Origin of the sequence: Paenibacillus sp. ACRSA (assembly GCF_022346845.1) — a bacterium.
Classification (GTDB): Bacteria; Bacillota; Bacilli; order Paenibacillales; family Paenibacillaceae; genus Paenibacillus.
Genome location: NZ_JAKRNP010000005.1, coordinates 1 through 115,343, shown reverse-complemented (window position 1 = coordinate 115,343; position 115,343 = coordinate 1). Strand labels below are relative to the sequence as shown.

Below are 115,343 nucleotides of genomic sequence, written 5' to 3'. Positions count from 1 at the left end.
CATCCTGATCCCGGGCGTCGGCTATGGCCGAAATGCCAAAGCCTTCATAAATGCTGAAATTAAAGTCACCGGAATTGAAATTTCCGAAACCGCCATCCACTTAGCAAGGCAACACGGACTTAATTTTCCGATTTCTCATGGCTCTGTAACCGACATGCCGTTCGATGAGCATCTGTACGAAGGTATATTTTGCTATGCGCTACTTCATCTATTGAACAGACAGGAACGAGAACAGTTTATTGCAAATTGTTACAAGCAATTAAAACCTAATGGATACATGGTATTTACAACCGTTTCCCCAAAAGCTCCGATGTATGGTCAAGGACAACAACTCGATCATAATTATTATGAGATCATGGAAGGGCTTAAGATGTTTTTCTATGATGATGAAGCCATTCAAGAAGAATTCGGAGCATATGGACAGCTTGAAATCTCTGAAATAGACGAGCCCAATAAAATCATGAAAAACAAACCTTCGATCCCATTTCTGCTTATTCGATGCAAGAAAGATGAATGAGCTTAATCCTAATAGAAACGTGATAGATAAAAGGACGATCCACGCATGAACATACGTATCCGCCCTTTGTATCTAAATAATAATTCAAAGCTTACGCAACAGCCAGCCTCTTCTGTTAACTTCTCACGCTAGTGGTTATGAGAGTATTTCGATATAGCCTTCTGTTCCATTCACACGAATTCGTTGCCCGTCTTTGATCAATTGGGTTGCATTCTCTACACCAACAACTGCGGGTAACCCATATTCGCGTGCAATGACTGCACCATGCGTCATCAGTCCGCCAACTTCTGTTACTAGACCTTGTATAGAAACAAATAAAGGTGTCCATCCAGGATCAGTAAACGAAGTCACTAAGATATCCCCAGCCTCCAGATTGACATCATTCATGTCCAAAATGACTCGTGCTCTTCCTTCAATTACACCTGAAGAAACAGGTAGACCTGCAATCGAACCAACGGGTAGATGTTCACGATTGTACTCCCCTGTAATGATCTCACCATCAGATGTCATCACACGCGGAGGCGTAAGCCTTTCATATAATCGATAGTCCTCTTTCCGTTGATCAATCATCTCCTGATCCAATTGATTTGTGCGAACAACTTCGTGCAGCTCTTCATAAGCAAGATAATATATATCCTCTACGTTCTGAATAAGCCCAGCTTGAACGAGTCGTTCAGCATCTCTCAATAGAGCCTGCTTATAAATATAATAACGACTGACAATGCCGTACTTTGGATATTCGCGGTAACCGATGAACTTGCGGACGAGGTCGATCTTTTGCTTCGTTTCATGAGCTTTTTGCTCCCCGTCAGGTAATTGCTTCAAGCGACCTATTAACTCTTGTTCCTTCTCTAAAGCTTCCTTCAGCCCTTGCTCAAATTTATGCTTACCCGCCTGTGGCTCAAAGTTCTTGATGTTACCCAGAATCATGGGAATCAGTGTTAATGGCTTTTCACTCCAACGAGATCTTGTAATATCAATTTCCCCAGCACATCGCATGCCATATTGGCTCAGAAACTCATAAATTGCATCCCGGCTTTCCTGTCCTCCATTCAGCTTAACGAGTTCATCTAGAAAGCTATCATCTTCCGTTTGCTGCAAATAATGAATTACATCTGGATAAGGCCGAATCACATCCGCGACATCCAACAACGCCAGACCCATCTCAGAAGTAATATTGCCCTCTACCGATTGCGTGAGGGTATCCGCTACGTTCTTCTCACCTAGCCATTCATTGATGTTCTGATTTATCCATGCTGTCGCATTTATAGCAGCCATAAAGACAGCCGTACTTTGCGGATCAAATAAATGCTTCTTCAGATCCTGCACATCTTCCAAAATAAAATCAAACAACTCCACTCCTGATTTATCTTGAATATTATACTGTAGATTATCGATCGAAGTCTGACTTCGTCCTATTAATTCAGATACAATATTGGAATCTGGCTCGAATAGCGGCAGTGTATCTGTGTTACGTCTAGTAGGCGGTGTTGCTGCCTGGTCTTTGGGTAGCACGGTTATAAAATCTCGCTCGATGATTGTCTTGAGCGCACCTACAATAAGTGGATCGGAGCTTAAATTATTCAATAAAGCTTGTCTGCCAGCTGTTGAAGACAGCATCGGTGCAATATCCACAAACAATCGGCCTCCGGCTTTACGCATCAATGCAGGTGTAATCAACAGGTAAAAGGATAGGCCTAATGGTTGGATGGCATCTGTCATCATCTGCTGATGACCCACAGATAGATAGACGTGATTGTCCGCATCATCCACCTTAGGGATCGGGAACAACGTCGTGATGGGGCGACTCTGTACAATATAGAAGGTATCCTCAGCCAGACACCATTCAATATCTTGTGGGCAACCAAAGTAAGTCTCGATTTGCCTACCGATGTGTGCGAGTTGTATCATTTCTTGATCCGTAAGAGTTTGATATCCCTGCTGATAAGGCTCGATCTGCCGTGTTTCCGTTCCGCCATCTTCTAGGCCATAGATAGCCAGCTTTTTCGTGCTGATCATTTTATCAACACTGTGGTCTCCTTGGACTTTGTAATTGTCAGCGGAGACTAAACCTGAGACCAGCGCTTCTCCTAGCCCAAAACTAGCGTCTATGGATATTACTTTGCGATTGGATGTGACCGGATCAGCCGTGAACATAATTCCAGAAGCCTGTGGAAATATCATTCTCTGTACGACAACAGAGCAATACACATGCCTGTGATCATATCCATTTTGTATACGATAAAAGACAGCACGTTCGGTATACAGTGAAGCCCAACATTTCCGAATGTGATGAAGGATTGCGTCTTGTCCAATGATGTTTAAGTACGTGTCTTGTTGCCCAGCAAATGAGGCATGAGGTAAATCCTCAGCAGTAGCACTCGAACGAACCGCATAAGCATGTTCCATGCCCTGCGTAGACAAGTGGCTTATAACTTCCTGGGTTACATCGGAAGGTATTGCTGTTTCCATAATCGTTCGACGAAGCTTCAGACTTACTTCACCGATCTCTGTGCGATCCTGTAGAGTCAGCATCATTAGTTGCTGGAGCAGAGCATGATACGTATCATTTTGTTCAAGCGCTAGTTGGAATGCGCGTGTAGTCACACAAAATCCATTAGGAACATGAATCCCCTCAATTGTGGATAGCTTCCCTAAATTTAGCCCTTTACCGCCAACAAGCATAAGCTGTGTATGATGCATTTCCTGAAAATCGAGAACGAATGAACTCATTCAGCCTCACTCCAATCCGCCTATTTTGAAAAAAATATTTGACAAGAGTTAATCAACATGATAAATTAATAATAGAAGATAGTTTTATTATGCTGATTAACTCATTTCAGAAATTTGTATTCCGATTATATCACCGGATTTATTTACATACAATAACCAAAAAGAACCTGATGGATTCCATCAGGTTCTTTTTTTGTGCTTATCATAGAATATCTTTATGATTGCAAACACACTGAACGCTAGCCATACACTATTGCACGCTTCAATGCTCGATATGTATACAGATTCATATCTATTAAGCTAACAACGCTGTCATTCGCATACTCACTTCGTAACTAAGCCCCTGCACGATACACGTCCACAACCTTAAATGTCTGACAAACCAGCAGTATCTCTGGAGTAAACGTAAGCCCATACTGGCTCAATTGCCAGGTGAAAAATTCAACATGCTCCTGATACCAATACGCATAGCTCAGATCACCCTCTCCTTCAGATCGAGCAAATTCATGAGTAACTTCATTCATTTTCACGACTTCAATCTGAGTCATTTGGATAATCGCCAATGGATTGTTATCTCCGTCTAAAACAATATCGTACCGACCTACCTTTGGAATTTCCTCGTTTTCTAGCTCATATGCACAATGAGCAGAACACGTTCCCGTTTTCATGCCACTAACAACTAATCCACCTAACTCATCTCCCATTGCTTTTGATCCGTCTCCAAACATCCAAGCACTTGGCGTGTCCATGTTTAACTCGTTTTGCTTGGCGAACCTCTGCCAATATTCATTAATTGGGTTTGCTGACATTATACGTCCCTCCTATAACTATAAACTCCATAGAATTCATCTTATCTTATCACATTGTTCTGTGTTGATGATTTCACCCCATCAATCATGATCTCCTGATTCGAAAATAGTTCTTAACTTACATTTAGCGATACAAGTCGTGCGAATTATGATATGGTCAGTGATGGATATGAGATTAGTACAACCATATGTGCATGAAATTGCGAGGAGAAGATGGAACGTGATCGAGAGAGAGATAACAGAGAAACGAAGTAAATTTCAAGAACCATTGTTTGTCATGCTCATAGCAAGTCTATGCTGCTTGTTATGGGGCAGTGCTTACCCATCCATTAAACTTGGATATGTCGCCTTTAACATCCTACCGGAGGACATTGCCTCCAAATATGTATTCGCTGGATATCGCTTTACATTAGCCGGTTTATTGCTTCTGCTCCTTTTTCGGACGGTGAGAAAACGGAGATTGAAGCTGACGGGGCGTGAGTGGGCGAGCCTTGGCGCACTCGGAGTATTGCAAACCGGTCTACAATATATGTTTTTCTACGTTGGGGTAGCCAATACAACCGGTGTAAAAGGCTCCATTATGAATGCAACGACAACGTTCTTCAGTGTTGTTCTGGCTCATTTTATCTATAAAAATGATAAGTTAAGTCAAAATAAAATCGTCGGCTGCGTGCTTGGATTCGTCGGCGTAATCATTGTAAATTTCCATGCAGATCTGATCACATTCTCCTTCTCACTTACAGGCGAAGGTTTCGTGATTATAGCTGCATTAGTCTTCTCGGTGACCGCGATCTACGCGAAACGTTTGACGGCTACTATTGATGTTATGATTATTACAGGGATTAGTCTGTTCGTTGGAGGCGTTGTATTGACTTTGCTTGGTCTATCACTTGGCGGCAGTGTCACCCATTTTACTCTAGCATCTACAGCGAATCTAATCTATCTAGCCTTATTATCTTCCGTGGCATTCTGTCTATGGAATCTGCTTCTTAAATACAACAAAGTTGGAAAAGTATCTGTGTACAACTTCCTCATTCCTGTATTTGGTGCATTACTATCCGCACTGTTCTTGGGGGAATCGGTTCTGGAACTGAAAAATCTGGTTGCATTGCTGTTTGTATCACTCGGTATATATATGGTCAATCGCGTAGTCTCTGCCAAGGGCGATAAAGGGTTGGTCACCAACTATAAACCTTAATAAGTGAACTGAATAATTATTACAAAGAGCCGCGAAATTAAATTTCGCGGCTCTTACATCATTTATGACAAACAAGAATATACAACATTCCGTAACCGCCGCTGAACGTAAGGCTCCTGACTGTTCAACAGATGCTGTGCATACATCACAGTCAGCTCGGAGTCCGGATCAATGATCGCCATGCAGCCTGCAGCACCGCTCCATCCGAATTCACCTACTGGACTAAGTGAGCCACTGCCTGCTTTGGAGATATGTGTACGTACACCTAATCCATAACCATACCCATCCATATGATCCCAAGAATAATCTCCACGCGTCATCTCATTCAGGTGATCTGTTCTCATCAGCTCTACAGAAGCCTTGGAAAGAATGCGTACACCATCTGGACTTGTACCAAATTCAGTGAGTGTATTTAGAAAACGTGCATAATCGCTAACTGTGGACATCAGCCCTGCTCCACCGCTCTCTAGCTCTGTACCTACACGGAATCCATTCCCATCCATCCTTACCGCTTGCCCAAGCTCATCATTGTAAGCATATTGCGGAATCAGACGACGCTGTTGTTCTTCATTCAGGTCGAACGCCGTGTCTTTCATGCCGAGTGGTTCGGTAATCGCATCTCGCAAATACGTACCAAACTTCTTACCACTAACAACCTCCACCAGAGCTCCCAGCACGTCGTGGCACATACTGTAGTTCCAATGCGTGCCAGGCTCAAATAACAATGGTTCTTTGGCAAGCGCTTTCGCAAATTCACGTGTGCTTACCGTTCCGTTGCTGCTCTGTACGATTTCCTGAATACTTGGGCAACCCACATCATATGAGAATCCAGCCGTCATCGTAAACAAGTCGCGTACCGTTATCGCTCTGGTCGCTTGTTCCAGCCGAACTTCTCCATTCGCCATCGTTTTCTTCACTTTCATGTCCGCATACTCTGGCAAGTACTCTGATAGCGGATCACTTAACAGCATATCGCCTCTCTCTACCAGTTGCAGTCCAGCAACACAAGTCATGATTTTGGTCATGGAATACAGATTAAAGATTGCTCCATCCCCAATTGGTGTTTGTTCCTCCAGATTGGCATACCCATTTCGATAATGGAAAACGGGTTCATTTTGGTGCATCACATGTACCTCTGCCCATGGAATACGCCAAGCTGTGATACGATCAATAAATGAAGCAAGCGGTTTAAAGTCCATATTTTTCCCCGTCCTTATATGTAGAATCTATGATCATTATGGATGATCAATTGCCGATGTGGTTACGTGTTACCACATTCCTAGCACTCTATTAATATACGACTCCAGCAAAAGCAAAACAACCAATGTTGGTATTATATCAAGAACGGTTACCCTTGAATTGAACACAAACCATCACACAACAAATAAGCCAATCCCGAAGGATCAGCTTATTGGTTAGCTTTTTGGGCTTATGTGCGCCTGTTCTCAACAGATTTCATGCGGTTCTGGTCGTCAGACACGCGGTCATGACTGAATTCTTGACCTGCTTCCATCTCGCCATGTCCTGAAATGTTACGGGAGAATTGGGTGAACTGTCGTTTATGTTCATCCTGTTCATGCTTTTGCTTCAGAAGCTGTTGTGGATCCTGATTAGTCATGAGGTTACCTCCCCTAAATAAAATCATGTTTATTTCAACGCACTACATAAGTTTTCCATAAGGACGCAAAGCTTATGCATGAAGATTGCATTTAACGTTTGCATTCAATAATTCTATTCAGCACATCGTTTAACGTTTATTCAAATAAACTACCGCCATTGCTCTGGATCACATCTTTATACCAGTAAAATGACTTTTTACGATAACGTTCCAGTGTGCCTGAGCCGTCATCATGACGATCCACATAGATGAATCCATATCGTTTTTTCAACTGAGCCGTTGTTGCGCTGACTAGATCTATACATCCCCATGTCGCATAACCCATTAGTTCAACACCGTCCTGAATTGCCTCAGCGACTTGAATCAAATGCTGCTTCAGATAATCAATTCGATAGTCATCCTCTACCGTTTTCTCACCGTTCGCATATGTGATCAAGTCATCCAAGGCACCTAATCCATTCTCAACGATAAACAACGGTTTCTGATAACGGTCATAGAATGCATTCATAATATATCGCAAGCCTTGCGGGTCGATCTGCCAGCCCCAATCGCTCGCTTTCAAGTGTGGGTTAGGGACACCGCCAATTAAGTTACCTTCACCTTTAATTTGTTTGGCTGGATCAGCAGTTTCACAACTACTCTGGTAATAACTAAACGATATAAAGTCGACAGTGTGTGTCAGAATCTCTTCATCTCCAGGTTCAAAATGAATCGTAATGCCATTCTCTCTCAGATAACGTTTCATATAACCCGGATAATGCCCACGGACATGAACATCGGCAAAAAATGTATTCTGGTGGTCAGCCTGCATCACTCGAATGACATCATCAGGATCTGGAGTCAGTGGGTATATCGGCATGGCGATAACCATACAACCAATTTTGAAATTTGGATTCATTTCATGGCCAATCTTCACTGCCAGTGCACTTGCAACAAATTCGTGGTGAACTGCTTGATACAACTCCTGTTTCGTCAGTTGATCCTTAGGAGTGCTGATCCCTCCACTGATAAATGGATGCTCCAGAATAGAATTAATCTCATTGAATGTTAACCAGTATTTCACCTTGTCTTTATATCTTGTAAATATAGTTCGCACATATCGCTCATAGAAATCCACCATTTTACGATTAATCCATCCATCATATTCTCTAGACAGGTGTAGAGGAGTTTCATAATGAGAAATGGTAACTAAAGGCTCAATACCGTATTTGCGGCACTCATCAAAGAGATCATCATAAAATTGCAGCCCTTTTTCATTTGGCTCAAGCTCATCGCCCTTCGGGAAAATTCTAGACCACGCAATCGACGTTCGGAACACTTTAAAGCCCATCTCGGCAAGCAGTTTAATATCGTCTTTGTATCGGTGATAGAAATCAATTCCGATCAGCTTCATATTGTCTTCCGTCGGTTCTGCTGTGGGAGGCGTCATGATCCCATTGGGCATAACATCTTGAATGGATAACCCTTTTCCATCTTCTAGATAAGCACCTTCCAATTGGTTAGCCGATACAGACCCTCCCCACAGGAAATCAGCGGGAAATGTAAATGTTTGTTTCACTAATATTCCACCCTTTCATGTTTAACTTGTTTGACCCTTAAAACCACACTACTTCAATGAAGCCTCTTTGTTCAGTCAGCGTATAATCGTATATCTTGCTCTTAACTCATGTTACTTATATTAAGAAACAAAATATATACTTTGTGGCATTTAGTTCGAGTTAACAAAGATTCGCATTTTGTTACATTGATGTAACACCTTGTTTTTCTAACTTCGTTATATTACATTTAGAAAGGTTGCTTGCATTTTTGTACGTGCTTCAGAATCAAAGGAGGGTATATTTCATGTTTTCTAACGAGCAGATCTCTTCATATAATGACTTGGAATTATCAATATATAACTACATTTCACAGAACATGGAGAAGGTTGCTTACATGCGCATAAGAGAGCTGGCAGATGAGACACATGTTTCTACTGCAACGATTCTGCGATTTTGTCGAAAGAATCAATGTGAGGGCTTTTCGGAGTTTAAAGTGAAGTTGAAAATGCTACTGGCTCAGCACAAAAGTAAATCAACAAAAGCCTTGAAAAGCCCTCATCATGCTGTGTATGAATTTTTCGAGCGTTCCCAGAATCCTGAATTGGAAGAGAAGATTAGAACCGCAGCACAATTGGTTTCCACAGCCAGCAGTGTCATTTTTATCGGTACGGGGAGTTCAGGAATTATGGCGGAATATGGCGCTAGATATTTCTCAAGCCTTGGAACGTTCTCGATGTATATTAATGATCCTCAGTTCCCTGTCCATGCTAAAATACGAGAGAACAGTGTTACGATTGCATTATCTACCTCAGGTGAAAATCCATTCATCCTACCCCATCTAACGCAAATTAAGCAGGAGAAAAATAAAATTGTGAGTATTACGAATAATCGCCAATCCACTATAGCCAAAATCTCCGATATTAATATTCCCTATTATGTAAATGAGGAATACTATGAATCAGCAAATATAACCACCCAATTCCCCGTACTCTTTCTATTGGAATGGATGGCTCGAGAAGTTTCCAAACATGAATGAGTCATAAATTTTGCTCAAGCAAGACTTTGTTCAACCTAATTTGCCCAGAGTTCTTCGATGCGCTCTACCAAGTTATTTAGTGTTTTCCCATCTGTTTGCTTCGTAAAATTTATCATCTCTTCCGTGTTCCCTTGGAACGCAGATAGTACATAGTTATCGTCTACAACGTAATACGTGGCATATCTAGTAAAAGAATAACTCCCCTTTTGTTCAGGGGCAGTTCCTTCTTTGACAGAAGTCACTATTTTCATACCAGGTTTCAAATCGGGTTCAACCCCAACGAAGTCAGCATTATAAAATAAGTTAATATTCTCGTTAACCTCTTCTCCCACGATCACCTGGTGTACCTTAACCTCATATGAAACAAACGTAGGTTGATACGGTTCTATGCCTTGAGCCCTATCCTTCTCAGCAAAATCCCCCTCTGGTGTTCCTGGTTCTGTAGATAAAGTAGCTTGGAAATTCTCATTTTGTTTCAACACTTCAGCTATAATTACTGCATCGGATATCTCTAGAATTTGATCAAAGGAGACATCTATCGTTTGTACATACGCAGGACTACCTGCTGAAAGTGGATACTCTTCACGTAGTTCTTCTATTCTGTTATCGGTTAGACTTGCAACGAGTTGCTGATCCGTTGAGCAGCCCATTACAACAAATGTTAAGCCACACAACAATGCCATCATGAATGTATTCGTTTTCATTATCCTTTTCTCCATTTAAGTTTAGAACATGCTCATGACCTGTTTCGCAGTATCCGCTCCAGTAGCCAGCCCATGAATATAGAGAACGACAGTCCCAACATTAAGATTGGAAGGTTATAATACAGCGTATTGGTATACTGGTTCAGCCAGCCAAAGCGGTAGACTGCCGAATCGGGATCATTCGTGTAACCGTTTAGCTGTTCGCCTAAATTGTGAATGAATTGAACTTCCATAAAGACAAACAGACCACAAAACAAAAATAGCTACAATAGGTATAAGAGCATACATCCAACCCGAGCGATCACGATGATCATTAAGCCACCTTCTGGTTAACGTCATCGTCCATATACATAGGATAATAAATGTCAGTATGGATGGAAACAAAACTAAAAGACCCAGATTCCCGTTACCAGAAACTCCTCTACCCGGTTCATGCTGAATGGTTGAAATATGTACACCTCCGACCATCATCACATGCCAGAGCAGAAAAAAAAGATACGGTTTATGAATTTGTTTCATCATCTTAGATATCCTCCACTATAATATAGCCTTCATGTTTAGCTTCTTTAAGGAAAACAAACATGGTTGGAGCTCCACCAGCATTTATATAGAAAGGCAACCAATTCGTATGCAGTTGAAGTAATAGATGATCATGTTCTTCTATTAGAGATTCCTGAATACATGCGGGGATACCTCCGAATTTGTCGACTTCTATTTCTTCAAAGCTTGATGTATGTCCCTCTGTTACCTGCTTAACCTGGGTATCCAGACACACTGTTCATCAGTGGTTGGGCCAGTTACATGCTCTCGAATAGATATGCAGCTTGGAATACTACCCTCAGCCTGAATAATAACTGCATTCTCGCCTTCATCTCGTCTGAAACGGTTCATACTCAGATACGGAAACAAAATGAGTTATATTATATGCGTTCATCAATAGAATCAACTCCACATCACATAGTCAGACCTTACTATTTTAACAGTAGTTTAAATAAAAGAATAAGCACAAATGATACCGATGAAACATGTTATGAAGCAACCTTTTTGTTCAATATCATTCATGGAATAAAGCTTCATCGCATAAAACGATAAATGGTGTAGTATTTCAGACACGGTTCGGTTGCACAACCCTCTTCAGCCATTACAATCTAGATAAGAATAGGTAGTACATAAAAGGAGCGATCGTAAGATGACACGTATACTCTTGTCCTATCCTCTTAGCACACATACGCCCATATATAAGGGTAATCCCCCGGTTCAGATTCTGCAGCAGTCGAGTACCGACCAAGGTGATCTGTATAATCAGTTCATTATTACTTCCCTTAACCATAATGGCACCCACATTGATGGACCCTGGCATTTTAACCCTCAGGGCAAAAAGTTAACGGAGATCCCGTTAGATCATTTCATTTTCAACCATCCAGTCGTGCTTGATATTCCCAAACAAGATGATGAGCTTATTACCAAATCAGATCTTGAACCTTATGAACATCAAATTGCTGGTTCGGATCTAGTGTTGATTCGCACTGGTTTTGGCAATATTCGGTCAACAGACCCTACCCGATACAGCAACCATAACCCGGGTCTTGCAGCTTCTGCCGCCCGTTATCTGATGGTTTTTGACTCATTGCGGGCGGTTGGATTGGACACGATCTCAGCTGGTGCGGCTAATCATCCAGATGAAGCCGTTGCTTTTCACCAAACGATATTAGGGAAAGACAGGGTAGATGGCAAGTATATTCTCGTCATTGAGGACATGAATCTCAATCATGATCTGTCTAATATTAGCAAGGTATATGCAATCCCATTGTATATTGAAGGTGTAGACAGTAGTTTTGCAACGGTGTTTACGGAAACCTAATTGGATTAAAAAAAACGCGCCGAGAGAATTCTTCTCTCTAGCACGTTTTTGATTCTTTCTAGTGAATATCCTTCTTCTTGAAATTCCCGCCTTTAACTTCGGCTACATCGTATACGACTACAAATGCCGTAGGATCAATTTCATGAATGATATCTTTAATTTTACTCTCTTCCATCCGATTGATGACACACGTAATTTCTTTGAATTGCTCATTAGAGTATCCACCATATGCGTCCGTATATGTTGCTCCACGTCCTAGACGATCACGAATGGTTTCGACCATAATCTCTGGTTGATTCGTAATAATTTTGAATGTCTTAGAACCGCTTAAGCCTTCTTCAACGATATGTATAACTTTAGAAGCAATAAAATACGCAAGCCCTGACAGAATCGCGCCTTGCAGACCAAATACGGTAGACACGACAATAAACACAAACATGTTGAGGAACAGGATCAGGTCACTCGTTCCAAATGGGACTTTACGGGATAGCAACACAGCCAACATGTCTATTCCATCTAATGCCCCGCCATTACGCAATGCAAGTCCCATACCAAAACCGATAATGATACCGCCAACAACGGTTACCAGCAAAGTATCGCCTTGAATAATGGTTGGTACATGGTGCATCAGACTCGTACTAACCGCAAGTGAAGCAATACCGATGACCGAATATAAGGCAAAGCTCTTACCGATCTGCTTATAACCGAGCCATACAAAAGGAATGTTAATAAGCCCGATTAACATCCCAAGTGGTAGTCCGAACAACTGTGAACCTACGATACTAAGACCGGTTACCCCGCCGTCCGAGACATTGTTAGGAATCAATATGGCTTCCAAGCCATATGCCGTAATAAATCCCCCAATAATGATTAACAATACTTTGGAGAGGATCTTCAGCTTGTTCGATTTTTGTATTCTGTTTTGATTCATTCCATTTCCCCCTTGATGAACAATGCACAACGTAAGTTTTAGCAAACATAAAAAATAGTCTATAACAAAAATCACACTTTTGGCAATAGAAGGTCATTTAAAAACGCATGTTACGCTATCTATTAAATCCAAGCTCATTACATTATTTCCCGATAAATGATCGATATGCCACAATTTTAAGTTCCAGCATTTCGTTCGCGGCATGGAGGTTGTTCATCTGATCCTCAACGGTTTTCTTATGATTCTCCAGCAGCTCCAAACGTTCTGGAGCCGTATGCTCGCCTTCTTGAAATAACGAAGCATACTTTTTAATGACAGCGATTGGCATTTGTGTTTCTTTTAACTTGATGACAAACTGCAGCCATTTGAGATGAGACTCATTGTATCGCCTGTCTCCACTGTCATCACGAAACGGAATGATAATCTGCTCTTTCTCGTAATACCGCAACGTGTGGGCACTGATCCCGAGCAATTCAGCGACTTCACCAATGGTATGCATGGTTGTACTCCTTTCCATTTTTTTGCTTGACTTAGAGTAAGCTCTAATCAGTATAATCAACTCGTAGTCACATCACAATCATAAATACTGAAATTAGACTCGGAGGAATTTTCATGAAATACACCGTAATTACTGGAGCAAGTTCAGGCATTGGATATGAAGCAGCTTTGGCATTTGCCGCACGCGGTAAACATCTGATTCTAGCTGCACGCAGAACCGCTGAGTTGGAACAGTTAAAATCCAAAATTGCTAAGATAGATAACACGCTAGACGTTGTCATTCGCACCGTTGATCTATCCATTGCCGCGGATGTACATGCTTTCTATGAAAGCTTGAACGGTTATTCCATCGAAACATGGATCAACAATGCTGGCTTTGGCAATTTTGCCTCTGTTGGTGAGCAACACTTGCCTAAAATTGAACAAATGCTTCATCTCAATATCGAAGCACTTACGATTCTCTCCACTCTCTATGTTCGGGATTATGCCGAAACTCCGGGCACACAGATTATCAACATCTCTTCAGGAGGCGGCTATACGATTGTACCGGATGCGGTAACGTATTGTGCAACCAAGTTTTATGTCAGTGCCTTTACCGAAGGTCTGGCTCAAGAGCTTAAAAGCAAACATGTTCCTATGCAAGCCAAAGTGCTCGCACCTGCTGCGACAGAAACCGAGTTTGCTGAGCGTGCCTTTGATCTAGATCAGTTCCAGTATGAAGGGCGTGTGCCTAAGTTCCATACAGCCGAGCAGATGGCCGGATTTTTACTAGATCTGTATGACAGCGAATATGTCGTAGGGATCGTTAATGGACTAACGTATGAATTCGAACTGAAAGACCCAATCTTCCCTTATGCCACCAGAGCAGCAAGTAAACCCGTGGACTCAAACAAGTAATACAAAAAAAAGAGCAGTTCCAAGTCACACGAGTGTGATTTAGGAACTGCTCTTATTACTTATATAATAAAGTATTAAGCCAATCTTGTTTTGAAATCTTGGTATCCGAATTCACGTACGATTTCGCAATCGCCATCTTTTCGTTTGACTGCAATGGCTGGCAACGGCATGCCGTTGAACGTATTGGTTTTCACCATGGAGTAGATCGCCATGTCCTCAAATACGAGGCGGTCACCTTCTTGCAAAGGTTGATCGAATGAGTAATCTCCAATGACGTCACCAGATAGGCAAGTTTGTCCACCCAGACGATATAGATGCGCCTTCTCGCCCACTTCTCCTGAACCGATCAGCGGCGGGCGATATGGCATTTCCAGTACATCAGGCATATGACATGTAGCTGAAGTATCCAGAATAGCGATATCCATGCCGTTTTTGTGGAAGTCCAGCACGGAAGTCACTAGATATCCTGCATTTAGAGCAACAGCTTCTCCCGGCTCCAGATATACTTCTAGACCATAGTCGTTCTGCATACGCTTAATGCAAGCTTCCAATCTTGGAATGTCATAGTCTTCACGTGTGATGTGATGTCCACCGCCGAAGTTAATCCATTCCATCTGTGGCAGCCATTGACCGAACTTCTCTACAACTGCGTTCAGCGTTGTCTCCAGATCATCGGAGTTTTGCTGACACAATGTGTGGAAATGCAGTCCAGAGACCCCTTCCAGCAGATCTGCTCGGAAATCCTCTTGTTTAGCACCAAAACGAGAACCCGGAGAACACGGATCATAGATCTCGTGTCCTTCTTGGGTTGAACATTCCGGGTTAATGCGCAAACCAACCTTGCGGCCAGCCTGGAGCGCCTTATCCTTAAATTTCGCAAGCTGCGAAAATGAGTTGAAAATGATATGGTCACAGATCGAAATAATCTCGTCGATCTCTTCTGCACGGTAAGCTGGCGCAAAAACATGGTTTTCCTTGCCCATTTCCTCGTGACCCAAACGTGCTTCATACAGTCCACTTGCTGTCGCACCACTCAGGTATTCTCCAATGAGAGGATACATCGCAGTCATGGAGAATGCTTTTTGTGCAAGCACGATTTTGGCACCTGTACGCTGCATAACCCCGTTCAGGATTTTTAGGTTTTTCTCAATTAGGCTCTCGTCAACAACAAAGCACGGCGTCGGTAATTGCTCAAACCGCATTTTAACGAACAAGCTCCGATTCTTTTGCTTCTTCTGGCAGTTCATCAACCAATACCGGGTTGAAGTCTTCTACCCATGGGAGACCCCATTTGTTCAATTCTTCCATGAACGGATCTGGGTTGAACTCTTCGACGTTGAATACGCCTGGTTTATTCCATTTACCTGTCATAACCATTGCCGCACCGATCATTGCTGGAACGCCTGTTGTGTAAGAGATCGCTTGAGAACCAACTTCTTTGAAGCACTCTTGGTGATCACAGATGTTGTATACATAGTACGTTTTATCTTGACCATCTTTTTTACCTTTGAAAATGCAACCGATGTTCGTTTTACCCACTGTACGTGGTCCAAGGGATGCTGGATCAGGCAATACTGCTTTCAAGAATTGCAATGGAATGATTTGTTTGCCTTCATATTCAATCGGTTCGATTGAAGTCATGCCTACGTTTTCCAATGCTTTCAAGTGAGTCAGATAGCTTTGACCAAATGTCATGAAGAAACGGATACGTTTCAGACCAGGAATGTTTTTCGCCAAGGACTCCAATTCTTCATGGTACAACAGGTACATATCTTTTTCGCCAACTTCTTTGAAGTCGTAGACACGTTTGATTTCCATTGGCTTCGTTTCGATCCATTCACCATTTTCCCAATATCTTCCGTTAGCTGAAACTTCACGGATGTTGATCTCAGGGTTAAAGTTTGTTGCGAACGGGTAACCGTGATCACCGCCATTGCAGTCAAGGATATCGATATATTCGATTTCATCGAAATAGTGTTTCAGGGCATATGCAGAGAATACGCCAGTTACACCAGGGTCAAATCCGCTTCCGAGCAATGCAGTGATGCCTGCTTTTTCAAAGCGCTCTTTGTAATCCCATTGCCAGCTGTATTCGAATTTTGCTGTATCTTCTGGCTCATAGTTCGCTGTATCCATGTAGTTTGTTTTCGTTGCAAGACAAGCATCCATGATCGTCAGATCCTGATATGGCAAAGCCAGATTCATCACGATATCCGGTTTAACTTCGTTAATCAGCGCGATTAACTCATCAACATTGTCAGCATCCACTTGTGCTGTTGTAATTTTTGTTTTGCCGCCGTCCAGCTTCGCTTTAAGTTCGTCACATTTTGATTTTGTACGACTCGCGATGCAGATTTCCTCAAAAACTTCGCTATTTTGAACGCATTTGTGTACTGCCACAGAAGCAACGCCGCCGGCGCCGATGATTAGTGCTTTTCCCATTTTTCATTCTCCTATCCCCATATGTAGGTTTGTTTTTTTGGTACGATTCCATGCCATCACAGATTGTATTGTTTCATTATGCAACGTTCACCCGCTACTGATACAATAAAAAAAGCAAGGTGAAAAATGCCGCATATTTGCGCATCATCACACTTGCTTGTTGATATACATCATAAATAAGACGTGAAGTCTCCTTGACCAAAAAAAGTTCACAAGAACTCCTTTGGCGGAAAGCTCCTTCATGTATATCAATATTGGATCAGAGTCTATATAGCAAATAATTCGCCTTTACCACTCTTATTGACCGTTTCACAAGTTGATGTGCAATTGCACTGGTTGTAAAGTAACCAACTTATAAAATTTGAGCTTTGAACTCAATCAATAAGGCAACATAAGTTGCCAATCGGCGTTTGACCCGGCTGTCCGTATGGCCTTAACTTCCTGGTGGAAGTGGTCAAATTTATCTGCTGGAAAGCTCTAATTCATATTGATAAATCAACTTTCCAAAATCACAGGTATTACACTATCAGACGTTTCCGAAAAAATCAAGGCATATTTAAAAATAAATTTTGAGAGTCTATTAAACTATACGTGGAATTGGTAATCCTCGAATACTTTCAGCCCATCTCGATTGAGTAATTCCTTTATAACCTCAGGGCGTTGCGGACTTTTCTCGAACACTTCTTCACATGAGATCATAATATTACTTCCAGCAATTTCAGCCAATTGATCATGGGATACACTATACACAAGTCTGCCGAGATTAGACCACACCATCGCTCCGGAGCACATTACGCATGGCTCACAACTCGTATACAAAGTGTATTCGCTCAAGTCAAATACGTGATGCTCTGAACAAAATTTTCTTATAAGTCCAATTTCGGCGTGATGAGTCGGATCACAAAACGTATTAATTTTATTTTCACCAATCATCATGACCTCTTCATTCTTAACCAGAATTGCACCAAAAGGTTCGTTTCCCTCTTGGCGCGCTTGCTGTGCAATTTCAATGGCTTTATGCATGAAATATTCATCTGTTCTCATCTGTCTAACCTCCATGAACATTAATAATCCTATAACACCTAAGCTTATGTAGCATCTAACTCGATAACATCTGCCGAATACCTCTATTCTATCATGATTACTAATACAGGTATGACAAAATCCCCGTAAATTCAAATTAAATCAGTACATCCGAAGGATTAAATTGAAACTTTCCCCATTTCGATTCATTGTCTTAATGTCAACAACAACATATTGTTCGCTCTTCTCACTCTCATATTAAGCCAACCTTATCTTCCAACTACACAGCAATTGAAATTAAAACCGTAATTAAATGAAGCGAATATTAATGAGGCAATGATGGATATTCATTCATCTCTATCGAGTGATCCTCGTTACTTCAATTTTCTTTGACATAAATGAAATGCATATGTGAATTACGAAAATATTACAGAATAGTGGATATTAATATCATATTTCTCACCATAAAATATTGCTCATTGAGTAAATTTGCACATTGTGCAAGTTGTTGTTATGATAATTTCACAGCATTATTTGCTCACCTATATTCTCATGATCTTAAATTTTATTAGACCTAAGGGGGAATTCTATTCACAATCTAACGACTGACCAATTCCGCCAGCTTCGCTGGAGATGGAGATGAACGCATAAGCGACCGCTCATGATTAAACGAACTTTAAGACATTTAAAAAAAGAAGCGACCGAAAAGGCGCTTGCCAGCATTGCATTTGAACTTACCCTTGAACATGGGCTCGACGGTTTTACAGTCGAAGATATTGTACAAAAAGCGGGATATTCTCGCAGAACGTTTGCCAATTACTTTACTTGCAAGGAAGAAGCTGTTGCAAGAGGAGCTACATCGGTTCAGAATACGGCTGAACTAGAGCATTTACTCACCGAACTGCCCGAGCACGCCTCCTTGCTCGATGTTCTCTACCAATTAATTAAAATGCAGCTCACTACAGAACTAATCGGAAGATTGCATCAACTCTTATTGTTGTCTAAGACCTATCCAGTGCTGGAGCCACATTACCTCGGGGCAATGCACCAAATGCAGACACAAGCTCAAGAAACACTGCTGGATCTGTCTGATGGAAAGTACGATGAAATCTATACTTATCTTCTACTTAACTCGATCTATGGAACAATCAATCCATTAATTGACGGAAGACTCAATGTGTTATTGCCAGGTCAGCCTGTTACGGATGATACCAAAGAAGGTGCAGTCACGTTTGACCAGTTTTTAGAAACCGTATTTGATCATTTGCGAAAAGGGTTCTAGCATCCAATCATTCATATGCATCTATTCAAAGGAGTGTAAAAGAGAGAAATGTCTACATTATTATACAAATTGGGAAAAACCGCTTTTCGCAAACCTGGATACTTCATTATTGGCTGGGTACTGGTTCTGGGCATCGTCATTTCGATGATCAGCATCAATGGTGTACATATCAGCTCGGAGATGAAGATTGAAGGTACAGAATCGCAGAAGGTATTGGATCAGTTAGCCAAAGAACTGCCAGCCGCTTCTGGCGGTCAAGGAAGTGTCGTCTTCAAGGCACCCGATAATGAACGTTTGGATACACCTGAACGTCTTGGAGCGATTATGAAAGGTGTCAGTGAAGTTTACGGGTTAGAGCAAGTCATTAATCCAGCGGATTATGCAGCAGAAGCTAGCAGTGCCAGTGCATCTGCAGACATGTCTCAAATGTCTCAAGCTGCTGGTTCAGCAGCACAATCCGGGAACACAACACCACCTCCATACGGACCATTAATGGTAGAAGGTGTTCCCGTTCCTGGTGTATTAATCTCTTCGGACGGCAGCACCGCTCTATTCCAGTTCCAATTCACCATTGAACAATCTGCCATTACACAGGATATATTCGATGCCGTTATTCAATCTGTTATGACGGTAGAGCAAGGAACCAATATCACCGTACTCCCTGGTGAAACACTTAAAGCCGTATCCATCGGTGTCGGTTCGGCTGAGATCGTTGGATTGGTTATCGCTATTATTGTTCTATTAATCACGCTGGGTTCCGTTGTTGCAGCAGGGTTACCTCTGATTACAGCTCTACTTGGGGTGGCGATCGGAGTAGGCGGAGCGTTCTCTATCTCCAAATTCATCGAAATGCCTAGTGTCACTTCCGTTCTAGCTCTTATGGTCGGTCTGGCAGTCGGCATCGATTATGCTCTCTTCATCGTCAATCGCCAGCGGCGAATGATTATTGATCAGCGTTTGAGTGCACAAGAAGCGACGGCAAGAGCAATCGGTACATCAGGTAGCGCCGTATTCTTTGCTGGATTAACGGTTATCATTGCACTATGCGGTATGCTCGTTATCGGACTTGCCTTCTTATCTACGATGGCTCTTGTCGCGGCTGCGACAGTGCTTATTAACGTTTTTGTTGCGTTGACCTTGTTGCCGGCTCTGCTGGGGCTTGTCGGGGAACGCATCTGTTCGACTAAAGCTCGCGAGAGAGGTGCGCAGCCATCAAAAGCGGCTAATCATGGAATTGCTGACAGATGGGTTAAGTTCGTTATCAAAAATCGTTGGGTTACTATTGTTGCCATCGTCATTATTCTCGGCTTTGCTGCTACACCAATCACCAAAATGGAAATGGGCATCCCTGGGGCATCCTCGGCGAACCTGGACACAACAGCAAGACAAAGTTATGATGCGATCTCCGAAGGATTCGGAGAAGGATTCAACGGTCCGCTTATTTTGGTCGCAGAACCTAACAACTCTTCAGCTCAGGTCACACCTGAACTAGTAGGTAGCCTGATGATGGGTCTGCAAAGTCAGGACAATGTTGCTCAAGTCACGCCACTTGGCATGACAGAAGATCTGGCGATATTTAGTCTCATTCCGAAGACAGGTCCTAATGATGTGACTACCAAAGACCTAGTTAATGATCTACGTTCTGCCGATTCCAGTTTCGCACAGCAGAATGACGTAAAAATTGGAGTTACAGGTCTGACAGCGGTCAACATTGATATGTCGGCCAAACTGGCACAGGTATTCCCTATTTATGTAGGTATTATCATTTTACTCTCACTCATTATTCTATTACTTGTATTCCGTTCAATTATCGTTCCGATCAAAGCAACGATTGGCTTCCTGCTTAGTATTCTGGCTACGTTCGGTATCACAACCGCGGTGTTTCAATGGGGCTGGCTGCATTCGCTCTTTGGCTTCGATACGGGCGGTCCGCTGCTGAGCTTCATGCCGATTATCGTAACAGGTATTTTGTATGGTCTAGCCATGGACTATCAGGTGTTCCTCGTCAGCTCGATGCGCGAATCGTATGTACATGGTCACAGAGGACGCGAATCGGTTGTTCATGGATACAATCAGGTCAGTCGCGTTGTTGTAGCGGCAGCGGTGATCATGGTTTCTGTATTCGCAGGATTCATCTTCACAGATGATGTCATGATCAAACAGATCGGTTTTACGTTGGCCGTAGGTATCCTGATTGATGCCTTCATCATTCGTATGGGACTTGTTCCTGCCACTATGGCGATCTTCGGTGACAAAGCCTGGACGCTTCCTAAGTGGTTGGATCGTATCCTGCCGAATCTGGATGTGGAGGGTGAGAAGCTGATTGCAACACTGAATGCGAGTGATCAAGCACCTTCTCATTCTGGATCAAAAAAATAAATGAATGAAGGGCTATGCCCATTATCATTTGTCTAATACGAAGACCTCCTCTGATGCAATCATTGGAGGTCTTTTTTTATTTTCATAATCGCCAATCAACTGATCTAGGCAATGATGTCTTCGATATTCTGATCATAGCTAAGAGACTGGCAGGAGGACACAAAGCTTGAGAATAACTTTTGACTATACTCATCTACACTGAAACTATACTCTGGATGCCACTGTACAGCCATAATAAATGTGCGCTCTGGCATAACTACAGCTTCAACTAATCCATCCTCGGCGACGGCTACAGCCGTTAATTGATCAGCTAAAACTTTGATCCCCTGATGGTGATAACTATTCACTTTAATTGTATGGGTCTGAAGAATATCATGAAGTAAATTATGATTAGCAATATGTACCTCATGGACAAGATTCGTGTACGGCGGACTTTGCTTGTGCTGAACAGGTGTCGGTACCTGAAGTCCTGTCGGAATATCCTGAATCAAAGACCCGCCCAACATGACATTAAATAGCTGTAGTCCACGGCAAATCCCGAAGGCTGGTTTATCTAGCTGGGCGACCTTTTGAAAAAGAATTGCCTCCATTCGATCCCGTTCATGACATAGCTCCCCGCACGTTTCCTCCACCTTTTCATGATAAAGCTCTGGATTGAGATCATGTCCGCCGGTGAATAAAAACCCGTCAAGTTCATGCGCCAGCCTTACAATAATATCAAGGTTAGTCGTCAGAGGTAACATCATTGGAATTCCGCCTGAACTCTCTATAGCGTACATATAATCCGGGAGCATCCAATAACTTTTTTTATCAGAATCATACAACGGCAGAACACCGATGATTGGCTTTTTCATTCTTTTTTACCTCCTCATGTCATGGAACTTACTGCTGGAACCAAAGAAAGCTTTTTATCATTCTATCAAATCTACTCCCATACAAGCTCACCAAAAGATTGCATTTTTCTACTACAAGTCAGCTAAATGGGAATGTAAAAGTTAATATCAAGACGCATATGTTATTGAAAAAAAAGGTATAGAACACCAGAAAACCATACAACTCTGCTTCACAGCAAATTTGTATGGTATCTCTTATAAGCCTATTCCGTTATTCATTGCAGCAAACATTCGATCAATCTAGGTCAGTCAGCTTAGGCTGCATTTGTTGCCATTTCTCCATCTGGCTTCAATTGAATCGAACGCTGGCATACTTTCGTAATTACAAAAGCTGACAAAGCCAGCACAACGGCAACCGGCGGCACCCAATTCACGCCACCCAGATTAACGGCTAGCCCGCCGATTCCAGAGCCAAGCGCAATGCCAACATTGGCCGATACGGGCAGCAATGTGGATGCAAACGCTTTGGATTTTGGCGCGACTACGCCAGATACATCAAACAGATACAGTTGGGATGCGGCACTCATCGAGGATGACAGACAACCGATCAAGAATAGAAACGTTAGCCCCAGCCATAGATTCGATACAGTCAAACTCAGCCCTACGAAGATAACGGCTTGAATAATAAAAAGCCAGTTGAGCTTGGGTAGGAAATCCCCTTTGGCTATTTTAGCTCCGATCCAGTTGCTCAAAATACTGCAGGCTCCATAGATCAAAAGCACACCGCTGATCCAGCTTGTAGGCACCCCCATGGACTGGCTCAATAAAGGAGTAATGTACGTAAATGTCACGAAGATACAGCTATTGCCGAGCACTGGAATTAAGCAGGCCAGCAGAATACGAGGTTTCATAAATAAAACCATCTGATCACTGAATGAACTGGTGATCGTCGTTGTTTGCCGCGGAAGAATACGGAACATCAATATGAACGGTATCACACCGATCCCTGCAGTTACTACAAAGGTCATCCACCAGTTCAGATGCTGTCCAATGAATGTCCCTAGTGGTACGCCAAATACATTAGCGATAGAAAACCCGCCTAAGATCCAAGCGATCGCTTCGCCCCTTCTCTCCTGCTGAACTGCATCGCTAGCAATGGAGATCGACAGCGAAACGGTAAGCCCACAAGCGACCGCTGATACAATACGAATAGCCATTAATGAATAGAATGTTGTGGCGAACACCGTCAGTAGGTTTAACGCGAGTACGATGCCAAAACCGATCAGAATAGAGTTTCTGCGTGACAGTTTGGACAAAGATGCGACCGCAAACGGTGTCCCTATAGCGTAGGCAATCGCGAAGCCAGACACGAGAGCACCAGCCGCTGCCAGCGATACTTTCATCGCATGCTCTATTTCCTTTAATACACCTACGATGACATATTCGGTCGTGCCTAATACGAAGCTCACTAGCGTAAGCGTTAATATAAGTAAAGTTTCTCTATTTCTAGTCATGAATAAGCCCTCACTATTCCTCTCTATTGTTGCGATTGTTGCAAACCTTTCTATGTCTCTTATATTTATTTTATGTCAAACAATATACTTCCCCTTCCCCTTAGTTCGATATATAGTACATATGAATAGTCAAATTGTACTGTCAGATGAGGCTAGGCGACAATTAAGGTTGTTGTGGTCTTATTTATAAACATGATATATGTTGTCATTTTGTATGTAGATGTAATGAAGGGAAGACACGCTAAATGAATTCATACTTAGAATCCGCCCAACGATATAATGATCAAGAATGTACTATTATTTACGTAGGCAAGCTTGCGGATCATCCCCATTGGAGCTTTCCTACACACAAGCATGACGATCTGCATGAGATTATTTATGTAATAGACGGTAAAGGCTCGTTCACAATCAACGGCACGAAGCATTCAGTTCAACAAGGCGATCTGCTTGTCTATAACAAAGGAACATTACATGAAGAGAAATCTGATCCTGAGTTCCCGTTATCCACCTATTATTGTGGCTTCCGTTTCCATGAAGGGGTTCATCCAGATCGAGATTGGGTGGTTTCCCCTGGCAGTGAACCTGTCATTCGCTCGAACCGCTATTCGGAGGAACTCTGTTCGTTAATGCAGACGATGTTCAATGAGTTTTCAATCCGTGAAGACGGGTACGAATATATCTCTCATCATGTGCTAAAAGCCATATTGATCATTATTCATCGGATGTCACATCATCAGCGCACAGCAAGCGAGATCGTTCTGAGCAATAACCTTGCGGAGAGAGTTAAAGACTATCTGGATACTAACTACAGACAACCCATTAAGTTAAAAGAACTAGCGGATCATTTTCACATTGACTTCTATTATCTGATTCATATGTATTCCAAACACTATGGTACGTCTCCTTATCACTACTTGATCCAGCGTAGAATGGGAGAAGCTACCCGTTTATTAGTCTCTACTAAGAAAAAGGTATGGGAAATTGCCAAACTCGTTGGCTATGATAATCCAAACTACTTCACGATTCTGTTCACCAAAACAGTTGGTGAGTCTCCCCGTAGCTTTCGAAAACAAAATCAAAAGGATATGTTCGTCGAGAATGGATCCACGTAACGTAATAATCAAAAAAACAGGTAGTCATTCTGAACTGGCTACCTGTTATAGTCATGTACGACGTTTCAGTTCCAATCAAAGCTCAAAAAGCCGCCAATCGGCGACTTCTCGAACTTTTCACTTGTTATGATGTTATACCAGTTAGGATATCCGTATATCAATAATCGTTTAAACGGAAATGAGACCATGCTTCACAAAACTTTTGTATAGCCCATCATTCTCTAGATCATCTGTAATATCATCTGCGATTTCTTTCAGTCCAGGCTTGGCATTGCCCATCGCAATTCCCAATTTGCAAAATTCCAGCATCTCAACATCGTTCATCCCGTCTCCAATTCCAATCGTATGTTCCACGGGCAAACCAAGATGATGTAGCACATCTGCAATTGCAACAGCCTTATGAATGCCAGGCAGCATTAATTCTCCACTGTCTTCTCCGAAGATTGGGACTGTACACTGAATAGCTTGGAATTTCCCTTCAAACCGTTGCTGAATCATTGCAAATGGAACCTTGCTCTCTAGGAAACACACTTTGTTGACATCTTCTTTGTTCCAATCCGCTTCCCCATAAGTGAGTTGAGTGATAAACGGATGTGGTGATGCCTCCATTTGTTGCCGTGCCACAGGATCATTCTCTACATCTCCATGCAACAATCTCTCCAGGTGAGTCTTCAGATTAGGGCTTGCGTACAATGCCGAATTCGATTCAAGGTAGAAATTAATACCATGCTCATTGAAGAAATTAACCATATCGAGTACATCTTCAGGAAGTACTTTTTTATGATAGAGGGTCTCTCCATCCACTTCCACATAACCGCCTCCTGCACCAATCAGCCCGTCAAATCCCAGATCCCAGATCTCATCATATATTTCAGCCTTCGAACGTCCTGTGCATAGAAACAATAAATGCCCGTTCTCTCTCGCCAAACGACAAGCAGTTTGGGCAGACTCCGGTACACTGCCATCATCCGTCACAAGTGTACCGTCGATATCAATAAATATAATTTTACGTTGTTGATCCTTACTCATGTTCTTGCTTCCCCCTCATGAAAGGCAATATTATGTTGGAATGCACTCCTAGGTTAAAACTATTTCATGAGTTGAGTGTATCGGCTGTAACGGGTTACAAGTCAAGCTATAAATCGTTTAGCTCACTAGCTTTAATCCTACTGCGGAGCCGAGCACCATCGTAATAAATACAATTCGTAGTACATTTCGAGGTTCCCCATAAAAAATCATGCCTAAAATCGCTCCGCCAGAGGCTCCGATTCCCGTCCACACAGCATATGCCGTTCCCATTGGAAGAGTCTCCATCGCCAGAGATAACAACCAGAAGCTCAGGCCAAAGCCTGCAATTAACAGAATCAATGAAATCAAATTTCGGTCTTTGTGCAGCTTATTGATCATAAGCACTCCGATCATCTCAAATATTCCGGCCATAATTAGAAATATCCAGCTCATTAATGATGCACCTCCTTCGTTTTCTCTTTGCTTAACATTTTGAGACCGATCACACCAAGCAAGAGTAATCCAATGAGTAACATTTTACCCGTCTGCACCGCCGCACCAAATAGAATAATCTCTGCAAGTACAGTACCGGCTGTGCCAAGTCCAACAAATACAGCGTATACCGTTCCTACAGCAAGCGAACGTGAAGCTGCAATCATCAAGGTAAAACTTATAATGATTGCGATCAGGGTTAACCCCCATTCCAACACTCCACTCGCATGCTTCAGGCCAATCACCCAACCTACCTCAAAAATGGCTGCTACGATTACGGATAACCAGGTTTTGTTCATTGTTGTCACACTCCTTCTTCATAAGTTGCATTTTGCAATAGAATTACATGCAATCAAAACAAAAAAAAGCCTGGGAAACAAACTGCAGTTACGCAGTTTATCTCCCAGGCTTTTGTCCTTCCGTGACACAACCAAACGGCTGTGAGTTTTCTCTCGGACCAGACCGACATCTCTGTCGCGGAACCCTAGAAAACTTTCATGTAATTCTATTGTCCAATCAATTATACACATTTCTTGCTTATTAGCAATCAAAACTTATGCAGACATCCATTCAAGAAATTCAAGCCGATTACCAAACGGATCACTCAAGTAAAACCTTCTTACCCCTTCATCTGTCCGTGCGTCATCATGAATTACTTCAATCTGTTTATGTTGCAGATCATCACGTAGCTCATCCAAATTCTGCACATGAAAGGCAGGGTGAGCTTTTAAGGCAGGAACAAAAGCTTCTTGGACTCCAATGTGCACTTGATGAGCACCACATTGAAACCATACGCCACCACGTTTTTGTAGAGCTTCAGGTTTGGGGATTTCGCGCCACCCTAATAACTGATTATAAAAGTGACGAGCCTCTTTTTCACAACCTTCTGGAGCCGCTAGTTGCACGTGGTCAAGACCATAGAAATGATAAGACATCTAATTCCTCCTTGTGGTTTCGTTAGATGAAACTACGTTTCATTATATAAGCTAACTTTATCGTAATTTTCAGTAAAAATCCAGTATTTTCTCATTTTTATATGGGATCTTATTTTGAAAATGTAGGTTGACTTTAGGGTTCAGGAATGGTTTGTTTTTTCTCCAGTTAGGGAGCGAAATAGTATCGCGACGGTGACAGAAGTTAAGTACAATTGATTTTTCTATTATGAATTTTTCATATGTTGAAATAGTATAATTAAAGTTTTCATGAGCTACAGATACTAGGGTTGTTGTTGCTGAGTTGATGTTGGGCACTGTTGGGTAGCTATTGAGTAGTTGTTAGTTTCTGTGAATTCTTTCTGAGCTTTTTGAGTGGTTTATTTTTCTGAATTTTTCATGTATTGAAAATAAGTAATATCAATCACTAAAGGCTTCCCATCGAATTTCAGTATCAACAGATAGAGAAAAAAATACAAAAAAAGCCACCATCGGCGGCCTTTTCAACTTATATTAAGAGCATGCTGGCTCAACATGATTTTCACGAAATCGTTGTACATTTGAAGATCCTTTATACTTAAAGAACTATGTTGCCTCTTATATTTGTCCTGTCCAATCAGGTCTTGCAACCTTTTTCCAATGCGCTCTAATCTCTTCATAAACATCTTGTGGCAATGCTCCTTTGGATACGAGATCCGCATTTTGCTGCCAACGATTCGGCTTAGAGGTTCCGACAATTGCTGTATCCACACCCTCTGTGCTCAAGGTGAAGCGTAAGGCCGTTTCAACAGCTTTCTGCACGTCAGTGTCTTTGAGAAAAGCATAGTCTAGTTCCTTCAAGCGCTTCCAATACATATAGGAATAATCCTTTTCCGGAAGCGTCTCATGTGTCCATGCTGCGTTCGCGATCGGTCTTTTGGCGATTACCCCCATGTTTCTTTTACGTGCTTCAGGTAAAGTCAGCTCAATCGCCTCTTGATCAGCAATATTTAGGGAGGTCTCCAAACTGTCAAATGCCCCAGTCTCTATTGCGTACAGTGCATCCTTCGTATCCCCGCTATATCCAATAAATCTGGTTTTCCCTGCTTGCTTCGCTCGCTGAAGAACTTCTATAACTGCCCCTTGCCGAAGTACTTCTTCAGAACAGCTATGTAGATGAATGACATCCACATAGTCCGTTTTTAGACGCTTCAGACTCCGATCAATGGTTTGCTCCAGCACTTTAGCATCCCAATTCGGCCCTTCGATCCCAGCGGCATGTCCACATTTGGTAAATAGATAATAGTCATCTCGACGATGTGACAACACCTCTCCAATCAATGTCTCACTTTCCCCATAACATTCAGCGGTATCAATGATATTAAGTCCTGCATCTAACGCACTGTTTAACAATGTCGCCACATCTTCCTTAGAAACGTTCTGTCCAATCTCAGCTCCACCAAATCCAAGTGTACTCACTTGCATACCTGTATTCCCATATTCACGTCGTTCCATGGATGATTCCTCCTCCAAACTTCGTAATATCGTTAATGAAGACAAACCTAACCAGAACTATTACCCGATTTAACTGGTTTCAAAACCCATAAATGGACATTCCACCATCCACTAAGAGCGTTTGCCCAGTGATATAGCCTGCCGCATCGGATGCCAAAAATATAACCGGTCCCACTACCTCATGTAGCTCACCGACGCGCTGAAGTGGTGTTCGCTCAATGATCTCTCCAAGGTATTCGGCATCATTCAATAGCTTCTCGGTCAGTGGGGTACGGAAATACCACGGGCCAACAGCATTGACACGAATTCCGTATTTCCCCCACTCCATTGCAAGCACCTTCGTCATATGTATCATGGCTGCCTTCGTCGATCCATACACAACGCCAGTCCGAAGGGCTGTATGCCCGCCAACCGAGGAGATATTTACGATTTTTCCACCGCCCTGATCCTTCATATGTTGACCAGCTATTTGTGACGCCATAAAAGCCGATTTCAGATTAGTCTGCATAATCGTTTCCCATTGCTCGTCCGTTACTTCGAGTGCAGGTGTGCGGATGTTCATACCTGCATTATTAACAAGAATGTCCAACCTTCCCATCGCAGCAATGGCCTCTCTGAATGTCTCTTCGAGCTGCTCTCTGGACGTTACATCGGCAGCAAGAGCTATCGCTCTGCGCCCTGTGTGTTCTTGAATGTAGGCTGCAGTTTCCTCAATTTCACTGAAAGTCCGTGATACCAACACTACATCACTGCCCGACTCAGCAAGCCCTATGGCAATCGCCTTACCAATCCCTCTACCTGCACCTGTCACCAGTGCCGTTTGTCCCTCCAGATGAAATTCCGGCTTGTTCATTTCATACACTCCTTATCTAGCTTACAATATGTAGTTTTTTCATTTATTTATCCATTAAGTCACAAAAAATTGACTGGGATTACCAAGCTCCGGATGGAACTTTTCTCGAAAACGTCCGCCTGTGTAGGCTCCAATAACCTTGCGCCAGAAAGCCTGAGCGACTACGTTGTTACGTACCTGTGTAACCTTCCAACGACCAGGAAACCGTTCAAACAACTCATGCGCCGCTTGTGTCCCCACTCCGCTGCGCCGATATTTTTGCATCACAAAAAATTCAGTTAAGTAGTAATCATTGTCGATATTTCCTGGTTCAAAGCGTTCTACCAGAGCGAATCCAGCTGGCGCTCCATCACTCGTTATCAAGAAAGGGAATTTGCGTCCTTCTTCTGCCCAGAATGCATCCAATCCAGGGTATTCTGGAAACACTCCATTATGGTCAACATCAATATTAAGATATTTGGTGAAATCATAAAGATAGAATTGCATTAAATGCCGAATTACCTGACGACGTTCCCAGGGAACCAGCTCCAGTTTCATATTCATCCGGTTCATCTCCCCTGCTCCACGATTTATTACTATATTTATTACTTTAAAGGTTTGATCGCGGAAGGGCAAGAATGACGAACCAACCTACATGACGTTCGTGAACAGACTGTGACCATGTAAATTATGGTACACTTAAGCATAGACTATCTTGAGAAATGATTGATCTTGGAGGTGCCGACATTGACTAATGTTCAAAAAGAAATTGACCGACGCAAGCTGGATGAGAAGCTACCTACCATGCCCTGGTTTGTCCAGCAATTCATTGACTATAAATTACCGGATCTCTCTCCCTCCACCTTGCTGGAGTATCTGCGAGACTATGATACATTCTTTAGCTGGCTCCGAGCGGAAGGCTTGTCTGCAGCTAGCACCAACACAGAGGTCACTTTATTAGAGCTAGAAGTGCTCCGAATGGATTCCGTAACCGCTTATCGGTTGTTCCTTACAACCAAGCGTGAGGGAGCTAATTCCAGAATTACGGTATCCCGTAAATTATCATCCCTACGTTCACTCTTTCACTACTTAAGCCAGATTGCCGAAGATGAAGATTTCTACCCACTACTCAAGCGCAATATTATGGCCAAAATTGAAATTAAGCGCACACATAAACCGAAGGATACTGCCGCCAAACTAAAAGGAAAAATTCTCGAAGATGAAGAATTACTAGAATTCATCGGATACATTTTGGAAGGTTATGCGGTGGATGTGGAGAAGAATAAACAAGCGCTGTACTCACATGAGCTGAACAAAGAACGAGATGCCTGTATTGCCAGCCTCATCTTGAACTCCGGATTGCGAGTATCCGAAATAGTTAATCTGAACTTGGATGACCTTGATCTAAATAACAAGCTGTTATATGTTTACCGCAAAGGTAACAATGACGAAACGTACAAGACACCTGTCTACTTCAGAGAACAGGCCAAAGATGAACTTGCCATCTATACCAACCTAAGACAGACAAGGTACCGTACACCGAAACGGGAGAAGGCTTTGTTCATTGCTCTACGCAATGGAGAATCTGAGGGAAGTCGAATGACGAAGCGCGCGATCCAGGCCATGATCATGAAATATGCTAAGCGGTTTGGCAAACCTTATTTGACTGTACATAAGCTGCGCCATTCCTTCGCTACCGATTATTATTTGCAGAACGATATATACAAAACGAAAGAACAACTAGGGCATGCCTCTACAGAGACTACCGAAATTTATGCCCATCTCACCGACAAAACAATGTCAGAAGCGATTGAACGTCGCAACGAAGGTACCGGGTCTTAAACTAGTCTCATACTTGAGACTAGGTAAGATAAAAATAGAGCGATTGATCCTAGGTCTCAACTCTTCGGATCAATCGCTCTATTTCACATACTAGAACATAATCAATATTATAATCGAACTCAGCATGCTTCGATCTTAAATCCCTTCAATACGTTGTAACAGCCAGTTACCGATATGCTCTGTCTGCTGAATATCGTGCCAAACTAACTGCTCACAAGCTACATCGTCACGATCTACTGCTGCCCTTGTAACCACGGCTATGATCCCCTGTAATTGTTCGTACAATATGAGATCTTCGGGTTCACGGATCATCAGAAGCTTGGGATATGTCGCTTGCTTGTGCCCTTCGATCAGAATCCAGTCATACTCGGTTAAATATTCAATCATGTCACGAAGCTCTGTAGCTCGTTGTTCAATGATGGCCGTCCGTGTATCGGACATCACAACGACAGTCGAGGCTCCATTCGCAGTGAAGTTATATGAGTCCGTGCCTTCCTGATCCATCTTGAAGTGATCATGTCCATCATGTTTAATGACGGCGACCCTGCGTCCAAGAAAGGTCAGTTGTTTAGTCAACGCTGCTGTTAGCGTACTTTTACCTGAGTTTTTATATCCCACGATCTGCACGATATGAGGTTGCTTTGTTTTGATATTTGACATAGCCTATCTCACAAGACCTGTAGGTAGCTTAAGAATCCGCACTAGCTCACCCGCAGGAATGCCCTTTTTGTCAGGCGGAATAATAATCAAACATTCGCTATCTTTGATCGTGATCATCACACTGGATTCATCAACCCGAGCTGCTGCCGGCAATGCGTGAACCTCACCATTTCGAACTTCTATTCGTCCCCGCACAAAACGGGTATAGTTATTTACCTTTGTATACCCTTCATCCAATATCGCTGTCCATTCCTGCAAATAAGGATGAGGATCATTTTGCATCATGCGAATCGTAGGTCGAACAAACAAGTTAAATCCAACAAAACATGCTCCTGGATTGCCTGATAATGCAAATAGGTTTTTTTGATCCACGATGGCTGCTGTCGTGACACTTCCTGGTCTCATTGTTACTTTGTTAAACAGCATTTCGATGTCGTCTTCACGCACCAGATCTCCCATAATATCATAGTCACCTACAGACACGCCGCCTGTTGTAACAACCATATCGTTGTGCTTGACTGCTTCAGCTAGTGTCTTACGCGCGGTTTCCGCATCATCTGCGATGGAACCGTACATAATCGGCTCACCACCTGCCTCAACAACGAGTGAGCGCAGCAAATAACTGTTACTGTTACGAATCCGTCCAGGCTGCAATGGCTCGTCCAAAGCTAACAATTCGGTTCCCGTTGCGAAGATCGCCACCTTCGGACGTCGAAATACAGGTACTTCCGCTACACCAAATGTAGCTAACACGGATTGTTCACCTGCCTGGATCAGTGTGCCTGCATCCAGCAGCAACTGGCCTTCTTCTACTTCTAAGCCAATTGGCGTAATGTTAGCCTTTGCCAGTACATGTCGCTTCAAGCCAATCCATTGCTCGCCATTCTCTGTTTTGCTCTCGGTCATCTCAAGCATCACAACAGCGTCAGCACCTTCTGGCACCTGTGCTCCGGTCATAATTCGCGCTGTTGTACCTGGCGTAATCGTCTGATCCGAAGTATAACCACAAGGAATTTCATCTACAACACGAAGCCAGATTTGCTGTTCGCTGCTAGCATGAAGCGTGTCGCTGCTTACTATGGCATAGCCATCCATTCCTGATCTGCGGAAGAACGGATATGGATGTGGTGCAACGATCTTCTCCGCTAGCGTGCGCCCATGTGCCGATTCTAAGGACACTTTCTCGATTGCGCCTGGTCGTACATGAGCAGCAATTTTAGCTTGGGCATCAGGAACCTGTACAGCCGTTCGATTGAATTTAGCATTTGTCATATCATCAGTATGCGAGTTTAATTTCAATGCAGTCGAGCCTCCTAAGTGAGCAATCTCTATGTCTAAAAGTGTAGCTTGAAAGTCATAAGGTGACAAGCGTTATCCCTATTCTGTAACGGATATAACATCATTTGTTCATGGATTGACCATAATATGCTGTAGAAATGGAGGAATCCCATGTGAATAATCGATGTGAATTATGTGGTAGAGAGCCTGTCGAAACAACTGTCCATCATCTTACGCCCAAGCAGATGGGAGGCAGCTTCATGCCTACTACGGATCTATGTATTGCATGCCACAAACAAATTCATTCCCTCTTCACAAATCGAGATATTATGACGCAGGGATTAACTACGCTGCAGGCTCTTCGAGAGCATGAACGCATGGCTCCGTTTATTCGCTGGATTCGCAAACAACCCGCAACAACGATCCCGCGTACCCGCAAATCGAATCATGTTCGTAATTCATGAAGCAATAAAAAAAGAACAGCGTCCGAGATTGATACGTGGATAGAGCCTACTCCACCTTACCTCTTCGCTGTTCTTATAAGTTACAATGTAATGGTTAGAAAGTCCGTGCTACCTTCGCCGCATAATTCGGCCTCCGCCCACCCTCGTTTTTGGCTTTTTGTAAGAGCTCTTGGGTGAGTTGAATAATCCGCCACTTTTGCCGCGATCAATCTTACCTGAACTTGGTTCCTTCTTGCGACTAAACAAACCTCCGCCAGAACCTACACTGGTGTCCGTATCGCCACCACGTCTAGTAATTGAGCCTTTGCGTTCCACGGTAATCGGTGGAGCAAGCTTTTTGTCATTACTTGTAGGCGCACGAAACGTGCCTTCCCTTGGTTTGTACGTGTCTTTGTTTGTATACCCACGATATTTCCCGTTTCCGCCTCCGCCAAAGGAATCAAACAAATTTCCGATTAACGTTGCGGTTAAATATCCCTGTAAAAAGGAAGAATCGTAGTTCTGACGAACGTATTCTTTGGAATCAACTTCAATTAACGTGTCTTCCTCTTTATTGGGATCCTGCTGTAAATGGTAATATTGATCCTGATACACCAGGAACATCCGCTCGGTACTCTCAGCCGAAATCTGATCGGGTTGACGCTGCTCAGACAATTCCTGGGCAACCTCTGGAACGGTACGCTCAGCAGCCCGGTATACATAGGATGTGGTGTTACCGCTACCACTCACAGATTCAAGTGGGTAGGTGTCCTGTACGGTAGGTGCACCGCAAGCGGACAACAGTGACATCACAAGGCTAAGAACCAACATTAATTTCAAATTATGTGCCATGCGTTTTTTCATGGGAACCTCTCCTAGCTCGAACGAATCACTTTGATATCCGCAGGAAGGATAACCTCACCCTCATAAAGTGTAAAACGTCTGTCTTGCCACTCCACACGAAGTAGCTTTTGATCATCAGACTGATACTGCCACACGAGCTGCTCTCCTGCCTGGCCATATGGTGTTCTGCCTGCAGTCGTTACCATACCTCCATATTCTTCCTCCAAGTGGTAAGCGCGTCCATCTAGATCTAATAAGGTTGGTACCTCATCTGGTGCATCTAGACGACCATCAATGGGTGTGTAGAGTGCATAACGTGTCAATTCACGTTCTTCAATGTGCAAGTGTCTAAAAGCTGTACCATCCTGCAGTGTTAATACGACGGCATTTCTCGAACGATGATGTACCCGCCCAACAACCTCATATGTCACAAGAGAGACTTCACAGATATCACCAGGTTCAAGTTGTAGCATCGTCTTCTCGGCCCGAGGCGGTTCGGGTTTAGCTAGTATTCCTTTAATCCGTTTCCATACACTCATGCCCATTAACTCCCGTTCTATATCTTCTAGAGGTTGGTTGACCCTCAATTTATAAGCAAGCTGCAATAATTAATGCGCCTACAATATGCAATGCACCTGAGAAGAGACCATACCCTGTTTTCCCTTGTTGAATACCTGTATCCAGATCTAGATTGGCTCTTGTACGAATAACATAATGCACGCCATTCTCCAGAATCAGCAATATAATAAAGGATACGACAGATACGAGCAGTGCCTCACCAAGATGTCCTGCAGTTGAGATGGAGGTCGCTAGTACATAACCTTGGGCAAACAGCTTCATAACCATCCGAGTGGTTACAGCCATATTGCCTGCTTTCACTTCAGCAAAATCCTTGTATTTCGTAAACAATGAATCCACATACATCAAGACAAACAGCAAAACCGAACCCGATAACGTCCAGACCAGCATTGCCAAAATGTTCAAATCCATTTCAACAGCCCCCACATTTCAACATGAACCGCATTTAAAAGCGAAGAAGAAACACATGTCTCTTCTCCGCTAATTTCCTTACTTCATCCAAAAGTTAGTTCTTATTATCGTACTGCTTCATCAGTGCTGCCAGTTCATCTTCAACCGCCTGATCTTTACCAAGCTTCTCGAATTCATCGTCCAAGGACTTTCCTTTGGAGGACATTTCATTGCTTGCTTCAGCCTGTGCTTCCATTTGCATCATTTTTTCTTCCATACGCTTCATTCCAGCACTTGCTGTGTCAGAACTGAATCCGTTCAGCGCTTTGTTGATTTCAGTTTGAGCCTTCGCTGCATTATAACGAGCAACCAAAGTCTCACGTTTGTTTTTCATTTCCGTTAACTGCTTGCGCATCTCATCTAACTTACCACGCAGATTGTCAGCAGAAGCTTTATTCTGATCATAGCTTGTTTTGTATTCAGCCATTTTTTCTTCAGCCGTTTTCTTTTCTTCAAGCGCTCGGCGAGCCAAATCCATATTTTGTGCGCGAGCTGCAGTGTGCGCTTGCTCTTCGCGTTTCTTCACTAAAGCTTCTTGCTCTTCGTAAAGCTGCTTGAACTTCTTCTCAATGGCGATCTGTGCTGCTACAGCCTTCTCCGCATCTTGCAAGTCCTCTTGCATATCACGGATATACTGATCTGTCATTTTAATTGGATCTTCTGCCTTATCAATGATGGAGTTAATATTGGACATCGTTAGATCTCGTAAACGTTTGAAAATGGACATTATGTTATTCCTCCTAGTCGATATTACAACCTTGTATATAATCATACATACGTGATAATCCTCAACCCGTTTCAATTTTAGCAAAAAAAATCATAACAAACTTCTTCATCATGTAAAATTATTCATTTATTTGACCTTTTTGCAGCAGATGTTCATCAAGAAGCCTCTCTGCAGTCTGCACGATTTCATCAATCTGCATGCGTGTGATCGCATCAAAATGAATGCCCATAATTACCGTCACCGTAACCTTCAACTGATGTGCCGCCTTGCGCGCAAGCCTCTCGCATAGCTCCTGCTCCTTATGCCCTGGAACATGAAAGGTAGCCCCACTAAGACGATCGTGATCTACATAATAGGTTGCCACCGCCCCTATATGTGCATCGCCGCCTGTAACCATGAACACTTTGTCGTGCCCCACTTCTACAACCTGTAATCGAATAGAACTCAAATCATATTTACTCATGCTAATCCACCTATCCTTTTCTCTATCTCATGTTATGGTCCGAATTATGAACAAGATTCGAGAGACTGACAATGAAACATCTCACAAGTCGAATAAATCACGATTACATCGGGCATACCATAGAGAACGCATTTTGGGAAAAGGGGGCTGCTATTATGCGTATTCGCCTCATCGCAATATCATTTATCGTCTTTCTCTTGAGCGGAAATTTCGCTCCTGCTCATATGTCGGCTGAACCGAACCAAGCCAGTACACCTGTCACCGAGTTTGATGCACAAAGCGATGAACAGCTCACGCTAGGTCAACTTAGACAGAAATATGCTGATACGTTCAAGACGAATGGGCCTTCCACCAAACAGGTTGCTCTGACTTTTGATGACGTTCCTGATCCAAGATTCACTCCACAGGTATTGGATGTTTTGAAGAAATATAAGGTCAAAGCGACTTTTTTTATTGTAGGCAAACGGGCAGAGAAACATCCGGCTCTAGTCAAACGCATGGTTCGTGAAGGTCATATCATTGGTAACCACAGCTATAGTCACCCTGAATTTAGTAAGCTGACGATGAACGATTTTCGCACACAAATTTTACATACCGGGGATATCATTCGCAATCTATCCGGGTATACGCCAAAAATGATTCGCCCACCTTACGGGGATATTAATGAAAAACAGCTTCAATGGGCTCAAAAGCAACAATATAGCATTGTGAACTGGAATGTCGATTCACTCGATTGGAAAGGTCTTTCCAAAGATGAAGTGAAGCAGAATATTTTATCGGCTGTTAAACCAGGGTCGATTGTTCTTCAACATGCAGGAGGCGGAGTGGGCTCTAACCTACAAGGAACGATTGATGCGTTACCAGAGATCATTGAGGAGCTTCGAGCACGGGGATATAGCCTTGTAACACTGGACGAGATGTTAAACATCTCTAAGAGCAAGTAATTCCAGCATAGCGATTTAAGAGATCGCTTCGGTTGGTATCTCGGTAAGCATAAATGATTAGTGAATAGCTGCGTATGAATCGTCTGATCCAACGTTAAACTAAAAAGGGCGTCCTCTACTCACAGCAGACTGTGAATGGAAGACACCCTTTTTCATTTTGTTTGCATGACGTTTATTTTAGAATGTAAAGCTCAACATCTTGGAAACCGAATGTGCTCACGGATTGTTTACTACCAGGAATGAAAATATCAACGCGTTTACCTTTAATTGCACCGCCTGTATCTCGCGCCGTAGCTACAAACGCTTGTTTCGGCAGTCCTGGGTGTGTGTGACCTGTCACGAGCACTTTGGTTCCCAGCGGGATCACACTTGGATCTACAGCGATTGTACCCAGTTCAAGCGGATTACCGAAGTAATCTACAGCACCCCATTTTCCGTTTTCGGATGGATCTGCAGAGTATGCTGTTGCCTTCATTTCAATGGATTTACTGTAATCAAATGTTTTACCCCAGGCTTCAACCACTTTGCTGTCTGCATTGACATCTAAGCTCGCTGTTGTGATTGTTTTAGCCTCTGCTTTGGCTGCTGGAGCCGCTGCTGCCGAGACGGTGTTGGCTTGTCCAGGTACAGTAATTTTCAGCCCACCATAGATGTTATAAGGTGAAATATTGGCATTTGCTTTAATGAGTGCGTCCATACCTACACCATACTGTTTGGATAAGGTATAGAATGTATCCCCCTCTTTGGCCACATGAACAGAGTCAGCGTAAGCTGGAACGGCCTGAATGAGCATAGCTGCTGTCAGCAATGCTGTTGCTGCTTTCGCAATACGTTTCTTGTTAAACATGGTCTTCCTCCCTCATTATGCCTGCGAGGTTAGTTGTCGGATTCGGATGGAGGAAACCACCCTATAGGTTCAATCACATGCACTTACGTTATGTACGTCCTAATTCACCCCTAGCAGTACGCGATCATCAAATCTCGTTTCTGCATCGTTACATCCCCCGCACTTCCTCCTCAGAAGTTTCGGCAGGAACAATATATCACAATCTTGTAACCTATAGTTGTAGTAAATCTTACCAATACGTTTACTCTACTTCAAAATGGGTTAATAAAATAAGCTATTTTCACATTAACAATTCATATATGTCTTCTACATAAGTAACAAAAAAGTTACCTTTTGTTTTTCATTGCTTCCAATTATGTATCTTGTAAACAAATAAAAACAACCCTGCCGACGATGATGTCGACAAGGCAATTTTGTTATCCTTCATTCATTAGTGTTCCCCAGCTGGCTCAACAGCTTATGATCACATTACTATAGAACTTTGGCAAGAAAATCACGTGTACGAGCATTCTTAGGTGCACCAAACACTTCATCAGGTGTTCCTTGCTCTATAATTACTCCGCCATCCATAAACAGAATCCGGTCTCCTACTTCACGAGCGAAGCCCATCTCATGTGTAACAATGACCATTGTCATTCCACCCTCTGCCAGACGTTTCATGACATCAAGCACCTCTCCAACCATCTCTGGATCAAGTGCTGAAGTTGGCTCGTCAAACAACATTACGTGTGGCTGCATCGCGAGTGCTCTCGCAATCGCAATACGCTGTTTTTGTCCACCGGACAACTGGTTAGGGTATGCATCTTTTTTGTCAGAAAGACCAACCGTTTTAAGCAAATCGGCTGCAATCTGATCGGCTTCCTGCACGGATTGTTTCTTTACTTTGATCGGGGCAATCGTGATGTTCTGCTGGATCGTCTTGTGAGGAAACAGGTTGAAATGTTGAAACACCATACCCATCTTCTCACGAGTAGCATTGATGTTATGCTTCGGTTCTGTAATTGAAACACCTTCAAATAGGATCTCGCCTGAAGTCGGCTGCTCAAGCAAGTTCAGACAACGCAAAAACGTACTTTTACCCGAACCGGATGGTCCGATGACAACGACAACTTCACCTTTGCCAATCGTGACATCAATGCCTTTTAACACTTCATTTTTTCCATAGGATTTATATAATTGACTAACGTCGATCACTTGCATTCAACTTCCTTTCCAGTCGTCCGAGCAGCTTGGACAATATGAAGGTCATTACAAAATAAATTGCTGCTGCAATAAGGAATGGATTCATCCCTTGGTACGTAATATTTTTGACCACACTTGCTTGATACATAATGTCGACCATACCAATAATCGAAATAATGGAAGACTCTTTAATAATCGTTACAAACTCATTACCGATTGCCGGCAAGACAGCCTTGAACGCTTGGGGCAAAATAATGTAGCGCATCGCTGCACCTCTACCCATGCCAAGTGAACGAGCAGCCTCAAGTTGTCCACGATCTACACCTTGCACCCCTGCACGGAATATCTCTGCAAGATAAGCACCACTGTTGATAGAGAGTGTGATTACACCGGCTTGTAGCGCCGAGAAATTAATTCCAAAGGTCAGTGACAAACCATAATAGATAATCATCAATTGCACGAGCATTGGCGTACCACGAATCAGTTCAACGTACGCTGTACCGATCCAACGCAGAATAGCCATATCATGCATACGGAACATACAGATAATCAAACCGATGATTACCCCGAATAATACACCCAGTGCAGATAAGAGGAGTGTGTAACCAATACCTTTAGCATAGAAGCTTTTATACGCCCAAAATACTTCAAATATATTTTTGGTATCTTTACCTACCATCAATTGGCTTGCTTCAGTTACCATTTCTTCAATTCTATTTTCACTCTTAAGCCGTTCCAATGTACTATTTACCGCATTCAGCAATTCTGTGTTACCTTTGCGAATTCCGATTGCAGCCTCGACCTGCTCTTCGTCTACCACAATCGGTGCTAAACCAATAGCATCATCCAGATAACCAGCAGCTACAGTATCTTCCACGATTGCTGCATTAACACGGTTAGTCTGCAATTGCAGAACGATATCGGAGATTTTATCCAATGCCGTTAATTGAGCACCTGGGATTCCTTGACCAATAGTTTCCTGTATGGAGCCCTTTTGAACCCCGATTTTCTCATTTTGCAGATCCGCCATCGTTAAATATTTTCCTGCGTCTTCCGTGCGAATCATAATGACTTGCTTCGATTTATAATACGTATCAGAGAAATCGATGCTTTTCTTACGCTCTTCCGTTGGTGTCATGCCTGAGATGACTAAGTCTACACGACCACTCTGGAGTGCCGGTAGAAGCCCGTCAAATCCCATATCCTCAATGACAAGCTCCGCTCCTAGATCAGCAGCGATTTCTTTTGCAATTTCAATATCAAATCCAACAATTTCATCTTTTCCATTAATCACTTTATGGAATTCATATGGCGCGAAGTCGGCACTTGTACCAAGCACCAATTTTTTACCGCCTGAATTGTCCGTAGTGCCGCTTGCGAGTGCCGCTGGTACAGCAACTGTCAACATCAGCACAAAAGTCAGCAGCATGATGGTATAACGACTAATCAATTTCAACCCTGTTCTCCCCTTACAATACTTTGTATACGACTTTGTCCATGGTTTTACTTCACTCGATATATCTGCTTTTGAGAAGCTGCCCATAAAAATGATGCATAAGCCTCATATCGATGCCTGAGTCATTATAAAGTACAATGCATGATTATGCAATGCATTTTGTTTTTACAAATCTTGACTTGTTTCTGAAAAATGAGAGCAAACATGATATAATCATTTCACTATTTTTATTTTCTTCGAGAAGGGGCTTACGATGACACATTCCAAATCACAAATTTTAACGGTTATTGACCAATATGCTTCCCGTTTTAAAGAAATTTCATCATACATCGGTGCAAATCCCGAACTTGGCAACGAAGAGTATCTTGCCTCTGCTCGCTTAAAAGAAGAATTAACGTACCATGGCTTCGAAGTAGAAGCGCCGATTCTCGGACTTGATACAGCTTTTATCGGAACTTACACCGCAGATAAGCCCGGGCCAACCATTGCTTTATTGTGCGAATATGATGCCTTACCTGAGATTGGTCATGCCTGTGGACATCACCTCATCTGTATGATGAGTCTCGGTGCAGCTGTAGGTCTCAAGTCGATCCTCGATGAAGTGGGAGGAACCCTTAAAGTGTTCGGTACACCTGCCGAAGAGACACGTGGTGCCAAAGTTCCTATGGCCGAGGCAGGCATGTTCGATGACTGTGATATTGCAATCATGGCTCACCCTTATTATGCCTATGAGAGATCAGGAAGCTCGCTCGCGATTGATGCCGTGCAATTTGAGTTCCATGGCAAATCGTCCCATGCTGCAGCTAGCCCGCACGAAGGTATCAATGCACTCGATGCAGTCATTCAAACCTTTAATGGCATTAATGCGTTCCGGCAACAGGTCAAAAGCACAGTCAGAATCCACGGTGTAATTAATCATGGTGGACAAGCTGCGAACATTATCCCAGATTATGCTTCTGCTCAATTCTATGTACGGGCTGCCACTCGTAAAGAACTGAATATCCTCACCGAGCGGGTCATTCAAATTGCAGAAGGATCGGCATTGCAGACTGGATGTAAGCTGGTCACGTCCAACTATGAAACTTCTTACGATGAGATGGTAACCAACGAGCGCTTATCAAACACATTTAGCGAAAACCTAGTTCAACTCGGGATTCCACAAGAAGAGATCGTAAGTGGCAATGATCATGGCTCGATGGATATTGGTAATGTATCCCTTCGCTGCCCAGCGATTCACCCTTACATTCGTGTTGTGGATGAAGTTCATACCCTGCATTCCATTGAGTTTCGTGATTTGGCTCTACAGGAACGTGCGCTAGACGGCATGATTCTAGGTGCTAAGGCGCTTGCAACAACCGCTTACGATGTATTAACTCAGTCCTCATTACTGGAAGCGATCCAGTCCGAGTTTAAGCAGCTTAAACATTAATTAGATGAAATAAATCCTACTGCTCAGAGTCTACTCACTCCCTTGATTAGGGGTTCAAAAGTAGGCTTTTTCTTTATGCAGAGTATGTATATAGACCACCAACCTGGAAATGCTGTGAAAAGGATATTGAAAATGTTGAAAAAAATGTATGATTTCCACAACTGATGCAGAAAAAACGATTCAACGCTCGCTAACTTGGTTATATACACATACCTTATCTTATAATTTCAGGAGGTGCTCTCATGCTGCTTGAAGCGTTGTACCACGTTCCTCGAGACAAATGGGCTTATGCTTACGATCCGTCTACGATCCATCTGCGTGTGCGCACCAAGAGAAATGATGTACAGTACGTGACTGCACTCACCGGTGACAAATATGATTGGACAGGTACCTTCCGTGAAATTCAACTTGAAAAGGCAGCTGCCGACAGCATGTTCGATTATTGGGAGATCGCGGTTAAACCCAAATTCAAGCGAGTTTCCTACATATTTCGAATTACATCTGGCTCGGAAAATATATATCTGGCTGACGATGGGTTTCATCATACCCCGCCTTACCCAACTGGAGGATATTATGAGTTCTCTTACATACATGAAATCGATGTATTTAAGGTACCAGAATGGGCAAAGGAAGCTGTCTTTTATCAAATCATGACCGAGAGGTTTGCGAATGGTAATCCAAAACTGAACCCTGAAGTAACACAGCCTTGGGGTGGCAAACCTGAACTAGATAACTATTTTGGTGGTGACCTACAAGGTGTATTGAATCATCTACAGGATTTAACAGAACTAGGCGTTAACGCAATTTACTTCACCCCCCTCTTCCAAGCCAACTCCTATCATAAATATGACACCATTGATTATAAAAAAGTAGATCCGCATTTTGGAGACAATGAATTGCTCAAACAAGTAGCCGAAGCCTGCCATCGACGTGGAATTCGCGTTATGCTTGATGCGGTATTCAACCATTGCAGTGAGGACTTCCCTCCCTTTCAAGATGTGCTGAAGTACGGACAAGCTTCCAAATATGCAGATTGGTTCCATATTAATGAATTCCCCGTACAGATCAAGGACGGTATCCCCTCATATGACACATTCGGATTTTATGGCAACATGCCCAAATTTAATACAGCTAACCCTGAAGTTAAAGCCTATCTCCTCGATGTTGCTGAATATTGGATCAAAGAAATTAAACTGGATGGATGGCGACTAGATGTCGCAAATGAAGTGGATAATCATTTCTGGCGGGACTTTCGTAAAGTGGTGAAAGCGGCCAATCCTGACGCATATATCGTAGGTGAAGTGTGGAGTGATTCCTTGACCTGGCTCATGGGAGATCAATTCGATTCGGTGATGAATTATCCCTTTGCCGACAAAGTGCTGGAGTTCTTCTGCGGGTCGATGGATGGTTACAATTTTGCAAACGAGATGGGATCACTTATCATGCGTTACCCTCAGCAAACGAATGAAGTCATTTTCAATATGTTATGCAGCCATGATACCCCTCGTCTGCTGTCCAGAAGTGGACAAGATAAGCGAAGATTGAAACTTGCGGTCGTTTTCCTTTTCACTTACATTGGAACCCCGTGTATTTTTTATGGAGATGAGGTCGGCATAAGTGGTGACAGTGACCCAGATTGCCGCAAATGTATGGAGTGGGACTCTGCTAAGCAAGACCGGGAGCTATATGATTTTTACCGACTAATGATTGATTTGCGCAAAAGCAATGAAGCACTGCGTAAAGGTCGATTTCGCTTCTTAAAGGCAGACCAGCATGACCCTTGTATTGTATATGAGCGTATGGATGAACGCCTTCATTTTACGGTCTGGATGAACAATACCCCAGAGAGTCGCACCCTTTCACACCCTATGGAAACTCAAGATTGGAAAGATGCTCTAACCGAGGAAGAGGTCGTTCCTACCGGTGGTATCATGCATATCAAGCTTGATCCTTACGGCTACCGTATTTTATATCGGCTGCTTGATTCTTAACATGAACATTGATTCTAGAGGAATATGCAACATAAAATTATAGAATCTTGTAATAAACAGCCCCCATGGGTAGTCCCTCCTCTATCCGATTTAAGTTGGTTTGCACAAGATAGTCTGTGGTTTGTAGCTGTAAAAGCCGAAATGCTCCAACTTGCGTAGATCTAGCTACGCAAGTTAGAGCATTTTTTTGTCGTCTTACGAAATGGATCAAGTTGAATATTACTTATCCGTTGTAATATCCCGATAGATATCCATGTATTCTTCGGCAGAGACATCCCAGCTATAGTCCCCGCTCATCGCATTTTTCACAATCGTCTTCCAATGCTGCTTCTCTCTGTAGTACTCCTGAGCACGCCGAATCGTATTCATCATGTCATGGGCGTTAAAGTTTGTGAACGAGAATCCGTTCCCTTCACCAGTAAATTCATTATAAGACTGCACCGTATCATTCAATCCGCCCGTTTCGCGCACGAGAGGGATGCTGCCATATCGAAGAGCTAGCAGCTGACTGATGCCACATGGCTCGAATCGTGAAGGCATTAAGAAGAGATCACTTCCTGCATAGAAGCGCCTGGACAATCCATCATTAAACGTAATTTGAGCAGACATCTTGAGCGGGAAGCGATTGGCTGCCTCACGGAACCAATGCTCATAATCGGACTCCCCTGTGCCAAGCACTGCAAATTGAATATCATCGTAATACAGCAGTTCATCAAGTACACGGCAGACGAGATCTAGCCCTTTTGAATCGACAAGACGGGTTACCATAACCATCAGAGGAACGTCTGGACGAACAGGCAGACCAAGCTCCTTTTGTAATTCTACTTTGTTCTCAATTTTCTTGGATAGACTTGTTCGATATTTCACTGCGATTTTGTTGTCGGTTGCCGGATTATAACTGTTGGTATCAATTCCATTTACGATTCCGCTGAAGCGATTCCCTAGAGAACTAAGCAGTCCATCTAGCCCATAACCATAATAGGAAGTCTGTACTTCCTGAGCATAAGTTGGGCTCACGGTAGTAACATGATCCGCATAGACAATACCTGCTTTCAGAAAATTCACATTACCGTAATATTCCACACCATCCATGGTGAAGTACCGATCATCGAGTTCAAGCAAGTCACTGAACAACGAATGTGGGAATACGCCTTGATACAGCAAATTATGTATCGTAAAGACCGTTCGTATCTCACTATAAAACGCATCATGGGCATAATGTGCCTGCAGCAACAGAGGAATCATACCTGCATGCCAATCATGAGTATGCAGCACATCAGGCTTAAATTCCAGAAGTGGCAATACTTCAAGCACAGCTCGGTTGAAGAACGCAAACCGTTCCCCATCATCCATATAACCATACACGCCATCCCGTCCAAAATAATACTCGTTATCTACAAAGTACACCGGGATACCTTCATATTCCATCATTTCGATCCCACAATATTGTCGGCGCCAGCCGAGTGGCACATCCGTCACAATAACAGGTTGCATGGCCTCTTTGTATTCATCAGGTATACCTTTATATTTGGGTAAAATGACCCGAACATCTGCCCCAGCCTTTTGCAAGGCTTGAGGCAAAGCTCCAATCACATCAGCAAGTCCTCCTGTTTTGATAAATGGATGTGCCTCTGCGGCAGCAAATAGAATGTTCACGCCTTTTTCCTCCTTCTCGGTTTGACCGGGGTGCTTGCTATAGTTTCAATCGTTTTTTGTCTGACAGAAGTGACTTGGTTCGATGTCTCATCCGTTTTCCGGCGTGTTGTCTTTTTTAGAATAACCACACTCAGTGGAGGTAAAACAATTTCCAGACTATATGGATGCCCGTGAAAAGGAATCTTTTCTGTAGGCAACTGCATATCATTTAGTATACCTGATCCTCCGTAATCGGAATGATCGCTGTTCAGAACTTCGGTATACATACCGGGACGCATGACGCCAATCCGGTAACGCTCCCGCTTGACTGGTTGAAAGTTAATGAGCACAAGGAGTGTATCCGCAGGTTTTTTTCCTTTGCGAACATATGAAATGACGCTCTGTGCATGATCATCCGGAGCAATCCATTCATAACCGTCTAAGGAATGATCAAGCTCCCACAACGCTTTCTCGTTGCAGTAAAGCGCAGACAGATCCCGTTCAAATTGATGAAGCTTGCGGTGACTGTCATAGTCTAGTAAGAACCAGTCCAGTTGATCCTCATCTTTCCATTCGATGAACTGGCCAAACTCTCCTCCCATGAACAATAGTTTTTTACCAGGGAACGTCATGAAGTATCCTAAGAAAGCACGCATCCCGTCAAACTTTTGCTCGTACGTTCCTGGCATTTTGTCCAGCAATGACTTTTTGCCATGCACGACCTCATCATGGGAGAGAGGAAGCACATAATTTTCAGAGAAGGAGTAGACGACAGGAAATGTGAGCAAATGATGTTTGGATGGACGCTCATGGAAATCAGACTCGATATAATCCAGCGTATCATTCATCCAACCCATGTTCCATTTGTAGTTAAAGCCTAACCCTCCCACGTCGACCGGAGAGGTCACGAGTGGCCATGCACTTGATTCTTCAGCCATCATCAGTGCATAAGGGTAGTATTGGAATACCGTTTGATTCAATTGCTGGAGGAACGCTACAGCTTCTTGGTTCTCCAATCCACCATCTACATTAGGGCGGAATTGACCTGGCCCTTTTTCAAAATCAAGTTTCAGCATGCTCGTCACTGCATCTACGCGTAGTCCATCAAAATGATACATCTCCATCCAATACAAAGCATTGGAGATCAAGAACGAACAAACTTCAGGTTTGGAGTAGTCAAAACTGAGTGTTCCCCAGCCAGGTTTCTCCGCTAACAACGGATCTGCATACTCATATAGAGGTGTTCCATCGAACAATCGCAAACCATGTGCGTCTTTGGCAAAATGAGCCGGAACCCAATCAAGCAGTACACCGATTCCTGCCTGATGTAACGTATCTACGAGATACATCAGATCCTTTGGATGTCCATAACGACTAGTCGGGGCGTAGAAACCCGTATTTTGGTATCCCCAGGAAAGGTCATACGGATGCTCGCTTAAGGGCATCATTTCCACATGGGTATAGTTCATTTCTAATAAGTATGGAACTAGAAGATCAGCCATTTCCCGATAGGTATACAGCGTGCCATCGTCTTTGCGCTTCCAAGTTCCAATGTGCATCTCATAAATATGTAAAGGCTTATTGTAGACGCCTCTTTGCTTGCGTCTCCACGCCCCATCATTCCACTTATAACCTTGAATGGAACTTGTTACTGAAGCGGTCTGTGGTCTGACCTCAGCTTCAAAGGCGTATGGATCTGCTTTGAGCAATTCCGTCCCATCTTCCGTTAATATACGAAATTTGTATAAAGTTCCTTCATGGATTTCAGGAAAAAAACGAGTCCAAAATCCAGAATCGGGTATCTTATAAAGAGGATCCTGTTGACCGTTCCATCCATTACGATCTAGAGCCAGCCCTACTTCTTTGGCATTCGGAGCCCATACGGTAAATTGGTACCCCTGACGGCGATCCACGGTCGCAGGCTGTGCGCCTAAAATACGATAACTGTGATGAAGGTTTCCTTCATGAAACAAATAAATATCCTCCGGTGAAATAACCGGACTTGTCAGTGGTTGAATAGCCAAGAGATCACCTTCTTCCTAAGAAAATAGTCATAACAGCAACCATTACCCCATTCTAGCCAAGTTGAAAAGAAAAATGACGCGTTTAAAAAAATGTTGTATATTTTCAGAATTTTTACAGTATATATCGTTTCAATGGCTCCACGTTGCGTTTATGTATCTACTACACTAGAAAAATATCTTGGGAGGGAAACGATCATGTTTAATAAAGATTGCATCGCTATGCTGTTGGCGGGAGGAGAGGGTAAAAGATTAGCCCCCTTAACTTCAAGTATCGCAAAACCCGCTGTACCGTTTGGCGGGCACTACCGTATCATCGATTTTCCTCTCAGCAACTGCGTTAATTCAGGCATCGACACTGTAGGTGTGCTTACGCAGTACCAAGCTGACTCTTTGCACGATCACATTGGTGAAGGAGAACCTTGGGGAATTGGTAATACGGTTGATGCAGGAATCTCCCTGCTTCCATCTTATCATACAGGAAATGACGAATACTTGGGAACGGCGGATGCCATTTATAAAAATATTGACTATATTGACAAACAAAACCCCGAAAATGTGCTGATTTTGTCGGGTGACCATATTTATCATATGAATTATCGCGAAATGTTGGATGCTCACATCGCGAATGGTGCAGCGGCAACTATTTCCGTAATGGAAGTCCCATGGGAGGAAGCACATCGATTTGGCATTATGGCTGCCGATGCGAATTTACGTGTTACCGAATTTGCTGAAAAGCCTGCTGAACCAAAAAGTAACCTAGCTTCTATGGGTATCTACATGTTTAAGTGGGATTATCTGAAACATCATTTGCTGATTGACGCTGCTAACGAAGAATCAAGCCATGATTTTGGTAAAGACGTCATTCCACAGATGTTGAATGAGAACAATCCCCTATACGTTTATAACTTCGATGGGTATTGGAAAGATGTTGGCACTGTGAAAAGCCTGTGGGATGCTCACATGGATCTGCTTCATAACGAAGAGAACTGGAGCTTGCAAAAAGATCACTGGCCAATGTTCACACGTGAATGGAGAACAAAACCAAGTGTGTACAAAGCTCGCAATAGCCGGATCGAGCATCTCTCCTCCTTAATTCATGATTCTTGCGCCATTGAAGGTCATGCAGATCGTTCCGTCATTTTCTGCGGAGCTGAGGTTGGCAAAGGATCTGAAGTTCTTGACAGCGTGGTAATGCCGAATGCTCGCATCGGTCGTGGCGTTCACATCGAGCGTGCAATTATCGGGGAAGGTGCCATTATTAAAGACGGCGCGATCGTTAAAGGTACTGCTGACGAAATTATGGTTGTTGGCCCTAACGAAGTTGTAGCTGCTAAACCGGCTGTACGTACTCAACCTACACGTATATTCAAAGAAGTATACGAAAAAACAGGCCGTTTACGTGCGGGAGAGCTCTCCTCATAATATAGAAAAAAGGTGGATTCCTAAGGAATCCACCTTTTTTGTGTTATCAATTTGGAATTGATCCATCACTCGATTGGGTCTCTGTTTCATCATCATTCGTATCTTCCATGAGAGCTGGTAACGTAATCGTAACGGTTGTACCTGATCCCAGTTCACTTTGCATTGTAATCGTGCCTTCATGCAGTTCCACGAGCTCCTGTGTGATGGCTAGTCCGAGCCCTGTTCCCCCGTTCTGATGATTCACCTGGAAGAAACGGTCCCGTACTTTGATTAGGTGCTCCTCACTAATCCCGATCCCCGTATCTTGAATGGCGGCAATAATCTGACCATTCTCTTCTTTTACGGACAAGTAGATCCAAGAGTTCTCATGTGAGAATTTAATCGCATTATCTACAATGTTAAGGAATACTTGCTTCAGTCGGTTTCCATCACCAAATACGTTATACGGATACGTCTCATCGGCATCCAGCTTTAGATGAATTTGCTTTTGTTCCGCTTTGGCCCAGACATTCAGCATCGTTTCTTGCACAATTTCACGAATGCTGACTGTTCCCTTCACCAGCTTCATCTGATTCTGTTGCAATTTGGAGAAGTCGAGCATCTCTTCAACAAGCCCAATTAGACGCTCCGTTTCTCTGGAAATGATGCTCATCCCGATTCGTGTCTCCTCTGGATCATAGCCTCCGGAGTCCAATGTCTCACTCCAGCCCTTGATACTTGTCAGAGGGGTACGCAACTCATGCGAGATAGATGATATGAAGTCGTCCTTAATCTGATTACTTCGTACGATCTCGTGTGCCATGAAATTCAATGTTGAGGCTAACTCACCTAGTTCATGCTTGTAATTGCCTTTAACCCTAACATCCAGTCGCCCACGTGCCATCTGAGCAGATACAGCAGTGATATTATTAATTGGACGAACAATGGAATTCGCCATACCTATACTAATAATTAATACGATAGCAAGCACAGCTACACCTACTGCACTAGCCAGCAAACCCATAACCAGCAATTTCGAGTTGACCATGGTGAGTGCTGTCATATATCGGATGACATACGTATGATCTCCACCAAGATCGAATTTGTGCGAAACCGCCATAATCTGTTCACCTGTCGAAGGTTCCCTGCCTACCCATCGTCCCATCGCACCATTAAGCGCCTGAGAAATATCACTCGTTTGAAGCAAAGCACGATCGGATTCAAAAGCGGTTGAGCTTGCCAATACACGTCCATTCAGATCAAGAATCTGCAATTCTGTATTGGATAATTTCAGATTTTCAAGTAATCTAGACAGATTGTTACCATCTTCAGCATTATTCGCCCGCGAGATTGGCTCAAAGAAATCCTTGGAATTCGAAATATGAGTACTTATGGTGTTATAGATGCTCTCGTAGTAATATCGCTGCACCGCCAGCATAAATACAAATTCCACCAGCAGCAGTGCTAGAAAAACTACGAAAAAGTAGTGTAATACAATCTGCCGCGTAATACCCTTTTTTATCATTGCTCCCTGCCCTTCCATTTGTACCCGTGTCCCCATACAGTTTGCAGGTATTCAGGTTCGGAAGGGTTGTTCTCAATTTTTTGGCGTAAGCGACGTATATTTACATCCACAATTTTGGGGTCACCCATGTACTCTTTGCCCCAGACATGATCCAGCAGCAAATCTCGACTGAGCGGTGTATTTTCCTTCTCTAAGAAAAATTGAATCAATGAAAATTCTGTAGGTGTTAGCTCAATTAGTTCATTTTGTTTCTTGAATTGCTTCGAAATTAGGTCAAGCGAGAACGGGCCAGATTGGAAAGTAACCTTAGCCGCTGTCTCCCGGTGCACATTGACACGACGCAGTAAGGACTGAATACGAGCAATCAGCTCGGTTGGACTGAAAGGCTTGCTCACATGGTCATCTGCTCCGACCGATAATGCATATACTTTATCCTGTTCCTGTACTTTAGCTGTTAAGAAAATAATACCTAAGCGTTCATTGGTCTCACGAATGCGTCGACAGACTTCGAATCCGTCAATGCCCGGTACCATGACATCCAAAAGCGCTAAGTCAATATCCGGCACGGACTGCAAGATTCGCAGTGCTTCATGACCATCTCCTGCTTCAAGCACCTCAAATCCATTTCTTTTCAGATTAATGACGATAAAACTGCGGATGGATTCTTCATCTTCCAAAATAAGTACTTTACTCATTTAGCTCGTCCTTTCTGTTCAGTTGCGACATGTTATCTAGTAATCCATCAGTATTCGGTTGGGCTACACGCGAAGCAATAACTCGATCGTTCGTTCGTGTAATCTCTTTCCACCGTTTCCCTTTTTCCTGTTCCCACTGGGACAGTGTAAAGTACTTGATTTCAGCTACCGTTTCATCGGTATCGATCATTTTGAAGCGAATGTATTTTTCTTTTTCTGATCGGGTATCAATGGTAATTTTACCGTACCACTCAGACTTGAGATTTAAATGGAATAAGTCGGCGTCATCCCGATATTGGAATGAAACAAACTCCTTGCCGTCCTTGCCATCCCACTGATAAAAGGTATAGAACCACATACGCGAATCAAAAACGTAATGCTCCCAACCTTTTGGGGTTTCTTTAAGCCCAAATTCAATAATACCATCATTGTTGAAATCACCGCTTAAAATTTTGTCATCTCTATACGTTTGATCCGGAGATTTGAACGCATTTACCAGTTTGTTATCCTTCACATAGATAAGCTGAGAGAATGAACTCTTATCATCCAGCTCAGCATCCAGAACAATTCCCGGCTGATCCTTGGCAATCTGGCCTCCAAGTGCATTGTAAATCTCTTTTACCGTATAGTCTGTCTGCATCCGATCAACTTCCTTGAAGCTACCCTCATCATATTGGTACAATGCAATCGTTGCGAATCCACTGCTATTCAGGGAAACAATCGTAAAATCACTTTTCCCGTCACCATTCAGATCGAGTGGATTGCCTTGTGCATCATCAATAATAAATTGATTGTAGGGTACGCCGCCTAATACCTGTTCGAGCGCACCATTTTTATAGGAGTATGCTGTTAAGGCTTTTTGATCCTGCAAGCTTACGCCCAATATAATATCGGGATTGCCATCATTCGTAATATCCAACAGCTTGAAGGACTGCAGCTCACTACCTGGAACATCAAACGTTAATTTTTTGACCCATGCGCCGCCTTGTTCCTCCAGCAGTAATCCGTGAATCCGAACATTCTCATTCGGTGTCTCATAAAAAGCAATGGCTTCCCTTGTCCCATCTCCATTAAGATCTTCCACACGGATCATGCTGGTATTGCTCAGATCTTTCGGACGAATGAGTTCACTTTCGGGAGGCTGCTCGAGCTGCACGACGTTGTACAGTTTTTCTTTATCTGTTGACATCATCGGTTTACGCATCAAAATCTTGGGGTCACTGATTACCGTACATCCGCTCAAAACAGAGCCCAGCAACATCGCAATCGCTCCACCTGCTATCAAGCGTCCCCAACGTGAGTTAAGCAAGTTCATCACTCTTTTCAATAGTTTAAGAGGTTGTTCAAGTTCAGTAAGGTAATATCATTCTTTTCGAACAGTAAACATGTATTAAATCATATTCTTCTCTTGCTGCGTCAGCCGCCGTCCACGTATATCAAAAGCAATCTTGCCCTCTGCTAGTCCCCATATCCGCGTCGCGTGCTTCTCCGCAAGTTCAATTGGCAATACCGAAATGATGGTTGCCCGTTCCTCTTCACATAATTTACGCAACGTTTCCAGAACAGCATCAGCTGTATGTGGATCCAGTCCAATAACCGGTTCATCGGCCAAAATCACCTTAGCACCATGAGCCAGCGCTCTGGCAATAGCTACACGTTGCTTCTCTCCACCACTAAGCTTTTCAGCGAGCTGATGCGCTTTATCGAGAAGGCCTAGACTCTCCAAATAATCCATAGCCCCCATATAGTCATCCGATCGAACCATACCCGTGACCATTCTCCATACAGGTGTCTGACCTGAACGACCAATCAACACATTTTTGAGCGCTGATCTTCTTGGAAATAATTCAGGATTTTGTTCTAAGTATGCCCATTCACGCTTTATTCTCCGTTTACCAGCCATGCCTTCTTTTAATATTTCGGCTCCGTCTACGGTTAAGCGACCGCTATCCCATTTCTCCATCATCGCCAGGCATTTAAGCAGCATGCTCTTACCACTGCCACTTGAACCTACAACAGCGATCATTTCTCCTTGTTGCATATCAAATCGAATATCCCGCAAAACCGGAATTCTGTCCGCTCCTACGGATTTACTTAAATTCTCAACTCTGATCATCGCGATGTCTCCCCTTGTCCAAGGTTTTCCCTACTCCATAGTGTACTCGGAAACGGACATCAATTTCCATGCGAACACCAGCTTCTATTCTACCACAGATTGAAGCTCAGGTTTACGTCTAAAGAACACACCTGCAACTCCAAACAGAAGATACAAGCAACCCATCCATATAAACATGCTTCCTGGTGAGAACCAGTTAATAACCTGACCGCCGAGGTTAGGCCCAATAATGCTACCGATGGTGAAATAAAAGGATGCTACAACATTAGCCGCTGGCAGAAGCACTTTTGGCAATATATCTGCTGCATAAGCTAGTCCTAGAGAGAAAAACGACCCCACGAGCCCTCCTGCAATCGTTAGTAACACCAACATCCACCAGAAATGAGTTCCGGCTGCCGGAATGAGCATAAACGTAATCCCTCCTGCAATCCCAGCTGACATGAGCACCTTTTTTCTACCCAATCGATCACTTAACATCCCAAGTGGGAACTGCAGGAACAGTCCACCTATTCCGACAAATGGAAGCAACGAAGAGATCTGACTCTCATCCATGCCAATGCGGAGACCGTACACGGGGAAGTTACTGTTCATTCCAGCTTCCATATAACCGTACAAAAGTGCTGGTATTAGCGCATACCATGCCCAGGTCAAGCTGCGACGGAATCGACGTTCCGGCATTTGCCCCTGTTCTACCTTCTCAGGTCTAGAATTCGGAAGCTTCATTAATACAAGCACGAGCACAGCTCCCATACAGATGAAAAGTACCCAGAATGGAACCGCTTGACCGAATCCCAGCAGCTTGATGCCAAGCGGACCAATACTGAATCCTAGTCCATAGGACATCCCGTATAGGGATATGTAGCGCCCTCTTTTCTCTGGAGCCGTCACAAGAAGAACCCAGAGCTGGGCGGCATAGTGCAGAGCACTATCTCCAACGCCAACGATGAGGCGTAGAATAAACCATATTTTGATATCCGGAAAATAAGGAAATAAGATTAAGGGAATCATAACAAAGATGAGCCCGCCAATGATTAATTTTTTGAAACCAAATGCTCCTAATAAACGCTCTGCCACTAAGGTCATAGCAAATGATCCAACATACAATGCGGCAGCATTAAGTCCATTGAGACCTGGGGATACACCCTTTTGTTCCAAAAAGATGGACAATACAGGTAATAAAAGCCCCTGGCTAATCCCTGCCACAACAATAACCGTTATCAAAATCAGGTAGTTGGATATGGAATGTGACGGTTTAGCAGTATGAATAGATGACACGAAATGATTTCCCTCCTGCAAGCATACAAAGAAAAATCGCCATCGCTGACGACTTTTCGTATGATCTTCATATTCTTTTGCTCAAGCACAGATATCCCAGGACATTTGGCCGGGACTTGAACATTATAGTGGACAACGCCGTGCAAAACAAGCCATAATAGTACATAAGTCGCTGTGTATATTAGATGTGACGGGAGGATTCTACATCATATGCCTTATCAAGTTAAAATTGATGTTTCACCGATATATGAGATGCTCAATAGTTTTTTGGTTTATGTCACCAAGAAGTGGATCCAGCATTTGGACGTTGGTCCAGAATGGATCCTTGAGGTCGAAGGCAAACTAAGCTCCAACGTGAGAGCTGCGCTGGCTCCAGCCGCTACGTGGCCTTTTGATGATTTTGACGTATTGTTTGCATGGGCTGCATACCGAAACTGTGATTCAGAGAATCAGGATTTCCTGAACATGCTTTCGGATATGTCGGCAGAACAATTATTTGCACAGATCTCACCTTTACTGCCTTCCATTACAATGGAAGAGTCCACACGGATACGGGACAGTTATGTTCCGCTTTTGCGCTTGTGGGACGAACATTACTGCCAGAATATCAGCGAAGATTATCGTACCTGGCTCGAAGAGGATGCGGAGGAAAAACAGATTCTGTTAGACAAAATGGGACCAGAACTGTTAATTGAATACGCGACAGCAGGTGTCATTGTTGAACCGATGCCTGGACTGAACGAAGTGATTCTTTTTCCAACCATCCATAATCGGCCTATTAATATGTACTGCTTCTATGAAGGCATGATGATCATGCAATATCCGATTGATGCACCTGAGGAAGATGAGGATCAACCGCCAACCTGCTTGCTCCGATTCACTCATGCTCTGGCTGATCCCGAGAGACTTCGCTTGTTACGTTACGTTTCGGGTGAGCCGAAATCGCTAGCTGAAATGTGTGAGGAACTCGATAAGGATGAAGACATGGTCAAGGACCAGGTAATGGCACTACGCATCGCGGGCTTGCTGAGAACTCATCTTCTTGGAAGCAACCGTAAAGAGAAATATAGTATTCGGCCGGACGGCGTGTCTGAATTGAACATGTTCCTGGAATCCTACATTCGCATATAATGCACTAAACTGAGGTTGACGGCTGCAAGGAGTGATTTTGATATGAGCAACACGAAACAACACATTTTGTTCGACCTAGATGATACGCTTGTGTACTGTAACAAATACTTCAACCTCATTCTGGGTGAATTCTTCGAAAACATGCAGGAGTGGTTTGACGGTGATGATCTAACCATTCAGCAGATTCGTGAGAAGCAACTAGAGATTGACGTCACTGGAGTTAACAAAGTGGGGTTCGCAAGTCACCACTTCCCTCAATCTCTGATTGATACGTATCGTTACTTCTCGCAAAAGTTCGCACGATCTACCTCCCCCAAAGAGGAGAACTACTTAAGCAAACTTGGAATGAGTGTGTACGATCAAGAGGTAGAACCTTATCCTCATATGGTCGAAACGTTGGAGAACTTACAGTCTGCTGGACATGCCCTCTACCTCTACACTGGTGGGGAGACTGTCATTCAACAACGTAAGATTGATCAGATGAAGCTATCTGCATATTTCGATGATCGCATCTATATACGGCAACACAAAAACGTTGAAGCTCTGGAAGGCATTCTATCTTCAGGTACGTTTGACCGTACAGCTACGTGGATGATAGGCAACTCCTTACGAACAGACATTATGCCTGCTGTAACAGCTGGAATTCACAGTATATATATTAAGCAGCCTAATGAATGGCAATACAATATCGTGGAGCTTAAACCTAATCCCGAACGCGCTTTATATACGATTACGGCACTTGAAGAGGTACCCAAAGTTATACAAGAGAATATCGAGCAACAATCCAAAAAGACCCTGTAATCTTACAGGGCCTTTTTCGTGCTGTATTTATTACAATACACTCTCTGCCTATGTTTCATTTATCAATACCAGAGAGTCCAAATGCAGAGCTTTTACGTCTCTATCTTCTCGGCTGTCAGTTTACCGGTAAGCATGTCCTGCAACACAATACGAGCTTTAACGGTACTGCCGTCTTTTCGTTTGAAGGCCAGCACTTGCGTGCTTCCTTTGTCGATCAACGATTTCAGCATCGTACTCGTTATTTTTTTGCCGATGTACTCTTTCCAGATGACAAAGCCACAGCCTTCTTTGAATCGTGTGCATCCATAACCTTTTTTACCTTCAATGATCTGACCCGTACAACCTGGTGCAGGGCACGGAGCCAACAGCTCACGAGCACCAGACTGATTAGAAACAGCAACAGTCGTCTTAGTTTTAGCCGCTGTACCAGTGGCGCCACGGGCGTTGCCAGAAGCTCCTGAAGATGAACGTGACGTTGATGCAGAAGAACTAGCCGCTGCTCTGGTTGAAGTTCTAGCACTGTTCCCTTTGCTACTAGCGCCCTTGCCTTTACCTCGACTGCCACGAGCATCTTCACCAAATGCATCTGCTGGCGCAGGAGCTTGCACCTTAACCTTATCAATAATCGACATGGTAAACTTCTTCACGTTCTCCATAAACTTGTCCTGTTCCGCTTCTCCTTTGGAGATTTGGTACAATCTCCGTTCCCATTGACCTGTCATTTCTGGAGATGTTAAGAGATCTACACCTGCTCGTCGAATTAATTCGATGGCCGTTCGCCCTTTGAGCGTAAGTTGCATCTTTTTGCCCTGCATAGTAATATAACCAACATTTTTGAGACGCTCGATCGTAGCAGCCCGCGTTGCCGGTGTTCCTAATCCACTGTCTTTCATGGCATCACGAAGCTCTTCGTTCTCGATCTGCTTCCCGGCACTCTCCATCGCCTTGAGCAACGTACCTTCGGTATAACTTTTTGGAGGCTGGGTAGCTTTCTCCTTGAATTCACTCTTCGTGCATTGAACAGGTAATTCAGGCTGAACGGAGAAGGACTTGTCCGTCCACTCCTCCGCTTCCTCTTCTTCATTACCATTCTTTTTGGTTTTCTTCTTCCCAGAGCCACCCTGTTCCTGATCTGATGAAGAGAGTACCACTTTCCAGCCTAATGATAATAACTCCTTCACAGATGTTTTGAACTGATGCTGTTCAACCTCTGTTAGTACGGTGTGCTGTTTATACTCGGCTGGTGGGTAGAAATGAGACAAAAAACGTCTAACAATCAGATCATAGATGTTCTGTTCGTCCTTAGATAATGTACCCGGTCGCTTCAACGTTGGCAAAATCGCATGGTGATCTTCAACCCGTGATGGGTTACAGACCCCTTTATTATTTTTGTGTACCAGTTCTGGCTTAGCTCCTTGAGCTAGCTCACTGTACGTTCCATTTTTTAATAAATTCAGCGTTTTGTGCATGCCTTCAATATTCTGTTCCGTCACATAGTTGGAGTTCGTACGTGGATACGAGATTACCTTATGTTTTTCATATAAGGCTTGGGCAATGTCCAACGTTTTCTTCGCACCATAACCAAATTTCGCATTCGCCTCACGCTGCAAAAGTGTAAGATCGTACAACCGGTAGGGATATTCCTTCGTTTGTTTTGCTTCATATTTGGTGATACGCCCTGTCTTGCCCTTCACACTGGCTGCAATTGCCTCCGCTGCCTCTGGATCAGTGAGTTTGTCACCTTGACGCAAGCCACGATATTCAACACCTTCCTGACGAAACCACGCCGCCACTTCATAAAAGGTCTGCGACTGAAAAGCTTCAATCTCAATCTCCCGATCATAGATCAATGCGAGTACCGGTGTCTGAACACGTCCAACAGACAACAGCGCATTGTGCCGTGTCGTGAAAGCGCGTGAAGCGTTCATTCCGATCAGCCAATCCGCCTCGCTTCGTGCACGAGCAGCATGTGTGAGATTTTCAAACTCCGATGCATCCTTCAGCCCATCAAATCCTTTTTGGATACTAGCGGCAGTCAGATCCGATATCCATAATCGTTTAACCGGCTGACGAAGCTTCAACTGCTGCTGGATCAGCGCGAAGATATACTGACCCTCACGCCCTGCGTCACATGCATTGATAATAGCAGAAGCGCGTTTGGAAAGTTCTCCGATAATTTTCAATTGATCCTTCGTTTTGGGGTTAGGTACGATTTTGAACTGATCCGGAATGATGGGTAAGTCAGCGATGTTCCAACGCTTGTACTTCGTATCATATGCATCTGGTTCAGCCAGTCCTAGCAAATGACCAATCGCCCAAGTGATGATGTAATGCTCTCCTTCGAGGTAACTGCGATTGTTCTTGGCTTTTGGTTCTATGACGGCGGCAATGGTTCGACCCATATCAGGCTTCTCCGCTATAACCAGTGTCTTCATCCGTCCATCTCTCCTCCTTCACCGTCCGCATGACGGCAAAAAGGGGCCTTCCGCCCACGGAAGCCCCTTGCTTCTGAAACATATTATATCAGATTTTGAGTCCGGGAGCATCCCTCCACGGGGGAATTACCCAGCAGCCGGCTCATTTAAAGCTCGTTTTTGTCTACATTCCTTGCATACGCCTTGAAAATCAAGTCGATGATCCGTAACGGCAAATCCATATTGCCGCTCAATTTGCTGTTCTAAACGTAGCAGACCATCCTCCATAATCTCCTCTACACTTCCGCAGTCTGTACAAATGAGATGGTGATGATGATGAGACCCGTCCGTACTACGTAGATCAAACCGTGCAGCTCCATCTCCAAAATTAATTTTCTCTACCACTTGCAGATCACTTAACAATTCAAGTGTACGATATACCGTGGCAAGGCCAATCTCAGGGAATTGTTCTTTCACAAGCAAGAAGACTTCTTCGGCGCTAAAATGATCCTTTTCATGCTCAAGTAACACACGCACGGTCACTTCACGTTGTTGAGTCAACTTGTATCCTTTCTCAACCAATTGCTTCTTAATATCATAAATCTGGTCTGAAATGCATTTGTCCCGATTCGTTGCCATAGTTGGTTGCACCTCCGAATATTATATGTGTTCACATCATTGAATTTCATATTTTAAAAATCTCTTATTTATAATTATTATAATATAATAATAAATCTTTAGGGAATAAAAAGCAATGCTCTACCTCACACTTACACTAAAAAAACGCAAACGACGCCGTCTTAACTACGTAATGACTAAGTAATTGATCTAACTTGTTCTATATTCCCAAAACAAATAAAGAACAGATAAAAACCCCCGCCATCATGGCGAGGGTTGCAATAACGATTATGAGTTATACGAGAACCGTAGCTCCCATCAAATATTTATCAACTTCACGAGCCGCTTCGCGACCTTCATTGATTGCCCATACAACAAGACTTTGTCCACGACGCATGTCGCCTGCTGCAAATACTTTTTCAACGTTCGTGTTGTATTTACCATAGCGGGCTTTAACATTGGTACGACGGTCTGTTGCAAGTCCCAATTGTTCTACCAATGTCTGTTCTGGCCCATCAAAACCGATTGCAATCATCGCCATTTGAGCAGGGAAAACGCGCTCTGTTCCAGGGATTGGTTGATAGATTTTGCGACCTGTCTCATCCACGATACGCTCAATCTGAACGGTATGCAACTCTTTCAAGTTGCCTTCTTCATCACCAACAAATTTCGTTGTCATGATGGAGAATTCACGCGGATCTTGACCAAACAACGCTTTGGCTTCTTCTTGAGCGTAATCTAACGTGTACACATTAGGGAACTGTGGCCAAGGATTATTAATCCGGTCACGCTCCATAGGTGCTTGGGTGTGAGTACCAAACTGAGTAATCGTACGACAACCATGACGAAGCGATGTAGCTACACAGTCAGAGCCAGTGTCCCCGCCACCAATAACGATAACATCTTTGTCTTGTGCAGACATATAGTTACCATCTTCCAAGTTAGAATCCAAATAGCTCTTAATGCTACTATTGAGGAAGTCCATAGCGTAATGCACGCCTTTCAGGTCACTACCTTCAATGTTGAATTCACGAGGTTTGGTTGCGCCACCACACAATACAACAGCATCATAATCGTCCACTAGTTGCTGTGCAGGAATATCTTTACCGATCTCTGTATTTGTAATGAATTGAACGCCTTCTGCTTCAAGCAAGTCCACACGACGTTGAACTACTTTTTTGTCCAATTTCATTGTTGGAATACCGTACATCAACAAACCACCCACACGGTCAGAACGCTCATATACTGTTACAGTGTGACCTGCTTTGTTCAATTGAGCCGCAGTTGCAAGTCCTGCTGGACCCGAACCAACAACAGCTACACGTTTACCCGTGCGTTTCTCTGGAGGTTGAGGAATTACCCATCCTTCTTCGAAACCTTTTTCAATAATCGCTTCTTCTATCGTTTTAATGGTTACAGGCTGACCAATCAATCCAACGGTACAAGATCCTTCACAAGGAGCTGGACAGACACGACCTGTAAACTCAGGGAAGTTATTCGTTTTGTGAAGACGCTCTAGTGCTTCTCTCCACAATCCGCGGTAGACAAGGTTGTTCCATTCCGGAATCAGGTTATGCACGGGGCATCCTGATGTGCCACCAATCATATCTATACCTGTATGGCAATACGGGGTACCACAATCCATGCATCGTGCACCTTGTGTTCTGAGCTCTTCTTCGGCCATATGTTTATGAAACTCTTCCCAATCCTTAATCCGCTCCGCTGGCTCGCGATCCGCTGGCAATTGCCGTTTGTATTCCATAAATCCAGTAGGTGTAGACATCTTACGTTTTCCCCCATCCGTTCTTGTCTTAATCCCTTCATCTGCACGATTCTATATGAAATGGATTACTCATGATCTGAGTTTTTTGTCTATTGTATCACAAAATCTTCTCGAAGATATTTCAATTATAGTAGCATTTCGACATCTGAATATTAAATGGATTATCCGCATAATTATTTGTATTTTATACATCATATCGTCACAATCTACTCATGGTCAATCCCCTAATTTTGGTGCAATATGTGTTATTTCAATATAAAAACAGGCGTGCGTTGGTCATTTCACAGTTCAGAACGTCACATAAATGTCAGATAATTTACCATTAATATCAACTGATTTGTGCCTATATGATGCTGATTTCCGAATATTACGCATATTTTAGGGCTTTACAACGTTGAATGCCTACAACTTTCACACTTTTTGTCTTATGACAGCTGATCTATATGTATATTATACATAATTCCCCATGCTTTATGTTACATAAATGTTATATACCATTTTTTGCAGATTAAAATGTTCTAAAAAAATTGAAAAAGACGCTGTTCACGAATATTTCGTAATCAGCGCCTCAACATTTTTTTATAAATTTACTTCAAAACGTATAAATCGATTGAAGCTATGTTCATTCTTATTGTTTACGTTCGTAAAACTCAAAGGTAAACGCGTGGACGTTTTTCTCATCCTGTTCGCCTTCAATTTGCTTAATTAGCTCCCATTCAGACCAATCCACTTCCGGGAAAAACGTATCTCCCTCAAAATGTTCATGAATCTTAGTTACAACAAGACGGTCGGCAAACGGTAAAAATTCACGATAAACCTGTGAACCACCGATTACACACAACTCTTCCCCTTGCGTTACACTTAGACCCTCTTCGATGGTGTGAACCACTTCAGCTTGCTCTGCTGTATAGTCTAAGTCTCTAGTTATGACGATATTACGACGTTTAGGGAGTGGTTTGCCGCCAAAAGATTCCCACGTATTACGTCCCATAATAATGGTTTTGTTCAAGGTTTGTTGTTTGAAAAAGGCCATATCCTTGGGTAAATACCATGGCAGTGAATTATTTAAGCCAATCACGCCATTCTCCCCCATTGCCCATACAAGTTCAATGCTCAAAGGTTATACACTCCTTCAATCCAAAATCAATATCGATTCCGCTTCTGCATTTTATACTGCAATTGGAGCTTTAATGCCTGGATGGTGCTGATAGTTCTCAAATTCGAAATCTTCAAACTTATAGTCAAAAATGGATTCCGGCTTGCGCTTAATCACCAATTTAGGTAATACAAAAGGCTCGCGCGTCAGTTGAGTTTTGACCTGCTCTATATGGTTTGAATAGATATGCACATCTCCACCTGACCAGATGAACTCACCCACCTCAAGGTCACATTGCTGCGCAATCATATGTGTTAGAAGCGCATAACTGGCAATGTTAAACGGCAGACCCAAGAAAGTATCTACTGAACGCATTGTAAGCATACATGATAATTTACCCTCTGCAACATAAAACTGAAACGCGAAATGACATGGCGGAAGCTTCATGTGGTTAATCTCGGCCACATTCCACGCACTTACAAGATGACGTCTAGAATCCGGGTTGTTTTTGATCGAATCAATCACTGCCGCGATCTGGTCGATCTTCTCTCCATTTGGTGCTTCCCACGTACGCCACTGTGAGCCATACACAGGTCCGAGATCACCATTCTCATCCGCCCAATCGTCCCAGATTTTCACGCCGTTTTCTTTCAAGTAAGCAATGTTTGTATCCCCACTCAGGAACCATAAAAGCTCATGGATCACCGATTTAAGATGAATTCGTTTTGTTGTTACAAGAGGAAATCCTTCAGAAAGATCATAACGAAGCTGTCTGCCAAATACGGATTGTGTTCCCGTTCCGGTGCGATCTCCTTTGTGTACGCCATTGTCCAATATATCTTGTAATAAATCGAGATAGTTTTTCAAGTTGATTTCCCCTCACATCTCTTTATATGTTGCCACTCAGTTCCAGATTGACTCGAATTACATCATGTCTGACCATCTTAACAGTTTATCACACTGTGCACGTTGGAAAAAGAGTTGAGCCATATTCAATTTTGCCCACGTTTTACAGTACTAAGTGCATCATATTCCCCTACAGAAGCCATTTAACTCACAAAAAAAGGTGAGTAGCGCTAACGCACTACTCACCTCTTTGATCTACGTATGATGACGGACGAATCCGAAGCTTAGAGGATCTTAACGGGAGATGATGTGGATCGGGTGACCCATAACCAATTCCGCTGCTTCCATCACGATTTCGCCCAAAGTTGGGTGAGCGTGGATAGTAAGCGCCAGATCTTCCAAAGTTGCGCCCATCTCGATTGCAAGACCAAGCTCAGCAATCAGGTTGGAAGCTTCCAGACCAACGATTTGGCAACCCAGTACAAGGCCGCTCTCTTCGTCAGCTACGATTTTCACGAAGCCTTCAGCATGGTTCAAAGATACTGCACGGCCGTTACCCGCATAAGGGAATTTACCTGCTTTTACTTTGTAACCTTTTTCTTTAGCTTCTTTTTCAGTGTAACCTACGCTGGAGCATTCTGGATCTGTGAAGACAACAGCTGGCATACATTTGTAGTCAACTACAGATGGTTGTCCTGCGATTGCTTCAGCAGCCACTTTACCTTCATAAGAAGCTTTGTGTGCCAGAGCAAGACCAGATACGATATCACCAATTGCGAAGATGTGCGGAATGCTAGTGCGACCTTGGTGGTCAACTTTAACGAATCCACGCTCGTCAACGTCAACACCGATCATATCAAGACCAAGCTCACCATCTGTGTTTGGACGACGTCCAACAGTAACAAGCAGGTAATCTGCAGTTACTTCTTTGGACTCACCATTTACAGAATATTTAACAGTTACATCTTTATCCGTTTGCTCAGCACTTTCAGCTTTTGCACCCGTTACGATTTCGATGCCTGTTTTCTTCATGTTTTTAGCCACAAGGCTAGTCATGTCTTTATCGAATCCTGGCAATACAGTATCCAAACCTTCGATGATTGTTACTTTAGCACCGAATTTGGAGTACATTTGACCAAGCTCAGCGCCGATATAACCGCCACCGATTACGATCATGCTTTTTGGTACTTCAGGCAAGTTCAATGCTTCTGTTGAAGACAGAATGCGTCCGCCAAACGGGAAAGGTTTCAGTTCGATTGGACGGGAACCTGTTGCAATGATTGCATTTTTGAACTTGTAACGTGGTGACTCGTGATCGTTAAATACACGAGCTTCGTTTTCGTTGATGAACATACACTCACCGTTGAAAACTTCAACTTTGTTGCCTTTGAGCAAACCAGCTACGCCGCCAGTCATTTTCTTAACAACGCCGTTTTTGAATTCTTGAGTTTTGCTGAAGTCTACTTTAACGTTCTCAGCGGAGATCCCAAATGCTTCACCGTGAAGTGCAGACTCATATTGGTGTGCAGCAGAGATCAGAGCTTTGGATGGAATACATCCGCGGTTCAAACATACGCCGCCCAGCTCGGATTTGTCTACGATCAATACGCTTTGGCCCAGTTGTGCAGCACGGATGGCAGCTACATAGCCACCAGGTCCTGCACCAATTACTAATGTGTCGATATTGAGAGAAGCGTCGCCTACTACCATATCTTACACCTCCATAACAAGCAACTCAGGGTTAGCGAGAAGCTGTTTAATGTAATTCATAAAGTTTTGTGCAGTTGCGCCATCGATGATACGGTGGTCGAAGCTCAAGGAAAGAGCCATTACTGGTGCTGCAACAACTTCGCCGTTTTTGATAACCGCTTTTTCACTGATGCGTCCAGTTCCGAGGATAGCAACTTCAGGGAAGTTGATGATCGGAGTGAAGAACATACCGCCAGCAGAACCGATGTTACTGATGGAGATTGTGCTTCCTTTCATTTCGTTCGCGCTCAGTTTACCTTCACGACCACGAGCTGCCAGATCACGGATAGAGTCAGCGATCATCCAGATGGATTTACGATCAGCATCTTTGATAACAGGAACGATCAAACCGTTGTCTGTATCTGTAGCGATACCGATGTTGTAGTATTTTTTGTAAACAATTTCGTTAGCTTCTTCATCGATCATTGCGTTCAGAGCAGGGAATTGGCGGGAAGCCGCAACCAATGCTTTAACGATGAATGGCAAGTAAGTAACTTTTGTTCCTTTTTTCTCAGCAATTGGTTTCATGCGAGTACGGAAAGCAACCAATTCAGTTACGTCAACTTCGTCCATGATTGTAACGTGAGGTGCTGTGTAAGCCGATTTAACCATTGCGTTAGAGATCGCTTTACGGATACCTTTGAACGGTACGCGCTCTTCTTCAAGGCGTTGAGCAGCTGCAGCAGCTGCTGGTGCGGATTTTTTCTCTTCTTGAGCAGGTGCTTCGGAAGATGCCGCTGCGGAAGAACCGCCACCATTTTTGAAGGATTCAACATCTTCTTTGGTTACTTTACCGTTGTTGCCAGTACCGTTAACCTGAGCGATGTCTACACCTTGTTCACGAGCGAATTTACGAACGCTTGGCGTTGCCAGAACGTCTTTAGCAGGTACTGCTGGTACGCTGTTATTTCCGCCTTCTTTAGCTGCATCCGGGTTGGAAGCTGCCGCAGAAGAACCGCTAGTGTCAGCTCCACCTTGAGCTGCATCTTTCTCTTGCTCGCCTTGATCGCCAGCAGGAGCGTCGTCTTGCTCAGGAAGTTCGCCTTCTGCGTCAATGATTGCTACAACTTCACCAACGTGGCAGATTTGACCGTCTTTAGCGAATACTTCAGTAACTGTTCCGTTAACCGGACAAGGTACTTCAACTACCGCTTTATCGTTCTGTACTTCCATGATGATATCGTCGTCAGTTACCTTGTCCCCAACTTTGATGTGCATCTTGATGATTTCGCCTTCGTGAAGGCCTTCGCCTAGTTCAGGGAATTTATATTCAAATTTAGCCAACTGAAAAACCTCCTTGATTATGTGCTCAATCCTGAAAACAACCCTTAACTCCAAGAACCAACTGTTACTGCTAATGCAAATAACTGTTACTCAAGGGGCTAATGGCTGTTTACAGTGCAGCCTACGCTGCGGTGTGAATCACCATACTGCGCCTTGCGGCATGTCAGATGATTAAATTAGAAATTTACGACTTTGTTAACCGCAGCAACAATACGTGCTGGGTTAGGCAGCCATGTATCTTCGATTTGTGCAAAAGGATATACAGTATCCGGACCTGCTACACGCAGTACCGGTGCTTCCAAGTGCAGGATTGCTTTTTCATTGATTTGTGCAATGACTTCAGCTGCAACACCTGCGCTCTTTTGAGCTTCTTGTACAACAATTGCGCGATTTGTTTTCTTAACAGAAGCAATAACTGTATCGATATCAATCGGGCTGATCGTACGAAGGTCGATTACTTCAACTTTGATTCCTTGTTTTTCAAGCTCTTCCGCTGCTTTAACGGAAGTGTGAACCATCATACCGTAAGTGATGATCGTAACGTCGGAACCTTCACGAACAACGTTCGCTTTACCCAGTTCAACAACATAGTCCTCTTCAGGCACTTCTGCACGGAAAGCATGGTACAGGTTCAAGTGTTCCATGAAGAATACAGGATCGTTGTCGCGGATAGAAGCAATCATCAGACCTTTTGCATCGTAAGGGTTAGATGGAACTACTACTTTAATACCCGGAGTTTGCGTGAGCAAACCTTCCAGAGAATCTGTATGCAATTCTGCCGCTTTTACACCGCCACCGAATGGTGTACGGAATACGATTGGAGAATTGTATTTTCCGCCGGAGCGGAAACGCATACGAGCAGCTTGAACTACCATTTGGTCAAGTGCTTCGAAGATGAAACCAACGAATTGGATTTCAGCTACTGGACGGAAGCCTTGGATACCCAAACCTACAGCCAGACCACCAATAGCGGACTCAGCCAGCGGAGTATCAAATACACGCTCTTCGCCAAACTCTTTTTGCAGACCTTCCGTTACACGGAAAACACCGCCTACATTACCTACGTCTTCACCGAAAAGCAGAACGTTAGGATCACGTTTCAACTCAACGCGAAGCGCATCACGGATTGCTTCTTTCATGTTCAATTGTGCCATTTGCTTCATTTCCTCCTTAAACATTGACAGTTCACATTTGAATTCATACATGTATACCGAGACACCATAACTGGCGCCGGATGTTTATGCTTTATCGGAAAAAACTTATTGGAAATCAGCTTTTTGCTCTTCCAAGTGCTTAGGCGTTTGTTCGAACATGCTGTCGATCAAGCCTGAAATCGTCATTTTCTCGGTTTTTTCCGCTTTTTTGATCTCTTCGTTTACTTTAGCTTTTGCTTCTTCTTTCACACGAGCTGTATCTTCTTCAGTCCACAGACCTTTTTTCTCCAGATACTTAGCGAAACGTGCGATTGGATCTTTTACGCTCCACTCAGCCTCTTCTTCTTTTGTACGATATTTGGAAGCATCGTCAGAAAGGGAGTGAGGACGGAAACGGTAAGTTACCGCTTCGATCAATGTAGCGCCTTCTCCGTTACGTCCACGTTCAGCAGCTTCCTGAACAGCTTTGATAACAGCGAAGATGTCCATACCGTCAACTTTAACACCTTTGATCCCTGCTGCTACCGCTTTGTGAGCGATGGACAGAGCTGCTGTTTGTTTAGCAAAAGGAGTTGTGATGGCATAACCATTGTTTTGTACGAAGAAGATAACTGGCAGTTTGTATACACCAGCGTAGTTCAGACCTTCATAGAAGTCACCTTCAGAAGAACCGCCATCACCTGTGTACGTAATAACAACTTGCTTTTGTTTCTTCAATTTGTAACCCATAGCGATACCCATTGCATGCAGGATTTGTGCACCAATGATGATTTGTGGCATCAATACATTAACGCCATCGGGAATTTGTCCACCATGTTGGTGTCCACGGGAGTACAAGAATGCTTGATAAAGAGGAAGTCCATGCCATACGAGTTGCGGAATGTCACGATAGCCAGGACATACAAAGTCTTCTTTTTCAATTGCAAATTCACTACCAACCATTGTAGCTTCTTGACCAGATACTGGAGCATAGAAACCAAGACGACCTTGACGGCCCAGGTTTACTGCACGGTCATCCCAAGTACGGGTAAATACCATGCGGTACATAATTTCTTTTAATTGATCGTCGGAAAGCTTAGGCATCATGTCTTTGTTAACAATTTCGCCGTCAGGAGACAGCACGGACAGAGCTTCTACATCCTCCGTATATACTTCATAAGGAACCTTGCTCATTTTTTTCTTCACCTCAACAAAAAATTTGAATATCAAGTTCCGCTGTTATAATATTATTATACACCTGTTTCACTGCATACGTCAAAGATATCCGTAATTTTTTTATATTTTCTTTCGGATTGTATGTATAACAGGGTTCTAATATTGGTATAACAGCATAGTACATGTTTGCGTTTTTTACCTAAACCCGCATAAGGTTAATCTTACCGTATTGCGCGGTCGAATGCAAAAATAAAACCGAGAAAGGTGACGTTTTATGACGGATTCTCGCTATTTGAAACGCACAATTGTAAAGGAAGAGATTGAAAGTCGTTATCTTGGAGAGAAGCGGACTCTACGAATTTATCTTCCGCCTGGCTACAATGAACTGCTTAGTTATCCTGTCGTTTATTGTCAGGATGGCGAAGAATTTTTTAATTTTGGACGAATCGCTACAACAGCAAACCGCATTATCCTAGATGAGGGTGCTGAGCCTTTCATCATCGTTGGGGTTCAAGTTGACGTGTCTGTAAGGACACAGGAGTACGCTCCCTTCGGAGATCGATTTAAGGCTTATACCGCTTGCTTCGCTGAAGAGATTATTCCCTATGTAGAAGAGAAATATCCTGTGCGCCGCTCACCGCAAGAACGTGTCTTGGCTGGTGACTCACTCGGCGGCAGTGTATCCTTGCATCTTGCCCTGCTCTATCCCGATCTGTTCCATCGCGTCATTAGCTTGTCCGGAGCCTTTTATTCAGCTTCCCAAGAAATCTATGCCGCAGAAGAGAATTTGTCTTGGCTTTCCATCTGGATGATCGTTGGTTTGCAAGAAACGGCTTTCGAAGCAGACACAGGAACTTATGACTTTGTTCAATTGAACCGAGATACACGTGATTTATTGGATAAACGTGGTGCGATCGTCTCCTATAGAGAGAAAGAAGGAAACCACCAATGGGGATTTTGGCAAAAGGAACTGCCAGAAGCACTGTTATACTTTCTTCAAGAAAATTAATATTGTATTCAACTGAACAAGCGGCTGATATGCCGCTTTTGTTTCACTCTTCTATGTTACCGCTTACATTTATCTGCAATAAAAAAGCTGGATGTTATTCTTTAACCCAGCTCTACTTAAATTCATTCCATTACTTTTGTACAAAGTGCCTTACAAAATCTTAAGCCAATGCATGTTCTGCAGTAATTCGTTCCAATAATACCTCACAGCCTGCATCAACCAATTGATACACTTCCTCAAAATTGCCAGTATGATATGGATCGGGAACTTCACGCAGCACTTCATGAGGTAGCAGATCCATCAGTTTGATGATATCTGCATCTGCACCACCTGTAAGTTTGCGAACATTCGCTTCATTAGAGTTGTCCATGCAGACAATGTAATCGAATTGCTCGAAGTCATTACTTGCGAACTGTCTTGCAGCCATATTGGCATAAGAGATTTGAACGCTATCTAACAGTTTACGAGTTCCCTCATGAGGAGGTTTACCTACATGCCAGTCCCCTGTTCCTGCTGAATCAACTTCAATCTGGTGTGTTAGTCCGCGCTCTTCAATTTTGTGGCGCAGCACAGCTTCAGCCATAGGTGATCGGCAAATATTGCCAAGACAAACGAATAAAACTCGAATCATTTCATTATTCCCCCTTGCTTAACGTATGACTTAACGCAGTCTGTGTTGTCTGTGGTTGGACGCTGTCCGATACAACAAGTGAGCGGCGTGGCAGTTTCCACTTGTAATGTACAGAGCACATCCGAAAGAACACAACCCCTGCAAAGCAGATTAGCAGCCCGATATTGCTTGTGAACCAACCCATTCCAATTGTAAATCCAGCAGCCATTGCCCACACTGCGTATATTTCGTCACGTAACACGAGCGGCTTCCGTCCTGCGAGCAAGTCCCGGATAATCCCACCGCCAATACCAGTCATCACTGCAGCTACAATCACTGCACTCACGGGATGTCCCATTTTGGCAGCGTACAAACCACCCTGAATTGCAAATGCCGCAAGTCCGATCGCATCAAACAGCGCTTCGGTTCGCTTCCAATGACTAATCCATTGCAAAGGAAGAACAAATGCAACGGCAACTGATACCAGTGCCAGCATAATAAGACCGCCCTGACTCCATAAAGTAGTTACCGGCACTCCGATCAGCACATTACGGATTATACCTCCGCCAAAGGCTGTCACCAGACCCAGTACCAGCACTCCTAGGATATCATACTCCTCTTCCATCGCCACAAAGGCACCGGACATCGCAAATGCAATCGTCCCTATAATACTGAATACTTCAAAAATGTGTAAGTCCAACCTGTTCAAACCTCACTTTTCAAGTCATCTCCATGTCGCTCTACCCATTGTATCCGCGAGTACTAAAATTAAGCAACAACATTTTATCAAATGTACGTGTATTCTGTTGAAATCGAATTAAACTAACCTGCAATTCAGTAAAAAAACATCAATTTATTCATATTACTATACGCCTGCTCTATAAATATCCGCATATCTATACTAATGTTCTCAAACATTTCGCAGTTGTATTTTTGGATTTAGAACCCCACATGACCTTCCTTCTAGAAATAGGAGCCCATATGAAGTATAGCTACATCTGATAGTAGAGTTTCGAATTAACATAAAAAAATGATATACTTTCTTCATTAGAAGGAAGGATGAACAGAATGACCATGAAACGTATTGTCATTTTTACTGGTGGGGAGCTGTTTGCTGAGTTCCTAGAGGCACTTCATAAGGATGACATGATTATCGCAGCAGACCGCGGGGCGTTATTCCTCATTGAACATGGCATTACGCCGGATATCGCCGTTGGGGATTTTGACTCCATTACAGAAGAAGAACAACAATTAGTTCGTGAAAAAAGTGGACGGATGATTGTGGTGGATCCTGTACTTAAAGATTGGACAGATACAGAGATGGCATTTGAGACAGCATTGGATCACGAGCCGACCCATATTCTAATGTTAGGTGCTACAGGCACACGCATGGATCACACTTTGGCAAACGTACATATTATGGTTCGCGCGATGCAGCGTCATATCTCCTGTTCTCTGCAAGACAAAAATAACCTCATGATGTTAACGACTTCCGAAGCCGTAGTCGAAGACCATGGCTATGAGTATGTCTCTTTGTTACCTTTGACACCAGAAGTAACGGGGATTAGCTTAGAAGGATTCCAATACCCGCTGCATGAAGCAACCTTGCGGATGGGACAGTCATTAGGGATCAGTAACAAATTGTTAGGTAAGTCTGGAACCGTCTCTATTGATAGTGGATTATTACTAATCATCCAGAGCAAAGATTAACTTAGAATCTTAAATAGTTACGTTTTTGTAACCCATGTTTCAAATGTACATTAAGTGGAATCCACGTAAAGACCCTTGAATATCAAGGGTCTTTTTTATTTTTCTCCAAATTGATGTCCGTCAATGATTAATTTTTTGACATTTTTAATTGTTTTTTAATAATGATACCCAATGCTTTGCGACACAAGGGATTGTGTCCTCCTATCCAATTTCTAGGCTGTTACAAACCTGTTATAGTAGCTCTAGCAACTTAACGAAAACGAATTTTGGAGGTACTTACATGAAAACAAACATCTTAGTCCAAAAGGCCGTAACCGTCGGGTTGTGCGCTACACTTGGTTTTGGAGCAGTTCTTATGACTAACGCACCCGTTGCACAAGCAGCAACCGCATCGGTATCAACTGGACAGCAAATTGTTAACTATGGTAAAAAGTTCACTGGAACTCCATATAAATTTGGCGCTTCAACCACAACAACGAAGTATTTTGATTGCTCTTCATTTATGAAGTATATTTTCAAGAAATATGGCGTTGACTTGCCACGTACATCCGTGAAGCAATCCAAAGAAGGTAAAGCTGTATCTAAAGCTAACCTACGTGTAGGCGACCTTGTCTTCTTCTCCAGCGGTAGCCGCTCTACTGGTTCTAACGTTACTCATGTTGGAGTATATGCAGGAAATGGTAAGATTCTCCACACTTACGGATCTCCGGGTGTAACTCTGTCAGATTTGGACTCTGGTACTTGGAAAAGAACCTATATCAAAGCTCGTCGCGTACTATAGAGCTTAATTGCAACGATACGGACAACTTGAATTGAACCGAATCCATGGATTCGGTTCTTTTTGTTTGTTCTAATTTGCTACAGGGTATCAAGAGAACCATCCATAATTATTGATCAATCCCCAATACTCAGGTATGAAGCATATAACCCACTCCACGTACCGTATGGATCAATTTCTGGGGTCGCCCTTTGTCTACTTTTACGCGTAGGTGTTTAATATATACGTCCACAACATTCGTATCCATTGCAAATTCGTATCCCCATACTTCACTTAAAATCATACTACGCGTGCACGCCTCATTAACATGACGAGCCAAATACTCCAACAATTCGTACTCCTTAGGTGTTAACATCAAATATTCTCCCGCACGGTTCACTCGGCGAGAACGCAAATTCACTTTAAGATCATGCACAACGATGACCTCTTCATCCATCTGGTCTACACTCACAAATAGTCTTAACAAATTACGAATCCGTGCCAATAGGACACTGGAGTGAATAGGCTCTACAATTACATCGTTTGCCCCAAAATCAAGCCAATGAACAATCTCTTCATTCATTGCCTTGTATGTAAGTACCACTATTGGGACAGGCTTACTCTTTTGAGCTAACCGCTCAAGACCTTCCGACAATTCTCCCCGTGAATCCGTATCATGCAAGAGAATGATCATACGGATCGATTCCAGTTGTGCATCTCGCTCTTGTTGCAATTGTTGCCAACTAAACTCCACAACAGTATATGAATGATTCAGTAACACATCTTTAATGGATGTGATTCGCTCTGTCGTTCCCACCAAAAGGATGGATGTTTGCATGTAGTATTCACCCGGCTTATCTCAAACTTCGCCATGATATTTCTGCACAATGAATAAGGATCACGAATAAACACAAAGATGCAGAACAGCATTTCGTTATCTGCTTATCATGCCGCATAACCAAAAAGTCCATTCCTTTAGGAATGGACTTAGATAGTTTATCTCTGGGGTGTATATCTTGAGTTTGTATTTTGAGTTTGTATCTTGGGTTTGTATCTTGGGTTTGTATACTGAATTCAAATCTTCACATCATATTTCTGCTTCATATTTCTAATTAAATCGTTAGATCATATCGTTAATGTTTGTCGGGTTAATTCAACACTTAACCAAAGTAACGATGTACAAGCGTTCGCGCTTCTGCCGTATCTTTCGTTCCATGCACCAGAATACGTCCGTCTTGGAAAATAACCATTCGTTGCGCTCCCGTTGTGAACGAAACTAAAAAGGGATTAGCCTCAACCTGACCTTCATCAAGTCCACGTAAGCGCTCAGCTGTATGCTCTAGATCAAGTTTTGTTGGGCGTGCCGGGCGAATCTGTACTGTGTCTCTGCCACATAACACGTCCGTCTTCTCCAGATTTGAAGCAGAGAGATACGGATAAGTCGCTGTTTCACCACAGGAAGCACATTGTTGCTTTTTCGCACCATCCACGTTAATTGAAATGTATTCATTGCGCCATAGATCGAAGGATAATAACTTCCGTCTTAACGCCTCTGGATGGCCACTTAACCATTTCAGCGCTTCGGCTGTTTGATTCGCTGTTACCATCTGTACAGCCTGAGGAATAATTCCTGAGGTATCGCAAGTATCGCCACCAAGTGGAACCTCTCCCAGCAAACAATTCAAACAAGGTGTCTCACCAGGGACAAATGTGTACGTAATTCCATAACTGCCGACACATCCCCCATATATCCATGGAATGCGGTATTTCTGGCACATATCATTGATCAACAATCTCGTATCAAAGTTATCTGTTGCATCCATAATTAGATCAACATTTGGAATTAAGTCCTCTAACTCATCTGCCCTTACATCCATTACAATTCCCTTAACGGTAACTGTGGAATTAATTGCACTGAGATGCTTTTGTGCGGCTATCGCTTTGGGCATTCTCTCCATTGCATCCTGTTCAATATATAGTTGCTGTCGCTGCAAGTTGCTCCACTCTACATAGTCACGATCTACAATCGTGACATGTCCTACACCGGAACGTACCAGCGTCTCCGCAATACCGGTTCCTAATGCACCTGCACCAACGATCAAAACTTTACCGTTACTTAATTTGCGCTGTCCTTCCTTGCCAAGGGGAGCATAACGCTCTTGTCTGGAATATCGATCTCCTTGGTCAGGTGAACACGTCTCATTCATCATGTATGAATCATTCCTTCCGCCGGACTACTCGCTGCTGCATAACGCTTAACTGGAATCATTCCTGCCTCATATGCCAATCTTCCTGCCTCTACCCCGAGTCTCATGGCCTTCGCCATATCCACAGGATAACGTGACCCAGATACTGCTGTATTCAACAACACAGCGTCTGCTCCCATTTCCATTGCACGAGCAGCATCACTAGGTGATCGAAGTCCAGCATCCACAATCACAGGGACAACCGCCTGTTCAATAATAACTTCGAGGTTGTATGGATTCATGATTCCCTTGCCTGATCCAATTGGTGAAGCCCCAGGCATCACAGCGTGTACGCCAAGTAACTGGAGCCGTTTCGCCAAGATTACATCATCAGATATATAAGGAAGAACCGTAAAGCCTTTATGTAGCAGCATCTCACAGGCTTTATACGTTTCAATCGGGTCTGGTAACAGTGTAATTCCATCGCCAATCACTTCTACTTTTATCATATCACAAAGTCCGGAAGCACGGGCGAGTTCAGCAATCCGAACAGCTTCTTCTGCCGTAGAAGCGCCCGCTGTGTTAGGCAGCAAGGTGTAGCGATCCAAATCTACCATATCGAGAAAATGCCTTTTGTTACGCTCTTCAAGATTAAGGCGTCTCACAGCAAACGTAAGTACCTCTGTGCCTGAGGCTTCAATAGCCTGAGACTGCACCTCTAAATCGTCAAACTTACCTGTACCCAACAATAATCTAGACTGAAAGACATGTTCCCCAATTTTCAACATCACTTAACCCCCTCCTACAAAATGTACAATTTCAACCCGATCCCCATCTTTTAAATGGGTCGTCTCATGATGTTCACGGGTAAGAATCTGGCGATTCAACTCAACAACCACTGTTTTCACATGAAGATCAAATGAGTGCAGCAGTTTATCTACACGGTTCAAACGGTCTTCAATCTCCATTCGTTGACCATTGACTATAATATTCAATGCAAGATCCCCCTTTTAATGAAGCGTTCTGGACGACAACCTTGCACATTCAGCTCCTCAGAAGATTTACCTTCGATAAAATCAGCGAGTAAGCTACCCGTTACAGCGCTTAACAAGATTCCGTTGCGATGATGTCCAAAAGCTGCATACAAACCAGATATGCTCTCACATGCGCCTAGGTAAGGTAATCCATCAGGTGTTGAAGGCCTTACTCCGGCCCATGCCCGTACAAAATAAGCTTCTGCAATGCCAGGCACCCAGCTGGCAGCCCGTTCAAGCAGCTTTTGCAAACCAGCAGCTGTAACATGCAGATCAGATTTCCCCGGTAGAACTGTCGCACCAATCCATACTTCTCCATTGGCTTTAGGCACGATATAAATGTCCTCTGCGTAGACCGTTTTGTCTGGGACAAGTTGTCCAGAATGATCTGAGAACTGTACTGCTGCAATTTCGCCTTTGACAGGTAAGATTGGCAAATGAAGTCCAACCTGCTTCATTAACTCTTCGCCTTGTATACCATTAGCAACAATGACATTTTGACATGTCATCGTTCCAATGGAAGTTTCCACGGCTTGTATTCTGTTTGCATCCACGCGAAGATTAACATGATGGACACCTTCAATAATTCGAGCTCCTAGAGCCTGAGCTGATCTTGCATAAGCTTGAGTCAAATTGACAGGCAGCACGTCACATTCCAACGGTCGATAATAGGCACCATAAATATCTTTGTTCAACCATGGAGATTCTTGTTGTGCCGTAGTACCATCCCACCAAATTTCAGTAGCTAGTGATCGTAGTCTGGGAACTATGGAATCATTACTTAAATCATTTTTAAAACGGATAGGCGTGATAAAACCATTTTGTTGAAATCCAATATGGATCTCACTCAGGGAACTCAGCTGTTCGTACTGCTCATGAAGTAACTGTCTGCTCATTGTTGCCAAGTTCAACATCATTGGCGAAGAAAAATGCTCACTATCTGCTGCAATCATGCCAGCTGCTGCACAAGATGCACCCTCAGCGATCCGTCCACGCTCAATTAGAAGAACATCTTTTCCTCGTGCAGCAAGCTCATAGGCAATCGCACAACCAATCACGCCCCCACCAATCACAATCGTTTCTGCATGAAGCTTTCCGTGGATTCCATCATTGGTTCTACTGCGGGACAAGGTTTTACGCAAATCTCGTTTACTACTTCGGCTCCGAACTCTCGCTCTATCGTTCACCATCTCATCTCCTTGCTCAAGATTAACCTTCCGATTCCACGATCGCCTGTTTTAGTGCACTAACCGCTTGCTTTGGATGCTCGCTCGCCCAGATATGTGATATGACTGCTAAGCCTCTTGCTCCTGCACTGCGAAGATCACGAACATGCTCGATCCCAATGCCACCAATTGCGATTACTGGAACGTTCACTGTAGCGCATACTTCAGCAAGTTGCTTCGGCCCTCTGGGTTTGATTCCTGGTTTACTATTAGAGTTATAGATATGACCGAAAATAACATAGTCTACGCCTTGTTGCTCAGCAGCCTTTGCTTCATCTACAGAATGAACGGACACACCGATGCGAATTCGCTTTCGCATATCTCCTATAGATATCGTGCTTTGAGAAAAATCTGCCTGACCCCAATGCACACCTGCGAACCTTCCACCTTGACCCACTTCATGCACACCATTGACTACAATACGATCATAAGGAACCCCTGATTGATGCAGTTTGTTTGCCCACTCCCTACGCTGTTCAGGTGGCTGTTGCTTTTCCCGAATATGAATATAGTCGACCCATGGCCATATATCCTTCGATACACTTACAAAGTTGTGCAAATCCCCTACGCCTTGAGATATAACATGCAGCTCAAAAGAAGCTGTGACATCGGAGTCATGCTCTACTGTAATTACCAAACGATAACCTCCTCTCTTGACCAATGACATAACAAAAAAAGCCACTCCCGTAGGGGAGTGGCTGCGAAATATATGCTTTGATTCGTTTAATAAAGTGTTGAACGACCACAGAGGTTCTATGTATGCAACGGTTAGCCCCATTGCAGATCTCATAGAAACAACATGCTGTTCTCTCAGAAACAAGCATCTACCTCATTCATGCAGAGTACTGTTTCTAATAAACGAAAACGCGCCACTTCCCTACGCTGGTATGATCCAGATCAGGTGCAAAGGGTCCGGAATCGCATTCTTCCATCTCAGCCGCATCGTGCGGCCCCCCTAGTGTTCATATGAAGTTGTAGCCTATATTACCATAGAGTCCTTTTTTTGTCACCGAAGATTTCTGAATCCTGTTCGGCTACGTAGACTAATTTTTCTCAGACCAAGCTTCAACATCCCAAGTCTTCGTAACCCAATCCTCGTAGAAATCAGGTTCGTGAGATACGAGAAGTACTGTACCCTTAAATTCCTGGAGGGCGCGCTTCAGTTCAGCTTTGGCTGTTACATCAAGGTGATTGGTCGGCTCATCGAACAAAATCCAGTTACTCTCGCGCATTAACAACTTGCACAAACGCACTTTTGCTTGTTCTCCACCACTTAGCATGTTAAGTGGACGAGTAATATGTTCGTTTTTTAATCCACAACGTGCAAGATGTCCCCTAACTTCATTCTGGGTCAGATGCGAAAATTCATTCCATACATCCTCAATTGGAGTGATATTCCCCGCCCGTACCTCCTGCTCAAAATAAGCTGTTTCCAGATAATCTCCCAAAAATGTTTTGCCGCTGATTGGCGGAATTTTACCAAGAATCGTTTTTAGTAGTGTAGATTTACCCACACCGTTACAACCAACGATGGCAATTTTCTCTCCACGTTCAATGGTCATCGTCATTTTAGGTAATAAAGCATGAGAATATCCAATTTCAAAATCAATGCCCTCAAACACCGTTTTACTGCTGGCACGAGCATCTTTGAATTTGAAAGTAGGTTTGGCTGCCTCATCCGGACGATCAATCCGTTCGATTTTACCCAATTGCTTCTCACGGCTCTTCGCACGACCTGACGTAGAAGCACGTGCTTTATTCCGCTGGATGAAGTCTTCCTGCTTTTTGATGTACTCCTGTTGCTTCTCATAAGCATCAATATGCTGTGCTTTCTGCATATCGGCCATCTCAAGAAACTTGTTATAGTTCGCTGCATATCTTGTTAACTTGGCAAATTCCAAGTGATAGATCACATTAACTACTTCGTTCATGAACTCTGTATCATGGGAAATCAAAATAAAACTATACGGGTAATCCTTCAAATACCGGGTCAGCCATTCAATATGCTCTACATCCAGATAGTTCGTAGGTTCATCGAGTAGTAGCGCTGTAGGCTTCTCCAAGAGAAGCTTAGCTAGGAGCACCTTGGTACGTTGGCCCCCACTTAGTGAAGCAACGTCACGATCAAGTCCAATGACGGACAGACCCAGACCGTTAGCCATCTCTTCTACCTTCACATCGATCAAATAAAAATCGCCCTGCTCCAACTGTTCTTGGATGTCGCCCATTTCTTCAAGCAACTGTTCCAATTGCTCAGGGTCAGCATCAGCCATCTGATCTGTAATTGCCATCATTTCTTTTTCCAATTCAAGCAGTGGCAAGAATGCATCCTTCAGCACATCCCGGATTGTCTTGCCTGGCGTTAGTTTGGTATGCTGATCCAAATATCCGTAACGAACTTTAGGTGTCCATTCAACTTTGCCACTATCTTTAAGCAATTTTCCGGTCAAAATATTCATAAGCGTGGATTTGCCTACACCATTTGCTCCAACAAGACCTACTCGCTCACCTGAAAGTAAACGAAAGGATACATTTTTAAATAACGTGCGATCTCCAAAATTGTGACTCACGTTCTCAACTGACAATAAGCTCATAAGATGAGGTTGCTCCTATCTATTTGACATTACTTGATCACTAATTTAGACATTGTACCAAAGACCTATTCTAGCACGTACCTGTCTTTTCTGAAAGTAATGTCTTCTTGCAAACTTTTTCACTTATGAAGCTTGCCCGCTGACATAACAATTACGCTCAAAATAACCTTGTGCAGCAGCTTGTTTTCCGTCACCAAAAACCTCTTCTGCTCTATAACCATAGTTACATGTAGACGGATAGTAATATTTAACTCCAGTTGCTGGATCTACTCCTCCGACCACAGCCGTCTTCTTTACAAGCCTGCCTCCACCAATAGCATAATTATTAACTTTTTGATCCCCTACAGGTATACCTTGGATAAACGCCATAATGCCTGTATCATTCATTGAATTATACCAATCCTCTTGCGGGATTAAAGGCAATGTAAAGGTATAAGAGATACCATTTCTACGTGCAAATTCATTATGGCGGTTAATAATATCAGCAAGATCCTCCTGTACACTGGTCACAATCCAACTTCTTCTCACTTGCTCAAATGTGTCGGCATCCTGTAATAACGGGATTTGCGTGTTAGATGCCAACTCCCTCTGAAACCCTTCAATCCATTTCTCTTGGACAGCATCATAAGCGTATACATATCCATCCAAGGTAAAGTTAATGCTGCTGCCGTTCGGATCTGCATATGTATATGGCTTCTTGGGACTCCAAACTTGCTTGAATGTAAGCTCGGCATTTCCTGTCATTTCCGTTTCTTTCGCTAAAATGTAGTATCCATCATAATCCAGTACAACAATTGCTGGTATGTAGTCAAATAATGCTTGAATAGCAGCCGGATCATCCTGAATCCCCATATTCAACGCCATCGTTTGTGTAAAGGTAAGCAATGCTAGTTCCTTATCCGCCTTCACAAATTTAGTAGAATCATAACCTGCTTCATTATTTTGCTTTTCATTTTGATGCATCACCGCTCCTGCATCGAGCACAGCAGTCTGCAATGCAGACCTGTACTTATGGCTTAGAAACTGCGCTTCCTCAGCATCCCACGTATGAAGAGATACCAGCCAGAACAACGGCACGAAGATAATTACAAACACAATCGAGAAATCAATAGAAATAGGTAAGGATTTGATATGATCACCGCCTTTTCCCCTTCTCCGCACCGTGCGTGCGACTTTCATCGCACACGGCGCTCCATCTTTTTAGATTTTCAATACAATAGGTTCCAAGTTACTCATTTTTCGGTACTGATTGATTTTCAGAATCGTAGAGTCTGAAAATCCAAAGGGCGACATGAGTTTAGCAATCGTCTCTAATTTTGTAGCATGAACGAGCTTGTGGATATCTTTGTGTAGGATACGTAGATTGCTATACTCGTCTGTACCACCTAAGTGAAGAGGCAGAAGGTGATGACAATGCACGTAATCAGCAGTTAGAAAGATGCCGGAAATTTCGCATTTTCCAGCCTGCATACTGTATCTACTCAGTCTATTATCCAAATATTCAATGCTACGATAAGGTATGTTTGATTGCATTAGCTTAATTAGTTCATATCGAATATCCATGTTTAATTCCTTATGGAGTCTTTTTCTTCCTTCTGGTGTATACGGATTTAACGTTTGCTGAAAGCATAAGTTATTTACCGTTTTTACATCCCTGAAGGGGAAGAGATATACTCCTGCGACCTTAAAAGTTCTATACCTGTTCTTGTAGAACTTTTTGTAGGTTGGTGGGGCATTATCAGGATATTGGTACTTACCAATTACTTTGAGACGATTGTATGTGAATGCCTTCAGGTCATAAGCAAGTCGTGAGAATTCCACACTAACATGTGTTGCACGTGAGAAGTAATTGTGTAAACCAAGTACAAAGCTGTTGAAAAGAAGAGCGTTTTGAGTAGTTGGTGACTTGTGCAGAATCTTTATGCGTTCTCTTGCTTGTTTCTTGATTTCTGCTTTCTTCTTCTCGTTTATACCCGTATAGGCAACTCTTCTTTTTCCTTTTTTCTCGGCCCATATTGTGAAGCCCAGGAAATCAGATTTACGTTTCCTAAGATTTACAATTTGTGATTTCTCAGGTGAGATATCAAGTTTGAGACGGTCTCTAAGATAGAGTTTCACAGCGTGATACCACTTTTGAGCCGATCTCCAATCCCGACAAAGAATTTTAAAGTCATCGGCATATCGCACGATGTATCCCTCTTTAAGATTGGTTTTCTTAAGTGCTCTGATCCTGTGGAAATCTCCTGCATAGACATGTTGAGTTTTGAAGTTGATCCATTGTCCTGCTACCCAATGATCCAGGTCGTTGAGTACTATATTTGACAGGAGCGGAGATAGGATTCCACCTTGTGGTGTTCCTTTCAAAGGGATTCCTTCACCTTCACCTTCAATTTCAGCCTTAAGCATTTTGCTGATGATTCGAAGTACTCTTTTGTCTCTAATACCCATATTCCATATTTGTTTCAGAAGCAATGTGTGGTTGACATTATCAAAGAATCCCTGAATGTCTACATCAACAACATAATGAAGGTTCACCTGGTTTATGAGGTGTTGTACTCTTGCTAAAGCGTTATGCGTTGATCTTACAGATCTGAATCCATAACTGTGTTTATAGAAGTAGGCTTCCGCAATGGGTTCAATGATTTGTTTAAAACATTGCTGAATAATTCTGTCAACTATAGATGGAATACCTAATGGCCTTTTCTTTCCGTTAGGTTTTGGTATATAGACTCGTCTAACCTTTTTGGGTTGATAATTCAACAGCTTGTTTCTTACGTGATTCACAATGTCTTCTTCTGTTAGTGTCTTTATATCCTCTATCGTTTTGCCGTCTGTTCCAGGTGTTTGTGAGCCTTTGTTTGATTTAATTGTTCGAAAGGCTAGGAGAATGTTTTGACTTGAGTTTATAAGTCCGTATAGATTATCAAACTTCTTCCTAGCTAGTGCTTTTTCGTGTAAATCAGTGAAGGTACTCGTCATGTCATAGTAATCCCAGTATCGAAGAGTTTGCACTGTGGCTTCACCTCCTTACGGTGATTCCCCACGTTCTTACCTGATCGGTGCAATTCACTTTTCGGAAAAATTGTTTATTATCTAAAAAGACTTGAGGCTGTTCCTCCACAACCATTACAGCCGCTTCATTGGTCGTGCCTCTACTCTCACAAGGATTAGTACATTTCAGCAAAGTTTCTGCCTTATAGTAGACGTCTAGGATGACAGTCCTTTAAGCCGACGTTCCTTGCTTTCCTTGTACCTTGAGACCTAGCTATGCTTGCTAGACCTTAGGTGCCTCCTTTGAGCCTGTGGACTTGATATCGCCATTGTTCGATATAGCGTGTTTCCTAGATTACAGTCGTACTCTACGCTATCCACCCTGACTTTTGTCAGTACATATGTTTCCATATGTTATGAATTTAGACCCGTACATTCGGAGGTTCGTCAGGTTCTAAAACCATTCTCACCATAGTCCGCTTTTCAGCCATCCGGCATATCAGTTAGCATACCTTCTCGAAGGAGTGGCTTTAGCTTCCCTTTTGCCGACTTCACCTGTGCTTCATACCCAACACGCTGTCCGTGTCACGCACGCAGGAGATTAATGGAATTGTTTCAGGATACATGGTTCCCTCTTTCCAATTCTCGGTCGCAAAGTTGGACTTTTAATTAATTAAGTCCCCGCTTTTCCCGAGTTGTTCGGTTATAGCGGAACAAGTCACACGTAATCTTCATTTAAAACCATACCTCCATATGTGGTGAGCACAGCAGGTGCAGTCGGTGTTCCATTCAACCACTCCCGGATCAACATACCGGATGTACGATTGGTGCTTTGGACGGTCATGGTAATAAAATCCCCCATGACTAGCGTATATCTCCGCCCTGGATCATCAATCGTTAGTCCAGTTGTAGCAGGGAACAAACGTTCTTTAATCTGACTGGTATAATATCCATCCTCTACATTTTCATACGTACCGGTGAACGTGCTTTGGTTCAATGGATCGGTATAGTGTGGTACATATTTTTTGTGTAAATGTTCAATTAGAATCTCATAGCCATTACCTGTTCGAGCCAGTTGTTCTTCCAATTCGCTGTACATGGCTGGTGAGATATATCCCTTGGTTCTAACCGCATCTACAAAGCGTATAACGCTCTGATTCACGGTCATTCTCGCCAGATCATCCTGTCGGTTAGCCGTTTCAGCCGTTGGATAGATATAGAGCAGGATTACAGCTAGCATAACTGCGAGTAGCTTGGATGCAGCATTAATCAATGAACGCTGGCCTCCTTCCAGAATTGGATTCTCATCAACCCTCCCCATTCATCTCTAATGAACTCTGGTCTGTACGAGCCGTTAAGCTGCACGGGAATGGTCTGCTTGCGATTTATTAAGGGGTCTATGATATGAGCCTGACCATCCACTTCCACCGTGATCGATGTCCCAGTCATTTGTCTCACTGTATGTAATACTTCAGCACCGCTATATCTTTTTGGCCCCGTTGTATGGAGGGTAGTGTTCATTCTTCCTTCCATCTCTACTGTGAATTGTGTCGTATTGTTAAGAGCGTCAGTCATCGTTTTAATTAACTGCTGCCCGTACAGGCAGGCTGTCACAAATAGGACAACCGCCGTACTGAACAACATAAGCTGTTGAGCGTTTCTGAACATCTAGAGTCAACCCCCTGTTAGGATTGCTGGAAAATGAGTCCTCTGACCACATTCGATTTATCCTTTACGATAAGTGCTTTGAATTTCCCGCTCGGATTCACATACTGATTCTCTTTTTCACTCATCGTTTGGTTAATATTCCCTACCTTTTCATTTGTCTTGATCACTGAACCATAGCTCTCATTATTGAGGTCTTGAGAGATATTCAACTCATTTCCATACCATTGTCCACCTTTGTTCTTACCCGTAATGACCTGAATACCGAATTGATCTTTGTCTGCGTATTTCCGCAATGCATTGGTAACTTGTGATCCACTAATTGTGGTGCCGTCATATACCGTAAAAGCCGCCTGAGATAACTCTGTCTGGATATCCGCGAAGTTGTTCTGTGCAGTCTTGGTAGCTTCCTGTGCTGAGATAAAAAGCAAAACCACGATGGTAATGAGCGCAATGGTCAAAAAGATCCCTGCTGCCACTTTCAAAGCGCTTGATGCATTGTTCATGATAAATCCTCCAATTAACATAGAATTTGATTATAGCTAAATCCGATTTACATCTAGATCAGTTTTACTTGTATAACACTTTTTTATCACAGCTTCTGAATCTGTTCATAGTACATGTTCATTTGCAAGAAACTCATCCCTACAAGTGGAATTACAAGGTATAAAAAAATTAAAGCATACATCGGAGTAAATCCGATCATCCGTCCCCAAGCTGCTTTTGCATCAATCATTTTGGTATATTCCTGCTTACGCTGCTCAAAATAAAAGGCCATCATGCTATCCAGATCATCGAACGCTTCACGAATTGAAATTCTACCAAGGGCAAGTTGTAATTTATCTACCAGCCGCTGAAACTCAGGTAATCCGGCATCTGACTTTAATTGCTCCAGTGCATCCTCTGGCCCATGTTCAAAATGCAGTAGACACTTTTGGAGCGGACGCTTGAAAATGACAGAAAATCGATTTAACCATTCCAAAATCTCCTCCACAGACATTCGATCCATCTCACGTAAGATTGATATGACCGTCTGGAATTGATAAATCTCATGTCTCATATCCATACTGCGCATTTTACGTTGAAACAGCATTAGCCAGATTGGCAGATAAAATCCCGCTATTCCGATGGCAACAGCAATAACCACTTCCCACCAGTGCAAAAACTGCTTGTTATACGAATCCATCTTTTGCATAATTCTCGCAATAACCTCGGTTTGTGTATCATGGTCTAGTTGAACAGGTGAGCTCTGTTGTAAAGCCAAATTGATCTCATCATAACTAGCCCAACGTTTCATATTAATCTTTTGCATGACAGATCGATCCAAAGCTGCTTTTTCCTTGGCCTGCTCCAGCTCAGCTTCAGCCATTGCTCCGAACATCCGATCATCTCGCACCGGGTCGTACATAATGTGATTTCGCTCAACCTGATGTAGCAATAACACGCACGTTACACTCAGAATGAAGCAGGTCACAAACAACATTAACCTTCGAATCGCTAACCATTCATACTTCAATTCAGAGCTACTCTCACGCATAAGTCTTACGGTCTGACTGTACTGCGTACTCCCTGGTTTGGGAACAAATAACATCGCCAATTTACGAATGAATATCTGGTTATACAACAAACGAGCCAACAAAGATTGCTTTCTCCCTGCACGAAACTGCGTTTCATCATACTGTTGTAACCGTTGTAATAACAAGTAAGCAAGGATGATGATGATGTATATCGATATTTTGGTAATGAACCCCAGCTTGCTGCGATAGAACTCATCCATCGTTGGAAAGCTGCCTCTAGCCCAACGTTCGATGGGAGCTGTGAACAACACGGGAGCAAGCGCGATGATATTTAGACCTTTTAACAGGTAATCTAACTTATCCCGGCGCAATATTTCTAAATGAACTTCCTGCGTAAGATTACTTAATCCCTTCAGGTAGATTGACCCCTGTGCTCGATCCTTATCTCCAAATTCCATTACCATGTAGGAAATTCCCGCAAAACCTTTAAGAAAACGATTCGGCGCAACTTCATAGTACCGTTCTAATGCTTCGCTCGGATCAGGTGAAGTCAGCGCTTCGTATATGAGCATAACTTGCTCTGCGGCTTCTCCCTGACCTACTTCGCCGGCTTCATAAAGTGCTTCCTCAATCATTCCATGCTGGTGATACCGATGACGAACATCTGCGAACAGTTCCAGCATCTGTACCAATAGTCGTTTTTCGAGTCGATTCAGATACATATCTAGGATTAGACTGTTTAATACAACACCACAGAGCACAGACAAGATGATAAAAGCAACGCCTGGCTGCATAAGGAACAAGATTAGGCTGACACTTCCGTACCCTCCGGTAATAATTAGAACTACTGTCATTGTCCTTTTTCTAAGAGCAGGTTCATCCCCAACATGTCGGAATGAAATTCGCTTTTTTACTTGTACAATGTACGAGGATAGCAATGGAACCTTCATCCCCCATCGATACAGTCGCAATAGGAATGACGTGAGCTTTAATGATCGATTGCTAACAGGTGCCAACCCTGCGGCTACATACTTATTAAATCCACCTCCTCTCTGTCGAAGTAAACTCAGGATAAGAAAAGTGACAACCAAACCTGTGACACATATCCCTAATACGATAATTAGTATGGATTTAATGGTCATAGTGGTCACCCCAATATTGCGCAATAAATCGGTCGAATTCGGCAGCATCATCTAACGTCATCTGATCTCGCATATCCATAATGCTTCCGGCCGAGATGGGAGCTGTTACGATATAGCCTCCATTTTGATACTCCACAACATTTCGGAACGTAAATCCATTGCGTTCTTCAACGCTATCGCTCTGCTCTGCCCGAGGCAAACACTCCGTAATACGTTCAATATATCGTCGTCCCTCGGTATCCTTTTTCATATGTACATCAAAATTAATGACACTTACTACCTGTTCCTCGGCAATATGCTCATGCTGAAACATTCCTGTTTTGAGAAGAGAATTTCGAAGTGAAAACACCAGATCGCGAAATGTCTTAGCATGATGCGTAAACAACGTGAACAAACTGGCTACCTGCGACATCTGAATCATCCATGCAGCAACCTCATCACTCGCAACTTCACCCAATATGTTGACTGTACCGTCTGTTTTTTTCTGTAGATCAAGTCCTTGTTGACCTGATATGTGCTCTGTTTCGCGAAAACTCAATATGTTACGTCGGCTATAGATTCGTCTAAGCTGTAATTCAAACGCCATCTCTTGTACCCGTAACGTATACGATGCATAAATATGTTTCACCATAGCCATTAACAAGGTTGTTTTACCAGAACCCTGTGCTCCAGTTACCGCAGTAATTCGGCTGCCCTTCATTAAATACTGCAGTATAGTTATTGGCAGCTCAGCATTCGTGCCTGTGATCAGTTGTTCCAGCGAGGCATTAGGGATATCAAATTTTCTTACAAAGAATGCCCATGACTCTGCAAATGGCGGACGTACCACGACGACACGAGAACCATCCTTCATTTCATTTACCTTGTAACCATTCGCTTCGGATAGCTGACCGGGATAATTATATTTATAAATATTTTGACATACCCTTTTCAGTTCACGTATGCTGCCAAATGACAGAAATGCTAGATGAATCGACTTCCCTTTATAAAAAATCCATACACTTTGCATACCGTTCAATGGAGCCTGCGTCTGAGCATCTTCAAGCCCCGCTTCCAGTAAATCATTCCACGAACTAGGCTGCCGAAGTCGCACATCCTGCATCGCATCAAGCATGCCGCTAACACCACCACTCACGCCGTCAATGCGTTGATCTCGAATTTCATCTACAACCGAGAACCCTTTGTAGTGTTGATAGATGCGTTGCACAATGATATCCGTCTTTTCTCTGAACCCAAGCTCCCGATACTCACATTCAAACACGTATTGAATATCTTCTTCAGAGATATAAAAGCCTCCCCCATCCTGGATACCTTCTTCCATTCGCAGTCTACCCAGATCATACGTATCAATTAGACGGGATAACGCATCCATGCCAAATTGCTGCTGGTAGAGGTAAAAGACAATTTCAAATTGATCCTGACTTGTCAGCAGTTCCGGTTCTGCAAAAGGAATGACTTCATCCACATTCGATTTATTCAGCCCTATGCTTCGTGTTAGCAGATCACTTATTAGATTTTTGACATAAGTTTTGTCACTGATACTACCTGAGACACAGCCTTTCAGCGCCTTTCGCATTTCAGCTCGCTGATTGATTCTTCTCCGATATTCCTCTTCATGCAATCCAGCATCCGCGAGCTGACCATGGCTTAGTTCATGAAGTGAATTTTTCACCTTCTCGGTTAAACTTTCAATCGTGAAGCCGTCGCGTTCAGTCACATCTGTACGTTGTTCTCGATGGTAAGCGCGGTATTTGAACACTACATAACCAAGACCCGCAACGATAATTAAACCTATACCGATGATGTTCCATAACATTAGGGTCAGGCACCCCTTTCCAGCCTCTTCAGAGCCGTGCGCATCCCTGCGCCGTCCATTATTAGGCGAGCAAGTTCAGCCATACTTGCTGGGAAGCTTCCTTTTCGAATATTCTTACTGTCACTTAGACCTTCCAAATGTAAATATGCTGCCGCATCACGCCGATTGACTGCATCTAGAAACCCGGTTGTATAAGGAAGAATAGAGATTGAGCCCTTGTATCGGAAACGTCTGCGGATGTTACTTATCGATGCTTTAGCATTTGGATCATATTTGTTCAACACCAGATGTACCTTCTGATCACTCAAGTGGTTCGGCAAAATTTGTTCAAAGAACATCTCTAGCTCTCTCATATTCTGAGATAGGTTTACCACGATATAGTCGGCTTGCTCCAGCAATAAGGATTCATTCACGGCTGAGCTACCCGCATCTAGGAGTACCAAATCATAATATTCATTTGCAACCTGGAGTAAAGTCTTTAACGTTTCCTTGTGTTCTTTAGGGGATCTTTCGATCTGATTAATTCTGCCGGTCAACAGATCCAAACGCTCTTTAAGCAAAGGTTTAGTATAATCACGCAGATTATGCTTATTCAGACTTCCGCTGATGAACAAACGTTCAATTGCATCCCATCCCCCTTCCTCAAACCTAAACAGTGAATCAGCATCCTCAATCTCAGTTGTTGGAAGTGCAGCTTCAATACTGTTACCGGTCGAACCAGTGTTAACTAGCAATATTCTTGTTCTATAGTGGAGCGCCATAGCATACGCACTTATTAATACATTTGAAGTCGTGCCAGTACCCGCAAAAGGGCTCCAAAACGAAATAATACTCATGCCCTCATCCTCTCCGCTTCCTTCATCGTCCGACGACTGTAGACACTTTCCCAACCCGTCAGCTGCTCTACCAGTCGGCATAATGATTTCTTATAATTTCTAGATAAGGGCGCAAGTAACACGCGACGATGATGTTCGTTCTCCAATTTTACAGCTGCCGTCAATTCGTCCCACGGAAGAAGCAGCGCATCCCCTGTCCACACAAATGGACTTCCGTCCAGATACGCCCATAAGTAACGTTCTTCAAGCTTACAGTCAACCGCATTGATTAAAATACGTTGAAATGAAAGCTCTACCGGCAAAGACTGCTCTTCGAGAAGCTGCTTCAACCACAACTTGCCCCGTTCCAGATTGTATCGTTCGTAATTGCTTACCCAGACACGAATATCAGCAGCTAACCACAGATTTCTGGATGCAAAATGAGAGGTTTCAATATCATAAATAATATAATCATATGATTCGACCTTCTCTCCATTTGCTTCAATATGAGTCTCGAAAGCATTAGATGTCACAAAATGACTGGCGATATCGAACCCTTCGAACTCGGTAATTCGTAATGAATGCTGTACTTCCCCTGTCCAGTAGCCATACTTTTGCTGCAATGTTCCGTCTACAAGCAAGACACGCTTACCTGAAGCAGTCAAAATTTTAGATAAATAAAATAACAAGTCGTTTTTCTCACATAATCCAGCAAAAATCCATGTTTGCAATTGAAGTCACAGCTCCTTTCATTACTCTATAATTGGTTGTTAGGAGAAATATATTTCTGATATGTCTTTTGATTTCTACTATTCATTTCAGATTCTCTCTTATTTCAGATTCCCCTATTTATTCTCCACCTGTTAGGAGGGCCTTCTGCTCATCGTACTCTGTTACACCGGAAGTATAATTATTATTTGTGGCAGGGTTCGACGAATTGTCATGCCCCACACTAGCTGATCCATCATTCCAGATCACATCATTGGCCGTACTGTTAGTACCCGGTCTACTGTTATAAGAGACTGAAGACTGAGCAACATCCTGCTCCACGCCTTGTGAAGGTACTGTCATAGAAGCTGCTAGAGAGCTCTCTAACGAGTTCCTAACCTGTCTTGATAACTCTTGTTCGGCTCGACGGACAATATTGGGATCACTTTCTAACAGCTTCAACACCTCACTGTTGGCGGGATATGTTGGGATCGCTGCTGTCTGGAATTGAGGTTCAACATACGTCAGAGCGTAAATTGAGGCTTTATGTAAATAGGCATCTACGATCGCACTGGACAAGGTCAATATCTCCTCTTCCGTCATCGTGATCCATAACGTTGCTGCATTTAGACGCTCTACTTTCTTCTTGGATAATAGGATATAGTCCTGACCTGTCGGAAACTGAATCCGAATATCAATATTATCTCCTTTAGTGAGTGATGAAGGTAACAGAACAACTTGCAGTTCACGGTTTCTTAGATCGGGCGGTGCGGGCGTATCTTCATACACCATTTCCGTCGTAATAGCTGTTCCTTTTTTAAGCTCTATTTTGGCAATCTGACCATTCATTTGCTTCGTGCTAGACCATAAATTACGTGGAGCCTGTGCATCGGGAACGGCAACGAGCTTAATATCCTCAGACATAATTTTCTCGCCTGCCTCCACATCACGGATCGTCACCCAGCCCTGTGCCCCTGAATTCCATTGCTGCAATAATTCGGCTTCCTTTTGTTCATACGCGGATAAATAGTGGGACTCCATCTGAGTCCTCGTGTCACTCATCGTCTTCATGTTGTAGATCACGTATCCACCAAACAACAAACCTACCACACCGGCTCCAGTAAGACTGGCATAGATGAGTTGACGACTTTGCTTTCTTAATTTAGACAAAAAAGGGCTCTCCTCTCAAAATCTCCTCAAAATATCTAACTTCAAATATCTTTCAAATACCTATTCTCAGACCCCAGTTCTTCTTCGTGCAAAAAACGAACGCTTCTTCGGCAACTGCCCAATCATATGAGTGAAAATATGAGCAAATATTTTATCCAGATGTGGTTCTCGGTCAAATGGATCAATGTTCAACGGCAAACTATATACACTGGACGTATCCAGTGATTTTCGAATACGCTGGACAGCATCCGAAGATGCTAGTGGCAAACAGTATATCCACTTGTCTCTTGGAAAACGATGATTTGAACGGACAAACGCATGAATCTCCGCTTGTCTCCACTCGGCACCAGAACCAATCACGATTGGTAGATCAGCTCTAAGAAATTCCTCAAGTCGATTCTGATCCTGCCCACTTCCGAGATCCATAACGATGAATTGATAACTTCCACCCAGTAAAGACAAAATATCAGCTCGTCCGGATTGTTTCCAATAGTGCACACCATCAACCTCAAACTGTCTTCCCGATGATAACGGCTTACCTGATTGTATAATCTGTTGAATCCGTGAAAACGATTGAGAGCGTGGAGACATCTCGATTATAGCAACTTTGAAATTTTGCCTTTCTAAGTAGTGACTAATTGCGATAGCTGTATGGGTAACTCCAACACCGGATGAAGCTCCGGTCAGAGCGATTACCCTTGTTCCTCCACTCATCGTCAGCGTTGTTTCTCCCCCCGAAGTTGCTATTCCGGGCCTACGAAGTAACTCTTTACGCACTTCCTCCGCAGATTGAAATCGCTCATCCGGGCTCAGCCTAAGCAACCGCCTCACGACAGGGATATATGTACGAGGAACATCGCTACGAATCGCACCTTCAACCCCTTGAATCCACTCCGTATATGCACCAGAAGTCATTAAATATAGCATCAATGCTCCTAAGCCATACAAGTCTGAGCGCGCATCCGTCTGTCCAGAACCATATTGTTCAGGGGCAGCAAAACCAGCCGTCCCCAGCTTGACGGTGTCCTCAACGTGGTTATACTTATAGCTCCGCGCAATGCCAAAGTCAATCAGCTTCACTTCATCATCCGAGATGATCATAATGTTTGACGGCTTCAGATCCCGATAAATCACAGCTGGATTCAGCCCGTGAAGATAACTCAACACATCCAGAAGCTGCAATATGAATCCAGTCAATTGTTCCATCGGGATCTTGCCTTTGCACTTCTTAAAGTACTCACGAAGTGTCTCGCCATCAATGTATTCCATGACCAGATAAGTATATCCCTCTTCATCCGGAACGAAAAAATCAACAATCTGTGGAAGCCGAGGATGTCTCAGTGACGTTAACAACGCCGCTTCTGCCTCCATACTTCCTTCATAAGAGACGCTTGTTATGCTCTCTTTGATCGCCCAGAACTTACCTGGCAACTTCAAGTCTTCAGCCTTATATACATGACTCATCCCGCCTATACCCAAAACAGATATGATCCGGTATCTTCCGCCCAGCAGGCTGCCATGCTCCAGTCTGGCCGGATGTCTCATATGCCACACTCCTCTCTGACACAACAAAAAAGGGAAAGCTTCACCGAAGCTATGAACCAAAATCATTGGTTCATTCACTCCGGGATGCTTTCCCTTCAATTCGTTATGGTTAATATTGGTATCATTATAGTACATGCAATAATAGATTGTAAAGCTTAAAAATTTAAGTTCGTTCACGTACTAGATCGTTTCAACATAAAGTGCGTATTCAAAAAGGATGGTTTTCAGTACCGAGAAGATGGAATGAAGATAGAAATGGAGTAGCGGAGCGTAGGCAAACTACGTGAGCAACGGACATTTCGGCTGAATTCCATATTCGACGCTGAGATGCCGTCAGGCATCCCTCGTAATCAAAATTGTACTTTTTGAACAACCTCTTAAATTTCAATTCACTCTATAACGTTTACGTTAATACTTAATCATGTAAAGTGTAATCTCTTCCCGATTGTGGAACAACTGTTTAGAGCGTTGAATCTGCATGCGTGAGCGCTCAAATGTATCAATAACTTCCTTAATCAGAGCAAGTGGCTTCTTATGCAGCAGCTTCACTGTAACAACAGCGGTTCCGCCTGATTGTAGACTATATAGAAGGTCAGATACAAGGCGGCTCATCAACTTAGGACTCCAACTCATATCACATACAAGCAGGTCAAATTCTCCATCATGAAAACGAACATCCCCTGCATTCTTCTTCAAAAATGTCAATCGAGGTGACTGCAGCAGGGTTGCATCCATTTTGGCAGGGTCAACAGCTGTTACTTCTAGCCCACGTTCCAGCAAGAAAGACGTCCAACCACCGGGTGCAGCTCCAATATCTAACGCTTTGCGGAACGATGTAAAATCGATTCCAAACGTCTGCTCTGCTTCAAGTAGCTTGAACTTCGCGCGAGAAATCTGTCCTTCTTCCTTCTGAAAGCGGATCGCTCCGCCACTCCAATCAGAGAGGTTCTGTTCAGGCTTAGAAATCCCAGCATATAACGCATCACTTGAGACAAATACCGAAATAACAAAATCAGCATCGCGGATAACCCATTCGCAATTGAGTTCGTGCAACTTATCCGTTAACAATTGCTTCAATGAAGCAGCATTTTCCTCCCAGAAGGCTGACTCTGTTTTGCGAACCTGCAATACAACACGCTCACCCGTCAATTCGGATCGATTCAGAACAAAAGCAACAAACTTATCCAACGCTTCCTCTGAATTCTCTGTACTTTCTTGGAATTGAACAGGTTGAATATGTCGTAAAAACGTAGGAGACTCCTCTAACAGTTTCTTCGATACTTCTTCTTCAGCGACAGGTAGACCCGCCAATAAAATCTCACCTGGTACGACAACTGTGCTCTTAACTGCACCAAAAGCACGGCGCAGCTCCTCCTGAGCATATGGAGCAAATCCATGATTGGCAGTGCATATAAAGCGGGAAAAACTTCCTTCTCCCCAAGACGACTGTGTACTCAAATTGTGTTACCCTCCAGAACGTACGCGTATCCAAGGACGTCCATCATCCCACTGGATCTCGACCGGAATATCGTACGTAAGCTTAATTGTTTCTTCTGTTAATACATCGTGTTTAGGTCCTGCTGCAGCAATACGACCATCACGAATCAACGCCACATGTGTAAACAAGGGTACGATTTCTTCAACATGATGGGTTACATACACGACCGTTATATTACGCTTGCGTAGACGATCAATCTCAGCCAGCATTTTTTCTCGTTCGAAGAGATCCAAGCCTGCACAAGGCTCGTCCATAATTAGTAATTTGGGATCTGCCATTAAGGATCGCGCTAACATGACTTTTTTCCGTTCTCCCTGTGAGAGTGTTCCAAGTGCATGATTGGCTAGTTTGGCAAATCCCATCTCATCAAGAAGTTTCAACGCCTTCTCTTTAACTTCCTCTGGGATGGTCTGATAAAAGCGTAAAAATGCATACGCACCTGTAGCCACGACTTCCCATACTGGATCTCGCGGCGTGAGCTTTTCAATCAAGGTCTGACTGATATAACCTATTTCCTTACGCACTTCTCTAACATCACATTGTCCGTATAAATTACCAAGCACTTCTATTCGTCCATGGCTAGGGAACATATATCCATTCATCATTTCAAGTAGCGTTGTCTTACCAGAGCCATTTCGACCTAGAATGACCCAATGCTCACCTTCATGGATGTGTAGATCTACGTTATCAAGAATCTGAAGATCTTCACGTTTAAGTGAGACCTGCTGCATCTTGATTATACTCATTTTAGCACCGCCTTCCGAATTTCATTCAGCAAATGCTCTACTGAACTCATTCGATAGACCATTTTGGGCACATCCTGCTGTCCATCGAAGATCATTACCGCAGGAACACTCGAAATCTGAAATTGTTGAACAAGTTCAGGAATGTCATGAATGTTCATCTCAAACAGAATATCAGCCGGTAGCAGATGCTCAGCAATCTCCAGCATACGACGCGCAGCAGCACATGTACCGCATAGAGGCGTATATATAAATACAGCCTGCGGCACACCTTCCCATACACTGCGCATTAACATTTTGGATGTAATTGGCTTCATACGACATTGTCCTCAGCAGCCACTCGAAGCATAACTTCTCCTGTCATTGGCCCATTATGAATGGTTACATCGTTCGGTTTGTTATTATACAACATTTCATACATCTGCCGTTTGCCATACATGCTCGATGTATGCAAATAGATCTCACGTGGGTACAGCCCTTCTCTCACAATAGAAGCCGCCACTTCGCCGCCGTTCGGCGAATCTGGCCCCAACTCATAATCGAGAGATAGTATATTCACATCGCCCTCTCGAAGAAGCATCAGACACTCTTCAGCATTTATAGCTAATACAAACCCTTTCGGACAGGCTCTGTAATCATCCAAAAACACATGCATACAATCGCTCCTCTCCCCTGATTATAACCAGGAACGCATGAGCGAAAGATCATCGCGGTGCGTTCCATCTTCGCCTGATTCCGTCTCGAGCACGACAACGGCTTGTTGAAATTCAGACGAGCTGAGCAGCTCCTGCATCCCTTGTAGACCTATATACCCTTGCCCTATTCTGGCATGTCTATCTTTACAGGATGCAGATGCATACTTCGAATCATTAAAATGTACTGCCGCAAGCCATTCCCAGTATCCGAGCTGTCTGCCTTTCTCCAACATCGCACCTTCGTTTCCTCGATCCCACATGCCTGAAGCAAAAGCATGGCAGGTGTCAAAACAAAAAGCAATATATTCAGGAAACTGGCTAAGCTTACGAATTTGCACTAGTTCCTCCATTGTGGTTCCCATGGAGCCATGATCGCCTGCTTGATTTTCAAGCAGTATTTTGGCCTGCCCGGTCCAGTTTTGCAGAACCGTATCCAGACATTGAATAAGATTTTGATAACCCTCAAGCGGGTTAATACTCTTCATGTGACCAAAATGAACGACCGTTCCAACCGATCCGCAAGCCTCGGCAATCTCCAGATCGTTGCGGATCGATAAAACTATGGCATGAAACGCCGCCTCTCCTCGGGTCATGCCTATTGCTGGATTCGTAGGATACGGTGAGTGCCCTATGGACGCTATCCCATGCTGCTCACACCATTCCCTGCACTGTTTCGCATCACTCTGGTCGAAATCCTTCAGTACAAGACTTCGAGGGTTTTTCGGAAAATACTGAAAAGCTGTCGCTCCAATTCCATGCGCCCTCTTGGCTGCTTGAAGAAAACCTCCCCGCGTGCTCACATGTGCACCGATTCCTAGTTTAGGCCTCATTCTGGCAATTCGGACAGAAAAATGCCTTCTTGCCCGTAATCTCTACTCGCTCGATTGTTCCCCCACAGCGCAGACAAGCTTCCCCTTCACGATCATATACTCGGCACTGTTCATCATAACTACCTGTCTTCGTATCTCCGTTCATTAAGGGCATTTCCATATAACCACCCTCTGAAGCAGCTTCTCTTAACACGGATTGCATCGCATGATATAACCGCTCCGTTAGTTCAATCGAAGAAGCAATATTTTGCGTTTTGGAGCTTGGTCTCAATCCAGCTGCAAATGCAATTTCATCAGAGTAACAATTACCGATTCCTGCGATAATATGCTGATTAACTAGGGTTGTTTTGAGTGTACCCCTTCTTCCTTTCAGCAAATTCGCAAAACGCTCTGCATTCATACGACGATCCAGTGGCTCTGGGCCAAGATCCGACATCGCTTCTTCTGTTTCTTTCGAAGTAAGCAGGTGCAGATAACCCAAACGAAGGCCAATAAAGAACAACGTGTATTCTCCAAATTGAATTTCGACTTGTGTGGAGCGATCTGGACGCTCTTCTTCCGTGCCCCAGTATATCATTCCACCTAACATGAGATGAAGAACAAGCCGTTTCCCATTAGCTAAATGGAAAATAAGGTGCTTCGCTCTACGCTCGACAAAAATAACTCGATTTCCTACAAGCTCTTGTGAGAAAGCCTGAACTTCTTCATTAATGGATTTATCCCGATTAACAATCACACCCGTGATCGGTAAATCCAATATTTTTTCAGATAGTAATACTCTGTAATTTTCCATTTCCGGCAGTTCTGGCATGATAACATCTACCCCTTCTTGGATGCTTGGCCTGTCGTTTGCGACAGCCACTCAATCAGTTTATGCAAATCTTCAAACACATGATCAGGACGCGCCTTCGCCGCTTGAATATGTCCATCCATATTATCACGTGTCGTAACACCGGTGAGTACCAGCAACGTTTCACACCCCGCTGCCACCCCTGCTGCAATATCGGTTCGCATGTTGTCTCCAATTACAGCAACATCTTCGGCTCTTAGATTCAGGCGGTGAATAGCAGATCTCATAATAATGCTGGATGGTTTTCCGATCACCGTTGGCTGAACTCCGGTTGCTGCTTCAATGGCAGCTCCAATTGTTCCCGCGCCTGGCGTTAATCCATCGTCAGAAGGCAGTTGCAGATCTGGGTTGGTCATGATAAATTGAGCCCCAGCGTTAATCCACCGTAAGGCTTTAGTTAATTTAGCATAGGTAAACTCACGATCAATCCCCTGAATGACGTATTTCGGATCAATTTCAGTAAGCTCAAGTCCTACCCCATCAATAGCTTTCAACAATCCGTCTTCCCCAATACAAGCTACCTTAGCACCTGGAGATTCTTGAGCAACATACTCAGCTGCAGCTACTGCAGATGTACACACCTGAGAAGCTTTGGCAGGAATACCCATAGCATTTAGATGCTCCGCTACTCCTTCGGGTGTTCGTGAAGAGTTATTGGTCACATATAAATAAGGAATCCCCTGCTCGTCTAATGTTCGAATGAGCTTGTCAGCTCCTTCGATACGGTGCTTACCATGATAGAGTGTGCCGTCTAGGTCAATTAAATAGGCCTTAACCACACATAACACGCCCTTTCTTTAATTCCATTAACATTCCATGTCCTTAACTATAGAACCTAAAATCCAACGTGAAGCTATGTATGAAGTCTTAAACAGAGTGTTATCCCACTGAGTCACAACACGTCGAACTGAATCGAACACGGACATATGACATTGCGCGCCTTCTGTACAAGCTTGTCAATTCCTGCGCTTTCCCGGAAAATAATTTGATTTATTTCCCTGCTTATACTGCACATCCTACACGCTTTCTCGTCAGATTGCAAAAGGGACCTTGGGAGTAACTTTCCCGCAGTCCCGGTTCTTCATGAATTCCTCATTCACGCTTGATCAGTAGTGGATCAATCTGCTACAGAATTATAGTCCTTCCTTCCACGATGCCAGGGGAATCAGTTGATGCTCAATGGCAAGTAACGTATTCGGAAATAATTCCTGTGCCTCTTCCAAAAGTGGCCGTAGTTGCTCTTCATCTTTATAGCGTGAGCTAAAATGAGTCAAGATCAACTGCCCTACGTTCGATGCTCTTGCCGCTTCAGCCGCTTCTTGAGCTGTGCTGTGATAATACTCGTGGGCAGTATCGGCCAAATCATGCATAAATGTAGCTTCATGAACAAGCACATCCGCATCTTGAGCAAGTGTTCGCACATGATCACACGGACGTGTATCTCCTAGAATCGTAATGATTTTCCCACGTTTAGGTGTTCCCAGAACATGCTCCGGACGCACTAAGGTACCGTCTTCCAACGTAATCGTTTCACCACGTTTAAGCCGTCCAAACAGCGGACCTGGTTTCAATCCGTATTCCGCAAGCTTCGCAGAATCCAAGCTGCCAGGACGGTCTTTTTCTGTAATGCGGTACCCGTAGCTTTCAATTCGGTGCTCCAATAACTCAGATTCAACAATGAAGCTGTCATCTTCAAAAATTTTACCACCTGTATGCTCCACAATTGTAAGCTCATAGTTGATGCGAGATTGGCTTAACTCCATAGCGGTTGATACCATACGCTCTGTTCCCGGTGGTCCGTACAACGTCAAAGGTGTTGTCCCACCCTGATATGCTCTGCTTGACAGTAAACCCGGAAGACCAAATACATGATCTCCATGCAGATGGGTAATAAAAATTTTCTCCAATTTGCTCAGTTTAAGCGGAGAGCTTAAGATCTGGTGTTGTGTTCCTTCCCCGCAGTCAAACAACCATAACGCTCTTCGCTCGTCTAACATTCGAAGTCCTATGGAAGTTACATTCCGCTGCAGCGTAGGTACACCAGCGTTAGTTCCCAGGAAATATAGTTCCACTCTGGATCGCACCTCTTTCTGCTGCCAGCAAAAAGCCTCCGACAATGCGGAGGGCTTTGCCTGACCATTTTATTATACTATGCCTTTTCTACATTAAAATACTTCGCTTGTGGATGACTGAAAACCATGGCTGATACGGATGCTTCTGGTTCCATCATGAATCCTTCTGTCAGCTCCACACCAATATCCTCAGGCTGCATTAGCTTAAACAGCGGCCCTTGATCTTCCAAGTCTGGGCACGCCGGATATCCGAATGAAACCCGAATGCCTTGATAGCGTGCACCGTGACGTTGTTTCATGGTCATGGTTGCCGGATCTGGAAAGCCCCAAATATCCCGCATCATATGGTGAACCCGCTCAGCTAAACCTTCAGCGACTTCGAGCGCTACAGATTGCAGAGCATGTGAGCGGAGATATTCTCCTTCTTCCTTCCACTTCGTTGACAATTCACGTACGCCATGTCCAGCAGTCACTACCAAGAAACCTACGTAATCCATTTGACCAGATTCAACGGGCTTCAGGAAGTCTGCGAGACATAAGTAAGGTTCTACTTTTTGACGCGGGAACGTAAATGTATGCAAGATGTTACTTGTATCCTCAGGATCATAGATGATGACGCTGTTTCCACTGGATTGAGCAGGGAAGAATCGATACATCGCATGCGCCTGAATAATGCCGTCACGAACAGCTTCTTGCATAATTTCATCGACGACAGATTTCAGATCTGTTGCTTTCTGGTCACCTGACGCAAGGAGTTGCTCTACCGAACCACGAAGGCCAAGATGGTGACCTAACAGCATCTGCATATTCACATAAGGCAGAATATGAGATAGCGGATAGTTACGAAGCGTATGTCTTTCCAGATCTGGAGGTACTAACACTGGATGATCAATTGAGATATCAGAACGTTCTACCCGGGTAAGCTCTGGCAGTTGCTGAGTATTCTCTGAATTCGCAGCATCAGCTTCTTTTTCAGCATCCATCTCCACCTGCATCACTTCACGCGTTACAGGATTCATCAGCTTGTTCGCCAAATCAAGACCATCCATCGCATCCTTCGCATATACAACCATTCCATTATATTCTGGACGGATTCGGTTCTTCGTGAATTTACGAGTTAACGCAGCTCCACCTACCATGATCGGTACATCAATACCTGCTGTACGTAAATCCTGAGCCGTGACAATCATCTGCTGTGCTGATTTTACCAGTAGACCTGACAATCCAATTGCATCAACCTTTTCCTCACGATACGCCTCAATGATACGTTCAGGTGGTACTTTTATACCCAAATTAATGATCCGGTAACCGTTATTGGATAGAATGATCTCCACCAGATTTTTACCGATATCGTGAACATCACCTTTAACGGTTGCCAAAATAATTTTGCCTTTGACTGATGTCTCATTTTTCTCCATGAACTGCTCTAGATAAGCTACGGAAGCTTTCATCACCTCGGCACTTTGGAGGACTTCCGCGACAATAAGTTCATTGTTGTTAAACAGTCGCCCTACTTCCTCCATACCACGCATAAGTGGACCATTGATAACTTCAAGTGCTGAGTATTTGCCTAGAGCCTGTTCCAAGTCAGGAATCAGCCCTTCCTTACTTCCTTCAACAACGTAAGAGGCTAATCGTTCCTCAAGGGAGAGATTAGATATTTTCTCTTTTTTCTCTACCTTTTTATTACGGAACGCTGCAACGAAAGCTGCCAACGTATCATCATTCGTATTATATAGAAGCTCCTCGGAAAGTTTACGCTCATGCTCTGGGATCGACGCATACCGTTCGAGCTTTTCTGTATTTACAATCGCATAATCAAGGCCCGCCTTCGTACATTCATACAGGAATACGGAGTTCAATACTTCACGACCAGCCTCCGGAAGTCCAAAGGAAATGTTACTAATCCCCAGAATCGTGTGAACCTCAGGCATTGCTTCCTTAATTACGCGAATCCCTTCAATTGTTTCCTTAGCTGACCCGATGTATTGCTCGTCGCCCGTACCAACAGGGAACACCAGTGTATCAAAAATCAAGTCTTCTGGATTAAGACCATATTTGTTCACCAAAAGATCGTAGGAACGCTTGGCTACGTCAAGTTTATCTTCTCTGCTAATCGCTTGACCACGCTCATCAATGGTGCCGACAACAACTGCTCCACCATACTTGCGAATGAGTGGTGTAACCAGTTCGAATTTTTCTTCGCCATCCTCAAGGTTAATGGAGTTAATTATCGCTTTACCCTGAGAGTACTGAAGCGCAAGATCAATTACTTGAGCATCCGTTGTATCAATCATCAAAGGAACTTTAACCTTCTTCACGACTAGTTCAAGGAACTTCTCCATATCTTCTGCTTCTTCGCGATCCGGATCTTGAACACAAACATCGACGATATGAGCGCCACTTTTTACTTGAGCCCGGGCAATCTCGGAAGCTTCTTCATATTTCCCTTCAACGATCAGTCGCTTGAATTTCCGTGATCCAAGCACGTTTGTTCGTTCACCCACCATGTAAGGCCGATTGTCTTGTTCAACATAGACAGGATCAATGCCTGACAGTGCAGGCGGATGAGTTCCGTTCATTTGTCTTGGAGGATATTGGTCAAGCGTGTCTCGCATTGCTCGAATATGAGCAGGGGTTGTCCCGCAACACCCACCAGCAATGTTCAACCAACCTTGCTCGGCAAAAGCACCTATTTTTTGCGCAAGCGATTCAGGCGATTCATGATAGTTACCATTCTCATCTGGAAGGCCAGCGTTAGGATAACAACTCACAGCCACAGAAGCCATAGCAGATAGTGAGCGAATGTGGTCACGCATGAATTCCGGCCCTGTTGCACAGTTTAGTCCAACCGAAATTGGGTTAAGGTGTTCTAAGGATATATAAAATGCTTCAATGTTCTGACCAGCTAGAGTGGTACCCATAGGCTCAATCGTTCCCGAGATCATAAGAGGCAGTTTCACACCGCTCTGGTCAAAAGCCATTTGAATTCCAATGCTGCCTGCTTTTACATTTAAGGTATCCTGGGAAGTTTCAAGCAGTAGCGCATCAACGCCTCCCTCAATTAAAGCGAGAGCTTGCTCGAAATAGCTATCGATAAGTTCCTGGAACGTAGTGCCACCAGTAACAGATAGCGTTTTGGTAGTTGGTCCCATTGCTCCCACAACATACCGTGGAGACTCAGGCGTTGAAAATTTGTCCACCGCAGCTTTAGCAATTCTTGCGGCTTCCAAGTTAATCTCGCGGGCACGATCCTGAATATCGTATTCAGCCAGTACGACAGAGGTAGCTCCGAACGTATTGGTCTCGATCAAATCGGCTCCCGCCTCCAGATATTCTTCATGAATACGCTGGATAATGTCAGGTCTTGTAAGTACGAGCATCTCGTTACACCCGTCTAGATCTTCACCGCCAAAATCTGCGCCGGTAAGATCAACCTGTTGAATCATGGTCCCCATTGCACCGTCGAGGATTAATATTCGTTGTTTTATTGCATCGTGTAGACTAAGCTTATCCAATATCTTCACCCCCGCAAAACGTTAAATCTTAGTTTAACAGAAACTAACTTATTGTGAAAGATCGGTTTTAACCGTACTCTAGCGGTTTTTAGGCACACTGTGACAAAATGTGAATCGACAAAATTAGTTGCAGCCGATATAATATCAATTAAACCAAGTGGAAAAGAGGGAAAGAACATGGCTGAAATTGTAATCCGAAATACGAACGAACGTATCACTGGAGACGAGAATGTTCGAAATTTCTTAGACAAATATGAAGTATTATACGAAAAATGGGACGCGTCTAAATTGGACTCCGAGCTGCAAAATAACTTTGCACTTACGGATGATCAAAAAAGCGCAGTTCTCGAAACCTTTGACCATGAGATCAAAGACTTAGCTGCACGTCGCGGGTATCAGATTTGGGATGTAATCACGTTATCTGAACAAACCCCTGACATTGAGGAGAAACTCGCTAAGTTTGAAGAAATTCATACCCATGCGGAAGATGAAATCCGTGCAATCGTAGCGGGTAAAGGTATCTTTGTTATTAAAGCCACTGATGATGTAGGTTATTTTAATGTTGAGTTGTCTCCTGGAGACGTTATTTCTGTACCAGAAAGCACACCGCATTTCTTTACACTAATGGAGAATAAACAAATTATCGCTGTTCGACTCTTTATCGAGAAAAATGGCTGGATTGCTGATCCCTATCCAGATCCTACATTCATTAAACAAGCTCAAAATTAATCACATACAAGATTGTGTGTGCTCAACAAACCCCCTGTTCCGCGGAACAGGGGGTTTTGTGTATGAAGTCATTATACACCAGTTGTATTTTTTATATGAAATAATGTGGATATTTACTCTTAATCGTTTCCTGCTCCACCACAACGAGACGAAGATGCTGCTCCATTACTTCAACTGCTTGATCTGTCTTGTGTTCTGTAATAAGTTGATAAATTTCCTTATGCTGAGAAATGATATTGCTGGCGTTGGAAACCTCAGAGAGCCGCAATATCCGTAATCGATTAAAGGGAATGTTAAGCTGCTGAAGCATTTTCCAAGTTCTCATTTTCCCTGTAGCTAGAAATAGAATCTGATGAAATTCCTCGTCCAACTCAAACAATCTGTAAAAATTGTTTTTATCCGCACTCACTTCTTGCATCGCAATATTGGTTTCCATTTTGAATTTGTATTCATCATCAAATGAGGAACAAGCGAGCGTAACGATTTCTTTCTCAATCTTCTCTCTCATGAAGCGACCTTCTTCAACATGCTCCAGATTAATCTTGGAAACAATCGTTCCGCTCTGAGGAATGATATCCAGCAACTCCTCTTCGGCAAGCTTCATAAACGCCTCTCGAACTGGGGTTCTACTAACCTGCAATTCATCCGCAATTTCTTTCTCCGAAATTTTGGTTCCAGGTTCAAGCTCTAGATGAAATATTCGTTCCTTGATGAGGTTGTATGAATAAGCTCGGGTTGAGCCTCTAATCTTCTGGTGAAGTGACATCGTTTAACCTCTTTCTATCAGCCGTATCCACCCATACTACCACAAATTGCCGTCCCACTAAAACTAGGTCAGTGAAACGGCAATAGGTAATAGGTACATTCTAGATTAGATACTATTACTGATTATTTTCTTTGTACTTCTTGTACGTATCATTTGAGATCTCAATATATTGTGACAGGCCTTGTTTTTCTAACTCTTCTACAAATGTATCAAATTCTGAAATATCACGATCTCCTAAGATGAATTTTAGCGTATTCTGATCTGAGTAGTCCTTCAAGGGAGTGCTTAACAATGTTACCTGTTCACGGTCAATGTCAGAGTATGGGATAGGCGGTTCAGCCGGAATGACTTCCTTGGTATCCTTCATAGCCTGTTGGAACTTTAACTCTTCCTCGCTAAACATGGAGTGAAGCAGATCTGTCGTTCCGCCATAGGCAAATACACCACCTGAAAAGCCATAATCAATACGTAAATCCTTCGTTCCTTTTGGATTCAATCCGTTGTAATTCACTTCATCCGCTAATTTGCGCACACCATCTTGTTTGGTATACGTCTCTCCTTCAACACCCCATTTGGCAAATTCCTGACCTTCGTCACTGTAATATAACCAGTCAATAAATTGCAACGTTGCTTGAAAGTAATCGTTATCTTTAATTTTGCCTGAAATCATGACCCCGTTCTCAAGTCTAGAACCGGACATCAATTGACCTTTCGGCCCACCAGGTACAGTGATTTTGGCAATGGAGAAGTTCCCTTCACCTAATGTTTTGTTCATATCATTCCGGTGTAGTACAAGGGTTTGCGAGTTACCGTTAATCATAAAGGATTTACCAGATACAAATTTTTGAATAGCCTGATCATCATCTTGAGTAAAGCTCTCTTTGTCCAGAAGTCCCTCAGACACCAACTTGTTAAAGTACGTCAGCATCTCCTTGTACTCTGGTGTCGTTGCAGTATATACGAACTCATCCTGATCTTTCTTGTACGTCAAACCGTTACCAAATCCCCACCCACCTTTTGTTCCAAAGCCAGTGGCAGCAATGTTCAACGTGCTGTTGAATTCAAAGCGATCGGAGAACGGAATGGAATCGGGATAAATTTCTTTAAGCTTTTTAGCTGCGTCATATAACTCCTCCCAGGTCGAAGGAATAGCAATATTATTTTTCTCAAATAGATCCGTTCTGACAATCAGTGTATAATCTGGCCAGACTTCTTCATGAAGACCTGGGAGTACATAATATTTTCCGTCCTCTTGCCGCAATCCCTCAAGCTCATCTTCCAGTCCCCACTTCTCTACTTTATCCTTGAAGTTAGGCATCATATCAACATAATCACTCACTGGCAGAATCGCACCTGAGGATACAAAGGCCGACTCTTCACCTGGATACGTTTTGGGAATCACTAATGGCGCGTCACCAGAACTGATCAGAAGGGATCTTTTCTGTGAATAATCACTCATCGGAACAATCGTTGGATCCAATGTTACGCCCGTTAGCTCCGTGATCTTCTTAATCAATAGCCAATCCTTATTGTACGGATACGATGGATGATCACTATACAGGATTGGCAGCTTAAACGGTTCCGTTGCCTTAAACGTATCACCGACACTATACGATTCCATTGCCCCCAGCGTCTCAGGTTCTACTTTCCCTTCACTACCACCCCCGCTGCTACATGCTGCTAGAACAACACTCATCATTGTTGCCAAAACCATCTTGCCTACAAGCTTACGTGGTCTGTGTTTCATTTCGTTACCCCCTGCATGTGGTTTAAGTTTGGCCTTAAAATTCAAATGAGAACTATATCGAATTGGGACTATTGTTTAACTGACCCCAACATGATACCGGTTACAAAATATCTCTGAACAAATGGATAAATCGTGAGAATAGGTAAAATGGTAAGTACCATCGTGACGGATTTAATATTTGCGGCAATTTGAGTTAAGTTATCGGCCGAAGCACCTGCTGAAGCTCCACCGGTCGCGCCAGCGATCATATTACGCAAGTAAATCGTAACGGGAAACAATTCCTTTTTGTCGAGGTACAGGAATGCTGGAAACCAGGAATTCCAATGACCTACTGCATAAAATAGAACCATGGTTGCCATGACGGCTTTACTCAGCGGCAGTATAATTCTTAGCAAGATTCCATACGTATTCAGTCCATCAATAGCTGCGGCTTCCTCTAACTCCTCAGGCATATTTTCAAAGAATGATTTCATAATTAACATGTTATAGATACTAATTGCACCAGGAACTACAATTGCCCACATCGTATTGTTAAAACCAAGATAATTAATCAACACATAGTTTGGAATCAAACCTCCACTAAAGAACATCGTGAACACCGCAAACATCGTTAGAAATTTTCGTCCCATGAGTCTTTTCTTGGAGAGAGCATACGCAAAGATCGTTGTCATGAACATCGAAATCAGCGTACCAACAACAGTGTAGATAATTGTATTCTTATAATTGGTCCAGAACATGCTGTCCGCTGAAATCGTTTTGTACGTTTCTACATTAAAACCTCTTGGGAACAAACTTACTTTACCTGAGTTAATGTAGGACTCGCTGCTGAATGATTGGGCTACAACATTAAGGAACGGATAAAGCGTAATGAATACAACAAGGATCAGAAAAATGGCGTTAAATACTTTAAACACTTTATAAGATTTAGATTCAATCATGCTGCCCCTCCTCTACCACAAGCTTCGCTGTGTCAGTCTGCGTGAGATTGCATTAACCGAGAATACCAGAATCAATCCAATCACAGATTCAAATAACCCAATCGCGGTTGCATAGCTAAAGTTACCTGTACCCATACCGACGCGGTATAGATAGGTTGAAATCACGTCAGAAGTTTCATATATAAGCGGGTTGTATAAGAGCAAAATTTTCTCAAAACCAACAGCTAAGAAATTACCCATGTTCAATATAAGCAAGGTGACAATCGTTGGTAAAATACCTGGGATCGTAACATGAATCGTTTGTTTCCATCGATTTGCTCCGTCGATCCGTGCTGCTTCATATAGGGAGTCATCGATCGTTGTCAGTGCCGCAAGATACAAGATGGCTCCCCAGCCCATTCCCTGCCAGATTTCAGATGTAATATAGATGGTTCTAAACCACTCTGCTTTCTGCATGAACGGAATGCTCTCACCTGTAAAGAATGAGACTAGACTATTAATAGAACCATTCACTGAAGTCAATTGTAGAATCATACCTGCTACGATTACGATGGACAGAAAATGTGGAAGGTACGAAGCAGTTTGCACGAATTTTTTGAAACGTTTACTTTTCACTTCATTTAGTAAAAGAGCAAAAATGATTGGAACTGGAAAAGTAAATAGCAATGCGAGTCCACCTAACATTAACGTATTGCTAAATACTTTCCAGAAAGTTGGATCTTGTATGAACATTTGAAAGTATCTTAGTCCAACCCAAGTTTCCCCAAAGATGCTTCCCCCTGGTACAAAACGTCTAAATGCAATAATATTGCCGATCATTGGTCCATATTTGAAAATGATAAGGTAAATAATGGGTAGAATTAACAATGAGTATAACTGCCAATCCTTGCGGAACATTGCTCCCATTGTTCTAAGCTTGCTCTCTTTACGTAAAGATGTCATCGTTAGTGTGGCTTTAGCTGTTTCAGACTCCATGTGTCACTCACTCCGATCCCTATCTTGATAATGTAACTGAGAACCAAAACTTCGATTACAACTCCCACCTCTTCTTTGTGTTGAAGACTATACCAACAGACCAATCTCACCCCCACTACGGAATAAACAAGCTGTAAATGTAAGCGATATCATTTTATTGGGTGATGTTGCATTCTCTAAGCATTTTCCTCAGAGCAGCGTTGAATCTTTCTCTTCTGTATTCCATTTAACTGAATCAAAGTTATGTAAAGCGCTTACAAAAAAATGAAAATAAATATGGTATACTCAAACTTCTCATTAAAACCAAAATTTGAAATTCCGCTCATTACTTTTCCATATACTAGTCATACTAGTATGTTAGTTATATTCTAATCCAGGTAATACATTATTTCAATAACTTTTACAAAAAAAATAATCGTTCGCTATGCTCTCAATAGTTGCTGATTTCTTTTAAAACAAAAAAACATCAATGACCGTGCTGGATGAACTTCCATCTCAACACAAGTCATTGATGTTTGGTAATTAAACGACATCGTAAATCTCTTTAGAATGTAGCAATAATACGTTCCAATTCCGAAAGATGCTTAATCTCATGATCAGGTGTATACGTTTCGGCGTTCTCTTTGTTCTCACGATTAATCCATACTGACTTAATCCCAGTTGATAAAGCACCGCGAATATCCGTCGTGAGCTTGTCTCCAACCATCATACTCTCTTCAGGTTGAACACCTAATTGATCTAAAGCATACTGAAAGATAGATGGATCAGGTTTACCTTTACCAAAAGAACCAGAGATAATGATTTCATCAAAGAAAGGTACGATCTCAGGAACACCATCTAACTTCTCTTGTTGAAGAGCTGGACAACCATTCGTTAAAAGCAAAAGTTTGAACTTTCCTTGAAGATGACGTAACGTATCCATCGTTTCCTCATAGATATGAGGTCTAGATCTACGCTCTGCCCCAAACTGGGATGCCAATCTGTCCGCAAGATCTTTACGATCCACACCCAATTTCAAGAGACCACGATACCATGAATCCCTACGATACACTGGAGCAAGCTGCTCTAACTGGCGAAACTCCGGTTGATCACCACCTGTGAAGTTAGCCCACAGACCTTCAAATGGGTTAATTCCAATCATCTTGGTGAACGCAAATGTCTCGTAGGATTCATACAGATTCCGTGCTTCATTACGAACAGCTTCTTCAAGTTCAGCCGGATCAACGCCTGTCTCTTGCGCAGCTACAAGACAAGTTTCATGGAAAGCTTCTCTAACACTGCGCTCATCCCATAACAATGTATCATCTAGATCGAACAAAATCGCTTTTAACGTCATTACGGTCATCTTCCCCTTTATGCAGTAATTACTTTTGCTCGTAAGTTTCCACAGTAATCTGATGCGACTTAGCAAATCTCAAAAGACGCTCAGTAATCGCATCTGTATCGTAACGATTCAACAATTTAGTGAATACCCATCTCTTACCACGACCGTTGTGTTCAATGACAACTGAGCCAGGCTCAATTCGGAACTTCACGATATCGTCAACGCCGATCGACCGTTCACGGTTACCTTTGATTGTCGCAATCGTACTGTTTCCAATCTTAAGGTAAGGACGACGAAGGAGAAAGATCACTGCCAAAAATACGTACAGCAGCATAGTAACCCAATCCCAGGTTGTCATTGGAGCTTTCACAAGAAATGTACTCATAAACAGATACAGAAACGCAAGTCCTATCAAGAATATAGGGAACAACAGGCTACGACCTTTAAAAATATCGACTCCTGGTGTACCTGAAACTTGCTGACCACTCTTTTTGCGTTGTTGATTCAACTGCTTAGAATTTTTCCGAACCGTTCTCTCGAACGAACGAGCCATGAGAATCCCCCTTATTGTCTTTGTATCGGCTTACATGACTGTAAACCAAAAGTTCCCTCTTATAAGAAAAACGTCTATCGACGTACTTTCAAAGAAGACAGACCGCGCTCAGCTGAAGTTTTTCTTGCGATAATCGAATTGTTCAGCTTCACTGAAAACTTATAAATTCAATTATCTAAAAAAAACAGCATTCTCAAAATAACAGTAAGAAACCTAAATATCATAATGACATCATTAGGTTTCTCTAGTGTTTGAGTTTGCCTTGGCGGCCTTGATCCTTCTCATCATCCACAATTTCAATGGAATCCAACTGTTGTCTGAAATTGCTACGGATGTTGTTCAAATAAATTTCTCTAAGTTTAGCACGCTCAGCAAGCTCTTCCTCTGATAAACCAGTAGATTTTTGTTTGCGAGCCAACTCGTTAATACGTGCTACTAGGCTATCTATATCCAATCTTGTCCCCTCCAAAATTACAAAGTCATATTAACTTTGACATGATCAGGACGGGTTGTCAAGGTCGGTGGTGGCTGGCTGGTTAGAATCTACTCTTTATTGGGAAATCTGGGGCAAAACCAGTACTTGTCCAGCTCGAATTGTAGTCGACTGAAGTTGGTTCACTTGCTTAATTGCTTCTATATATACACGCGTGTCCATGCTTTCCGGTTTGTAATCTACAGAAATACTCCATAACGTATCACCTTCAGAAACTGCAATTTTTCCTCCGGGCAACAAATCGTTCTCATTCCCGGCAAATACAGTGAGCACTGTACTGCATCCAACGATTATAATGAAAGCCGCCAAAGAGAGTTTCAAAATCCAGGTTGGCATCTTCAGCTGTGCGAATGATTTTTGGAAATTACCTATGTTAGTCTTAACCGCTTCGGAATTTACTGGTTCATAAATACTTTGATAAGTTGAATATCTCATTAAAAATCGACCTCCAAACATTTGTTCCTATCTGTTGGAATCAATATAACACGAACATTTGTTTTGTTCAACAACTTTTTTAGAACAATTGTTCGCTTATTTTCCGCTTCATTTCCGACTTAATTCTTCCTCAAGTTGTTCCTTTAGTCGCAAGATGTATTTTCAATGCTTAAAATCCCATCTTTTTGTAGCAATTTTCTTGATTTTATCCCATTTCATTTAGAACTTATGTTTGTACGAACGGAGGTTCTATGTTATAATTTTCCCAAACGTTACTAAATGGGGTTGATACGGTATGTCGAAGATATCCAGCAGGCAACAGGCTATTCTGGAGTTTATACGCAATGAAGTCCGGTTGAAGGGGTATCCTCCTTCCGTACGGGAAATTGGAGAAGCTGTTGGACTAGCTTCCAGCTCTACGGTTCACGGACATTTGGATCGTTTGGAGAAGAAAGGTCTTATTAGAAGAGACCCAACGAAACCAAGAGCTATCGAATTGTTAAGCCAAGAAGAATCAGAGCACTCCCACCAGTTCGCTCACAGCGTTGCTCGCATTCCTGTTGTGGGTAAAGTAACTGCCGGTGTTCCTATCACAGCAACAGAGAACATTGAGGACTACTTCCCTCTTCCTACTCATTATGTAGGCGAACAAAAGGTATTTATGCTTTCTGTCGTAGGAGATAGTATGATTGAAGCAGGTATTGTAAATGGAGACTATGTGATTGTACGTCAACAACAAACTGCTGATAACGGTGATATCGTTGTTGCCATGACTGAGGATGACGAAGCTACAGTGAAAACCTTCTATAAAGAAAAGGATCATATTCGTCTTCAGCCGGAAAATGCCACATTTGAACCGCTACGCTTGAAGCATGTTAGCATCTTAGGTAAAGTTATTGGTCTTTTCCGCGATATTCATTAATAAGGTTTGATTTTCAGTCTTCAATTTCTACACATGAAGTGTAATACACAAAAGAGGCTGTCCTATTGTTTAGGACAACCTCTTTTTATTCGTTACTTTTAACTAATTAAATAGTTGACGATTATTTGCTACGTTTCATAATACTTTTGTGATGGGAGAACACATCAAAGCTTTGCTGTCCATGGTACGAACCCATACCACTTTCCCCCACGCCCCCGAACGGCAGGTAATGCGAAGTCATATGAGATAGCGTATCATTAATACATCCTCCACCAAAGGACACTTGATTCAGAACTTGCTCCTGTAATTGCTCATCTTGTGTGAATAGATATAACGCCAATGGTTTTGGACGACGAACAATCTCATCTAACACGGGTTTAAGATCTTGATAGGTCATGACCGGAAGAATCGGGCCAAAAATCTCTTCTTGCATTATTGCTGAACTCCAGTCAACATCCCCTAATACTGTCGGTTCAATAAGCAGTTGATCACGTTCAGAACGACCACCAATCAGCGCTTTACCATCTTCCAGGAATCTCGACACTCGATCAAAGTTACGGGCATTAACAATGTGTGGGAAATCAGAGTTCTTCATTACGTCATTTCCGAATTTGTCCTGAATCTCTTCTTGAATTAACGCAATCAATGCATCATGCACCTGTTCATGTACAAACAAATAATCTGGTGCTACGCAGGTTTGTCCAGCATTGAGGTATTTACCACGTACAATACGCTGAGCCGTAAGCTTCAGATCCGCATCCTTGTGAACAATGACCGGGCTTTTGCCTCCCAGTTCCAACGTAACCGGAGTCAGATGTTCAGCAGCAGCTTTCATGACGATGCGTCCAACACCCGTGCTACCTGTAAAGAAAATATAATCAAAATGTTCGTTTAATAGCTCCGTGCTTGTCTCAACTTCACCTTCCATGACTGCAATGTACTCTCTAGGAAATACATCCTGAATCAGATCGTAGATCAGATGAGAAACTGTTGGTGTTAATTCAGATGGCTTAATAACGGCACAGTTCCCCGCTGCAATTGCTCCAATAAGTGGCCCAAAAGCGAGTTGGAATGGATAGTTCCAAGGTGCAATGATTAGCGCAACTCCGTACGGTTCAGCATATATGGTACTCACTCCATCAGTTATAGCTTCAGCTGTAGGTACAGATTTAGGCGTAGCCCACTCCGCTAAATGCTCCAATGCAAAATCTAATTCGCCGAGTACGATTCGAATCTCAGAGCCATATCCCTCAGCCTCTGATTTATTCAGATCAGCACGTAATGCATCTAATATGCGCTGCTGATATTTATCGATTGCTGCTCTTAGTTGCTGAAGAGCACGGATACGATATTCTACGTTTTTAGTTTGACCTGTATAGAAAAATGTCCGTTGTTCGGAAACAAGTTGCTTCGCTTGATTCATATTAACATCTCCAATTAATGAGTTTTTTAGTTTTAAAAAATTAAATTGTTCAAAATATAAATGAATTATAACTTATTCATATGGAACTTTCAACATATTAATAGCATTATGCTATTTTACATTAATGATCACTAATCATCCAAGATCATACCTTAAACCTAGGAGCGTAACTATACATATATAAGGCTACTACAACACACAACTATGTACACAGATAAAAGAGTGAAAAATAACATTACTCCTTCCCCTTACATTATGATGCAATATTGATTGCTAATTTGAATATCTACTGTAATCTTTACACTCATACAAGTATTGCTCACAAGTAGTACTTACTACTAACCGATCTTTGATATTTCACTATAAATATACGTAACCAATCGATTGAGTATTTATTTATTTATGTCCCTATGTACTTAAATAAAAAAACCTATCAGCCTTAGGCTATAGGTTGAATTATCCTGTACTATTCAATATGTGATCTTTTCAACAGATCTACGTCCACAGCAGCTGACATCTTTTGTGCAGATGAAACATTCAGATAATACTCTCCAGTTGACCATGACTTTTCATTAGAAAATGTATGTATTTTCCCATCTGCTGGAATCGTACCAGACATTGCCGCATTACCCGTGTTCGATCCGTGGTTTATTGTAAACGTGACTGGCTTTGTGCCTGAGTTTATAAAATCTATTTTTACATGACGGATTGTAATATGAAGTGCGACACCTACTGAAAATAAATAAAAAAGGGCCCATGGCCGGATTCGTGTAGAATGAAGGTTCCTACACCACATTCACACAAGGAGAATCCACCAT

At 43.1% G+C, this 115,343-nt stretch carries 105 protein-coding genes and 3 riboswitches (1 of these 108 running past the window's edge); of the genes, 21 read left to right on the top strand and 84 right to left on the bottom strand.

Translation table 11 applies throughout. The features are described 5' to 3' along the window. A protein-coding gene (locus MH215_RS16250) for a class I SAM-dependent methyltransferase (RefSeq protein ID WP_239291467.1) crosses the window boundary here: on the top strand, positions 1-517 show its 3' portion. The gene continues 110 nt to the left of window position 1, outside the view; only the last 517 of its 627 coding nucleotides appear in the window; the start codon falls outside the window, past its left edge; the stop codon is at positions 515-517. A 135-nt stretch (positions 518-652) separates the two neighbouring features. On the opposite strand, the gene ppsA is transcribed toward MH215_RS16250, so the two are convergent. Both ppsA and MH215_RS16240 read right to left on the bottom strand, forming a co-directional pair. After that, entirely contained in the window at positions 653-3,250 is a 2,598-nt protein-coding gene (ppsA, locus tag MH215_RS16245; protein WP_239291466.1) for a phosphoenolpyruvate synthase, read from the bottom strand. A gap of 335 nt (positions 3,251-3,585) precedes the next feature. Further along, complete coding sequence (locus MH215_RS16240; RefSeq protein ID WP_239291464.1) at positions 3,586-4,059, bottom strand: ASCH domain-containing protein; 474 nt, start codon at positions 4,057-4,059, stop codon at positions 3,586-3,588. A gap of 220 nt (positions 4,060-4,279) precedes the next feature. Between MH215_RS16240 and MH215_RS16235 the strand changes: the two genes are divergently transcribed. Further along, a complete protein-coding gene (locus MH215_RS16235) occupies positions 4,280-5,257 on the top strand; it encodes a DMT family transporter (RefSeq protein ID WP_239291462.1) in 978 nt (325 codons plus the stop codon). A gap of 62 nt (positions 5,258-5,319) precedes the next feature. On the opposite strand, the gene MH215_RS16230 is transcribed toward MH215_RS16235, so the two are convergent. The 3 genes from MH215_RS16230 to MH215_RS16220 form a co-directional block, all read right to left on the bottom strand. After that, positions 5,320-6,456: a serine hydrolase domain-containing protein gene (locus tag MH215_RS16230; RefSeq protein WP_239291460.1), complete on the bottom strand. Its 1,137-nt coding sequence runs from the start codon at positions 6,454-6,456 to the stop codon at positions 5,320-5,322. Between the two features lie 230 nt (positions 6,457-6,686). Further along, a complete protein-coding gene (locus MH215_RS16225) occupies positions 6,687-6,875 on the bottom strand; it encodes a hypothetical protein (RefSeq protein ID WP_145047082.1) in 189 nt (62 codons plus the stop codon). Between the two features lie 136 nt (positions 6,876-7,011). Further along, the gene (locus tag MH215_RS16220) at positions 7,012-8,433 is read right to left on the bottom strand and encodes a glycoside hydrolase family 1 protein (protein WP_239291459.1); all 1,422 of its coding nucleotides are present in this window, start codon (positions 8,431-8,433) and stop codon (positions 7,012-7,014) included. 284 nt (positions 8,434-8,717) lie between these two features. Between MH215_RS16220 and MH215_RS16215 the strand changes: the two genes are divergently transcribed. Then, a complete protein-coding gene (locus tag MH215_RS16215) occupies positions 8,718-9,449 on the top strand; it encodes a MurR/RpiR family transcriptional regulator (protein WP_239291457.1) in 732 nt (243 codons plus the stop codon). 35 nt (positions 9,450-9,484) lie between these two features. Here the strand turns inward: MH215_RS16215 and MH215_RS16210 are convergent, their stop codons facing one another. Beyond that, entirely contained in the window at positions 9,485-10,153 is a 669-nt protein-coding gene (locus tag MH215_RS16210) for a hypothetical protein (RefSeq protein WP_239291455.1), read from the bottom strand. Between the two features lie 1,189 nt (positions 10,154-11,342). On the opposite strand from MH215_RS16210, the gene MH215_RS16205 reads away from it, so the two are divergent. After that, a complete protein-coding gene (locus MH215_RS16205) occupies positions 11,343-12,014 on the top strand; it encodes a cyclase family protein (RefSeq protein WP_239291454.1) in 672 nt (223 codons plus the stop codon). 58 nt (positions 12,015-12,072) lie between these two features. On the opposite strand, the gene MH215_RS16200 is transcribed toward MH215_RS16205, so the two are convergent. Both MH215_RS16200 and MH215_RS16195 read right to left on the bottom strand, forming a co-directional pair. Continuing rightward, positions 12,073-12,945 carry a YitT family protein gene (locus tag MH215_RS16200; RefSeq protein WP_128101793.1) on the bottom strand — a complete coding sequence of 291 codons (873 nt, stop codon included), beginning with the start codon at positions 12,943-12,945 and terminating at the stop codon, positions 12,073-12,075. Between the two features lie 142 nt (positions 12,946-13,087). Beyond that, positions 13,088-13,444 carry a MerR family transcriptional regulator gene (locus MH215_RS16195; RefSeq protein ID WP_239291453.1) on the bottom strand — a complete coding sequence of 119 codons (357 nt, stop codon included), beginning with the start codon at positions 13,442-13,444 and terminating at the stop codon, positions 13,088-13,090. 113 nt (positions 13,445-13,557) lie between these two features. On the opposite strand from MH215_RS16195, the gene MH215_RS16190 reads away from it, so the two are divergent. Further along, positions 13,558-14,340: an SDR family NAD(P)-dependent oxidoreductase gene (locus tag MH215_RS16190; RefSeq protein WP_239291452.1), complete on the top strand. Its 783-nt coding sequence runs from the start codon at positions 13,558-13,560 to the stop codon at positions 14,338-14,340. Positions 14,341-14,414: 74 nt separating this feature from the next. Here MH215_RS16190 and nspC read toward each other — a convergent pair whose 3' ends face one another. The 3 genes from nspC to MH215_RS16175 all read right to left on the bottom strand — a co-directional run bounded on the left by nspC (position 14,415) and on the right by MH215_RS16175 (position 17,826). Continuing rightward, positions 14,415-15,542, bottom strand: a complete 1,128-nt coding sequence (gene nspC, locus MH215_RS16185; protein ID WP_239291451.1) for a carboxynorspermidine decarboxylase — start codon at positions 15,540-15,542, stop codon at positions 14,415-14,417. A gap of 1 nt (position 15,543) precedes the next feature. Further along, positions 15,544-16,782, bottom strand: a complete 1,239-nt coding sequence (locus MH215_RS16180; RefSeq protein WP_128101789.1) for a saccharopine dehydrogenase family protein — start codon at positions 16,780-16,782, stop codon at positions 15,544-15,546. A 585-nt stretch (positions 16,783-17,367) separates the two neighbouring features. Then, a complete protein-coding gene (locus MH215_RS16175; protein ID WP_239291450.1) occupies positions 17,368-17,826 on the bottom strand; it encodes a nucleoside deaminase in 459 nt (152 codons plus the stop codon). Positions 17,827-18,466: 640 nt separating this feature from the next. Here MH215_RS16175 and MH215_RS16170 point away from each other — a divergent pair. Both MH215_RS16170 and MH215_RS16165 read left to right on the top strand, forming a co-directional pair. Then, positions 18,467-19,087, top strand: a complete 621-nt coding sequence (locus tag MH215_RS16170; RefSeq protein ID WP_239291449.1) for a TetR/AcrR family transcriptional regulator — start codon at positions 18,467-18,469, stop codon at positions 19,085-19,087. A 48-nt stretch (positions 19,088-19,135) separates the two neighbouring features. Continuing rightward, a complete protein-coding gene (locus MH215_RS16165; protein WP_239291448.1) occupies positions 19,136-21,466 on the top strand; it encodes an MMPL family transporter in 2,331 nt (776 codons plus the stop codon). 104 nt (positions 21,467-21,570) lie between these two features. Here the strand turns inward: MH215_RS16165 and MH215_RS16160 are convergent, their stop codons facing one another. Both MH215_RS16160 and MH215_RS16155 read right to left on the bottom strand, forming a co-directional pair. Beyond that, positions 21,571-22,320, bottom strand: coding sequence for a gamma-glutamyl-gamma-aminobutyrate hydrolase family protein (locus MH215_RS16160; RefSeq protein ID WP_239291446.1), 750 nt, complete (start codon positions 22,318-22,320; stop codon positions 21,571-21,573). A gap of 293 nt (positions 22,321-22,613) precedes the next feature. Then, positions 22,614-23,813, bottom strand: a complete 1,200-nt coding sequence (locus MH215_RS16155; protein WP_239291444.1) for an MFS transporter — start codon at positions 23,811-23,813, stop codon at positions 22,614-22,616. Positions 23,814-24,058: 245 nt separating this feature from the next. Between MH215_RS16155 and MH215_RS16150 the strand changes: the two genes are divergently transcribed. Next, complete coding sequence (locus MH215_RS16150) at positions 24,059-24,925, top strand: helix-turn-helix transcriptional regulator (RefSeq protein ID WP_239291442.1); 867 nt, start codon at positions 24,059-24,061, stop codon at positions 24,923-24,925. A 168-nt stretch (positions 24,926-25,093) separates the two neighbouring features. On the opposite strand, the gene MH215_RS16145 is transcribed toward MH215_RS16150, so the two are convergent. From MH215_RS16145 to MH215_RS16115, 7 genes are all read right to left on the bottom strand, one after another. Then, positions 25,094-25,954 carry a Cof-type HAD-IIB family hydrolase gene (locus MH215_RS16145; RefSeq protein WP_239291440.1) on the bottom strand — a complete coding sequence of 287 codons (861 nt, stop codon included), beginning with the start codon at positions 25,952-25,954 and terminating at the stop codon, positions 25,094-25,096. 117 nt (positions 25,955-26,071) lie between these two features. Next, the gene (locus MH215_RS16140) at positions 26,072-26,386 is read right to left on the bottom strand and encodes a DMT family transporter (protein ID WP_239291438.1); all 315 of its coding nucleotides are present in this window, start codon (positions 26,384-26,386) and stop codon (positions 26,072-26,074) included. Further along, positions 26,386-26,724 carry a DMT family transporter gene (locus tag MH215_RS16135; protein WP_239291436.1) on the bottom strand — a complete coding sequence of 113 codons (339 nt, stop codon included), beginning with the start codon at positions 26,722-26,724 and terminating at the stop codon, positions 26,386-26,388. The genes MH215_RS16140 and MH215_RS16135 overlap by 1 nt, the downstream gene beginning before the upstream one ends. 99 nt (positions 26,725-26,823) lie before the next feature. Further along, positions 26,824-26,924: riboswitch (guanidine-I (ykkC/yxkD leader) on the bottom strand. A 55-nt stretch (positions 26,925-26,979) separates the two neighbouring features. Further along, the gene (locus MH215_RS16130) at positions 26,980-27,360 is read right to left on the bottom strand and encodes a VOC family protein (protein ID WP_239291434.1); all 381 of its coding nucleotides are present in this window, start codon (positions 27,358-27,360) and stop codon (positions 26,980-26,982) included. 594 nt (positions 27,361-27,954) lie between these two features. Further along, positions 27,955-28,851 (bottom strand): aldo/keto reductase, encoded by an 897-nt coding sequence (locus MH215_RS16125; RefSeq protein ID WP_239291433.1) that lies wholly within the window; start codon positions 28,849-28,851, stop codon positions 27,955-27,957. 79 nt (positions 28,852-28,930) lie between these two features. After that, positions 28,931-29,704, bottom strand: a complete 774-nt coding sequence (locus MH215_RS16120) for an SDR family NAD(P)-dependent oxidoreductase (protein WP_239291432.1) — start codon at positions 29,702-29,704, stop codon at positions 28,931-28,933. Between the two features lie 54 nt (positions 29,705-29,758). Beyond that, positions 29,759-30,247 carry a GNAT family N-acetyltransferase gene (locus MH215_RS16115; RefSeq protein WP_082560223.1) on the bottom strand — a complete coding sequence of 163 codons (489 nt, stop codon included), beginning with the start codon at positions 30,245-30,247 and terminating at the stop codon, positions 29,759-29,761. Positions 30,248-30,430: 183 nt separating this feature from the next. Here MH215_RS16115 and xerS point away from each other — a divergent pair, with 183 nt between their 5' ends. Then, a complete protein-coding gene (gene xerS / locus MH215_RS16110; protein ID WP_275446190.1) occupies positions 30,431-31,525 on the top strand; it encodes a tyrosine recombinase XerS in 1,095 nt (364 codons plus the stop codon). Between the two features lie 135 nt (positions 31,526-31,660). Here xerS and mobB read toward each other — a convergent pair whose 3' ends face one another. Both mobB and MH215_RS16100 read right to left on the bottom strand, forming a co-directional pair. After that, on the bottom strand, positions 31,661-32,185 hold the full coding sequence (mobB, locus tag MH215_RS16105) for a molybdopterin-guanine dinucleotide biosynthesis protein B (protein ID WP_239291431.1): 525 nt from the start codon (positions 32,183-32,185) through the stop codon (positions 31,661-31,663). Positions 32,186-32,188: 3 nt separating this feature from the next. Beyond that, positions 32,189-33,457, bottom strand: coding sequence for a molybdopterin molybdotransferase MoeA (locus MH215_RS16100; RefSeq protein WP_239292030.1), 1,269 nt, complete (start codon positions 33,455-33,457; stop codon positions 32,189-32,191). Positions 33,458-33,636: 179 nt separating this feature from the next. On the opposite strand from MH215_RS16100, the gene MH215_RS16095 reads away from it, so the two are divergent. Beyond that, positions 33,637-33,927, top strand: a complete 291-nt coding sequence (locus tag MH215_RS16095; RefSeq protein ID WP_481857445.1) for an HNH endonuclease — start codon at positions 33,637-33,639, stop codon at positions 33,925-33,927. Positions 33,928-34,035: 108 nt separating this feature from the next. On the opposite strand, the gene MH215_RS16090 is transcribed toward MH215_RS16095, so the two are convergent. The 5 genes from MH215_RS16090 to lpdD all read right to left on the bottom strand — a co-directional run bounded on the left by MH215_RS16090 (position 34,036) and on the right by lpdD (position 36,968). Then, complete coding sequence (locus tag MH215_RS16090; RefSeq protein ID WP_239291429.1) at positions 34,036-34,770, bottom strand: DUF4247 domain-containing protein; 735 nt, start codon at positions 34,768-34,770, stop codon at positions 34,036-34,038. Positions 34,771-34,781: 11 nt separating this feature from the next. Next, on the bottom strand, positions 34,782-35,288 hold the full coding sequence (locus tag MH215_RS16085; protein ID WP_239291428.1) for a DUF4178 domain-containing protein: 507 nt from the start codon (positions 35,286-35,288) through the stop codon (positions 34,782-34,784). A 49-nt stretch (positions 35,289-35,337) separates the two neighbouring features. After that, a complete protein-coding gene (locus MH215_RS16080) occupies positions 35,338-35,739 on the bottom strand; it encodes a DUF350 domain-containing protein (RefSeq protein ID WP_056690140.1) in 402 nt (133 codons plus the stop codon). A 94-nt stretch (positions 35,740-35,833) separates the two neighbouring features. Then, complete coding sequence (locus MH215_RS16075; protein ID WP_056690137.1) at positions 35,834-36,505, bottom strand: PspA/IM30 family protein; 672 nt, start codon at positions 36,503-36,505, stop codon at positions 35,834-35,836. A gap of 118 nt (positions 36,506-36,623) precedes the next feature. Beyond that, positions 36,624-36,968: a prenylated flavin chaperone LpdD gene (lpdD, locus tag MH215_RS16070; RefSeq protein WP_239291427.1), complete on the bottom strand. Its 345-nt coding sequence runs from the start codon at positions 36,966-36,968 to the stop codon at positions 36,624-36,626. 155 nt (positions 36,969-37,123) lie between these two features. On the opposite strand from lpdD, the gene MH215_RS16065 reads away from it, so the two are divergent. Then, on the top strand, positions 37,124-37,912 hold the full coding sequence (locus MH215_RS16065) for a polysaccharide deacetylase family protein (RefSeq protein ID WP_239291426.1): 789 nt from the start codon (positions 37,124-37,126) through the stop codon (positions 37,910-37,912). Between the two features lie 172 nt (positions 37,913-38,084). Here MH215_RS16065 and MH215_RS16060 read toward each other — a convergent pair whose 3' ends face one another. The 3 genes from MH215_RS16060 to MH215_RS16050 all read right to left on the bottom strand — a co-directional run bounded on the left by MH215_RS16060 (position 38,085) and on the right by MH215_RS16050 (position 41,397). After that, positions 38,085-38,759: a 3D domain-containing protein gene (locus MH215_RS16060; protein ID WP_481857444.1), complete on the bottom strand. Its 675-nt coding sequence runs from the start codon at positions 38,757-38,759 to the stop codon at positions 38,085-38,087. A 2-nt stretch (positions 38,760-38,761) separates the two neighbouring features. After that, a riboswitch (cyclic di-AMP (ydaO/yuaA leader) is annotated at positions 38,762-38,954 on the bottom strand. Positions 38,955-39,230: 276 nt separating this feature from the next. Beyond that, complete coding sequence (locus MH215_RS16055; protein WP_186380900.1) at positions 39,231-39,953, bottom strand: amino acid ABC transporter ATP-binding protein; 723 nt, start codon at positions 39,951-39,953, stop codon at positions 39,231-39,233. Beyond that, entirely contained in the window at positions 39,940-41,397 is a 1,458-nt protein-coding gene (locus MH215_RS16050) for an ABC transporter substrate-binding protein/permease (RefSeq protein WP_239291424.1), read from the bottom strand. Before MH215_RS16050 ends, MH215_RS16055 begins: the two co-directional genes overlap by 14 nt. Before the next feature lie 253 nt (positions 41,398-41,650). Between MH215_RS16050 and MH215_RS16045 the strand changes: the two genes are divergently transcribed. Both MH215_RS16045 and MH215_RS16040 read left to right on the top strand, forming a co-directional pair. Further along, positions 41,651-42,826, top strand: a complete 1,176-nt coding sequence (locus MH215_RS16045) for a M20 family metallopeptidase (RefSeq protein ID WP_239291423.1) — start codon at positions 41,651-41,653, stop codon at positions 42,824-42,826. Between the two features lie 242 nt (positions 42,827-43,068). Continuing rightward, positions 43,069-44,817 carry an alpha-glycosidase gene (locus tag MH215_RS16040; protein WP_239291422.1) on the top strand — a complete coding sequence of 583 codons (1,749 nt, stop codon included), beginning with the start codon at positions 43,069-43,071 and terminating at the stop codon, positions 44,815-44,817. A 219-nt stretch (positions 44,818-45,036) separates the two neighbouring features. Here the strand turns inward: MH215_RS16040 and glgA are convergent, their stop codons facing one another. Beyond that, the gene (gene glgA, locus MH215_RS16035) at positions 45,037-46,473 is read right to left on the bottom strand and encodes a glycogen synthase GlgA (protein WP_239291421.1); all 1,437 of its coding nucleotides are present in this window, start codon (positions 46,471-46,473) and stop codon (positions 45,037-45,039) included. Continuing rightward, entirely contained in the window at positions 46,470-48,476 is a 2,007-nt protein-coding gene (glgB, locus tag MH215_RS16030) for a 1,4-alpha-glucan branching protein GlgB (RefSeq protein ID WP_239291420.1), read from the bottom strand. Before glgB ends, glgA begins: the two co-directional genes overlap by 4 nt. Positions 48,477-48,671: 195 nt before the next feature. Between glgB and MH215_RS16025 the strand changes: the two genes are divergently transcribed. Then, positions 48,672-49,898, top strand: coding sequence for a glucose-1-phosphate adenylyltransferase (locus MH215_RS16025; RefSeq protein WP_275446189.1), 1,227 nt, complete (start codon positions 48,672-48,674; stop codon positions 49,896-49,898). Positions 49,899-49,944: 46 nt separating this feature from the next. Here the strand turns inward: MH215_RS16025 and MH215_RS16020 are convergent, their stop codons facing one another. The 5 genes from MH215_RS16020 to MH215_RS16000 form a co-directional block, all read right to left on the bottom strand. Continuing rightward, a complete protein-coding gene (locus MH215_RS16020) occupies positions 49,945-51,402 on the bottom strand; it encodes a sensor histidine kinase (protein ID WP_239291419.1) in 1,458 nt (485 codons plus the stop codon). After that, a complete protein-coding gene (locus tag MH215_RS16015; protein ID WP_056690105.1) occupies positions 51,399-52,097 on the bottom strand; it encodes a response regulator transcription factor in 699 nt (232 codons plus the stop codon). Before MH215_RS16015 ends, MH215_RS16020 begins: the two co-directional genes overlap by 4 nt. Beyond that, positions 52,090-53,406: a hypothetical protein gene (locus tag MH215_RS16010; RefSeq protein WP_239291418.1), complete on the bottom strand. Its 1,317-nt coding sequence runs from the start codon at positions 53,404-53,406 to the stop codon at positions 52,090-52,092. Before MH215_RS16010 ends, MH215_RS16015 begins: the two co-directional genes overlap by 8 nt. An 81-nt stretch (positions 53,407-53,487) precedes the next feature. Then, a complete protein-coding gene (locus tag MH215_RS16005; RefSeq protein ID WP_239291417.1) occupies positions 53,488-54,213 on the bottom strand; it encodes a phosphonate ABC transporter ATP-binding protein in 726 nt (241 codons plus the stop codon). 84 nt (positions 54,214-54,297) lie between these two features. Next, on the bottom strand, positions 54,298-55,488 hold the full coding sequence (locus MH215_RS16000; RefSeq protein ID WP_239291416.1) for an MFS transporter: 1,191 nt from the start codon (positions 55,486-55,488) through the stop codon (positions 54,298-54,300). A 210-nt stretch (positions 55,489-55,698) separates the two neighbouring features. Here MH215_RS16000 and MH215_RS15995 point away from each other — a divergent pair, with 210 nt between their 5' ends. Then, complete coding sequence (locus MH215_RS15995) at positions 55,699-56,619, top strand: ArsR/SmtB family transcription factor (protein ID WP_145047156.1); 921 nt, start codon at positions 55,699-55,701, stop codon at positions 56,617-56,619. A gap of 42 nt (positions 56,620-56,661) precedes the next feature. Further along, positions 56,662-57,420: an HAD family hydrolase gene (locus MH215_RS15990; protein ID WP_239291415.1), complete on the top strand. Its 759-nt coding sequence runs from the start codon at positions 56,662-56,664 to the stop codon at positions 57,418-57,420. A 92-nt stretch (positions 57,421-57,512) separates the two neighbouring features. On the opposite strand, the gene MH215_RS15985 is transcribed toward MH215_RS15990, so the two are convergent. The 9 genes from MH215_RS15985 to pdhA all read right to left on the bottom strand — a co-directional run bounded on the left by MH215_RS15985 (position 57,513) and on the right by pdhA (position 69,537). Further along, on the bottom strand, positions 57,513-59,855 hold the full coding sequence (locus MH215_RS15985) for a type IA DNA topoisomerase (RefSeq protein WP_239291414.1): 2,343 nt from the start codon (positions 59,853-59,855) through the stop codon (positions 57,513-57,515). 126 nt (positions 59,856-59,981) lie between these two features. Next, complete coding sequence (fur, locus tag MH215_RS15980; RefSeq protein ID WP_056690088.1) at positions 59,982-60,473, bottom strand: ferric iron uptake transcriptional regulator; 492 nt, start codon at positions 60,471-60,473, stop codon at positions 59,982-59,984. A 274-nt stretch (positions 60,474-60,747) separates the two neighbouring features. Continuing rightward, positions 60,748-62,235: a glutamate synthase subunit beta gene (locus MH215_RS15975; protein ID WP_239291413.1), complete on the bottom strand. Its 1,488-nt coding sequence runs from the start codon at positions 62,233-62,235 to the stop codon at positions 60,748-60,750. A gap of 628 nt (positions 62,236-62,863) precedes the next feature. Then, entirely contained in the window at positions 62,864-63,352 is a 489-nt protein-coding gene (locus MH215_RS15970) for a dihydrofolate reductase (RefSeq protein ID WP_239291412.1), read from the bottom strand. Between the two features lie 51 nt (positions 63,353-63,403). Then, complete coding sequence (gene thyA, locus MH215_RS15965; protein WP_239291411.1) at positions 63,404-64,198, bottom strand: thymidylate synthase; 795 nt, start codon at positions 64,196-64,198, stop codon at positions 63,404-63,406. A 273-nt stretch (positions 64,199-64,471) separates the two neighbouring features. After that, on the bottom strand, positions 64,472-65,887 hold the full coding sequence (gene lpdA, locus MH215_RS15960) for a dihydrolipoyl dehydrogenase (RefSeq protein ID WP_036613658.1): 1,416 nt from the start codon (positions 65,885-65,887) through the stop codon (positions 64,472-64,474). A gap of 3 nt (positions 65,888-65,890) precedes the next feature. Then, positions 65,891-67,210, bottom strand: a complete 1,320-nt coding sequence (locus MH215_RS15955) for a dihydrolipoamide acetyltransferase family protein (RefSeq protein WP_239291410.1) — start codon at positions 67,208-67,210, stop codon at positions 65,891-65,893. A 176-nt stretch (positions 67,211-67,386) separates the two neighbouring features. Next, the gene (locus tag MH215_RS15950; protein WP_128101755.1) at positions 67,387-68,364 is read right to left on the bottom strand and encodes an alpha-ketoacid dehydrogenase subunit beta; all 978 of its coding nucleotides are present in this window, start codon (positions 68,362-68,364) and stop codon (positions 67,387-67,389) included. 105 nt (positions 68,365-68,469) lie between these two features. Beyond that, a complete protein-coding gene (pdhA, locus tag MH215_RS15945; RefSeq protein ID WP_056690070.1) occupies positions 68,470-69,537 on the bottom strand; it encodes a pyruvate dehydrogenase (acetyl-transferring) E1 component subunit alpha in 1,068 nt (355 codons plus the stop codon). A gap of 256 nt (positions 69,538-69,793) precedes the next feature. Between pdhA and MH215_RS15940 the strand changes: the two genes are divergently transcribed. Beyond that, positions 69,794-70,528, top strand: a complete 735-nt coding sequence (locus MH215_RS15940) for an alpha/beta hydrolase (protein WP_056690068.1) — start codon at positions 69,794-69,796, stop codon at positions 70,526-70,528. Between the two features lie 160 nt (positions 70,529-70,688). Here the strand turns inward: MH215_RS15940 and MH215_RS15935 are convergent, their stop codons facing one another. After that, positions 70,689-71,159: a low molecular weight protein-tyrosine-phosphatase gene (locus MH215_RS15935; protein ID WP_239291408.1), complete on the bottom strand. Its 471-nt coding sequence runs from the start codon at positions 71,157-71,159 to the stop codon at positions 70,689-70,691. Between the two features lie 4 nt (positions 71,160-71,163). Continuing rightward, complete coding sequence (locus tag MH215_RS15930) at positions 71,164-71,838, bottom strand: trimeric intracellular cation channel family protein (RefSeq protein ID WP_239291406.1); 675 nt, start codon at positions 71,836-71,838, stop codon at positions 71,164-71,166. A 368-nt stretch (positions 71,839-72,206) separates the two neighbouring features. Here MH215_RS15930 and MH215_RS15925 point away from each other — a divergent pair, with 368 nt between their 5' ends. Together MH215_RS15925 and MH215_RS15920 are read left to right on the top strand one after the other, a co-directional pair. Continuing rightward, positions 72,207-72,848, top strand: coding sequence for a thiamine diphosphokinase (locus MH215_RS15925; protein WP_239291404.1), 642 nt, complete (start codon positions 72,207-72,209; stop codon positions 72,846-72,848). 280 nt (positions 72,849-73,128) lie between these two features. Continuing rightward, complete coding sequence (locus MH215_RS15920; protein WP_056690059.1) at positions 73,129-73,629, top strand: C40 family peptidase; 501 nt, start codon at positions 73,129-73,131, stop codon at positions 73,627-73,629. A gap of 127 nt (positions 73,630-73,756) precedes the next feature. Here the strand turns inward: MH215_RS15920 and MH215_RS15915 are convergent, their stop codons facing one another. From MH215_RS15915 to metH, 27 genes are all read right to left on the bottom strand, one after another. After that, on the bottom strand, positions 73,757-74,443 hold the full coding sequence (locus MH215_RS15915) for a response regulator transcription factor (RefSeq protein WP_239291402.1): 687 nt from the start codon (positions 74,441-74,443) through the stop codon (positions 73,757-73,759). A 322-nt stretch (positions 74,444-74,765) separates the two neighbouring features. Continuing rightward, positions 74,766-75,815: a ThiF family adenylyltransferase gene (locus MH215_RS15910; protein ID WP_239291400.1), complete on the bottom strand. Its 1,050-nt coding sequence runs from the start codon at positions 75,813-75,815 to the stop codon at positions 74,766-74,768. After that, positions 75,812-76,579 carry a thiazole synthase gene (locus MH215_RS15905; protein WP_239291398.1) on the bottom strand — a complete coding sequence of 256 codons (768 nt, stop codon included), beginning with the start codon at positions 76,577-76,579 and terminating at the stop codon, positions 75,812-75,814. Before MH215_RS15905 ends, MH215_RS15910 begins: the two co-directional genes overlap by 4 nt. A 3-nt stretch (positions 76,580-76,582) precedes the next feature. Next, a complete protein-coding gene (gene thiS / locus MH215_RS15900) occupies positions 76,583-76,786 on the bottom strand; it encodes a sulfur carrier protein ThiS (RefSeq protein ID WP_056690049.1) in 204 nt (67 codons plus the stop codon). Further along, positions 76,783-78,015: a glycine oxidase ThiO gene (thiO, locus tag MH215_RS15895; protein ID WP_239291397.1), complete on the bottom strand. Its 1,233-nt coding sequence runs from the start codon at positions 78,013-78,015 to the stop codon at positions 76,783-76,785. Before thiO ends, thiS begins: the two co-directional genes overlap by 4 nt. 19 nt (positions 78,016-78,034) lie before the next feature. Beyond that, positions 78,035-78,688 (bottom strand): thiamine phosphate synthase, encoded by a 654-nt coding sequence (locus tag MH215_RS15890; protein ID WP_239291396.1) that lies wholly within the window; start codon positions 78,686-78,688, stop codon positions 78,035-78,037. A gap of 220 nt (positions 78,689-78,908) precedes the next feature. Further along, positions 78,909-79,018: riboswitch (TPP riboswitch) on the bottom strand. A gap of 76 nt (positions 79,019-79,094) precedes the next feature. Next, positions 79,095-80,645, bottom strand: a complete 1,551-nt coding sequence (abc-f, locus tag MH215_RS15885; RefSeq protein WP_056690043.1) for a ribosomal protection-like ABC-F family protein — start codon at positions 80,643-80,645, stop codon at positions 79,095-79,097. A gap of 123 nt (positions 80,646-80,768) precedes the next feature. After that, a complete protein-coding gene (locus MH215_RS15880) occupies positions 80,769-81,824 on the bottom strand; it encodes a hypothetical protein (protein ID WP_239291395.1) in 1,056 nt (351 codons plus the stop codon). Positions 81,825-81,845: 21 nt separating this feature from the next. After that, the gene (gene ltrA, locus MH215_RS15875; RefSeq protein ID WP_239291394.1) at positions 81,846-83,657 is read right to left on the bottom strand and encodes a group II intron reverse transcriptase/maturase; all 1,812 of its coding nucleotides are present in this window, start codon (positions 83,655-83,657) and stop codon (positions 81,846-81,848) included. A 697-nt stretch (positions 83,658-84,354) separates the two neighbouring features. Then, positions 84,355-84,909, bottom strand: coding sequence for a hypothetical protein (locus tag MH215_RS15870; RefSeq protein WP_239291393.1), 555 nt, complete (start codon positions 84,907-84,909; stop codon positions 84,355-84,357). Beyond that, positions 84,906-85,304 carry a hypothetical protein gene (locus tag MH215_RS15865; protein ID WP_239291392.1) on the bottom strand — a complete coding sequence of 133 codons (399 nt, stop codon included), beginning with the start codon at positions 85,302-85,304 and terminating at the stop codon, positions 84,906-84,908. Before MH215_RS15865 ends, MH215_RS15870 begins: the two co-directional genes overlap by 4 nt. Before the next feature lie 17 nt (positions 85,305-85,321). Next, positions 85,322-85,807, bottom strand: a complete 486-nt coding sequence (locus MH215_RS15860; RefSeq protein WP_056690030.1) for a hypothetical protein — start codon at positions 85,805-85,807, stop codon at positions 85,322-85,324. 86 nt (positions 85,808-85,893) lie between these two features. Beyond that, positions 85,894-87,960 carry a hypothetical protein gene (locus MH215_RS15855; RefSeq protein ID WP_239291391.1) on the bottom strand — a complete coding sequence of 689 codons (2,067 nt, stop codon included), beginning with the start codon at positions 87,958-87,960 and terminating at the stop codon, positions 85,894-85,896. Further along, positions 87,950-89,776 (bottom strand): ATPase, T2SS/T4P/T4SS family, encoded by a 1,827-nt coding sequence (locus tag MH215_RS15850; protein ID WP_239291389.1) that lies wholly within the window; start codon positions 89,774-89,776, stop codon positions 87,950-87,952. The genes MH215_RS15855 and MH215_RS15850 overlap by 11 nt, the downstream gene beginning before the upstream one ends. 5 nt (positions 89,777-89,781) lie before the next feature. Next, positions 89,782-90,612 carry a CpaE/TadZ family protein gene (locus MH215_RS15845; protein ID WP_239291387.1) on the bottom strand — a complete coding sequence of 277 codons (831 nt, stop codon included), beginning with the start codon at positions 90,610-90,612 and terminating at the stop codon, positions 89,782-89,784. Continuing rightward, positions 90,609-91,322 carry a hypothetical protein gene (locus tag MH215_RS15840; RefSeq protein ID WP_239291386.1) on the bottom strand — a complete coding sequence of 238 codons (714 nt, stop codon included), beginning with the start codon at positions 91,320-91,322 and terminating at the stop codon, positions 90,609-90,611. Before MH215_RS15840 ends, MH215_RS15845 begins: the two co-directional genes overlap by 4 nt. A gap of 118 nt (positions 91,323-91,440) precedes the next feature. Further along, positions 91,441-92,469, bottom strand: coding sequence for an SAF domain-containing protein (locus MH215_RS15835; protein WP_239291385.1), 1,029 nt, complete (start codon positions 92,467-92,469; stop codon positions 91,441-91,443). A 66-nt stretch (positions 92,470-92,535) separates the two neighbouring features. Further along, a complete protein-coding gene (locus MH215_RS15830) occupies positions 92,536-94,014 on the bottom strand; it encodes a serine/threonine protein kinase (protein WP_239291384.1) in 1,479 nt (492 codons plus the stop codon). 408 nt (positions 94,015-94,422) lie between these two features. Further along, the gene (locus MH215_RS15825; protein ID WP_239291383.1) at positions 94,423-95,472 is read right to left on the bottom strand and encodes an SAM-dependent methyltransferase; all 1,050 of its coding nucleotides are present in this window, start codon (positions 95,470-95,472) and stop codon (positions 94,423-94,425) included. A gap of 6 nt (positions 95,473-95,478) precedes the next feature. Continuing rightward, a complete protein-coding gene (locus MH215_RS15820) occupies positions 95,479-96,258 on the bottom strand; it encodes an ABC transporter ATP-binding protein (protein WP_275446188.1) in 780 nt (259 codons plus the stop codon). Next, a complete protein-coding gene (locus tag MH215_RS15815) occupies positions 96,255-96,572 on the bottom strand; it encodes a thioredoxin family protein (protein ID WP_239291382.1) in 318 nt (105 codons plus the stop codon). The genes MH215_RS15820 and MH215_RS15815 overlap by 4 nt, the downstream gene beginning before the upstream one ends. Beyond that, positions 96,569-96,910, bottom strand: coding sequence for a cyclic-phosphate processing receiver domain-containing protein (locus tag MH215_RS15810; RefSeq protein ID WP_239291381.1), 342 nt, complete (start codon positions 96,908-96,910; stop codon positions 96,569-96,571). The genes MH215_RS15815 and MH215_RS15810 overlap by 4 nt, the downstream gene beginning before the upstream one ends. A 21-nt stretch (positions 96,911-96,931) precedes the next feature. Next, on the bottom strand, positions 96,932-97,780 hold the full coding sequence (locus tag MH215_RS15805) for a deoxyribonuclease IV (RefSeq protein WP_239291380.1): 849 nt from the start codon (positions 97,778-97,780) through the stop codon (positions 96,932-96,934). Beyond that, the gene (locus tag MH215_RS15800) at positions 97,770-98,591 is read right to left on the bottom strand and encodes an Fpg/Nei family DNA glycosylase (RefSeq protein WP_239291379.1); all 822 of its coding nucleotides are present in this window, start codon (positions 98,589-98,591) and stop codon (positions 97,770-97,772) included. Before MH215_RS15800 ends, MH215_RS15805 begins: the two co-directional genes overlap by 11 nt. 8 nt (positions 98,592-98,599) lie before the next feature. Then, positions 98,600-99,409, bottom strand: a complete 810-nt coding sequence (locus MH215_RS15795) for a TIGR01457 family HAD-type hydrolase (protein ID WP_239291377.1) — start codon at positions 99,407-99,409, stop codon at positions 98,600-98,602. 354 nt (positions 99,410-99,763) lie between these two features. Further along, positions 99,764-100,702, bottom strand: coding sequence for a ribonuclease Z (rnz, locus tag MH215_RS15790; RefSeq protein ID WP_239291375.1), 939 nt, complete (start codon positions 100,700-100,702; stop codon positions 99,764-99,766). A 77-nt stretch (positions 100,703-100,779) separates the two neighbouring features. Then, positions 100,780-104,160 carry a methionine synthase gene (metH, locus tag MH215_RS15785; protein WP_481857453.1) on the bottom strand — a complete coding sequence of 1,127 codons (3,381 nt, stop codon included), beginning with the start codon at positions 104,158-104,160 and terminating at the stop codon, positions 100,780-100,782. 237 nt (positions 104,161-104,397) lie between these two features. Here metH and MH215_RS15780 point away from each other — a divergent pair, with 237 nt between their 5' ends. Further along, positions 104,398-104,949 carry an acireductone dioxygenase gene (locus MH215_RS15780; protein WP_056689982.1) on the top strand — a complete coding sequence of 184 codons (552 nt, stop codon included), beginning with the start codon at positions 104,398-104,400 and terminating at the stop codon, positions 104,947-104,949. 91 nt (positions 104,950-105,040) lie between these two features. Here the strand turns inward: MH215_RS15780 and MH215_RS15775 are convergent, their stop codons facing one another. The 8 genes from MH215_RS15775 to yneA form a co-directional block, all read right to left on the bottom strand. Continuing rightward, positions 105,041-105,715, bottom strand: a complete 675-nt coding sequence (locus tag MH215_RS15775) for a GntR family transcriptional regulator (RefSeq protein ID WP_056689979.1) — start codon at positions 105,713-105,715, stop codon at positions 105,041-105,043. Positions 105,716-105,830: 115 nt separating this feature from the next. Continuing rightward, on the bottom strand, positions 105,831-107,462 hold the full coding sequence (locus tag MH215_RS15770) for an ABC transporter substrate-binding protein (protein ID WP_239291373.1): 1,632 nt from the start codon (positions 107,460-107,462) through the stop codon (positions 105,831-105,833). 68 nt (positions 107,463-107,530) lie between these two features. Beyond that, entirely contained in the window at positions 107,531-108,400 is an 870-nt protein-coding gene (locus MH215_RS15765; protein WP_239291372.1) for a carbohydrate ABC transporter permease, read from the bottom strand. 12 nt (positions 108,401-108,412) lie between these two features. Continuing rightward, the gene (locus tag MH215_RS15760; RefSeq protein WP_056692423.1) at positions 108,413-109,342 is read right to left on the bottom strand and encodes an ABC transporter permease; all 930 of its coding nucleotides are present in this window, start codon (positions 109,340-109,342) and stop codon (positions 108,413-108,415) included. 577 nt (positions 109,343-109,919) lie between these two features. Beyond that, positions 109,920-110,711, bottom strand: coding sequence for an HAD family hydrolase (locus MH215_RS15755; RefSeq protein ID WP_239291371.1), 792 nt, complete (start codon positions 110,709-110,711; stop codon positions 109,920-109,922). 28 nt (positions 110,712-110,739) lie between these two features. Continuing rightward, on the bottom strand, positions 110,740-111,252 hold the full coding sequence (locus MH215_RS15750; protein WP_056689969.1) for a hypothetical protein: 513 nt from the start codon (positions 111,250-111,252) through the stop codon (positions 110,740-110,742). Between the two features lie 244 nt (positions 111,253-111,496). Further along, complete coding sequence (locus tag MH215_RS15745) at positions 111,497-111,706, bottom strand: DUF896 domain-containing protein (RefSeq protein ID WP_056689967.1); 210 nt, start codon at positions 111,704-111,706, stop codon at positions 111,497-111,499. 96 nt (positions 111,707-111,802) lie between these two features. Further along, entirely contained in the window at positions 111,803-112,180 is a 378-nt protein-coding gene (gene yneA, locus MH215_RS15740) for a cell division suppressor protein YneA (RefSeq protein ID WP_239291370.1), read from the bottom strand. Between the two features lie 295 nt (positions 112,181-112,475). On the opposite strand from yneA, the gene lexA reads away from it, so the two are divergent. After that, the gene (lexA, locus tag MH215_RS15735; RefSeq protein ID WP_056689962.1) at positions 112,476-113,102 is read left to right on the top strand and encodes a transcriptional repressor LexA; all 627 of its coding nucleotides are present in this window, start codon (positions 112,476-112,478) and stop codon (positions 113,100-113,102) included. Positions 113,103-113,223: 121 nt separating this feature from the next. Here the strand turns inward: lexA and MH215_RS15730 are convergent, their stop codons facing one another. Next, a complete protein-coding gene (locus MH215_RS15730) occupies positions 113,224-114,525 on the bottom strand; it encodes an aldehyde dehydrogenase (protein WP_239291369.1) in 1,302 nt (433 codons plus the stop codon). Positions 114,526-115,343: the final 818 nt, after the last annotated feature.

What these genes read in the sequence shown, in the direction of transcription:
- ppsA (WP_239291466.1), bottom strand. Translation starts at nt 3,250, where the DNA reads ATGAGTTCATTCGTTCTCGATTTTCAGGAAATGCATCATACACAGCTT.
- MH215_RS16240 (WP_239291464.1), bottom strand. Translation starts at nt 4,059, where the DNA reads ATGTCAGCAAACCCAATTAATGAATATTGGCAGAGGTTCGCCAAGCAA.
- MH215_RS16230 (WP_239291460.1), bottom strand. Translation starts at nt 6,456, where the DNA reads ATGGACTTTAAACCGCTTGCTTCATTTATTGATCGTATCACAGCTTGG.
- MH215_RS16225 (WP_145047082.1), bottom strand. Translation starts at nt 6,875, where the DNA reads ATGACTAATCAGGATCCACAACAGCTTCTGAAGCAAAAGCATGAACAG.
- MH215_RS16215 (WP_239291457.1), top strand. Translation starts at nt 8,718, where the DNA reads ATGTTTTCTAACGAGCAGATCTCTTCATATAATGACTTGGAATTATCA.
- MH215_RS16210 (WP_239291455.1), bottom strand. Translation starts at nt 10,153, where the DNA reads ATGAAAACGAATACATTCATGATGGCATTGTTGTGTGGCTTAACATTT.
- MH215_RS16205 (WP_239291454.1), top strand. Translation starts at nt 11,343, where the DNA reads ATGACACGTATACTCTTGTCCTATCCTCTTAGCACACATACGCCCATA.
- MH215_RS16200 (WP_128101793.1), bottom strand. Translation starts at nt 12,945, where the DNA reads ATGAATCAAAACAGAATACAAAAATCGAACAAGCTGAAGATCCTCTCC.
- MH215_RS16195 (WP_239291453.1), bottom strand. Translation starts at nt 13,444, where the DNA reads ATGCATACCATTGGTGAAGTCGCTGAATTGCTCGGGATCAGTGCCCAC.
- MH215_RS16190 (WP_239291452.1), top strand. Translation starts at nt 13,558, where the DNA reads ATGAAATACACCGTAATTACTGGAGCAAGTTCAGGCATTGGATATGAA.
- nspC (WP_239291451.1), bottom strand. Translation starts at nt 15,542, where the DNA reads ATGCGGTTTGAGCAATTACCGACGCCGTGCTTTGTTGTTGACGAGAGC.
- MH215_RS16180 (WP_128101789.1), bottom strand. Translation starts at nt 16,782, where the DNA reads ATGGGAAAAGCACTAATCATCGGCGCCGGCGGCGTTGCTTCTGTGGCA.
- MH215_RS16175 (WP_239291450.1), bottom strand. Translation starts at nt 17,826, where the DNA reads ATGAGAACAGATGAATATTTCATGCATAAAGCCATTGAAATTGCACAG.
- MH215_RS16170 (WP_239291449.1), top strand. Translation starts at nt 18,467, where the DNA reads ATGATTAAACGAACTTTAAGACATTTAAAAAAAGAAGCGACCGAAAAG.
- MH215_RS16165 (WP_239291448.1), top strand. Translation starts at nt 19,136, where the DNA reads ATGTCTACATTATTATACAAATTGGGAAAAACCGCTTTTCGCAAACCT.
- MH215_RS16160 (WP_239291446.1), bottom strand. Translation starts at nt 22,320, where the DNA reads ATGAAAAAGCCAATCATCGGTGTTCTGCCGTTGTATGATTCTGATAAA.
- MH215_RS16155 (WP_239291444.1), bottom strand. Translation starts at nt 23,813, where the DNA reads ATGACTAGAAATAGAGAAACTTTACTTATATTAACGCTTACGCTAGTG.
- MH215_RS16150 (WP_239291442.1), top strand. Translation starts at nt 24,059, where the DNA reads ATGAATTCATACTTAGAATCCGCCCAACGATATAATGATCAAGAATGT.
- MH215_RS16145 (WP_239291440.1), bottom strand. Translation starts at nt 25,954, where the DNA reads ATGAGTAAGGATCAACAACGTAAAATTATATTTATTGATATCGACGGT.
- MH215_RS16140 (WP_239291438.1), bottom strand. Translation starts at nt 26,386, where the DNA reads ATGAGCTGGATATTTCTAATTATGGCCGGAATATTTGAGATGATCGGA.
- MH215_RS16135 (WP_239291436.1), bottom strand. Translation starts at nt 26,724, where the DNA reads ATGAACAAAACCTGGTTATCCGTAATCGTAGCAGCCATTTTTGAGGTA.
- MH215_RS16130 (WP_239291434.1), bottom strand. Translation starts at nt 27,360, where the DNA reads ATGTCTTATCATTTCTATGGTCTTGACCACGTGCAACTAGCGGCTCCA.
- MH215_RS16125 (WP_239291433.1), bottom strand. Translation starts at nt 28,851, where the DNA reads ATGGAACGACGTGAATATGGGAATACAGGTATGCAAGTGAGTACACTT.
- MH215_RS16120 (WP_239291432.1), bottom strand. Translation starts at nt 29,704, where the DNA reads ATGAACAAGCCGGAATTTCATCTGGAGGGACAAACGGCACTGGTGACA.
- MH215_RS16115 (WP_082560223.1), bottom strand. Translation starts at nt 30,247, where the DNA reads ATGAATATGAAACTGGAGCTGGTTCCCTGGGAACGTCGTCAGGTAATT.
- mobB (WP_239291431.1), bottom strand. Translation starts at nt 32,185, where the DNA reads ATGTCAAATATCAAAACAAAGCAACCTCATATCGTGCAGATCGTGGGA.
- MH215_RS16100 (WP_239292030.1), bottom strand. Translation starts at nt 33,457, where the DNA reads ATGACAAATGCTAAATTCAATCGAACGGCTGTACAGGTTCCTGATGCC.
- MH215_RS16090 (WP_239291429.1), bottom strand. Translation starts at nt 34,770, where the DNA reads ATGAAAAAACGCATGGCACATAATTTGAAATTAATGTTGGTTCTTAGC.
- MH215_RS16085 (WP_239291428.1), bottom strand. Translation starts at nt 35,288, where the DNA reads ATGAGTGTATGGAAACGGATTAAAGGAATACTAGCTAAACCCGAACCG.
- MH215_RS16080 (WP_056690140.1), bottom strand. Translation starts at nt 35,739, where the DNA reads ATGGATTTGAACATTTTGGCAATGCTGGTCTGGACGTTATCGGGTTCG.
- MH215_RS16075 (WP_056690137.1), bottom strand. Translation starts at nt 36,505, where the DNA reads ATGTCCATTTTCAAACGTTTACGAGATCTAACGATGTCCAATATTAAC.
- lpdD (WP_239291427.1), bottom strand. Translation starts at nt 36,968, where the DNA reads ATGAGTAAATATGATTTGAGTTCTATTCGATTACAGGTTGTAGAAGTG.
- MH215_RS16065 (WP_239291426.1), top strand. Translation starts at nt 37,124, where the DNA reads ATGCGTATTCGCCTCATCGCAATATCATTTATCGTCTTTCTCTTGAGC.
- MH215_RS16060 (WP_481857444.1), bottom strand. Translation starts at nt 38,759, where the DNA reads ATGTTTAACAAGAAACGTATTGCGAAAGCAGCAACAGCATTGCTGACA.
- MH215_RS16045 (WP_239291423.1), top strand. Translation starts at nt 41,651, where the DNA reads ATGACACATTCCAAATCACAAATTTTAACGGTTATTGACCAATATGCT.
- MH215_RS16040 (WP_239291422.1), top strand. Translation starts at nt 43,069, where the DNA reads ATGCTGCTTGAAGCGTTGTACCACGTTCCTCGAGACAAATGGGCTTAT.
- MH215_RS16025 (WP_275446189.1), top strand. Translation starts at nt 48,672, where the DNA reads ATGTTTAATAAAGATTGCATCGCTATGCTGTTGGCGGGAGGAGAGGGT.
- MH215_RS16020 (WP_239291419.1), bottom strand. Translation starts at nt 51,402, where the DNA reads ATGATAAAAAAGGGTATTACGCGGCAGATTGTATTACACTACTTTTTC.
- MH215_RS16015 (WP_056690105.1), bottom strand. Translation starts at nt 52,097, where the DNA reads ATGAGTAAAGTACTTATTTTGGAAGATGAAGAATCCATCCGCAGTTTT.
- MH215_RS16005 (WP_239291417.1), bottom strand. Translation starts at nt 54,213, where the DNA reads ATGATCAGAGTTGAGAATTTAAGTAAATCCGTAGGAGCGGACAGAATT.
- MH215_RS15995 (WP_145047156.1), top strand. Translation starts at nt 55,699, where the DNA reads ATGCCTTATCAAGTTAAAATTGATGTTTCACCGATATATGAGATGCTC.
- MH215_RS15990 (WP_239291415.1), top strand. Translation starts at nt 56,662, where the DNA reads ATGAGCAACACGAAACAACACATTTTGTTCGACCTAGATGATACGCTT.
- MH215_RS15985 (WP_239291414.1), bottom strand. Translation starts at nt 59,855, where the DNA reads ATGAAGACACTGGTTATAGCGGAGAAGCCTGATATGGGTCGAACCATT.
- fur (WP_056690088.1), bottom strand. Translation starts at nt 60,473, where the DNA reads ATGGCAACGAATCGGGACAAATGCATTTCAGACCAGATTTATGATATT.
- MH215_RS15975 (WP_239291413.1), bottom strand. Translation starts at nt 62,235, where the DNA reads ATGTCTACACCTACTGGATTTATGGAATACAAACGGCAATTGCCAGCG.
- lpdA (WP_036613658.1), bottom strand. Translation starts at nt 65,887, where the DNA reads ATGGTAGTAGGCGACGCTTCTCTCAATATCGACACATTAGTAATTGGT.
- MH215_RS15950 (WP_128101755.1), bottom strand. Translation starts at nt 68,364, where the DNA reads ATGGCACAATTGAACATGAAAGAAGCAATCCGTGATGCGCTTCGCGTT.
- pdhA (WP_056690070.1), bottom strand. Translation starts at nt 69,537, where the DNA reads ATGAGCAAGGTTCCTTATGAAGTATATACGGAGGATGTAGAAGCTCTG.
- MH215_RS15940 (WP_056690068.1), top strand. Translation starts at nt 69,794, where the DNA reads ATGACGGATTCTCGCTATTTGAAACGCACAATTGTAAAGGAAGAGATT.
- MH215_RS15935 (WP_239291408.1), bottom strand. Translation starts at nt 71,159, where the DNA reads ATGATTCGAGTTTTATTCGTTTGTCTTGGCAATATTTGCCGATCACCT.
- MH215_RS15925 (WP_239291404.1), top strand. Translation starts at nt 72,207, where the DNA reads ATGACCATGAAACGTATTGTCATTTTTACTGGTGGGGAGCTGTTTGCT.
- MH215_RS15920 (WP_056690059.1), top strand. Translation starts at nt 73,129, where the DNA reads ATGAAAACAAACATCTTAGTCCAAAAGGCCGTAACCGTCGGGTTGTGC.
- MH215_RS15915 (WP_239291402.1), bottom strand. Translation starts at nt 74,443, where the DNA reads ATGCAAACATCCATCCTTTTGGTGGGAACGACAGAGCGAATCACATCC.
- MH215_RS15910 (WP_239291400.1), bottom strand. Translation starts at nt 75,815, where the DNA reads ATGATGAATGAGACGTGTTCACCTGACCAAGGAGATCGATATTCCAGA.
- MH215_RS15905 (WP_239291398.1), bottom strand. Translation starts at nt 76,579, where the DNA reads ATGTTGAAAATTGGGGAACATGTCTTTCAGTCTAGATTATTGTTGGGT.
- thiO (WP_239291397.1), bottom strand. Translation starts at nt 78,015, where the DNA reads ATGGTGAACGATAGAGCGAGAGTTCGGAGCCGAAGTAGTAAACGAGAT.
- abc-f (WP_056690043.1), bottom strand. Translation starts at nt 80,645, where the DNA reads ATGAGCTTATTGTCAGTTGAGAACGTGAGTCACAATTTTGGAGATCGC.
- MH215_RS15880 (WP_239291395.1), bottom strand. Translation starts at nt 81,824, where the DNA reads ATGAAAGTCGCACGCACGGTGCGGAGAAGGGGAAAAGGCGGTGATCAT.
- MH215_RS15865 (WP_239291392.1), bottom strand. Translation starts at nt 85,304, where the DNA reads ATGTTCAGAAACGCTCAACAGCTTATGTTGTTCAGTACGGCGGTTGTC.
- MH215_RS15860 (WP_056690030.1), bottom strand. Translation starts at nt 85,807, where the DNA reads ATGAACAATGCATCAAGCGCTTTGAAAGTGGCAGCAGGGATCTTTTTG.
- MH215_RS15855 (WP_239291391.1), bottom strand. Translation starts at nt 87,960, where the DNA reads ATGACCATTAAATCCATACTAATTATCGTATTAGGGATATGTGTCACA.
- MH215_RS15850 (WP_239291389.1), bottom strand. Translation starts at nt 89,776, where the DNA reads ATGTTATGGAACATCATCGGTATAGGTTTAATTATCGTTGCGGGTCTT.
- MH215_RS15845 (WP_239291387.1), bottom strand. Translation starts at nt 90,612, where the DNA reads ATGAGTATTATTTCGTTTTGGAGCCCTTTTGCGGGTACTGGCACGACT.
- MH215_RS15830 (WP_239291384.1), bottom strand. Translation starts at nt 94,014, where the DNA reads ATGAGACATCCGGCCAGACTGGAGCATGGCAGCCTGCTGGGCGGAAGA.
- MH215_RS15820 (WP_275446188.1), bottom strand. Translation starts at nt 96,258, where the DNA reads ATGAGTATAATCAAGATGCAGCAGGTCTCACTTAAACGTGAAGATCTT.
- MH215_RS15815 (WP_239291382.1), bottom strand. Translation starts at nt 96,572, where the DNA reads ATGAAGCCAATTACATCCAAAATGTTAATGCGCAGTGTATGGGAAGGT.
- MH215_RS15810 (WP_239291381.1), bottom strand. Translation starts at nt 96,910, where the DNA reads ATGCATGTGTTTTTGGATGATTACAGAGCCTGTCCGAAAGGGTTTGTA.
- MH215_RS15805 (WP_239291380.1), bottom strand. Translation starts at nt 97,780, where the DNA reads ATGAGGCCTAAACTAGGAATCGGTGCACATGTGAGCACGCGGGGAGGT.
- MH215_RS15800 (WP_239291379.1), bottom strand. Translation starts at nt 98,591, where the DNA reads ATGCCAGAACTGCCGGAAATGGAAAATTACAGAGTATTACTATCTGAA.
- metH (WP_481857453.1), bottom strand. Translation starts at nt 104,160, where the DNA reads ATGGGGACCATGATTCAACAGGTTGATCTTACCGGCGCAGATTTTGGC.
- MH215_RS15780 (WP_056689982.1), top strand. Translation starts at nt 104,398, where the DNA reads ATGGCTGAAATTGTAATCCGAAATACGAACGAACGTATCACTGGAGAC.
- MH215_RS15775 (WP_056689979.1), bottom strand. Translation starts at nt 105,715, where the DNA reads ATGTCACTTCACCAGAAGATTAGAGGCTCAACCCGAGCTTATTCATAC.
- MH215_RS15770 (WP_239291373.1), bottom strand. Translation starts at nt 107,462, where the DNA reads ATGAAACACAGACCACGTAAGCTTGTAGGCAAGATGGTTTTGGCAACA.
- MH215_RS15765 (WP_239291372.1), bottom strand. Translation starts at nt 108,400, where the DNA reads ATGATTGAATCTAAATCTTATAAAGTGTTTAAAGTATTTAACGCCATT.
- MH215_RS15760 (WP_056692423.1), bottom strand. Translation starts at nt 109,342, where the DNA reads ATGACATCTTTACGTAAAGAGAGCAAGCTTAGAACAATGGGAGCAATG.
- MH215_RS15755 (WP_239291371.1), bottom strand. Translation starts at nt 110,711, where the DNA reads ATGACGTTAAAAGCGATTTTGTTCGATCTAGATGATACATTGTTATGG.
- MH215_RS15750 (WP_056689969.1), bottom strand. Translation starts at nt 111,252, where the DNA reads ATGGCTCGTTCGTTCGAGAGAACGGTTCGGAAAAATTCTAAGCAGTTG.
- yneA (WP_239291370.1), bottom strand. Translation starts at nt 112,180, where the DNA reads ATGAGATATTCAACTTATCAAAGTATTTATGAACCAGTAAATTCCGAA.
- lexA (WP_056689962.1), top strand. Translation starts at nt 112,476, where the DNA reads ATGTCGAAGATATCCAGCAGGCAACAGGCTATTCTGGAGTTTATACGC.
- MH215_RS15730 (WP_239291369.1), bottom strand. Translation starts at nt 114,525, where the DNA reads ATGAATCAAGCGAAGCAACTTGTTTCCGAACAACGGACATTTTTCTAT.